Below are 115091 nucleotides of genomic sequence, written 5' to 3' on the forward strand. Positions count from 1 at the left end.
GGATCGGGAAGAGCAGGTTCACCACGAAGGCGAGGCCGAGGATGATCAGCCAGAACGGCTTGGTCTTCTTGTCCGCCGCCCGATAGGCGTCCTCGCGCCGGACGGCGGCGTCGATGAGCGCGAATCCGCTGAAGACGATCAGGGCCAGCGACAGCAGCCACATGAAGTTCGCGAACCCTTGCATCAGCACAACGTCCACCACCAGTCTCGGCTCATCGATTACGCGGCCACGGTACCCGCTACCCGGTCACCCGTTACCCAGTCAACGGGGCGGACACCCGATGAGTGCCCGCCCCGGCGCGTGACCCGGTCCTACTTGGCGGGCGGCGTGGTCTTCTTGGCGGCCGGCTTCTTGGCCGGTGCCTTCTTGGCGGCGGGCTTCTTCACCGGGGCGGCGGCCGCGCTCTTCGGCGCGACGGCGACGGGGCCCTTGGGCTCGGCGGACTGCGCCGCGGCGGGCTTCGGCTCGTCGTCGGGCTCGACCGTCTCGGCCAGGTCGAGGATCTCCTCGGCGGCCTCGCCGCGCCACGACTTCACGGCCTGCTCGCCGTGCTCGGCGACCTCGTCGTACTTCTCGCGCGCCTTCACCGCGAGCTCGGCGGCGACGCCGACACCGCGCAGCGCGAGGTCCTGAGCGGTCTCGCCGAGCTTCTTCAGGTCGGTGTCGATCGTGCCGAGCACCTCGGTGACCTTGGCCTGGAGGGTCTCCTGCGCCTCCTTGGCACGGGCACCGGCCTTGTCCTGGACGGCCTTCGGGTCGGTGTTGCGCACCGCTTCGAAGCGGGCCGGGGCCTCGGCGATCAGCTGCTCGACGAGCCCCGGAACCTTCTTCGCCTGCTGGAAGGCGAGGTCCGCGGACCCGGCGACGAAGTACGCGGGGGTGGGGTTGCTCAGGGTCTTGCGCAGGTCATCGGTGATGGCCATGACGAGGGTCCTCCCGGATTCGCGTCGGCGTGTGAAACGTTCAGCTTGAGGGTGGTGACTGCTTGGGACGGGCATCACTGCCGCTGCCATCGACATCCGCGTCCACATCCGCATCCGCGTGCGAGAGCGTCTCGAAGTCGTTCTCCTTGCGGAACGACTCGTAGATCTGCAACAGCACTTGCTTCTGGCGTTCGTTGATGGACGGGTCGGCGAGGATGACGGCGCGCGTCTCCAGCTCGTCCCGCTCCTTCTCGTCGAGGATCCCGGCCCGCACGTACAGCGTCTCGGCGGAGATCCGCAGGGCCTTGGCGACCTGCTGCAGGACCTCGGCGCTCGGCTTGCGCAGGCCGCGCTCGATCTGGCTCAGATACGGATTGGACACTCCCGCGGCATCGGCGAGCTGCCGCAGCGACAGCTGCGCACTGCGCCGCTGTTCGCGCAGATACTCACCGAGATTGCCGACGTTGAGCGATGCCATACGCCGATGGTGCAGCACCCCCGCTAACTATTGCAAGCGCCCGCTTGCAAAAGTGCGCCACGCCACTCCGGCCGGGGAACGACTGAAGGAAGGCGGACCAGTTGACCGTCACGCCGCCCTGTAGCGGTCCCGTGTTTCCGGGTGGCGTTCGAAGCCTGCCGATTCGTACGTCGCCACCGCGGCCTTGTTCGAGGACGGGGTGGCGACGAGTGCGCTCGATGCGCCCAGGTCGCGGAGCGTGGACGCCGCGGCGAGGGTGATCTGTTCGCCGTGGCCGCGGCGGCGGTGGTCGCGGTGTACGCCCATCGGTTCGAGGATCCCCGGCCTGCCCGGGCCCGCCGACCAGACCGTCACCGCCGCGACCGCGTCGCCCCCGTCGTCGTACGCGAGCAGGCAGCGCGCGTCGGCGAACGGGACGCCGGACGCCGTCGTGTGCCAGCTGTCCGCCGTGAACCTCGAACCCTCGAACGCCGCCCCGAGCAGGGCCGCGAACGCGTCGGCCTGCGCCGGACCGACCTCCTCGATGCGCAGGTCAGGGGTGCGGACCGGGGCGGTGAGGTCGCGGCGCAGCGGGGTCCACGGGTCGTCGAGGGGCCAGCCGTGCTCGGCGCCCAGGAGGTCCGGGAAGAGGGTGTTCGGGGGTGCCTCGATGTTCACGCGGCCCTCGGGCAGTACGCCGCGCGCCGGATCGGTCACATCGGCGACCAACTGCCGTGCCAGCTCCTCGTCCTGGCGCGCGTCCGGCGCGGTGGTCAGGCGCAGCAGGTCCGGGCCGTCCAGCAGGCCGACCGCGAGGATCCGCCCCGACCGGCTCCACGTCCTGACCGCCGCCGCGGTCGCCTCCGCTCCGGCGCGCCAGAACCAGCCGATGTCCCCCGGATGCAACTGCGTCGGCGCCCCTTCGTACTGCCACTCGCGCAGCACACCCACTGCTTCGGTCAGCCCGTCGACTCCCGGAACGTTCAGCTCGATCGTCATGGCAGCGATCACACCTCATCGAGCCGGGTTCCCGCATCCCGATTGTTTCGGGGGCCCTCCCCCGCCCGGGGGCGCATCGGGACGCGGTTGTCAGACCCCCCGGCTAGCGTGAGCACGAGCACTGCTTTCACGCCAACTCCTTCCCGTACGACGCCACGTACGGGTCTCGCTGCCCCGCGGAGACAACGATGAGCAAGCCCAGCACGCACACCGCCGACAGCCACGACCTGATCCGTGTGCACGGCGCCCGCGAGAACAATCTCAAGGACGTGAGCATCGAGATCCCGAAGCGCCGTCTGACGGTGTTCACCGGCGTCTCCGGGTCCGGCAAGAGCTCGCTCGTGTTCGACACGATCGCCGCGGAGTCGCAGCGGCTCATCAACGAGACGTACAGCGCCTTCGTGCAGGGCTTCATGCCGACGCAGGCGCGCCCCGAGGTCGACGTGCTCGACGGGCTCACCACCGCGATCACCGTCGGCCAGCAGCGGATGGGCGGCGACCCGCGCTCCACCGTCGGCACCGCCACCGACGCCAACGCGATGCTGCGCATCCTCTTCAGCCGCCTCGGCAAGCCGCACATCGGCCCGCCCAGCGCGTACTCCTTCAACACCGCGTCCGTCAGGGCGAGCGGCGCGATCACCGTCGAGCGGGGCAACAAGACCGAGGCGCAGAAGGCCACGTATCAGCGCACCGGCGGCATGTGCACGCGCTGCGAGGGCCGGGGCAGCGTCTCCGACATCGACCTGACGCAGCTGTACGACGACTCGAAGTCGCTCGCCGAGGGCGCGTTCACCATCCCCGGCTGGAAGTCGGACAGCCAGTGGACCGTGCAGGTGTACGCCCAGTCCGGCTTCGTCGACCCGGACAAGCCGATCCGCGCGTACACGAAGAAGGAGCTGCGCGACTTCCTCTACGGCGACCCGGTCAAGGTGAAGGTCAACGGCGTGAACCTCACCTATGAGGGGCTGATCCCGAAGATCCAGAAGTCGTTCCTGTCCAAGGACAAGGAGTCGATGCAGCCGCACATCCGCGCGTTCGTGGAGCGCGCGGTCACGTTCACCACCTGTCCCGAGTGCGACGGCACGCGGCTCAGCGAGGGCGCCCGCTCCTCGAAGATCAAGCGGAAGAGCATCGCCGATCTGTGTGCGATGGAGATCAGGGACCTGGCCGAGTGGATCCGCGGGCTCGGCACGAGCGGGGCGTACGCGTCGGTGGCGCCGCTGCTCACGGCCCTGCAGCAGACCCTCGACTCGTTCGTGGAGATCGGGCTCGGCTACCTCGCGCTCGACCGGCCCGCGGCGACCCTGTCCGGCGGCGAGGCGCAGCGCGTCAAGATGATCCGCCACCTCGGCTCCTCCCTCACCGACGTCACGTACGTCTTCGACGAGCCCACGGTCGGCCTGCACCCGCACGACATCCGGCGGATGAACGACCTGCTGCTGCGCCTGCGCGACAAGGGCAACACCGTGCTCGTCGTCGAGCACAAGCCGGAGACCATCGTCATCGCCGACCACGTCGTGGACCTCGGACCGGGTGCGGGCACGGCGGGCGGCACCGTCTGCTTCGAGGGCACGGTGGAGGGGCTCCGGGCGTCCGGCACCGTCACCGGCCGGCACTTCGACGACCGGTCCACGCTGAAGGAGACCGTGCGCGAGCCCACCGGCGCGCTGGAGATCCGCGGCGCCGACGCGCACAACCTGCGCGGGGTCGACGTCGACATCCCGCTCGGGGTGCTCACCGTCGTCACCGGCGTCGCCGGGTCCGGCAAGAGCTCGCTGGTGCACAAGTCGATCCCCGCGGACGCGGGCGTGGTCGCCGTCGACCAGACCCCGATCCGCGGCTCGCGGCGCAGCAACCCGGCGACGTACACGGGCCTGCTCGACCCGATCCGCAAGGCCTTCGCCAAGGCCAACGGCGTGAAGCCCGCGCTGTTCAGCGCCAACTCCGAGGGCGCCTGCCCGACCTGCAACGGCGCCGGGGTCATCTACACCGACCTCGGTGTGATGGCGAGCGTCGCCACGCCCTGCGAGGACTGCGAGGGGCGGCGGTTCCAGGCGTCGGTCCTGGAGTACCGGCTCGGCGGCCGCGACATCAGCGAGGTCCTCGCGATGTCCGTGGAGGAGGCGCTGGAGTTCTTCGGCGGCGGTGGCGTTGGCGTTGGCGGTAACGGCGGTGGTGGTGGCGAGGCCAGGACGCCCGCGGCCCACCGCATCCTGGAACGCCTGTCGGACGTCGGCCTCGGCTACCTGAGCCTCGGCCAGCCCCTCACCACGCTCTCCGGCGGCGAGCGCCAGCGCCTCAAGCTGGCCACGCACATGGCCGACAAGGGCGGTGTCTACGTACTCGACGAGCCGACCACCGGCCTCCACCTCGCCGACGTCGAACAGCTCCTCGGTCTCCTCGACCGGCTCGTCGACGCGGGCAAGTCGGTCATCGTCATCGAGCACCACCAGGCGGTCATGGCGCACGCCGACTGGATCATCGACCTCGGCCCGGGGGCGGGCCACGACGGCGGCAAGATCGTCTTCGAGGGCACACCCGCGGACCTGGTCGCCGAGCGGCCCACCCTCACGGGCGAGCACCTCGCGGAGTACGTGGGCGGCTGACGGACAGAGGGCTACCGCTGAGGGCCGGGTAGTCCGTGTAACCGGCCGCCCCGCCCTCGTACATCAGGCCCTTGTCCCGTACGGCGTTGAGCGGTGCCCCGACCCGCATGCGCTCGACCAGGTCGGGGTTGGCGAGGAACGCGCGGCCCAGCGATACCAGGTCCGCGCCCGCGGCGAGGAGCCGTTCGCCCGCCCGTCGGCCTCCGTCGGCGGGCAGCGGGCCGCCCCAGCCGAGGACCGGGTTGGCGATGAGCGTGCCGGGCCAGTCCGCGCGGATGCGGCGGAAGAGAGGGTTTTCGGGGTCGGCGAAGACGACGTGGAGGTAGGCGAGGCCGCCGATGTCGTTCAGCGCGTCGACGAGCGCCGGGTAGATGTCCTCGGTGTCGCCCTCCTCGATGCCGTTGACGGTGATGCCGGGTGCGATGCGCACGCCGACGCGCTCGGCGCCGATCGCGTCGGCGACGGCGCGGACGACCTCGACGACGAAGCGGATGCGGTGGGCGACGGGGCCGCCGTAGGCGTCGGTGCGGTGGTTGGTGTTCCGCGCGAGGAACTGCTGGAGGAGGTAGCCGTTCGCCGCGTGCACCTCGACTCCGGCGAAGCCCGCGTCGACGGCGCGCCGGGCCGCGGCGGCGAAGTCGGCGACGGTGCGGTGGATGTCGTCGAGCGTCATCTCTCGCGGCACGACCGCCGGTTGCGGTCCAGTGGGTGTGTGGATGGTGTCCGGGAGCGGGACCGGTGACGGGGCCACCGGGGTGAGTCCGCTGTTGTCCGGGTGGCCGACGCGGCCGCCGTGCTGGATCTGCAGGAACATCCGCCCGCCCGCGTCGCGCACGGCGTCGGTGACCCGCCGCCAGCCCGCGACGTGGGCGTCGTCGTGGATCGCGGTGATGTTGGCGTACGTCTGTCCGACCGCGTTGGGCGTCGACGCCTCGGCGACGATCAGGCCGGCGGAGGCGCGCTGGGCGTAGTAGGTGGCCATGACCGGCAGCGGGACGCCGTCGGCGGAGGCCCGGTTCCGCGTCATGGGCGCCATGACCAGGCGGTTGGGGAGGGGGAGGGAGCCCAGGCGGGTGGGGTGGAGGAGGGGAGAGGGAGAGGTGGGGACGGGGGCGGGGGTGGGGGTGGGGGTGGTGGTCGTGACGGTGGCGGTGGCAGTGGTCATCGTGGCTCCCCTGTTCGGTGCGGTGCGGCGCGGCGCGTGCGGCGCGGCGCGTGCGGCGCGGCGCGTGCGGCGCGGCGCGTGCGGCGCGTGCGGCGCGGTGCGGTGCGTGCGGCGCGGTGCGGTGCGTGCGGCGCGGTGCGGTGCGTGTCGTGCGTGCGGCGCGGTGCGTGTCGTGCTGTCCGCTTGGTGACGGGAGCGACTCTGCTCCCCGTTACTTCGGGGGTGCTGACGGACCGCTGCGGGTCCGCTGACGACCCCGCTTGCGACGCCTCCGCACCCGTGCCGCCCGCCAGCCACCCCGACGCCTCCGCACCCGTGCCGGCCGACAGCCACCCGGTGGCTCACGACCACACCTCGCGCCCGCCCACAGTGGCCCCCGCCCACCTCGTCGCCCCCACCCCGCGCCGCGCAGAATGACGGCCCCCACACGCCCCGGATCCCGGAGGTACGCATGGTCCACGGAGGGTCCCACCTCGTCCGCACCGTCACCGCCGTGCTCGCCCTCGTCCTCGCCCTCACCGCCGTCCTCGGCGGCGCCCCCACCGCCACCGGTGCCACCGGCACCGCCGCGGCCGTCCCCTCCCCCACCCCCGGCGAACTGACCCCGCACGCCGTCGAGTCGACGTACGTCTCCGGCGTCTCGTCCGGCGGGTATCTCGCCGATCAGCTGCACGTCGCCCACTCCGCCGTCTTCGAGGGCGCCGGAATCTTCAGCGCGGGGGCGTACGACTGCGCGCAGGGCAGCGTCAACACCGCGCTCTACGCCTGCATGGACACGTACATGCCGCGCAAGACCCCGGCGCAGCTGGAGCAGTTGACGAGGGAGCGTGCCGCGGCCGGCCGCGTCGACCCCGTCGCGAACCTGGCCGGCGACCCGGTCTGGCTCTACCACGGCGGCAACGACAGGACCGTCGACCGCCCGGTCAACAACGACCTGGCGACGTACCACCGGGACTTCGGCGCCGACGTCTCCTACGACACGTCATCGGCCGCCGGGCACGCCTGGGTCTCCCCGCTCGGCAAGGTGGCCTGCGCCTCCACCGCGTCCCCGTACATCAACACCTGCGGCACCGACCCCGAGCGATCCATGCTCAACCACCTCTTCGGCGCCCCGGTGAACCCCGCGACCGTGTCCCCGCTCGACGGCACCCTCGTCCGCTTCGACCAGAACCGCCACGTCCCGGGCGGCAACGCGGCCGCCGTCAGCATGGGCAAGGACGGCTTCGTGTACGTCCCGAAGGCCTGCGCGGCCGGGTCGTGCCGCCTGATGGTGGCGCTGCACGGGTGTCAGCAGACGTACGGGCAGATCGGCGACACGTTCATGGCGCAGGCGAACCTGAACGAGTACGCCGACACGAACCGCATGATCGTCCTGTACCCGCAGGCCACCACCTCCCTCGACAACCCGCGCGGCTGCTGGAACTGGTGGGGGTACGGCGGCGACACGCACTACGCCGACAAGGGCGGCAGGCAGATCACCGCGATCATGAGCATGGTCAGGCAGCTGGGCGGGTGAGAGCCGGGCGTGAGGGGACCGGGCGTGACGGAAGCGGGCGTGACGGAACCGGGCGTGACGGAACCGGGCGGGTGAAGAACGAGCGGCGGTAGTCCGCGGGCGACACCCCGACCTGCTTCAGGAAGTGGTGGCGGAGGTTGTTCGCCGTGCCCAGGCCGCTCAGCTCGCCCACCCGCTCCACCGGCAGGTCCGTCGTCTCCAGCAGGCTCTGCGCCCGCGCGAGCCGCTGGTTGAGGAGCCACCGCAGCGGGGTCGTGCCGGTGGCGGCGTGGAGGCGCCGGTAGAACGTGCGCGGGCTCATCGCCGCCCGGCGCGCCAGATCGTCGACGGTGAGCGGGCGGTCCAGGTGCGCGCGGGCCCACTCCAGTACGGGGCCGAGGCCCGCGTCGTCCGTCTCCGGCACGGACAGGTCGATGAACTGGGCCTGACCGCCGGGCCGATGGGCGGGCACGACCATCCGGCGTGCCAGCTGGTTGGCGACGTGCGCGCCGAGGTCGCGGCGGACCAGGTGCAGGCAGAGGTCGAGGCCCGCGGTCAGCCCCGCGCTGGTCAGGACGTCGCCGTCGTCCACGTAGAGGACGGAGTCGTCGACGGTGACGTCCGGGTAGCGGGCGGCCAGTTGGGCCGTGTGCATCCAGTGCGCGGTCGCCCTGCGCCCGTCGAGGAGGCCCGCCTCCGCGAGTGCGAAGGCCCCGGTGCAGAGGGACACCATGCGGGCGCCCTCGGCGTGCGCGGCCCGCAGCGCGTCGGCGAGGCCCGCCGGCAGCGGCGCGCCCTCGTCGACGCACGCGTCCGGCACGGAGGTGACGACGACGGTGTCGGCGCCGGCCAGCCCTTCGAGGCCGTAGGGGGTGCGGAGCGAGACCCCGAACTCGCCCGCCGCCGCACCCTGCCCCTGCCCCTGTCCCTGCCCCGGCGGCCCCGGCTCCCTCGTCGCGCACAGCCGCAGGTCGTACCAGTGGTCCGACAGGTCGGGCTGCGGCTTTCCGAACACCGTGAAGGGGATGCTCAGTTCGTACAGATCCCAGGACGGGATCCCGATCTCGTCGGCCACGACGACCGCGACGGAACCTGCGCTCATGAGGGGAGCGTACGACGGTCCCCGCGCCCCGCGACGGCTGGCAGGAATTTGGTGATCACCGTCACCGCTGTCACTGTCGACGGCGGTCGCCCGCTGCGAACGTGGTCCCCATGAACGCCACCAGCACGACCACCAGCACCATGGACCCGAACACCACGGACCCGAACACCACCCCCGTCACCCTCATCGGCCTCGGCCTCATGGGCTCCGCGCTCGCCGCCGCCCTCCTGGACGCCGGTCACCCCACCACCGTCTGGAACCGCTCCCCGGAGAAGGCGAAGCCGCTCGCCGACCGGGGCGCGCAGGTGGCCGCCACCCCGGCGGACGCCCTCGCCGCGAGCGACCTCGTCCTCGCCTGCGTACTCGACTACGACGCCCTGCACGCCGTGCTCGACCCTCTCGCCGCGACCGGCGCACTCGCCGGGAAGTCCCTGGTCAACCTCACCTCCGGGGCGCCGGAGCAGGCCGAGGAGATGGCGCGGTGGGCCGCCTCGCACGGCGCCGAGTACCTCGACGGCGGCATCATGACGACCCCGCCGGGCGTCGGGAGCCCCGAGATGATGTTCCTGTACAGCGGCTCGGAGACGGTCTTCGAGGCCCACCGTGCCACCCTCGCCACGCTCGGCGACCCGCTCCACCTCGGCACGGATCCTGGCCTCGCCTCGCTCTACGACGCCGCGCTGCTCGGTCTGATGTGGGCCGCGTTCACGGGGTGGCTGCACGGCACCGCGCTGGTCACCTCGCAGGGCACGTCGGCGGCGGACTTCACGCGGGTCGCGCTGCGCTGGCTGAACGGCGCGGTCTCCGGGTTCGTCACGACGTACGCGCCACAGGTCGACGCCGGACGCTATCCGGGCGACGACGCGACCGTCGACGTACAGATCGCGGCGATCGGGCATCTGATCCACGCCGCGGAAGCGCGCGGCGTCGACAACGCGCTGCCCGATCTCCTGAAGGCGACGATGGAGCGCGCGGCAGCGGCGGGCCACGGCGGCGACAGCTACGCGAGCGTGATCGAGGTGCTGCGCGGCGACCGGCGGTAGATCACCGCACCGCGGTAGATCACCGGATTTCCCCCCGTTCCTCCGTCGCAGCGGCGAGGATGGGAGGGAACGATCCGTCGGCACCGGGGGGAGCCACCCATGAACCGTCCGCTGCGGCACATAGCCGTCTTCTGCGGCCTCCTCACCCTCGCCCTGCTTCTGCGGGCGAACTGGGTGCAGTTCGCGAAGAACGACGATCTCGCGAACGACAAGAAGAACCGCCGCGTGCAGATCGAGGCGTTCTCCCACCCCCGTGGCGACATCATCGTCGGCGGGAAGTCCATCACCGGCGCGAAGGAGACCCCCGGGTCCGACTTCAAGTTCAAGCGGGTCTTCAAAGAGGGCCCGATGTACGCGCCGGTGACGGGCTACTTCTCGCAGGCCCAGGGCGCCACGTTCCTGGAGGGCGTCCACAACGGCATCCTCAGCGGCAACGACGACCGGCTCTTCATCAAGCGCACCCTCGACATGCTGACCGGCAAGAAGCAGCAGGGCGGCGACGTCGTCACGACCATCGACCCCAAGGCGCAGAAGGCGGCCTACGAAGGTCTGGTGAACCTGAACGCCAAGGGTGCGGTGGTCGCCCTGGACCCGCGCGACGGCAAGGTGCTCGCGTTGGCCAGCACCCCGTCGTACGACCCCTCGGCCTTCTCGGGCATCTCGCTCGCCGAGGGCAAGAAGTTCAAGGCGCTCAGCGACCGCAAGGACAAGCCGCTCAGCAACCGCGCGCTGCGCGAGATCTACCCGCCCGGATCCACCTTCAAGATCCTCACCGCGGCCGCCGCCCTGGAGCACGGCGTCGTGACGGACATCGACAAGCCGACCGGCGCGCCGACCCCGTACAAACTCCCCCTCAGCTCCACCCGCATCGGCAATGACGTACCGGACTCCAACTGCGACAAGGTCTCCGTGAAGACCGGCATGCAGTGGTCCTGCAACAACGTCTTCCTCGACCTCGCGGACAAGCTCGGCAAGGACAAGCTGCGCGAGACGGCGGAGAAGTTCGGCTTCAACGAAGAGCAGTTCCTTCCCGTACGGGCCGTCGCCAGCAGCTATCCGGAGAAGCTCGACAAGCCGCAGACCGCCCTGACCGGCATGGGCCAGGGCAGCCTGACCAGCACGCCGCTGCAGATGGCGATGGTCACGGCGGGCCTCGCCAACGACGGCAAGGTCATGAAGCCGTACCTGGTCGAGGAGTTGCGCGGGCCCGACCTCTCCACGATCGAGAAGGCCTCGCCCGACCCGCTGAACCAGGCCGTCTCCGAGAAGACGGCGAAGTCCGTCCAGGAAATGATGGAGAACACCGTCGAGAACGGCACCGCGAACAAGGCGAAGATCGACGGCGTCACGGTCGGCGGCAAGACCGGCACGGCCCAGCACGGCGCGGACGTCAACGACGAGCGTCCGTACGCATGGTTCGTCTCGTACGCGAAGAACAGCGAAGGCGAGTCCCCCGTCGCCGTCGCCGTGTTCGTCGACCCCTCCGACATGGACATCGCACGCTCGGAGATCGCGGGCGGCAAGCTGGGCGCGCCGATCGCGAAAGCGGTGATGGAGGCGGTCCTGGAACGGTAGGACGCCGCTGTCCTACGCGTCGCACCAGGGCAGAGGCCTGCTGTGCAGTACGTCGAGGCGTGACACGGCGCGAGTCAGGACCACGTACAGCCGGTGGAGGCCGCGCGCCTCCGCCTCCGCGACGGCGGCCGGTTCGGCGACGACGACGTGGTCGTACTCCAACCCCTTGGCGACGGACGCGGGGAGCAGGGTGACGCGTGCGCCCAGCTCGTCGGGGCCCGCGCTGCCGATGCCGGCCGCGTCCAGTGCCGTACGGAGCCGTTCGACGTCGTGGTCGGCGGCGATGACCCCGATCGACCCCTCGCGCGCGAGCGCGTCCCGCACCGCCTCCACCACCGCGGCCGCCACGTCCGCGACCTGGCGCACCCGCAGCTCCCCGTCCCCGCGCAGCGACCTCGCGGGCGGTACGTCCACGTCGAGCCGCCCGAGCAGTTCGTTGGCGAGCCCGACGACGGCACGCGGCACCCGGAACCCGGTGGTCAGCGGCGCCACCGCGGCATCCGGCTTGCCCAGGTGGGCGAGCACCTCCTCCCAACTCCTGGCCGCCCAGGGCGTGGTGGCCTGCGCGAGGTCGCCGAGGACCGTCAGCGAGCCGAAGTCCGAGCGGCGCGCGATGACGCGGCACTCCATGGGCGAGAGGTCCTGGGCCTCGTCGACGACGATGTGCCCGTACCCGGCGGGGCGTTCGAGGAGCCCCTCGATCTCGTCGAGCAGCACCAGGTCGGCGGCGCTCCACTTCGCGGACTTGTGGGAGCGGGGCGGCCGGTCCCACAGGACCGCCCGCTGTTCCGCGTCCGTGAGGATCCCGTCGGCCGCGGCGGCGAGCGTCTCCGCGTCGCCCAGCACCTGCGCGAGCACCTCGTCCGCCCGCACCCGGGGCCAGACCGCGTCGAGGAAGCCGCTGACGGACCGGGCCCGCCCCACCCTCTGCACCCACGTGTTGTTCTGCGGCCCGGCCCGCCGCTCGGCCTGCTCCCGTACGGCCCGCACGACCCGGCTGCGCACCCGCTCGCGCCCGACGGCGTACGGCGGCTCCTCGTCCCGTACGTCCGCCACGATCCGCTCCAGTTCACCGAGCGGGACCCGCCACCGGTACGCCCCGTCGGCCACGGCGACCTCCGCGTCCGCGGGCGGCGCGACGACCCGCGCGTAGAGCGCCCGGCGCAGCACCTCGGCCATCCGGGCGTCGTGCTTGACGACGGCGGCGCCCTCGCGGTCGTGGGCACGGACCGAGTACCGCCCCCGGATCTCATCACTCACCGTGGACTGCCGTACGCCGGTCTCGCCGAGGGAGGGGAGCACCTCGGCGATGTAGCGGAGGAAGGTGCGGTTGGGGCCGAGGATGAGCAGTCCGGAGCGCTGGACGCGGTGGGGGTACGTGTAGAGGAGGTACGCGGCGCGGTGCAGGCCGACGGCGGTCTTGCCGGTGCCGGGGGCTCCCTGCACGCAGACGGAGGCGGTGAGTTCGCCGCGTACGAGGTCGTCCTGCTCGGGCTGGATGGTGGCGGCGATGTCGCGCATGGGGCCGACGCGGGGCCGCTCGATCTCCCCGGCGAGGATGCGGCTGCTCACACCGTCATCGTGGCCGCCGTCCCCCAAAAGCTCGTTCCCCAGGAGCTCGTTCCCCAGAAGCTCGTCCTCCATCCCGGTGAGGTCGGCGGAGTCCCCCTTGCTGCCGGGCGCCCAGCCGAACCGGCGCCGGACGGCGACGCCCTGCGGGTCCCGGGCGCCCGCCTGGTAGAAGGCGCGGGAGACGGGGGCGCGCCAGTCGACGACGAGGGGCGGGGCGGAGGGGTGCTCGCTGACGCGCAGCCGCCCGACGTAGTACCGCTGCCCGCGGTGCTCGCCGGCCCCGGCGTCCTCCGCGTCGGCGAAGTCGAGTCGCCCGAAGAACAGCGGCGCCTGCGGCAGCTCGCGCATCGCTTTGGCGTGGCTGCGGAACTCGTACCCGAGCACTTCGGCGTCGGCCCCGGACGCGGACACGTCCGCCCCTCCGACGACCCGCTCCTCGGCGCCCTCGACCATGCGGGCAAGGGCGGCGCGACAGGCGTCGTGGTGGCGGCGTTCCTGGGCGAGGGTGTCGGTGGCTGCGACCGCTGGTGTCGTCGTCATGCGCCCAGAATAATGTAACCGAGTTAAAAACATAACCAAGGCACATTCATAACCGCATCTCATGCCCGGCTAGACTCGCCCCATGCCCCCAGCAACCGAGAGCACGAGCCCCGTGGGCCCCGCGGGCCCCACGCCCGGCCTCCGCGCCCGCAAGAAGCAGCGCCGCTTCGAGGAGATCTCCGAGACGGCGATCGCCCTCTTCCTGGAGAAGGGGTTCGAGAAGGTGTCGGTGGCGGAGGTCGCGGCGGCGGCGGAGGTCTCCAAGCCGACCCTGTTCCGCTACTTCGCGTCGAAGGAGGACCTGGTCCTCCACCGCTTCGCCGACCACGAGGACGAAGCGGCCCGCACGGTCGCCGCCCGCCCCGCGGAACTCACCGCGCTCGACGCGCTCCACCGCCACTTCCTGGCCGGTCTGGACCGCCACGACCCGGTGACGGGCCTCAACGACGCCGAAGGGGTCCTGGCCTTCCACCGCCTCCTCTACGGAACCCCGTCCCTGGTCGCCCGCCTCCACGGCTACCAGAACCGCTCCGAACGGGCCCTGGCCACGGCCCTCCGCGACGCCCACGGCGGCACACCCTTGGAAGCCCGCCTGGCCGCGGCCCAGATCATCGCCGTCCACCGAGTCCTGGCAGAGGACAACTGGCACCGCGTCGCATCGGGCGAGCCCGTCCCCCACGTCCACAAGACCGCGACCACCGCCACGAACGAGGCATACACCCAACTACGCAAGGGCCTCACCCGCTACGCGTGACCGGGCGGCGCGGGCAGCGGCGAGGACAGCCGCCACAGGGTGTCGAAGAGGTCCTGCCGTTGGGCGACCTTCTCGCGCCCGGCGGCCCCCGATTCGGCACGCCAGTGGGTCAGGACGGCCTGGTAGCCCTTGAGGTCGAGGATCTGCCGCTCCGGCGGCACGGGAGCGGACTCCTGCACCACCTTGTCGTAGATGCCGTCGAACAGTTCGTCACCGTTGATCAGACATAACTTCAGCAGGGGCGTGATGCGCAACATGCGGAACTCCACGTCCATGTCGGCCCGGCGGGACCCCCTCAGGCTGCGGGCCGCGCCCTCGAACTCACGCACGTTCCACCGCACCCGGTCCAGCTGATACGCCCGGTACGCGGGGTCGTCCACGGCTCTGCCCCGCGCGTCCAGCGTCCCCGGAATCGCCATCGGCACGGTGAAATCCGGCACGAGGATCCGCACCCGCACGCTGCGCCGAGCCCCCTCCTCCAGCGCTTCCAGGCTTCGCATGACCGGCGCCTTGACCGTCTCCCCGGTGTAGCCGATGGCGTCTATGCGGACCCGCCGCGCCCTTCTGTTCCCCACCACGCGCTCGATGTGCTCGCCCAGGTCCGCCGTGCGTATCTCGGAACCGGCCTCGGGACGCGTCCTGCGGTTCAGCTCGCGCACCTCGTTGTAGAGCACGTAACCGACCAGGCTGACGATCGAACCGCCCACGAAGGCCTTGCCCTCCAGCGCATCCCCCACGGGCCGCACGAACTGGGCGACCAGACCGAGGACGAACACACCGAGCAGCAGCGCCTTGGTCAGGGCACTCTCCGCGTTCGCCCAGCGCTCCCGCCCCGAACGACGACCTCTCGCAGCCACCAGGCCCCCTCGCATCACGGGAGTTGACGCCGTGCTCCACGGTGAAGGCCATGGTGCCCGTGACCGGACCGGTCAGGAAGAGCACGTCTCCCGCCCGAACGGCCCCTCGTACCACTCCCGCAGTGCCTTCTCGGCAACGCCCTCGTCCGGCACCGAGTCCAGCTTCAGGGGTTCCGCCGCGCGGCGGACCGCCCGGCAGACGCGGGCTGCCGCGCCCGCGTAGTCGGCGGAGTCCGGAGGGCCGGGCAGGCCGGTCAGAGCGAGGGCGGCCCGCATGATGTCGGGGAAGACGGACTGGGCGTATTCGAAGTCCAGGTAGACGGGGAGGTCGCTGGTCATGCCGGCCGTCATGGCGGCGTGGCCCGCCCGTTCCATCGCCTCGGTCCACAGTTCCCTGACACGGGTCTGCTCGTCCTTCTCGTACTCCATGCGGACCATGTGGATGGCGAGGTCGTGCAGGGGATCGCCGTACATGGCCAGCTCCCAGTCGATCACCGCCAGTTGTCTGCGGTCGACGACGACGTTCGCGCGGTGCACGTCGGTGTGGAGGAGGCAGAAAGGTCTGGGGGTGAGGCGGGGGCGGGCCGGGTTGTCGCGGAAGGCCGCGAGGGCGTCGGGGCGTACTCCGACGGCCGAGAAGAGCGCGTCGAAGCGTTCACGGTTCGGGGCGTGCACCCGGTGCTCGGTGAAGTCGATGAGCCATTGGAGGAACTCCTCGGAACGGCCCGAGCCGGGCCAGCCGTCCGGACGTGGCGGGAGCTCGTCCTCGGGCACCGCGGCGGCGCGGGCGAAGAACTCCGCGAAGGAGCGCATCAGCGGCTCCCCGATGGGGCCCCACGGCACCACGTCGGAGAGCGCCTGCCCGGCCCGGTAGGAGTGCAGCGACCAGTCGCCGAAGTCCCTCAGGCAGCGCGGGACTTCCTTCAGGTGGCGGCTGACCACCGCGAGCAGCTCGGGCTCGCTCGGCCAGATGCGGGGCACCACCTCCACCGTCTCGCGCGGCATCCGGCACTTGACCCGCGCACGGAACGGCATCGTGCACAGCAGCAGGGCGAGCGACCAGCCGAGCGGCACGACGTGGTTGATGTTGTGGTGACCGGCCACGACCTGGCGCTTCGGGTGCTCCCGGTGCAGTTCGGCGAGGCGTCGGATCCACGACTCGCGGAGCCCGGTCTTCGGCGCCTCGTGGGGGGTGCGAGGCGGAGGGGACGGCATGAGCGCAGAGGGTATCCGGATCACGGAACCGTTCCTGCCACATGCCACATAGTGGACGTCGGCGTGGCGCTTGCGTGCTCTCGCCTGCTCCTTTACGGCGCCTTCGTGTGCCCGGTGGCGTATACAACCCTGGAGAGGCGTTCGAGGGAGTCGACCAGATGTTCCGCGCCCGCCTCGCGCAGCAGCCGCGCCTTGCGTTCGTTGCGCGCGTATCCGAGGAACCCCACGCCCGCCTGCTGTGCCGCGACGTAGTCGGAGGGGGCGTCACCGATCATCAGGGTCGCCCGCGGCTCCGCCCCCATGGCGCGCACCGCCCGCTCGACGCAGTCCGGATCGGGCTTGAGGCGGCTGAGATCATGGGTTCGGCCGTATATGTGGGGGGCGAAGCAGCTCAGGATGCCGCGCCGCGCCAGGTACCTGCCCACCGCGCACGGCGCGTTGTTGGTCGTCACCGCGAGCCGGGCGCCGACCGCCGTCCAGGTGCGGATCAGCGGGTCGACGTACGCGGTCGGCATGGCCGTCGCCACGGCGTTCAGCTCCTGCCGCGTGAGCCACTGCTCCAGCTCGACGACGAGGTCGCTGCGGGGGTGCCTGCGGTCGACGGCGCGCAGCACGACGTAGGGGTCGGGCTCCTTCATCTCCTCGTCGGTGAGCAGCCCGCGCAGTCCGCGCTCCTTCAGCCAGTGGACCAGGTCCGCCGCCACGTCCGCCGCCGGGCGTCCGGCGAAGAGGCGGCAGATGGGTCCGTCGAAGTCGAAGAGCACGAAACGGACGGCGGTGACCACATCCCGCAACCGTTCGGTCTCATCCGTCGCCGATTCGGTCGGCGTCGCGTCGGACTGCGTCGAATCAGATGTCATTTAAGAGAGTGTCAGGTCAGAAGTGATCGTTTCCCAGAGGGCGTCGAACCAGTTCTGCGACTCGTCGACGAAGACCGTGTCACGGGAGGTGTCGGCGGACTTCTCGAAGGAGAAGACCGGGGCCTTGATGCCCCCCGCGTCCCAGATGTCCATCACCTCGGTCGCACCGTCGGGCACCTCGAGCTCCACGGACGTACGCCCCAGCGTGTAATACGCCAGCAACGCCTCCCGCCCGTTCAACAGATACAACTTCACCGGCGTAGTGAACGGCAGCGCTCGGAACGTGACGTCGACGTCGATTCCGTGGGAGGCGCGCAGGGCGCGCAGGTTGTGGCGGAGGACCTGGCCCTGCGCGTTGCGCTGCGCGTGCCAGCGCTGGTGGAGCCGTTCCCGGTCCGCGTCGCCGCCCTCCATCGGCACGGGGAACGCGAGCTCGATGTCGCTGCTCGGGAGCAGGATCCGCGCGGTGATCGACTGGGGGCGCAGCCGGCCCTCGTGGATGAGCCGCACCGGCTCGCCGAGCGCGATCATCAGGGTCTCCGCGGTGTACGAGACCACGTCGATCCGCACGTGCGGCTCGGCGAAGGCCGCAGTGAGCCGCGGGGCCAGGGCGACCATGGACGGCTGGGGTTCCTTGCCCACGGGGGGCTGCGCCGACCGGGCGACGCGCGGCGGGCTGCCCTTGCTCACGTTGGACAGCAGGCCCTCGGCCTGGAGCTTCTTCATCGCCTGGCGTACGGCGCCTCGTTCGACGCCGAACTCCTCGGCGAGTTCGGCCTGGGTCGGCAGGCGTTCGCCCGCCTTCAGTTCGCCCGCCCGGATGCGGTCGCGGAGGGTGTCGGCGATGTACTGGGGGGTGAGTCTTCTGCTGCCGTTCACTGCCACGTTCTCCTGGGTCACGACCAGACGATACAACTGACCGCCATCTTTGGGGAGTTGCAGAGAAGTTGTTTCGGGATCACCACCAAGTGGGGACAAGTCAAGCAGAGTTGGTTGCCAACTGACTCAAGATGGCAGAAGGAGGAACCACCATGCCCGCCATAGCCCTCCTCGCAGCCGTGGTCGCCGTCGCCCTGGAACAGCTCGTGCAGTGGAAGTACGGCCCGATGGGCATCGTCGGCCTCCTTCTGCTGACCGTGGGCGTCAAGGCGAAGAACCCCACCTGCAGTTCCATCGGAGCCGTCGTCCTCGCCCTGATCGTGACGGGCCCGGCCGGCTGATCAGCCGGCCGCCAGCTCCAGATCCCGACTGATCGTGTTCCAGAGGGCGTTGAACCACAGATGGGACTGTTCCACGAACGTGGTGTCCCGCAACCCGTCCCCCTCCTTGAACGGGAAGAGCATCGACTGCGTGCCCTGGGCGTCGTACATCTCCAGGGACTCCTTGCCGATCTCCTCGTCCCGCTTGGTGAGCGTGTAGTAGGCGAAGAGCGCCTCCGTGCCGTTGATCAGGTACAGCTTCACGGGCGGCGTGAACGGCAGCGCGCGGAACTGCACCGATACGTCGATGCCGTGCGACGACCGCAGCGCGAGGAGGTTGTGGCGCAGCACCTGGCCCTGCGCGTTGCGCTGGTCGAGCCAGCGCCGGTGGACCTGGTCGCCCTGGTGGTCCCCGCCGTCGACCGGCGCGGGGAAGGCGAGGTCGATGTCGCGGCTGGGCAGCAGCACACGGACGTCGACCTTGGCCGGTTTCCGCTGTCCGGCGTGGATCCGGCGCAGCGGTTCGCCGATGGCCATGGTGAGCGAGATGGACGTGAGGCAGAGCGCGTCTATCTCCACGTGCGGCGCGTCGAAGGCGGACGCGATGCGCGGGCCGAGGCCGACCATCGTGGGCTGCGGCCGCGCCTCGCCGGGACCGGCCGCAGCACGCTCTGCGGCGTCCGCGACCGTGGCGGGGCTGCCCTTGGACACATTGGACAGCAGATGCTCACGGTGCAGGATGCGCAGCGCTTCCCGCACCGCACCGCGCTCCACACCGAACTCGTCGGCCAGCTCGGCCTGCGTCGGCATGCGCTGGCCGGGCCGCAGCGACCCGCTCCTGATCCGGTCGCGCAGCACGTCGGCAACCTCTCGGTGGCTCCGCTGCGCTCGCTTGCGCCCATTGACGGCGGCGTGTTCGGTGCTCACAACCAAACAGTACAACTTCGCGCCATCTTAGGGGAGTTGCGGGAAAGGTGGTTATGAGTCGACTCCCAGCGGAGATAAGTCAGTTGAAGTTGGTAGCCAACTTCGGCGACCTCGTCAGACCCTTCCGGGGTTGGCCACCAGCCCGATATGGGGGAACGTCATGCCGCTCATCGCCATCGCCGTCGCCGCCCTCGCCATCGCCTTCGAGCAGCTCATCCAGTGGAAGTACGGACCGCTCGGCATCGTCGCCTTCGTCCTGCTGACCATCGGGATCAAGGCCAAGAACGTCAAGATCAGCGGCGTCGGCGCGGGACTGCTCGTCCTGCTCCTCGCCCAGTCGGGCTGACCCCGCCCGACCACGAGACCCGGCTGACCGGGCTCCCATCCGGAGGGGAGCCGGGAGTCCGATCAGTCGATGGGGGGCTGGGCCCCGGTCCTGCTACGGGGGCCGGGGCCCAGAACATGTCCGGGCACCATGACCGCCCGGACCGCTCACAGCAGCAGGTCGTCGACCTGTGCCTCGCCCACCCGGTACCGGCGTCCGATCTCCGCCGAGCAGTCGTCCGCCGTGTGCTGCAGGGTCTGTCTGCGGCGGGACACCTGTTGTTCGTAGCGCACGAGGCGGGCCATGGCCGCGTCCAGTTCGTCGTCGGTGCGGGCCGCCAGGTCGGAGAGTTCGACGTCGGCGAGCATCTCCGTGGCGAGGGAGCGGGACTCCTCGCCGAGGGGGGTGCCGAGCGTGACGTGCCGGGCCGAGGAGCGGTGGCGGGCCGGGGCGTCCCTGAGGATCTCCGCGAGGCGGCCCACGACCGTCGACTCGGGAGCCGGTGCCGGGGAACCCGGGGTGTCGGGCGTCCCACGGCGCGCGATCTCGGCGCGCAGGATGTCGATGCGCCCCTGCAACAGCCGCCGCACATAGCTGAGGTCGGCCTCGTCCTGCTGCGCCGACCTGCGCAGTTCGCGGAGCTCCGGCAGGCGCAGCGCGGCCAGGTCGTGCTGGGGCACCTCGGGCAGCAGCCGGCCCCCCGTGCGCTGCACCGGCGGCCGCGCGCTCTGCGTGCGCCGCAGCGAGATGCGCCCCGGTGTCTGCCCCGTACTCGATGTGCTCATCATCTGGCTCTACCCGTCCCCTCGACCGGCCGACGCGGTGCACCGCGTGTGAGCATCGTGCCACCCCAAGTGGCCGCTATGTGGCCGAGTGCCCGGAATCGGCCCCGGATGGGGGGATCGCGGGGCCGTCCCGGGCGCCTCGTGCCACACGTGCGACACGGCATGATGGCCGTATGCGAGCAGTGGTGCAGAGGGTCGACGGAGCGAGCGTCGTCGTCACGGGTAAGGACGGCCCCGAGACGGTGGGCGAGATCAGCGGTGAGGGGCTGTGCGTCCTGGTGGGCGTCACCCACGACGACACCAAGGAGAAGGCAGCCCAACTGGCCCGCAAACTGTGGTCGGTGCGCATGCTGGCCGACGAGAAGTCGTGCAGCGACATCGACGCGCCGCTCCTGGTCATCAGCCAGTTCACGCTCTACGGCGACGCGCGGAAGGGCCGCCGCCCCACCTGGAACGCGGCGGCCCCCGGCCCGGTGGCCGAGCCCCTGGTCGACGAGGTCGTGTCGCAGCTGCGCGCCCTGGGGGCGACGGTCGCGACGGGCCGCTTCGGGGCGCAGATGCGGGTGGGCCTGACGAACGACGGCCCGTTCACGGTGCTGATCGAGATGTGACCGGCCGGACGACCGCTACGGCTCCACGACCACTTCCTGGGCCGCCGCCGTGTCCCCCGCCACCAGCCCGGCGTCCACCGGCACGTTGCGCTTCACGAGACCGAGCGCGATCGGCCCGAGCTCGTGGTGGCGTACGGCCGTGGTGATGAAGCCGAGCTTGCGGCCCTCGACGCCCTCGCTCGCCAGGTGCAGCGGAGTGCCCGCCACCGGCAGGTGCACCTCGCTGCCGTCCAGGTGCAGGAAGACCAGGCGGCGCGGTGGCTTCCCCAGGTTCTGGACGCGGGCGACCGTCTCCTGGCCGCGGTAGCAGCCCTTCTGCAGGTGCACCGCGGAGCCGATCCAGCCCAGCTCGTGCGGGATGGTGCGGTGGTCGGTCTCGAAGCCGAGGCGCGGCCGGTGGGTCTCGACGCGCAGCGCCTCGTACGCGAGAAGGCCCGCGGCGGGGCCGTTCCCCTCCGCGTACGTCTCCAGGTCCGCGCGCGGCAGGAACAGGTCGCGGCCGTGCGCCGTCTCGCGTACGACGACGCCGTCCGGGACCGGCGCGATGGAACCGGCGGGCAGGTGCACGACGGCGATGTCCGCGGTGCGGTCGGCGACCTCGACGCGGTAGAAGAACTTCATGCTCTCCAGGTACGCGATGAGTGCGTCCTGCGTGCCGGGCTCGACGTGCGCCCAGACGGTCTCGCCGTCGTCGACGAGGGAGAGGTGGTGCTCGATGTGGCCGTTGGCGGAGAGGATCAGCGCTTCGGTGGCCTGGCCCGCGGGCAGCTCGCTGAGGTGCTGGGTGAGCAGCAGGTGCAGCCAGCTCAGCCGGTCGGAGCCGGTGACGGTGACCACGCCGCGGTGCGAGAGGTCGACGAAACCGGTGCCGTCGGCGAGGGCGCGCTGCTCGCGGAACAGTTCGCCGTAGTGGGCGGCGACGCCTTCGTCCACGCCCTCGGCGGGGACGGCGCCGGGCAGGGACAACAAGGGGCTCTTCATGTTCACAAAGACTACGACCAGCGGGGCGCCGCTTTTATTTCTGGTCGGGGGTCGCCTTCCGGCACTTCCCGCACTGCCCGAAGATCGCGAAGTGCTTCAGGTCGGTGTCGAACCCGAAGGTCTTCCGCAGCTTGTCGGTGAACTCCGCGGCGATCTCGGTGTCGGCCTCGATGACGTCCGTGCAGTCCCGGCAGACCAGGTGGATGTGATGGTGCCGGTCAGCGAGGTGGTACGTCGGCGCGCCGTGCCCGAGGTGGGCGTGGCTGACCAGGCCCAGCTCCTCCAGGAGCTCCAGGGTGCGGTAGACCGTGGAGATGTTGACCCCCGACGCCGTCTTGCGCACTTCGCAGAGGATGTCGTCGGGGGTCGCGTGTTCCAGGGTGTCGACGGCTTCGAGGACAAGCTGTCGCTGCGGTGTCAGCCGGTAGCCGCGCTGACGCAGGTCGCTCTTCCAGTCGGAGTCGGAGTCGGTGCTCGCCACACCGGTAAGTCTAGGTCTACTTGAAGAAAGCGATGCCGTCGTCGGGGAGATCGCCGAGGTTGCGGGCCATGTCCGCGACCTCTTCGGGGGTGACGACCTTCTTCAGCTGGGCCGACATGTAGGGCCGCAGCGGGACCTCGGGGGTCTGCTTCTCGCCGACCCACATCAGGTCGCCCTTCACATAGCCGTAGAGGCGCTTGCCGCCGGTGTACGGGCCGGAGGCCGCGGTGCGGGCGACGGCGTCGGTGGCCAGGTCGATCTGCGGCTTCTTGTCGGCCAGCTCGCCGTACCAGACCTCGACGACGCCGTCGTCGCGGACCATGACGACCTCGACCTGGCGCGGGCCCTTGTCACCTTCGGCGGCGGAGATGCGCCAGAAGCCGGACTCGGTCTCCAGGGGCTTCACCTTGTTGCCCTCGGAGTCGAGGATCCAGCTGTACGAGCGGTACTCGATGAAGTCCCGGCCGTCATGCGTGAAGGAGACCTCCTGGCCGAAGTTCGCCTTCTCGGCGCCGGGGAAGTCGGTGACGCCCGCGCCCGCCCAGTTGCCGAGGAGCCAGGCGAGGGGGACGAGGTCGGGGTTCAGGTCGGACGGAATCTCGATCATGGGAAGCTCAGGCGATCTGTGGAGGTGACGGGGGCGGGGGTCAGCGCTGGCCCTGGTACAGCTTCTTCACGGTCAGCCCGGCGAACGCGAGAACGCCGACGCAGACAAGAACCAGCAGGGCGGAGAAGAAGGCCTCAAGCACGGGGTGCTCCTCGGTGAGCGGTCGGGGCAGGTATCAGAGCCGGTCCCACTGTAGTCGGGCGGCGCCCGTCCCTCTCTGTGAGGTCCCTCCGGACGTACGCTGGGTGTATGTACGCGCGAAGGCGCCGTCTGTACTTCGCCATGATGGGGACCTGCGTCGGTCTGTTCGTCCTGGCCTGGGGTGTCGTGCGGCTCTGGTCGATTCCCGTGGCCGTCGGGATGTGCGTCGTGGCGATGGTGATCCCGCCGCTGGCCGCGATGACGGCGAACCGCCGAGGCCCGGACGACCGCTGGTGGGACGACCCCAGCGGGGACCGGAAGTCCGACGAGTGGTGGGACGAGCTGGACGGCAAACGCCGGCGACAGAGATAGCCGAAGGGAAAGGGACGCAGCCGAAGGGCCGCACCCCGTTCCAGTGGCGTCCAACCCCCTGGGGTGCGGCCCTTCAGCCGTTCTCGGCGCGGCGTGCGGACCGCGTTGTGTGACTCAGACCGCGATCGCGACCTCCGCCAGACCGCCCGTCTGGGCGACGACCGTACGGTCCGCGGTGCCGCCGGGGATCAGCGCCCGGACGGTCCACGTGCCCTCGGCGGCGTAGAAGCGGAACTGTCCGGTGGCCGAGGTCGGGACCTCGGCGGTGAACTCGCCGGTCGAGTCGAGCAGACGCACGTAACCGGTGACGGGCTCGCCGTCGCGGGTCACCTGGCCCTGGATCGTCGTCTCACCGGGCTTGATCGTCGAAGCGTCGGGGCCGCCGGCCTTTGCTCCACACATGGGTACTCCTGAGGGGGAAGAGAGGTCGAGGGTCTTACTTGTTGGCGCCGAGCTCGATCGGCACGCCGACGAGCGAGCCGTACTCGGTCCAGGAGCCGTCGTAGTTCTTGACGTTGGTCTGGCCGAGCAGCTCGTGCAGGACGAACCAGGTCAGGGCCGAACGCTCACCGATGCGGCAGTAGGCGATGGTGTCCTTCGCCAGGTCGACCTGCTCGTCCTCGTAGAGGGCCTTGAGCTCCTCGTCGGACTTGAAGGTGCCGTCGTCGTTGGCGTTCTTCGACCACGGGATGTTGCGGGCGCTCGGCACGTGGCCGGGGCGCTGCGACTGCTCCTGCGGGAGGTGGGCCGGGGCGAGCAGCTTGCCGCTGAACTCGTCGGGCGAGCGCACGTCGACGAGGTTCTGCGAGCCGATGGCCGCCACGACGTCGTCGCGGAAGGCGCGGATCGAGGTGTCCTGGGGCTTGGCCTTGTACTGGGTGGCGGGGCGGTTCGGGACCTCGGAGCCGTCGACCAGGTCGCGGGAGTCCAGCTCCCACTTCTTGCGGCCGCCGTCGAGGAGCCTCACGTCCTGGTGCCCGTAGAGCTTGAAGTACCAGAAGGCGTACGACGCGAACCAGTTGTTGTTGCCGCCGTAGAGGACGACGGTGGAGTCGTTGGCGATGCCCTTCGCCGAGAGGAGCTTCTCGAAGCCCTCCTGGTCGATGAAGTCACGCCGGACCGGGTCCTGGAGGTCCTTGGTCCAGTCGATGCGGATCGCGTTCTTGATGTGGTTCTTGTCGTACGCGGAGGTGTCCTCGTCGACCTCGACGATGACGACCTTCGGGTCCTCGATGTGGGCCTCGACCCAGTCGGCGTCTACCAGGACGTCGCTGCGGCTCATGCTTCTCTCCTCCGGGGCAGTTACGGCGGTGCAAAGGGGCGTGCGGGGTACGGGAGGTGCGGGGAGGCACGGCGTACGTACGCACGGGGAGGCCCTGACGGATGGCGTCGAAAGGCCGGGGGAAACGCGGGGATGGGGCGTCCCGCTAGAAGGTGCGACAGAGCATGGCGGCGACGCGGCACAGGTCCACTGCCCGCCGCTTCGTGAGGTCCGCCTGTCGGTGCATGGGTCCGATCGTAGGGACGGAGGGGCGGCCGTGTCACCGGCACTCCGCATACTGAGACGCGATCATCCATGATGTGGGAATCGTTGAAGCCCGCGGCCGCCCCGGAGCCGCCGCGGACTGTCCCGTACCCCTGCCGCATCCGCACCCCGGACGCGTCCGTCTCGTACTGCGGACGAGACCTTCGGAGGAGCGGGTCAGCCCGCCAGGCGCACGTGGGAGCCGGACACCGTCATGTCGACGCCGTCGGGTGCCGCCTCGACCTTCTCCAGCTTGATGCCGGCGGGCAGGTCCTCGACCTTCTGGTCGAAGTCGGTGACGTTGCGGGCCGTGCCCTCGGGGAGCGGGATGGAGACGCCGAGGACGTTCAGGCTCTTGGGGATCCGGTCGGCGTGGACCCGGATGTTGTCGCCCTCGACGCGGACCGAGCTGAGCACGTGGACGGGCTTGGGGAGCTTCGCGCCGCCCTTGCTGACCTCGACCTCGACCTTGATCTTGCCGTTGCCGCCGTCGGAGAGGCCGACGACCTTGCCGGTCGCGCCGAGCGGCAGCTCGACGGGCTCGGACCTGCTGGCCTTCAGGAGCTCGTCGTACGAGACGTGGGCGGTGCCGGTGGCGGTCGCCGCGGTCGCCGAGCTGTAGTCGCCGGAGAACTCGACGCCCTTCATGTGGGCGGTGAGGTCGGCGATGCGGATGGAGTCGGAGCCGGACTTGGCGTCGTAGTTCTTGATGCCGACCTCCACGTCGTCCAGCTCACCGCCCATCACCTGGGTGAGGAAGGGGAAGCCCTTGATGGAGACGTCGGGCGTCTCGCTCAGCCCCTCGCTGGTGCGCATCTTGTCGGCCGCCTCGCCCTCGGCGAAGTTCACGGCGAGCCGGTCGGCCGCCACGAAGAGACCGCCGAGGATCACGACGACGATCAGAAGTATGCGTATGGCGCGCTTGCTCATGTCCGGTGTTCCCCCACCTGGTCCCCCGAGGTCAACTGTTCGTTTCCGCGAGCCTAAAGGACAGGTCCCCCGCCACAGAGCCCGGCGGGGGACCTGTCGATCAGCTGTGACGATCAGCCGATGGCACGTCCGAGGACGTAGACGGCCGGGGCGGCCGCCGCCAGCGGCAGCGCGACGCCCGCGGTCATGTGCACGAAGCGCGACGGGTAGTCGTAGCTGGCGACGCGGTGCCCGATCAGCGCGCAGACCCCGGCGCCGAGCGCGAGCAGCGCGCCCTCGCTGCCGTACTCCGTCGTCCCGCCGACCGCGATCCCGGCGCCCGCGGCCGCGAGCAGCGCGACGATCACGGAGGCGGCGGTGGGCAGCGGCAGCGCGCGGGCGAGGATCGCGACGGCGACGGCGATGCCGCCCACGGTCACCGCGTCGGCCGCGGCCGCGAGGTGCCCGGCCGCGACGATCGCGAGCGCCGACGAGACCACCGTGGCCATCAGCCCGTACATCCGCTCGTCGGCCCCCGCGTGGCTGCGCAGCTGCAGCACGAGGACGAGCAGCACCCACACGCCGAGCGTGCCGAGGACGGCGGCGGGCGCGTCCTCCTTGCCGACGGCGAGCAGCGCGACGTCCGCGACGACACCGCCGAGGAAGGCGAGCGCGATGCCCTGCCGCGCGGGCCACATGCCGTTGAGCCGGAACCATCCGGCGGCGGTCACGGCCTGCAGGAGCACGAGCGGTACGAGCAGCGCGTACTGCCCGACGGCGGCACCCGCCGCGAGCAGCAGCCCGAGCACGGCGGTCAGCGCGGCGGGCTGCATCCCCGGCTCGATGATCGGCGAGCGGCCCTCGGCGCGGGCGCGCTGGGCGTCGGTGATGCGGGGGTTGCCGGTGGTGGTGGCGGGCCCGTACGAGGACGCGTCGCCGGCGGCGGGGGCGGGTCCGGGCTCCGGTTCCGGCGCGGGCTCGGGAGCGGCGCTCTGCGGCGGCAGGTACGCGGTCTCCGTCACGTCCACCGCTGCGGGCGCCTGGTGGCCCACCTGCGTCTCCCAGGTCTGCCCCTCCCACTGCTGGGTGTGGTGCTCCTGGCCGTACTGCTGCTGGGGTTCGGCGTAGTACTGCTGCTGGGGGTACGGCCGCCCGTACTGGTCCCGGCCGTACTGGTCGTGCCCGTACTGCTGCTGCTGCGCGTAGTACTGCTGCTGGTCCGGATACGGCTGTTGCTGCTGCTGGTCCGGGTAAGGCTGCTGTTGTTGCTGCTGCTCCTCCGGATACGGCTGCTGTCCGGGGTACTGCTGGTGCGGATACGGCGCGTACCCGTCGTATCCCTCGTACCCCTCATAGGGCTGATCGGACATGGTGCTCATCCTCCTGCGAACGGCGGGAGCACCTCGACCGTGCCGCCCTCGGCCAGCCGTACGGTCTCATGCCTCCGGGTCCCGACGGGGGCCCCGTCGACCAGGAAGGAGCAGCGCTGCAGGACCCGGACGAGTTCACCGGGATGCCGCTCGCGCGCGGCGTCCAGCGCGTCGGCGAGCGTCGCCGCCTCGTACGGCTCCTCGGCGACGCCCGCGGCCGCCTTGGCAGCGGCCCAGTAACGAATGGTGCCGTTCACCATGCGACTCCCCTTCCTTTCAGTCGGCGGTTGCCGACGTCCATGATGCCGTGGCCCACGAGGCGATCCGTCCGACGAGCTCGTCGGACGCCGCGTGCTCCGCGTGTCCCATGCCCTCTTCCAGCCACAGCTCCGCCCCGCCGTCGGCGGCCGCGGCGAGCATCCGCGGATGGTCGAGCGGAAAGTACGGGTCCCGGTCGCCGTGGACGACGAGCAGCGGCGTCGGGGCGATGAGCGGGACGGACTCGACGGGCGAAAGGGGGACGGGGTCCCACTCGTGCGGGTGGATTCTCGTCCGCAGTCCGTAGCGGCCGACGGCGCGTCCGGCGGGCCGGGTGACGACCCAGTGCAGCCGCCGCATCGGCGCCGTCCCCCGGTAGAACCACCGCGCGGGGGCACTCACGGCCACCACCGCGTCGGTCCGCGCTTCCGTGCGCCCCCTGTGCAACGCGGCGTGACGGAGGACGACCGAGCCGCCCATCGAGAAACCGACGGTGACCACGCGCTCGTACCCGAGGGACCGCGCCCACTCCACCGCCGCCGCCAGGTCGAGGACCTCGCGGTCGCCCACCGTCGAGTGTCCGCCGGAGTTGCCGTGGCCCCGGAACGAGAAGGTGATCACGGCCGCACGCTGGGCGAGGACGCCCGCGATCCGGCGCACGTGCGGGCGCGCGAGATCCCCCGAGAAGCCGTGCGCGACGACGATCGCGAGCTCACCGGAGGGGTCGGGCCCGGGGTCGTGAGCGGCCTCGACGGCCACCCCGTCCTGTGTACGGAGCGTGGCCCTCCGCTGAACGCCGCGCTGACCGCGAGTGAGCGGAGGCACAGAAGATCGCGCCTCTTGACCTGCCGGACCGGAGTTCATGTGGGCTATTCTGCTGGGCAGAGGATCCGGGCAGCGCAGCCCCCGGGTCCTTTCGTGCTTTCCGGGGCTCCGGGCGCGGGCCCGCAGAAAGCACGGTTTTCCAGCAGTACGAAGCAGTGCCGTAAACGTCCTCGCAGGGACCGAGGAGGAACCAGACGTTATGGGCGAGCGAAACGTGCACGACAGTCGGACGATCCGGGCAGGTGGTCGGCGGTGAGCTCACTGCTGCTCCTCACCAATGCCCTCCAGCCGTCGACGGAGGTGCTCCCCGCTCTCGGCCTGCTCCTTCACAGCGTGCGCGTCGCCCCCGCGGAGGGCCCCGCTCTCGTCGACACCCCCGGTGCCGACGTCATCCTGATCGACGGGCGCCGCGACCTCCCGCAGGTCCGCAGCCTCTGCCAGCTGCTCCGCTCCACAGGGCCGGGCTGTCCGCTGGTCCTCGTCGTGACGGAGGGCGGCCTCGCGGCCGTCACCGCGGACTGGGGCATCGACGACGTCCTCCTCGACACGGCGGGCCCCGCCGAGGTCGAGGCGCGGCTGCGGCTCGCGATGGGCCGCCAGTCGATCACCGCCGACGACTCCCCCATGGAGATCCGCAACGGCGACCTCTCCGTGGACGAGGCGACGTACAGCGCGAAGCTGAAGGGCCGGGTCCTCGACCTGACCTTCAAGGAGTTCGAGTTGCTCAAATATCTGGCGCAGCACCCGGGGCGTGTCTTCACGCGCGCCCAGCTGCTGCAGGAGGTGTGGGGCTACGACTACTTCGGCGGCACCCGCACGGTAGACGTGCACGTGCGGCGGTTGCGGGCGAAGCTCGGCGTCGAGCACGAGTCGCTGATCGGCACCGTCCGCAACGTCGGCTACCGCTTCGTCACGCCGGAGAAGGCGGACCGCGCCGCCGACGCCGAGAAGGCGAAGGCGGCCGCACCACGGGGCGAGCAGAAGGAAGCTGCCGTACGCCCTGCCCAGCGGTAGTTCCATCCGCGTAGACTCCGCGCGTGGCCAAGGTGACTCGGGATGACGTGGCAAGACTTGCGGGTACTTCGACCGCGGTCGTCAGTTACGTCATCAACAACGGACCCAGGCCGGTCGCCCCGGCCACGCGCGAGCGGGTACTCGCCGCGATCAAGGAGCTGGGCTACCGGCCCGACCGTGTTGCCCAGGCCATGGCCTCGCGGCGCACGGACCTCATAGGCATGATCGTGCCGGACGCGCGCCAGCCGTTCTTCGCGGAGATGACGCACGCCGTGGAACAGGCGGCGTCCGAGCGCGGAAAGATGGTCCTGGTCGGGAACTCCGACTACGTGGAGGAGCGCGAGACGCACTACCTCCGCGCCTTCCTCGGCATGCGGGTCTCCGGCCTCATCCTCGTCAGCCACGGCCTGACCGACCAGGCCGCCGCCGAGATCGACGCGTGGGACGCGCGCGTGGTGCTGCTCCACGAGCGGCCCGAGGCCATCGACGACGTCGCGGTCGTCACGGACGACGTGGGCGGCGCGCAGCTCGCCACCCGCCACCTCCTGGAGCACGGCCACGAGTACGTCGCCTGTGTCGGCGGCACCGCCGAGACCCCGACCGTCGGCGACCCCGTCTCCGACCACGTCGAGGGCTGGCGGCGCGCGATGCGGGAGGCCGGGCGGTCGGTGGAGGGGCGGCTCTTCGAAGCGCCGTACAACCGCTACGACGCGTACCAGGTGGGCCTGGAGCTCCTCGCCCGCCCTGATAGGCCCACCGCGATCTTCTGCTCCACGGACGACCAGGCGATCGGCATCCTGCGGGCGGCGCGCGAGCTGCGCATCGACGTGCCGGGGGAGCTGGCGGTGGCCGGCTTCGACGACGTGAAGGAGGCGGGGCTCACGGACCCGCCGCTGACGACGGTCGCATCGGACCGGCCCGCGATGGCGCGGGCGGCGGTGGACCTGGTCCTCGACGACGGACTCCGGGTCGCCGGGTCGCGGCGTGAGCGGCTGAAGCTGTTCCCGTCCCGGCTGGTCGTGCGGCAGTCCTGCGGCTGCAAGTAGGACGCTTCCGGTAGCCGCGCGGCCCGCCTTTATATCGGGCATACGCACTTCTGCCGGGCTTCTCAGGACGTACTCAGGCAGCTCTCATGTACGGCGGACAGTCTCATAGCCATGACCGAGACCTTCCGCCACAGCGGCGAGTACCCCCAGCAGCAGTCGTCAGCGCCTGTGCACCACGGCGGTACGCAGGGAGGCACCGCGCACGGCGCGTGGCCGCCCCCGCCCGCCTTCGCGCCGGAAGAACCTCAGGCACCCGCCCCCCGGCGGCGCCGCGCCAAGGGTCCGGTGGCCCTCATCGCCGCCGTCGCGATAGCGGCGGCCGCGGTGGGCGGCGGCACCGCGTACGCCGTGCAGACGCTCACCGGCAGGGACGGCGGCACCTCGGCGACCAGCACCGACGTCGTGCCGACGAGCAAGAAGGGCACCGTCTCCGGGGTCGCCGAGGCGGTCAGCCCCAGCATCGTCGAGGTCGGCGCCACGACGGCCCAGGGCAAGTCGACGGGGTCCGGGGTCATCACGAGGAGCGACGGCGAGATCGTCACCAACAACCACGTCATCGCGGGCGCCACGTCGGTCAAGGTGCGGACGAACGACGGCAGGACGTACGACGCCGAGGTCGTCGGCACCGACAGCAAGAAGGACCTCGCCCTCCTCCAGCTGAAGGGCGCGTCCGGGCTCAAACCGGCCACCCTCGGCAACTCCGACAATGTCAGGGTCGGCGACGAGGTCGTCGCCATCGGCTCCCCCGAGGGCCTCACCGGCACGGTGACCAGCGGCATCATCTCCGCGCTCGACCGCGACGTCACGGTCGCCACGGGCGAGGGCCAAGAGCAGCCGCAGAGCCCGGAGGGCGGCTGGCCGTTCGAGTTCGACGGGCGCCAGTTCAACGGTGACACGGGCTCGTCGAAGACCACGTACAAGGCGCTGCAGACCGACGCGTCGCTCAACCCCGGCAACTCCGGCGGCGCCCTCATCGACATGAACGGCAACATCATCGGCATCAACTCGGCGATGTACTCTCCCAGTTCGTCGCAGGGCGGCTCGGAGTCCGCGTCCTCCGGCAGCGTCGGTCTCGGCTTCGCCATACCGATCGACGCGGTCAAGGACGACCTCGGCAAGCTCCGCTCGGGCTCGAAGACCTGACCTGGAGCGCTCCGGCCCCCCTCGCGTGCGAGGCTGATACCGGCGATACCGGCCCCGTTCCGTCCCACCGACCCGAGGAAGACCGCATCCCATGAGCCCCGCCGAAGGCGACCGCACCGGTGACCGCGAGCAGCTGCGCATCCTGATCGTGGACGACGAACCCGCCGTGCGGGAGGCGCTCCGGCGCAGCCTCGCCTTCGAGGGGTACGGCACCGAGGTCGCGGTCGACGGCGCCGACGCGCTGGAGAAGGCCGCGGCGTACCGTCCCGACCTCGTCGTCCTCGACATCCAGATGCCCCGCATGGACGGCCTGACCGCCGCGCGCCGGCTCCGCTCCGCGGGATCGACCACCCCGATCCTGATGCTGACGGCGCGCGACACCGTCGGCGACCGGGTCACGGGACTCGACGCGGGCGCCGACGACTACCTGGTCAAGCCGTTCGAGCTGGACGAGCTCTTCGCCCGCATCCGCGCGCTGCTGCGCCGCAGCTCGTACGCGCCCGGGGCCGGGCAGGACGCGGAGGGCGACACGCTCGCCTTCGCCGACCTGCGGATGGACCTCGCGACGCGCGAGGTCACGCGGGGTACGCGGACGGTGGAGCTGACCCGTACGGAGTTCACGCTCCTGGAGATGTTCCTCGCGCACCCGCGCCAGGTCCTGACCCGCGAGCAGATCCTCAAGGCGGTCTGGGGCTTCGACTTCGAGCCGTCGTCCAACTCCCTCGACGTGTACGTCATGTACCTGCGCCGCAAGACGGAGGCGGGCGGCGAACCGCGCCTCGTGCACACGGTGCGGGGAGTCGGGTACGTGCTGCGGGGCGGCGAGTGAACAGGGCGCTGCGCCGGTTCCGGGGGCTGCCGCTGCGATCGCGGCTGGCGCTGCTGGTGGCGACGGCGGTGGCGCTTGCGGTCGCCGCGGCGGCGGTGACGTGTTGGTTCGTGGTGCGCAACGCGTTGCTGGACTCGTTGGACGACGCGCTGAGCAGCAATCGCCCGAAGCCGGGCGAGGTGATCCAGCAGATCGACATCGACGCGGTGGCCGGCGGCGCGCGCTGTCTGCGCGAGATCCCGGGCCGCGACCAGCCGGACCTCTACAAGCAGATCATCCAGGTCGTCGCCAAGAACGGCACGAACTGCATCGTGCTGGGCCGCCAGTCGATCAAGGTCGACGCGTCGGACAGCGCGGTGGCCGCGCGCGAGCGCACCGCGACGTACCACGACACCACCGCGGCGAACGGCGAGAAGTACCGGGTCTACACCTACCCGCTGGAGGACAGCCCCGAGCTCCAGCTCGCCGTCTCCGTGGCCCGCCCCTACAGCGAGATCGACGACACGCTCGACAACCTCGCCCTGATCCTCCTCGTCGTCGCCGGCATCGGCGTCCTCGGCGCCGGCGCGGCCGGACTCTGGGTGGCCCGCACCGGACTCCGCCCCGTCGACCAACTCACCGCCGCCGTGGAACACGTGGCCCGCACCGAGGACCTGAGTCTCCGCATCCCCGTGGAGGGCGACGACGAGATCGCCCGGCTTTCGGAGTCCTTCAACTCGATGACCGCCTCACTGGCGTCCTCCCGCGACCTCCAGCAGCAACTGATCGCCGACGCGGGCCACGAGCTCCGCACCCCGCTCACCTCGCTGCGCACGAACATCGAGCTGCTCGCACGGAGCGAGGAGACGGGCCGGGCCATCCCGCCCGACGACCGCAAGGCACTGCTCGCGTCGGTCACCGCCCAGATGACCGAGCTGGCCGCGCTCATCGGCGACCTGCAGGAACTCTCCCGCCCGGACACGGGCGCGGGGGACGGCGACGGGGACGCGGGCGGCAAGATCCAGGTGATCCCGTTCCACGACCTCACCAGGACCGCCATCGCCCGCGCGAGGCTCCGCGGCCCCGAACTGACGATCACCGCGGAGCTCGCCCCCTGGTACGTACGCGCGGAGCCCCCCGCCCTGGAGCGCGCCATCGTCAACGTCCTGGACAACGCGGTGAAGTTCAGCCCGCCCGGCGGCACGGTGGAGGTCACCCTGGACCGCGGCCGCCTCACGGTCCGGGACCACGGCCCCGGCATCCCCGCGGACGAACTCCCCCACGTCTTCGACCGCTTCTGGCGCTCCCCCTCGGCCCGCTCGCTCCCCGGCTCGGGCCTGGGCCTTTCCATCGTGGCCCGCACGGTCCGCCAGTCGGGCGGCGAGGTGACGCTGGAGGCGGCGGAGGGCGGCGGAACAGTGGCGACGGTACGGCTGCCGGGGGCGGCGACACCGCCGCCGGAGTCACCGGCTCTGTAGCCCTACTGCCCGACGCCGATCCCCGAACCCGCGATCCGCACCCGGATGCCCTCCTTCTCCACCGTCACGTCCCGCAGCGCCACCGTCCCGGCCCCCGGCAGCTTCGGCAGCTGGAAGGCGAGGGTGAGGCGGTCGGCGAGGACGGGGCGGGTGAGCTGGGAGAGGCCGTTCAAGAGAGCGGGGTCGAGGCCGAGCTTCTTCAGGAGCTCGGGGTGACCCATCGCCACGTCGATGAGGTTCAGGCCCATGACGTCGTTCACGAAGCGCGGTGAGCCCGTGAGCTCGTTGAGCTTGGCGTCGCTCTTCAGGGCCTCGCGGACCACGCCCCGCGGTACGCCGAGCCGCTCGACGATCGCCGGGACGGACAGCAGCGCCTTCGCCTTCGCCGTCTCCTCGGCGACGCGGTCGGCGGACTTCTGCGACAGGTGCAGGCCCTCCTTCTCGCGCGTACCCGGGCGGTAGGTCGCCAGGTCGCCGAGTTGCAGGCTCATGCCACCGATGTCGGTGGAGATGCCGCGGTCGCCGTTGCGCTGGATGCGGGCGTCGGCGCGGACCTTCAGGTCGTGGCCCGCGACGGGCAGCGTGCCACGCGCGAGGACCTCGTCCTTGCCGCGGCCGGTGAACGTGACCTGGGAAGCGCCCAGTTCACGGTTGAGGTCGTCGAAGGAGAGCAGGACCTCGCCGTTCATCTCGCCGATGCTCGCGCCCTTGATCGAGGTCGGCCCGTCGCCGTTGATCGTGACGTTCGTGGCGGTCGCGGAGACCTTCGCGAGCGAGATCCGGTCGGCCGCGACGTCGGGGACGGTGACCTTCACCTTGTCGACGCGCTTGTCGAGGACCTGGGTGAGGAAGGGGAACCCTTCGATGTCGACCTCGGGCGCCGCGCTCAGGTGCATCTGGTCCTTGAGCTTCTCCGCGGCCTCGTGCTCGGCGTAGAGCAGCGCCCAGCGGTCGCCGAGCGCGAGGAACGCGGCGGCGACGAGGACCGCGACCAGCGCCTTCGCGGCGAGCGGAAGCCCCGCGAAGCGGTTGCGGCGGCGGCTGCCGCGACGGTGGTTGGGCGGCGTCCAGGGCTTCTCGGCCTCGGCCGTGTCACCGTCGCCGTCGCTCTTGTCCTCGTGGAGGAACTCCTCCAGCGGGTTCGACGCGAGGGCGGCCAGTTCGTCGTACGGATTGGTGTAGTCGGTCCGGTCGGTGCGGTCGTCGTCGATAGGCGCATCCGGAGGATGCGTGGCTATGCGGTGGGGGGAACGCATCGAGTGATCTCACCATACGTTCACACCCCACCCCAAGCCTTACATCCGGTAACGCCCGGTTTCGGCGGCTTCTTTAACGCGCCGTTTTCATCACACGCACGATCTACTTCACGATCGTGATGCGGTCCGCCTTCGGCGGCGCGATCGGCTTGTCCGCGGAGGAGTTGGCGGTCAGGTAGTCGTTGAACGCCTTCAGGTCGTCGCTGCCGACGACCGGCTTCGTCCCCTTGCCGAGCTCCGCGAAGCCGTCGCCGCCGCCCGCGAGGAACGAGTTCATCGCGACGCGGTACGTGGCCGCCGGGTCGATCGCCTTGCCGTTCAGCTTGATCGAGTCGGCGACGACACGGTCCGCACCCGACTTGGTCATGTCCAGTGTGTACGTCAGCCCGTCCGACACCTGCAGGATCTTCGGCGACGCCTCGTTCGACCCGCTGACCTGCTGCTTCAACCCGGTGACGAGCTGCGCGCCGGTCAGGTCGACCAGGTTGACGGTGTTGCTGAACGGCTGCACGGTGAACGCCTCGCCGTACGTGACGACGCCGTCACCCTCGCTGCCGCTCGCCTTGTACACGATGTCGGAACGGATGCCGCCCGGGTTCATCAGCGCCAGATCGGCTTCCGGGTCGATGGACTTGGCGTGCGCGAGCTGCGCGTCGGAGATGAGGTCGCCGAGCGGGGACTCGGGGACGCCCGCGCCACGCCCCGGGATGTCCCCGGAGATGTAGCCCACGGCCTTGTTGGCGACGGGCGCGGCGAGCTTGTCCCAGCGCGAGATCAGCGAGGTCATGTCGGGAGCCTTGGCCTGCTCACGGCTGACGACGTGGTTCGCGGACTTCACACTGGTCCGGACGATGTCCTTGGTCTTCCGGTCGTACGTGAGCGTGGTGTCGGTGTAGAGCTTCCCGAAGGAGGAGGCCGAGGTCACCATGCGCGGCTTGCCCGCGGGGTCGGGGATCGTGCAGACGTACGCGTTGTGGGTGTGCCCGGTGACGAGGGCGTCGACCTTGGGCGTGATGCCCTTGGCGATGGTGGTGATGGGCCCGGAGATCCCGTCGCCGGCGCCGGGCGAGTCGCAGTCGTAGTTGTACGTCTGGGTCTTCGGCACGCCGCCCTCGTGGATGAGCGTGACGATGGACTTCACGCCCTGCTTGTCGAGGATCTTCGCGTACTTGTTGACGGTCTCGATCTCGTCGTGGAACTTGAGCCCCTTGACCCCGTCGGCGGAGACGATGTCGGGAGTCCCTTCGAGCGTCACCCCGATGAATCCCACCTTGACGCCCTTGTGCTTCCACACCCAGTAGGGCTTGAGGATGGGCTTGCCGGTCTTCTCGTCGGTGACGTTGGCGGCGAGATACGGATAATCCGCCCCCTCGAACTTCTTGCCCTTCCCGTCCTTCCCCTTCTCGAAGCAGCCGTCCTTGGGGTGACAGCCGCCGTTCTGCATGCGGGCCAGCTCCTTGGCCCCCTCGTCGAACTCGTGGTTGCCGACGCTGGTGACGTCCAGGTCGAGCTTGTTCATCGCCTCGACGGTGGGCTCGTCGTGGAAGAGCCCCGACAGCAGCGGACTGGCGCCGATGAGGTCACCGGCGGCGGCGGTGACGCTGTACGGGTTGCCCTTCCTGGCGGTACGCAGCGACGTGGCGAGGTACTCGACGCCACCGGCGTCGATCTTCTTCTCGCTCCCGTCGGCCTGCCTCTCCGTCACCTGGCCCGAGGACCCGGCGGGCGGCTGCAGATTCCCGTGGAAGTCGTTGAACGACAGGAGCTGCACGTCGACGGTGCGGGAGTGCTTGCCCTTGCTCCCGCCTCCCGCACGATCATGATCCTGCCCCGCACTGGCGGGCAGGGACGCGGCGAGCGCCCCCACGGTGGCGAGCCCCGCCGCGACGGCGAGAACACGGGTGGCACGACGCCTTGGCCGTCGATGCTTGGGTATGGCGGACACGTGTTCCCCCCGGGGGTTAGGAGTACGGACGACGCAGACCGACGAAAGCCTAAGGTCAACGCGCGTAGCGCAACAGAGGGTTGCGGGTTACGACCTGGTTGCCCTCAGGTACACAGCCCGCCCCGGGGACATTCCAGCCCGTCCGGCGCTTGAGGACGAGCGCGCAGCGCGACAACCCAGCCCACGGCCCGGGGGGTTTCAGCCCGTCCGGCGTTTGAGGACGAGCGCGCAGCGCGATGAACCCACCCCCGGCGGGGAAGCCGGCCAACAAACAGCACCCCCAGAGCACCCCACCCCCCAAGGCGCCCCGCCAGAATAGGCGCATGATTCACGACCGCCCCGCCGACGCCCCCACCCCCCTCCGCAAGATCGACACCCTCGCCGAACTCACCCCCGCGCAGGCCGAAGCCGTGCTCGAGCTGCTCGCCGAGGCGGCCCGTACGGACGGACAGCAGGCGGTGTCCGAGCAGGGCCGGCTCCAGCTGCGCGGCGGCGCCCGCGACGGCGTCCGGCACCTGCTGCTCACCGTCGACGACCAGCTCGTCGGATACGCGCAGCTGGAGGACACCGACCCCGTGGAGGCCCCCGCCGCCGAGCTCGTCGTGCACCCCTCGCGCCGCGGGCACGGGCACGGCAGGGCGCTCGGCACCGCGCTGCTCGCCGAGTCGGGCCGCCGTCTGCGCGTGTGGGCGCACGGCGGACACTCCGCGGCCCGCCACCTGGCGCAGGTCCTCGGCCTCGCGCTCTTCCGTGAACTGCGTCAGATGCGGCGCCCCCTGGCCGACCTGGACCTGCCGGATCCGACGCTGCCGGAAGGGATTTCGGTACGTACCTTCGTACCCGGACAGGACGACGAGGCGTGGCTCGCGCTGAACGCGGAGGCTTTCGCGCACCACCCGGAGCAGGGCGCGCTCACGCAGCGGGACCTGGACGACCGCAAGGCGGAGCCGTGGTTCGACCCGGCGGGCTTCTTCCTCGCCGCACGCGAGAGCGACGGCGAACTCGTCGGCTTCCACTGGACGAAGGTGCACGCGGAGGAGCGGCTCGGGGAGGTGTACGTCGTGGGCGTACGGCCGGGAGCGCAGGGCGGCGGCCTCGGCAAGGCACTGACCACGACGGGCTTGCGCCACCTCGCGGAGGCGGGCCTGCCGACGGCGATGCTGTACGTGGACGCGGACAACAAGGCAGCCGTGAGCGTCTACGAACGCCTCGGCTTCATCACACACGAAACGGACCTGATGTACCGCACGGAGTCGTAGGCGCGGTACCGCCTCCGGCACTTCCGCATCCCGAGGGGGCGGCGTCACTTGACGTCGCCCCTTCTTTGCACCACCCTTTCACTACTCAATTAGTGAAAGGGTGGTGCAAGGCAGTGGTCGAGTACCGCATCGACCGGCGCAGCGGCGTCGCCACCTATCTCCAGATCGTCCAGCAGACCCGGCAGGCCCTCCGCCTCGGCCTCCTCGAGCCCGGCGACAAGCTCCCGACGGCCCGCGAGGTCGTCGAGGCCACGGCCATCAACCCGAACACCGTGCTGAAGGCCTACCGCGAGCTGGAGCGCGAGGGCCTGGTCGAGGCGCGGCGCGGTCTCGGCACGTTCGTGCGCCGGACACTCGGCGCCGCACCGGCCGACTCGCCGCTCCGGGGTGAGCTCGCCGAGTGGGCCGCGCGGGCCCGACAGGCGGGGCTGGAGAGGGACGACGTGGCGGCGCTGTTCACGGCCGTACTGGACGACCAGTTCGGCGACCCGCAGCGCCCGAAGCAACACCAGAAGCAGCACCAGGATCAGCAACCGCAGGCAACCCAGGGGGACCCCGTATGACCGACACCGGCACCGCCCTTGAGGCGACCGCACTGACCAGACGCTTCGGGCGGAACCGCCACGCCCTGCGGGACTGCACGTTCCGCCTGCCCACCGGCCGCGTCTGCGCGGTCGTCGGCCCCAACGGCGCGGGCAAGTCGACGCTGCTCGCCCTCGCGGCGGGCCTCGACCGCCCCACGTCCGGCACGATCCGCGTCCTCGGCACGGACCCCGCCGAGGCCCGCACCCGCATCGCGTACGTCGCCCAGGACAAACCGCTCCACCCGCAGCTGACCATCGCCGACACGCTGCGGCTCGGCGCCGAACTCAACGCCGGCATCTGGGACATGGCCGCCGCCGAGCACGTCGTGAACAGCGGCGACGGTCTCGACCGCACCGCCCGCATCCGTACGCTCTCCGGCGGCCAGCGCACCCGCGTCGCGCTCGCCCTCGCCCTCGGCAAACGCGCCGAACTCCTGCTCCTGGACGAGCCGATGGCCGACCTCGACCCCCTTGCCAGGCACCAGCTGATGGGCACGCTGATGGCGGAGGCCGCCGAGCACGGCACGACGGTCGTCATGTCCTCACACATCGTGAGCGAACTCGCCGAGGCCTGCGACTACTTGCTCCTCGTGTCCGGCGGCGGCATCCGGCTCGCGGGCGGCATCGACGACCTCATCGGCGCGCACCGCCTGGTCACGGGCCGCGGCCCGGCCGACCGGCTCCACCCGCACACCGTCGTGGAGTCCCGTGCCGCGGGGCGTGGCCTGACGGCGCTGATCCGCACCGACGGCCCGGTCGCCGACGACTGGGACGTCGAAGAGCCCTCCCTGGAGGAACTGTTGCTGGCCCACCTGCGCTCGCCGGAAGCGCCACCGCTCCTCTCCCCCGGCAGCACGCCCCGGGAGCGCGGCACGCAGGAGCTGGGGGTGTCCGCGTGACCGCCACGACAGCCTCGCCCGCCGAACGGCAGGTCCGCCGCGCCGCCTTCGCCCTGCCGGGCCCGTACCGCGCGGTGCTGCGCCAGCACCGCACCGTCCTGTGGATCCTGTTCGGTCTGTTCGTGCTCGGCACCGCCGCGCTGGCCGCCGACCGGGTGTGGGTGGGCCACGCCGCCGACGTCTTCGCGGCGACGGACTGCGTCATCACGAACACCACGCCGGGCTGCGGCGGCGCGGTTCGCGGCTACCTCGACGCCGAGCACCAGTTCACCAGGAACCTCGACTACGCGGGCATGGCCATGCTCGGACTGCCCTGCCTGATCGGGGCGTTCGTCGCGGGCCCGATCGTCGCGAAGGACCTGGAGTCGGGCACGTACACATGGGCGTGGACGCAGTCGGTCACCCCGGCCCGCTGGCTCGCCGCCCGGCTCGCCGTGGTCGCCGCGCTCGTGGTGAGCGGAGTGGTGCTGTTCACCGCGGTGCAGCGGTGGGCGTGGACCACCGGTCCCGAGCTCGAGTACGGCCGAGCGGCCTGGTACGAGCGGGCCATGTACGGCTCCCTGGGCACGGTCGGCATCGGATACGCCCTGCTCGGCCTCGCCGTCGGCGCCCTCGCCGGGCTCCTGCTGCGCCGCGTGCTGCTCGCGATGGCGGCCGCCGCGGCCGTCACCTTGGGTGCGGTCGTCCTGCTGCCGCTGGCCCGCCACCACCTGTGGGCGACCGAAACCGCCACCTGGGCACCGACGTATCCGCAGGCCACGCCCAACTTCGGCCTGCCGGTGGAACGCGGCATGCTCACCGCCGACGGGAAACGGCTGCCGGAATCGCTTTGTTGGGGCCCAGACCCCAAGGCCTGCATCGCCGAGCACCACGTCACCGGCTGGTACTCCGACTTCCACCCCTCGTCGCACTTCTGGCCCCTCCAGCTCGTGGAGACCGGCATCCTGCTGGCCCTGGCCGCCGCCGTCACCTACGCCGCGTTCCGCATCCTGCGCCGCCGCGTGGCCTGAACCGTACGATCGGCCGGAGGCGCCACGCTGTAGACGCCCCGGAGCCTTCGGCCGATGTCCCGCACGTCATGTCGCCGTAACCACTCATTCAGACAGCCTTGCGACGCTCGCTCAATGCAGCCCGCCGCGCCCGACCCGTCCCCGGAGAACGGGAGCGCTTCCCAGGCAAACGGGAAGCTCCACCTCGCTCCCGCGCTCTCCGACGCGCCCATCGTCGTGCCCGCGCGGAACAATGGGTCCATGAGCCAGCAGAACACGCAAGGACATGTGCAGCACGCCCAGCCTTCCGTAGGTTCCATCGCCGCGCACCGGCCCGCCACCATCGCCGCCACCGTCTCCGACCTCGACCCCGACATCGACGCGGATCTCGACGCGTACGACGAGGACGCCGCGGTCGGCCACGACGGCGCCGAGCTGCCCCAGGGCCGGTTCCTGGACCGGGAGCGCAGCTGGCTCGCGTTCAACGAGCGGGTCCTCGAACTCGCCGAGGACCCGAACACGCCCCTCCTCGAACGGGCGAATTTCCTGGCGATCTTCGCCTCGAACCTGGACGAGTTCTTCATGGTCCGGGTGGCGGGCCTGAAGCGCCGCATCGCGACCGGTGTCGCCACCCGCTCGGCCTCCGGTCTGCAACCCCGCGAGGTGCTCGAACTCATCTGGAACCGCTCCCGCGAGCTCATGGCCCGGCACGCCGCCTGCTACCAGGAGGACGTCGCCCCCGGCCTCGCCGACGAGGGCATCCACCTGGTGCGCTGGCACGAGCTGACCGAGAAGGAGCAGTCCCGGCTCTTCACGCTCTTCCGGCAGCAGATCTTCCCCGTCCTGACCCCGCTGGCCGTCGATCCCGCGCACCCCTTCCCGTACATCTCGGGGCTCTCGCTCAACCTCGCCGTGGTCGTCCGCAACCCGGTATCCGGACATCAGCACTTCGCACGTGTGAAGGTCCCGCCGCTGCTCTCGCGGTTCCTGGAGGCCTCCCCGCAGCGGTACGTGCCCATCGAGGACGTCATCGCCGCGCCCGCGCATCTCCAGGAGCTCTTCCCGGGCATGGAGATCCAGGAGCACCACATGTTCCGGCTCACCAGGAACGAGGACCTGGAGGTCGAGGAGGACGACGCCGAGAACCTGCTCCAGGCCCTGGAGAAGGAGCTCATGCGGCGCCGCTTCGGGCCGCCCGTGCGCCTGGAGGTCGAGGAGTCGATCGCGCCGAACATCCTCAGCCTGCTGGTGCGCGAGCTGAAGATCAGCGAGGCGGAGGTCTACCCGCTGCCGGGACCGCTCGACCTCACCGGCCTCTTCAGCATCGCCAAGCTGGACCGGCCCGAGCTGAAGTACCCGAAGTTCGTGGCGGGCACCCACCGCGACCTCGCCGAGGTCGAGTCGGCGTCGGCCCCCGACATCTTCGCGGCCCTTCGCGAACGCGACGTACTCCTGCACCACCCATACGACTCGTTCTCCACGTCCGTGCAGGCGTTCCTGGAGCAGGCCGCGTCCGACCCGGACGTCCTCGCCATCAAGCAGACGCTGTACCGGACGTCGGGCGACTCCCCCATAGTCGACGCGCTGATCGACGCCGCCGAGTCCGGCAAGCAGGTCCTCGTCCTCGTCGAGATCAAGGCCCGCTTCGACGAGCAGGCCAACATCAAGTGGGCGCGGAAGCTGGAGGAGGCCGGCTGTCACGTCGTCTACGGCCTCGTCGGTCTGAAGACGCACTGCAAGCTGTCCCTCGTCGTGCGCCAAGAGGGCGACTCCCTGGTCCGCTACTCGCACGTCGGTACCGGCAACTACCACCCCAAGACCGCCCGCCTCTACGAGGACCTGGGGCTGCTCACCTCCAACGCGGAGGTCGGCGCGGACCTCTCCGACCTCTTCAACCGGCTCTCCGGCTACTCCCGCAGGGAGACCTACCGGCGGCTGCTCGTCGCGCCCAAGTCCCTGCGCGACGGCCTCATCTCCCGCATCAACAAGGAAATACAGCACCACAGGGCGGGCCGCCCCGCCTACGTCCGCATCAAGGTCAACTCGATGGTCGACGAGGCGGTCATCGACGCGCTGTACCGTGCGTCGCAGGCGGGCGTCGAGGTGGACGTGTGGGTGCGCGGCATCTGCGCGGTCCGCCCCGGTGTGGAGGGGCTCTCGGAGAACATCCGGGTACGTTCCGTGCTCGGCCGCTTCCTCGAACACTCCCGCGTCTTCGCCTTCGGCAACGGCGGCGAACCGGAGGTGTGGATCGGCAGCGCCGACATGATGCACCGCAATCTCGACCGCCGCATCGAGGCGCTGGTCAGGGTCCAGGACCCGGCGCACCGGGCGGCCCTCAGCCGGCTCCTGGAGACCGGCATGTCGGACACCACGGCCTCCTGGCACCTGGGCGCGGACGGCAACTGGACCCGCCACTCGGCGGACCCGGACGGCCAGCCCCTGCGCAACGTGCAGGAGATGCTCATAGACGCCCGGAGGCGCCGGCGTGGCACAGCAACACCATGAGATGACGGATACGGGAGCGGGCCCGGGTACCGCGGGTGAGGCCCTCACGGGCTATCTGCAGGACCAGGCCACGGAGTTCCTCCGCTCGCTGCGGCTGCACCGCGAGTCCAGCACGGACGCGCAGGGCGCGGAGGAGTCCCTGGAGGCCGCCCGTTCCCTGCGCCGCGCGGCCCGCCGCATCGGCGCCACCCTGCACACGTTCCGTCCGCTCCTCGACGCGGAGTGGGCGTCCTCGCTCCGGCCCGAACTGGCCTGGCTCTCCGGCACGCTGGGCCAGGAGCACGCGTACGCCTCCCGTCTGGACCGTCTCCTGGAGGCCCTGCACCGGCTCTCGGGCCCGCCGCCGGTGCCCGCCCCGGCCGCGCTCGCCACCTCGGGCGCCGGAGGCCGTACGGCGCGGCAGAACGGCTGGGCGCAGCCTTCCGTGCCGAGCGCCGCCGACAGCGGCACACCGCGCGGTCTCGCGGTCGGCGCCGCCAAGGCCGCCGCCCTCCTGGAGCGCCAGCTCACGCTCGCCAGGACCCGCGCCCACTCCACCGCGCTCCAGGCGTTCGGCTCCTCCCGCTTCCACGCGGTGGCGGACCACGTGGCCGTCCTGGCCAGCGAGGTCCCCCTGAGCGGGACGGCGGAGGACCTCGTGCCCCTCGCGGACCAGGCGGAGTCGACGCTCGCGGAGGCCGTCGCCGTCCTCCCCCTCGGCCAGGCGGGGCACCCCTACAACGCGGGCGCGCTCTCCCACGGCCTCGCGCCCACGGACACCGCCCCGGACGCCCAGGACGCCCCCTGGCTGAAGGTCCGCTCGCTGCTGCGCTTGTACCGGTACGCGCAGGAGGTCCTCGTCGGCCACGACCGCCCGGACCCCCGCATCGCCGACGCGAGCCACGCCCTGAACGTCCACCGCGAGGCGGCGTCCGCGGCGGCAGCGGCGGCCCACGCGGCACGGACCCCGCGGATCGCGCCCGCCACGGCGTACGCGCTGGGTGTGCTCCACGCCGACCAGCGGCACGAGGTCGAGGCGGCCCGGTTCGTGTTCCAGCGGGCGTGGCTGCGCGAGGAGGCGAGGACACGGTGACGTACGGGAAGGAAGGGCGGCCCGGCGAGGAGGCCACGGTCCTCGCGGCGGGATGCGTCCTGTGGCGCCCGGACCGCGCCGGTCGCGACGGCATCGAACTCGCCCTGGTGCACCGGCCCAAGTGGTCGGACTGGTCCCATCCGAAGGGCAAACTGAAGCGCGGGGAGACGGCGCGGGACGCGGCACTGCGGGAAGTGCTGGAGGAGACCGGCATGACGTGCGCGCTCGGCGCCGAACTCCCCACCGCCCACTACCGGGACGCGCAGGACCGCCCCAAGGAGGTCCGTTACTGGGCCGCCGAGGCCCTCTCCGGCACGTTCGCGCCCAACTCCGAGGTGTCGCACCTGCGGTGGCTCGCGCCCGACGAGGCCCGCCGCCTCCTGACGCGCGAGCGGGACGCCGAACTCGTCACCGACCTGCTGGCGGCCCTGGCCGCTCCGCGGGGCAGGGCCTGAGCGGTCCGCGGCGACTATGCGGCCGTACGCCGCCGTGCGCGGCACTCGCGGCAGTACGCCCGGCCGACCCCTGCAGCCGTGGCGGCGACGGCGAGCCAGACAGTGACGCCTGCGAGGAACGGGTAGATCATGCGCCGATCGTATCCGGCGCCCGCGCACGACCAGCATGCCTGACTCTGCGTAGCACAACCGCTACTTTTTGTAGCGGAAAGGCTAACCGGGCCGACCGCCGAGGTTCACCCGCCGTTCACTCGTGCCCATCGGCCGCTTCACCTGCCCTGCCTAATTTCGGCCTTACAACACGACGCAAGTCATCGCACGCCGCCAGCAAAGGGCCGGCGGCTCCCGGAAGGAAAAATCCGAAGTGAAGCTTCAGCGCAAGAACCGGCTCCGCGCCCTCTCGCTCGGCGCCATCGCCGTCTCCGGCGCCCTGGCCCTCACGGCGTGCGGCTCCGACGACACCAGTTCGGGCGATGGCGGCAAGGAGACCAACGCCAACGCCAACATCAAGTGCGACGACGCCAAGGGCCAGCTCGCGGCCTCCGGTTCGTCCGCGCAGAAGAACGCGATCGACGCCTGGCGGAAGGTCTACACGACCAACTGCAAGGACGTGCAGCTGAACTACAACCCGACGGGTTCGGGCGCCGGCATCACCGCGTTCCTCCAGGGCCAGACCGCGTTCGCCGGTTCGGACTCCGCGCTGAAGCCCGACGAGGTCGAGAAGTCGAAGAAGGTCTGCACGGGCAGCCAGGCCATCGACCTGCCCATGGTGGGCGGCCCGATCGCCATCGGCTACAACGTCCCCGGCGTCGACAGCCTGACCCTGGACGCCAAGACCCTCGGCGACATCTTCAACAACAAGATCAAGGCCTGGGACGACAAGGCGATCAAGAAGCTCAACCCCGACGCCAAGCTCCCCAGCACCAAGATCCAGCCCTTCCACCGCTCCGACGAGTCCGGCACCACGGACAACTTCACCAAGTACCTGAAGGGCGCCGCCCCCAGCGCCTGGCCCTACGAGCCGGGCAAGTCGTGGGAGCCCAAGGGCGGCCAGTCCGCGAACGGTTCGGCCGGTGTCGCGGGCCAGGTCAAGCAGACCGCGGGCGCCATCTCGTACTTCGAGCTCTCCTACGCCGGTGAGGGCGTCAAGACCGTCGACCTGAAGACCGAGGCCAAGGAGCCGGTGAAGGCCACCGTCGACAACGCCTCCAAGGCCATCTCCGAGGCCAAGGTCGTCGGCAAGGGCAAGGACCTCGCCCTGGAGCTGAACTACAAGCCGACCGCCGAGGGCGCGTACCCGATCACCCTCGTGACGTACGAGGTCGTCTGCGAGAAGGGCAACAAGAAGGACACCCTCGCCGCCACCAAGTCCTTCCTGACCTACATCGCCAGCGAGGACGGCCAGAACGTCCTCAAGGACAACGACTACGCGCCGATCCCGGCCGAGATCATCACCAAGGTCCGCTCCACCGTCGCGGGCCTGAGCTAGCTGAACCGAGTGCGGCCGGCCCCGCGGTACCAGGGCCGGCCGCACCGTCCGGTGCACCGCCGCCACGGAGCGCCTGCGTCACCCGCACGGCGCCTCCGCAGACCGGAGAACCCCATGGACATACCAAGCAATACGACCGCTCCTCCCCCCGTCGACGACGCCGGGCCGACGGCCCCCGTGAGCAAGGCCGCCGCACGCGGCGCCACCCGCCCCGGCGACAAGATCTTCCTCGGCCTCTCCCGGGGCTCCGGGATCGTGCTCCTCGTGATCATGGCGGCCATCGCCGCGTTCCTCACGTACCGCACGACCGTCGCCCTCGCCGACAACACCGGCAACTTCCTCACCACCTTCGAGTGGGACCCCGCCGGCATCAGCACCGGGGGCAAGCCGTACTTCGGCATCGCCGTCCTGGTCTTCGGCACCGTGGTCAGCTCGGTCATCGCCCTCGCGATCGCGGTCCCCGTCGCCATCGGCATCGCGCTCTTCATCTCGCACTACGCGCCGCGCAAGCTGGCCGCCCCCATCGCCTACGTGATCGACCTGCTGGCCGCCGTGCCCTCGATCGTGTACGGCCTGTGGGGCGCCCTCGTGGTCGCCCCCAACCTCACCGGCCTCTACAGCTGGCTCGACGACTACCTCGGCTGGACCGGCGTCTTCTCCTACAACGGCGAAGCACCGCGCTCCCTGATGACCGTCGGCATCCTCCTCGCGATCATGATCCTGCCGATCATCACGAACGTGAGCCGCGAGGTCTTCCTGCAGGCCCCGAAGATGCACGAGGAGGCCGCGCTGGCCCTCGGCGCCACGCGCTGGGAGGTCATCCGCATGTCGGTGCTGCCCTTCGGCCGCTCCGGCATCATCTCCGCCTCGATGCTGGGCCTCGGCCGCGCGCTCGGCGAGACGATCGCCGTCGCCACCGTCCTCTCGCCGAACTTCCTCATCAACACCTCGGTGCTCGACTACGGCGGCGGCACCTTCGCGCAGAACATCGCCAGCAAGTTCAACGAGGCCAGTGAGTACGGCCAGGACGCGCTCATCGCCTCCGGCCTGGTGCTCTTCGTCATCACGCTGCTGGTCAACGGCGCGGCCCGCCTGATCATCGCGCGCCGCAAGGAGTACTCGGGGGCCAACGCATGAGCACCACGACACCCACCCCCGTCGGCCCGCTGGTCAAGCGGCCGAGCACCCTCAAGGCCGCGACGCTGCCCCGCTGGACGCCACTGGCCATGGCCGCGGGATCCGCCGCCGTCGCCGTCGGCATCGGCGCCGCGGCGGGCCTGGAGAGCCGCATCCAGTGGGGCCTGATGGCCGCGCTCCTGTACATCGCCGGGTCGTACGTCCTCGCGATGACCGTCGAAGGCGCCCGCCAGGCCAAGGACCGCCTCGCCACCTCGCTGGTGTGGGTCATGTTCCTGCTCGCCGTGGTCCCGCTCGCCTCGCTGATCTACGAGACCGTGCAGCGCGGCATCAAGGTCTTCGACGGCTACTTCCTGACCCACTCCATGGGCGTGGTGGCCGACGAGGAGACCGGCGGCGGCATCTACCACGCGATCATCGGCACCCTGGAGCAGGTGCTCCTCGCCTCCGTGATCGCCGTGCCGATCGGCCTGCTCACCGCGGTCTACCTCGTCGAGTACGGACGCGGGAAGCTCGCCAAGACCGTCACGTTCTTCGTGGACGTCATGACCGGCATCCCCTCGATCGTCGCGGGCCTGTTCGTCCTCAGCTTCTGGATCCTCATCCTCGGGTTCGACTACTCCGGCTGGGCCGGCGCCATGGCGCTCGCCATCCTGATGATGCCGGTGATCGTGCGCTCCACCGAGGAGATGCTCAAGCTCGTCCCGAACGAGCTGCGCGAGGCGTCGCTCGCCCTCGGCGTGCCGAAGTGGCGGACCATCCTCAAGGTCGTCCTGCCCACCGCGATCGGCGGCATCACCACGGGCGTCATGCTCGCGGTGGCCCGCATCGCCGGCGAGACCGCGCCGGTCCTGCTCCTGGTCTGGGTGAACCCCCTGATCAACACGAACCCCTTCGACGGGGCGCAGGGCTCGCTGCCGCTGTACATCTACCAGCAGTACGCGGCCGGCACGCAGGCGTCGTACGACCGGGCCTGGGCCGCGGCGCTCGCCCTCATCGGCTTCATCATGATCCTCAACATGGCGGCACGCGCCGTAGCGCGCTGGAAGGCCCCCAAGACGGGCCGCTGACGGCGGCCACCTCAGCGACCCTCAGCTCGTCCCTTTTCGAAAGCAGTGATCCCATGGCCAAGCGAATCGACGTATCGGGCCTGACCGCCTTCTACGGCTCCCACAAGGCGATCGACGACATCTCCATGACCGTGGAGCCCCGCTCCGTGACGGCCTTCATCGGCCCGTCCGGCTGCGGCAAGTCCACGTTCCTGCGCACGCTCAACCGCATGCACGAGGTCACGCCCGGCGGCCGCGTCGAGGGCAAGGTGCTCCTGGACGACGAGGACCTCTACGGCAGCGGCGTGGACCCGGTGGCCGTGCGCCGCACGATCGGCATGGTCTTCCAGCGCCCGAACCCGTTCCCCACGATGTCGATCTTCGACAACGTCGCGGCGGGCCTGAAGCTCAACGGCTCGTACAAGAAGTCCGAGCTGGGCGACATCGTCGAGAAGTCCCTCAAGGGCGCGAACCTCTGGAACGAGGTCAAGGACCGCCTCAACAAGCCCGGCTCCGGCCTCTCCGGCGGCCAGCAGCAGCGTCTGTGCATCGCGCGGGCGATCGCGGTCGAGCCGGACGTCCTGCTCATGGACGAGCCCTGCTCGGCCCTGGACCCGATCTCGACCCTCGCGATCGAGGACCTGATCGGCGAGCTGAAGGAGCGCTTCACGATCGTCATCGTGACGCACAACATGCAGCAGGCGGCCCGCGTCTCGGACCGCACGGCGTTCTTCAACCTGGCCGCGGTCGGCCAGCCCGGCAAGCTCGTCGAGATCGACGACACGGAGCGGATCTTCTCCAACCCGTCGGTCCAGGCCACCGAGGACTACATCTCGGGCCGCTTCGGCTGAGCCGACCACGAGACTCCCCGCGGTGCTGCATGGCGGTGCCACCGCAGGGACACCAAGAAGGGCCCGCCCCCGGCTCCCGGGGGCGGGCCCTTCCATGTGCGGTACGTACGTCGGCGACGCTACAGGAACGCGAGATCCACGGCCCAGAAGCTCAACGCGGCCACGATGGCAGCAGCCGGCATCGTGATGAACCAGCCCAGAATGATGTTCTTGGCGACACCCCAGCGCACCGCGTTCACCCGCTTCGTCGCGCCCACACCCATGATCGCGGAGGTGATGACGTGCGTCGTCGAGATCGGCGCGTGGAACATGAACGCCGTGGTGAACATGATGCCCGCGCCGGTCGTCTCGGCGGCGAAGCCCTGCGGCGGGTCCAGCTCGATGATCTTCCGGCCGAGCGTCCGCATGATGCGCCAGCCGCCCGCGTACGTACCGGCGGAGAGCATCAGCGCACAGGCGATCTTGACCCAGATCGGGATGGGGGCATCGGCGCTCTGCACGTCGGAAATGACGAGCGCCATCACCACGATGCCCATCGTCTTCTGCGCGTCCTGCAGACCGTGGCCGAGGGCCATACCGGCCGCGGAGACCGTCTGCGCGATGCGGAAGCCGCGCTTGGCCTTGTGCGGGTTGGACTTGCGGAACATCCACATGATCGCGCACATCACCAGGTAACCGACGACGAGGCCGACCACCGGGGAGAGGAACATCGGGATGACGATCTTGTCGACGACCCCGGACCAGATGACCCCGATGCCGCCCGCGAGCGCCGCGCCGACCATGCCGCCGAAGAGCGCGTGGGACGAGGACGAGGGCAGGCCGAAGTACCAGGTGATCAGGTTCCACACGATGGCGCCGATGAGCGCCGCGAAGAGGATCCACATCCCCTTGTCGCCGTGCGGGGTCTCGATGATCCCCTCACTCACGGTCTTGGCGACCCCGCTGCCCATGAAGGCACCGGCGAGGTTCATCACCGCGGCCATGGCGAGCGCCGCGCGAGGCGTCAGCGCACGGGTGGAGACGGATGTGGCGATGGCGTTCGCGGAGTCGTGAAAGCCGTTCGTATACGTAAATCCGAGCGCGACGCCGATCGTCACGATCAAAGCAAAGGTGTCCATGGCGAGGCCTCAGGACTCCTTGACCGCGATGGTCTCCACAGTGTTCGCCACGTGCTCGAAGGCGTCCGCGGCCTCTTCCAGCACATCCACGATCTGCTTGAGCTTCAGCACCTCGATGGCGTCGTACTTGCCGTTGAAGAGCTGAGCCAGGAGCTTGCGGTGGATCTGGTCGGCCTGGTTCTCCAGACGGTTGACCTCGATCCAGTACTCGGTGAGGTTGGCCATCGTCCGCAGATTGGGCATGGCCTCCGCGGTGAGTTCGGCGGCGCGCGCGAGCACCTCGATCTGCTGCTCGACGCCCTTCGGGAGCTCCTCGACCTGGTAGAGGACGACCAGGTCGACGGCCTCCTCCATGAAGTCCATGATGTCGTCGAGGGACGACGCGAGGTTGTAGATGTCCTCGCGGTCGAACGGCGTGATGAACGAGGAGTTCAGCTGGTGGAAGATCGCATGCGTCGCGTCGTCTCCCGCGTGTTCCGCGGCCCGCATACGCTCTGCGATCTCGGCCCGTGCGGAAGAGTCCGCTCCGAGCAGTTCCATGAGGAGCTTCGAGCCCGTGACGATGTTGTCCGCGGATGCGGCGAACATGTCGTAGAAGCTCGTCTCCCTGGGGGTCAGACGAAAGCGCACGTGGGGTCCTCGGGGTGCTTTGGATGCGGTCAGGCTGATGCTAGGCGCATCATCCGGCCACGGCTAACCGGCCGCCCCCCAGTGTCGCCCATCAGGCACAGTGATCAGCACACCCCCCGCGGAATCGGCTATCATATACCCATGGGGGGTATATGAACGGGCGCTGTTTCCGAAGGATGGGGACGGGCAGGGCGAGGCGCGGAGGCACGAAAAGTGCGGGAAGTCTCAGATTCCCGTCCCACCGAAGCACCGCCCGAACCCGACCTACCCCCTCGCTCACCTCTCTACCCCGAAGTCCAGAAGGAGGACGCCATGACGACCACTGAGGCGGCCGACGCGGCCGGCACGGCCGTACCGACCCCGGGGGCGCTGGAGGCGCCCTCCGAGGAGGCCCAGGGCCCCGCGCACGAGGTGCACGGCTACCACAAGCAGAAGGCCGAACACCTCAAGCGCCTGCGCCGCATCGAGGGCCAGATCCGCGGCCTGCAGCGCATGGTCGAGGAGGACGTCTACTGCATCGACATACTCACGCAGGTCTCGGCCGGCACGAAGGCGCTCCAGTCCTTCGCCCTCCAGCTCCTGGAGGAGCACCTGCGCCACTGCGTGGCCGACGCGGCGGTCAAGGGCGGTACGGAGATCGACGCGAAGGTCGAGGAGGCGACGAAGGCGATCGCGCGCATGATGCGGACGTGACACTCGGTGCGGGTGCAGGCCGGGGCGGCAGCCCGCGTCAAGAGGAGGGGTGGGACCGATCCTCGCCGGGTGCCTTCCGCTCGGCAACCTGCAACACCTCGTCGATCCGGTCAAAGCTCAACCGCTCGGCCGCCGCACTCGCCGCAATGATGAGTTCCCCGCACAGTTCGATCTCGGCGAGGGCGACGTGGTCCTGAACCGCCGTACCGCCACGCATCGGAGCCACGTTCATCACCTCTTCCTGATGCCGACTTCCTAGGGTAGGGAGCGGTCTACGCACCGCGCATGGCACGGACGGACCATTTCCACCAGCCGTACGCGACTACGGACCCGCAATCTTTCCGGCATAGATGTCCTTCTCGGCCGGAAGTCGCACCTTCGCCGGCACCCCGAACCCGTAGAGCAGCGTGGTCGACGCCACGTTCGCGTCGGCCACGGCGAACCGCTGCCGCAGCTTCCGCACGCGCCCCTCGTCGTCGAGGTAGACGTCGAAGGGCACGCTGCCCTTGCTGAACCCTTTCGCCGCCGCGACCCGGAGCGCACCGCGCTGACCTGCGGAAGCGGCCCGGGCGGCGGCACGCAGGTCGACGACGCCGCGGTAGTGCCGTACATCCACCCCACCGACCCGCTCCTCCCCCACGAACCCCACCTTCCGCGCCCCGCGCAGCAGTTCCGCCGCCGCGAGGGGATCCGTGGCGCCGCCGGTGACGAGATTCCCGTCGGACAGCGAACGTGTCTCGATCCGCACCCACTTGTCGGCGGGCACCCCGGCCCCCCGGTTCTTCATGTACAGCGCTCCCGCGGCCATCAGCTCGGTGATGGGCCGGTGCTCGTCCTCGCCCGCGGGGTCCTGCGGGAGCACCACCTCGAACCGTCCGACCTGCCGCGCGAAGTCGTAGACACCCTTGCCGCGGATGGTCACGCGCGTACCGCCACTGGCCATCTCCATGGAGGTCGACGCCTTCGAACTCCCCGCGCGGACCAGGGAGTCGGCGGACCTGTGCACGATGTCGGCCGGATCGCCGGGGCCCCTGCCGTCGGCGGCGGCGCCGGAGGGTGAACACCCGGAGGTGACAGCCATCAGCCCGAATGCGACGGCGCCGACGACCACGCCGCCCGCGCCCCTCGTGTGCCTGTGCCGGTGCACCATCGCCCGTGTACCCCCAAGCGCTCTCCGTGCCCGCGACTTGCCCCGTCGTTCCCCTAACGACCGGTACGTTGCCCCGTCACGCGGGCGGCCGTTCACCCGGGGTCGGTACGGTGACCCTGTGGCCGATCAGCAAGCCCCCTCAGCCCACCGCACGACGACGGTCGAGAAGGGCCGTTTCACCTCGGCGCTCTGCACCTGCGGGTGGCGCGGTCCGGCACGGCGGGCCCGCAGCAAGGCGCGTACGGACGCGACGGAACACGAAGCGTCCCCCTGACCCCCGGCGAGCTCCAAGGAACCCCGACGCCCCCCACACCGTCTCGTCCTCGGGAAGCAACGGGAGGCGTCATGGAACGACGTACATTCATCGGCACAACGGCAGCCACCCTGGCCGCCGCCACGGTCGCGGGCTGCACCGGCACGAAGGCGGGCACCGGCGCCGCCGCGTCCGGCAGCAGCACCCGCACCGGGACCGGCACCAGTACCCACACCGGCGGCACCCCCATCAGAACCTCCAGTGCCGCCTCCTCCTCGCCCGCCACCCTCAAGGCCCTCGCCCGCGATCTGGACGGCACCCTCGTCCAGCCGGGCCAGGCCAAGTGGGCGGCGGCGCGGCAGCTGTACAACACGCGGTACGACGACCTGAAGCCCACCGCCGTCGCGTACGTCGCGCACCCGGACGACATCCGCACCGCCCTCGCGTACGCCCGCGCCCACCGCACCAAGGTCGCGATCCGCAACGGCGGTCATTCCTACGCGGGTTGGTCGTCCGGCGACGGGCGGCTGATCATCGACGTGTCGAAGCTGAGCAAGACACGCGCGAGCGGCGGCTCCGCCGTGATCGGCGGCTCCGCCGTGATCGGCGGCGGCGCCAAGCTCATCGACGTCTACCGCTCGCTCGCGGCGAAGGGCGTCACCATCCCCGCGGGCTCGTGCCCGACCGTCGGCATATCCGGGCTCACGCTCGGCGGCGGCCACGGCGTGGTGTCGCGTGCGTACGGACTGACCTGCGACAGCCTTACCTCCGCCACGCTCGTCACCGCGGACGGCAAGCAGCTCACCGCCTCCAAGTCCGAGCACAAGGACCTGTTCTGGGCGCTGCGCGGCGCGGGCAACGGCCAGTTCGGCATCGTCACCGAGCTCACCTACCGCACGCACGCCGCGCCCCAGGGCGTCTCCGCCTACATGACCTGGCCCTGGTCGAAGGCGGCCGCGGTCATCAAGGCCTGGCAGGAGTGGGGCCCGGACCAGCCGGACGAGATCTGGTCGTCCGCGCACCTCGCGAACACGCCGGGCGGCACCCCGACCGTGTCCGTCGCGTGCTTCTCCCTCGGGACGTACGGCGAGCTGCAGAACGCCGTCGACCGCCTCGCCGACAAGATCGGCGCACCCGCGCGCAGCGTCTCCCTGAAGCGGCGTACGTACGAGGAGTCGATGGAGGTGTACGCGGGCTGCTCGTCCTTCTCCGCCGACGCCCAGTGCCACCTCCCCGGCACGACGCCGGGCCGCAGCCCGCAGGGCGCCCTCAAGCGCGAGACGTATGCGGCGAGTTCGGACTTCTTCGACCGTTCGCTCTCGGCGACGGGCATCCGCACGCTCCTGTCGCAGATCGAGAACGTGACGGGCGCGAGCGGCGGCAGCATCGCGCTCACCGCGCTCGGTGGCGCTATCAACCGGGTCGACCCGACGGCGACGGCGTTCGTGCACCGGCGCTCGCGGATGCTGGCGCAGTACATCGCGTCGTGGCGTGCGGGCACGTCGGGCTCGCCCGCCCGGGCGTGGCTGAAAAAGGCGCATGGGGCCATGGGGCGCCACGCGTCCGGTGCCGCGTATCAGAACTACACCGACTCGACGCTGACGAACTGGCGCGAGGCGTACTACGGGGCGGCGGCGCCGCGTCTGAAGAAGCTGAAGAAGCAGTACGACCCGACGCGGTTCTTCGACTTCCCGCAGGCGCTCTAGACGGCGGCCGAGGGGCACCTCGTCTCGCCTCGCCTCGCCTCGCCTCCCGGGTGCCGTGCCCCGGTGGCCCCGCCCCGTCACCCGCTCGGCGGGCACCGCAACCCGTTCGGCCCCGTCCGACACGCCCCCGGGTGGCCCACCCCGCTGGACACGGGTGGCCTGGGGGGATGACCCCACCCCGCAGCACGCGTATACGCATATCTTGCGGCGCCCCGCGCACAGCCGTCGTCACGGCGACGGCGGCCGCGGCGGCCGTCCTCGCCCTTACGGGACCGGCCGTGGCCCTGGACAAGCCGACCGAGCCCGAGCAGCTGACCCTCGTCGACACCCCCAAGGGCAAGGCGCTCGCCGACAAGGACGGCAACCCGCTCTACACGCGCGACGCCGACAAGGCCGACACCCCCGACTGCACCGGGAAGTGCGCCACCGACTGGCCGGCGGCGATCGGCTACCCCACCAAGGCCGACGACGTCACGGGCCAGACCGCCCAGACCGGCGACGACGCGCAGAACGCCGACAAGCCGCAGGTCATCTACGAGACCCGCCCCCTCTACTACTACAAGGGCGACGAGAAGGGGCAGGACCCCAAGGGCCAGGACGTGAAGGGCTGGAGCCTGCTCGGCGCGGACGGCAAGGAGCTGGGCGCGGGCGCGGGAACGGACAGCGACTCCGACTCCGATGCCGACGCGGATGCCGACGCGACCGACAAGTCGGCCTCCCCCGAGACGTCCTCCACGTCCGCCGAGAAGTCCGCCTCCCCGCAGGCATCCACCAGCCCGCCTCATCCCGCGGACACCGCGACGGAAGCGGCATCGCAACCGCCGGCGAACCCGTACACGCCCCCGAAGCCGAGCACGTCCACCGCCACCAAGTCCCCCACGTCCCCCACGTCCCTTGATCCGAACGTCGGTGCCCTCCAGGCCACCCCGTCCGGCGCGGCCCGAGGCGGCGCGACGCACGCCACGGCCGGGTCCAAGGCCGAGGCCGAGGCCGAGCACCCCGCGTCGGGCCCCCTGACGTTCGCTTCCGCGGCGGTGACCGGCGCGGCGGCAGGCGTGGGCGTCTGGCTCCTGCGCCGCCGCAAGGCCCACGGCACCGCCCCGGGCACGGACACCGGCGGCTCGGACACCGGCCCGGACCACCCCTGAACGGCCGCCTGCCGCGCCGCGCGACCGTCGCAGCCGCCCCGGTGCTGCTCGCGGCGGCCACGCTCCTGGCCACCGCGCCCTCGTTGGGCGACGGACCGGCGCCCGCCCGAGCGCCCGAGGGCCGTATCCGCATCCCCGCGATCGGCGTCGACGCGGATGTCCTGTCGGTCGGCCTCGACCCGCAGGGCGCGCTGGAGGTGCCGCCGTTCCGGGACGCCTTGAAGGTGGGCTGGTACGAGTTGGGCCCTCGCCCGGGGGAGCGGGGCCCCGCGGTCCTCGTGGGCCACCGCGACGCGCCCGCGGAAGGGGGTGACCGGGGTCGCCGTGGCTACCGGGACGCCGTCTTCGCCCGCCTCGACCGCCTGCGCCCCGGCGACCGGATCGAGACGACGACGGCGGCGGGGCGACGTACGACGTTCAATGTCACGGCGGTCGCCACGTACCGCACGGCGGACTTCCCCACCGCCACGGTCTACGCGCCCGCGATCGGCGCCCAGCTGCGCCTGCTCACCTGCGGCGGCCGCATCGGCAGGGACGGCCACTGGGACTCGAACGTGGTGGTGAGCGCGGCGCGCGTGGCGACGCCGCCACGTACCACGGACCGGCCGAGCACCCCGGCGAAAACGAGCGCTACGCCGCGAGATCCTTCTCGTCCGGATCCACCGACGTCGCTCCCGCCGTCCCAGTCGTCCCAGGCGTCCCGGCCGCTCCAGCCGCCCGTGTCGTCGCCGTCCCGCTCAGCGGCGCCGCGACAGGGGCGACTTTCCGGTCCCACACCAGCCGGCCCACCCGTCCGGAGCGGCCGATCATCTTGGTGAGCGGCGTGAGCAGCGCCATGGCGAGCGGCGAGAGGAGGAGGGCGACGGCGGTGCCGAGCGCGAAGCCGCCGACGACGTCCGTCGGGTAGTGCACGCCCATGAAGACGCGGCAGAAGCCCTCGACGGCGGCGAGGGCGAGGCCGGCGATGCCGAACTTCCGGTTGGCGACGAAGAGTCCGGCGCCGATGGCCATGGCGAGGGTGGCGTGGTCGCTGACGAAGGAGTAGTCGTTCTTGCCGTCCACCAGGAGTTCGACGCCGTGGTGGACGCGGAACGGACGTGGGCGTTCCACGAAGCCGCGGATGGGGATGTTGACGAGGACGGCGATGCCCGCGGCGAGCGGGGCCCAGACGACGGCGGCGACCGAGGAGGCGGCGTCGTCGAGGGTGCCGCGCTTGCGCTGCCCCCACCAGCACCACACGACCAAGAGGACGAGGGCGAGCAACAGCCCGTACTCCCCGATGAACGCGATGGCGCTGTCGAGCCAGGACGGGGTGTCCTTGGCCAGGCCATTGATGTCGTAGAGCAGGCCGACGTCGGGGTTCGACCCGGATTCATCGAGTCCAGCCATGGCGCTGCGGCCCCTTGTCTCCTAGCCCGTGGGCGCACCGTGCTGTACGCCCTGTCCATCAACCCCCGTGGTCGGTCCAGTCAAGGGAACGCCCTGTCCCTCGCCCTACGTTCCACCCTCCACCGAAAGATCACTCAGACGTTACCGAAGAGAGATACATCGCTGCAGCTCAGAGGAGTGTTCTCACGGAGAGTTCAAGCCACATCACACACACATACCCCGTGAATCCCATCCTCAACGAGGTCTCTCCACTTCAGCCGCCAACCTTCACACTTCACACTTCGGTCGGCTTGGCGGGCACGGCCTTGGCCCCGTCCTCCGTGACACGGGTCGCGCCGAAGTAGTCAGGGGTGTCGATGCGGTCGAAGCGGATGACGGCGTTGGTGCGCGGGGCGTTGATCATGTATCCCCCGCCAACGTAGATGCCGACGTGCCGGATGGCGCGGGAATTGGTCAGGTCGTCCGAGAAGAAGACGAGGTCGCCGGGGAGGAGTTCCTCCCGCTTGGGGTGCGGGCCCGCGTTGTACTGGTCGTTGGCGACGCGGGGCAGCGTGACGCCGACGGAGCGGTACGCGGCGAGGGTGAGCCCGGAGCAGTCGAAGCGGCCGCCCTGCTCGGGGGTGCCGTTGCCGCCCCAGAGGTAGAGGGTGCCCAGCTTCTTCTGCGCGTAGTAGATGGCTCCCGCCGCCTGCCTGGAGGGCTCCACGCGGCCGACGGGCCGGGCGAAGCTCTTCGAGAGGTCGGTGATGGTCTTCACGTAGTTCTGCGTCTCGCTGTAGGGCGGGACGCCGCCGTACTTGATGACCGCGTACGCGCCCGCGTTGTACGCGGCGAGCATGTTCTTCGTGGGGTCTCCGGGCGCGTCCTTCACGTATCCGGCGAGCTTGCAGTCGTACGACGCGGCGGACGGAATGGCGTCCTTCGGATCCCACACGTCCCGATCGCCGTCCCCGTCCCCGTCCAGACCGTGCGAGGCCCACGTCCCGGGAATGAACTGCGCTATCCCCTGCGCCTTCGCCGGGCTCGTGGCACGCGGATTGAACCCGCTCTCCTGGTAGAGCTGGGCGGCGAGCAGCGCGGGGTTGATGGCTTTGCAGAGGTTGCCCCACTTCTGCACGAGGGGCTGATAGGTGGCGGGCACGGCCCCCTTGGCGAGCCCCACGGACCCACCGCCGACCCCGTTGGCCATGCTTCCCGCGGCCATGTACGTCCCGACGACGAGCAGCGCGATGAAGCTGAGGGCCCCGCCGATCCCGACAGACGCGACGACCCACGCCTTACGCACCGTCAACCACCCTCCACCGCCCGGCAGTCCACCGGCGCCAAGTGTACGGCGATCGCCTCACATTTTGGGGGCTCATGGCGTCGGACCTGGAGCACGCCCACGACGCGTCGGAGCCACCGGTAGCCGCCGTGCACCCCGTGGGCGCCGCCCGCGCGGCGCCGATATCAGGCCATTCCCCGGCGATCAGGCACCGGCACGCCCATCGCCCCGTTCGTGACCATGTGCACACTCGAACTGATGGCCTACGGAGCGTCAGCGTCCGCGCCTAGCATGATCGGCGACCAAGCAGTTACGACCAATTCGTCGTGATTTTAGTTCAGCGCGTACCTCTACCAGGACAAGAGCTTCCGCCCCGACGGTTACGTGAACGCCCAGAACTGATTCGGACTCGGAATTCAGGATTCAGGACTCAGGAGTCACGTGAGCACCTCCCACAGCGCCGCCGCGACCGGCTCCCAGCCGGTCGCGGCGGTCGCGCGCGTCACCGTCGAGTACGGCTCGACGACCGCCCTCGACGACGTCTCCCTCACCTTCCCCGCCGGCGTCACCGGCCTCCTCGGGCCCAACGGGGCGGGAAAAAGCACCCTCTTGTCGCTGCTGAGCACGGCCCGCAGACCCAAGTCCGGGGACGTCACCCTCCTGGGGGAGACCCCGGGACGGACCCGCGTGCAGCGGCTGCGCAAACAGATCGGGGTGCTGCCGCAGTCCTTCGGGTACTACCCCCGCTTCACCGTCCTCGAGTTCACCGAGTACGCCGCGTGGCTGCGCAAGGTGCCCGCCGCCCAGCGCCGCGACCGCGCCCGCGAGGCGCTGCGTCTGGTGCAGATGGAGAAGCATGCCGGTGCCAAAATGGGCGCCCTTTCCGGCGGCATGCTGCGCCGCGTCGGCATCGCCCAGGCCATGGTCAACGAACCCTCCCTCGTCCTCCTCGACGAGCCGACGGTGGGCCTCGACCCGGCCCAGCGCGTCGGATTCCGCAAGCTCATCAAGGAGTTGGGCGACCGCTGCGCGGTGGTGATGAGCACCCACCTCGCCGAGGACGTGGCGCACGTGTGCGACCGCGTCGCCGTCCTCCTGGAGGGCACGGTCCGGTTCACCGGCACTGTTGCCGAGTTGTGTGCTCTGCCCGACGGGGACGCGGGCGGCGCGGGTGGCGCGGGTGGCGCGGGCGGCGACATCGACGGGAGTGCCGTGGAAGCCGGGTACCTGCATCTCGCCGGCACGGAAGCGGTGGCCGGCTGATGCGCGTACTCCTCACCGAAATGCGCCGCGGCGAGGCCAAGTGGGGCGCCGCCCTCATGGGCGCCGTCGGCGTCTACTACTTCACCGCGGAGAGCCCCGACGAGAGCGACTGGATCGGCTGGTGGACGCAGACCAGCCTCCAGGTCCAGCTCTTCGCCGTCATCGTGATGGGGTCCGTGATGAGCGCCGCGGCCGCGTGGAGCGCGGGCCGCGCCTTCCGCCACCGCACCCGGCTCTGGGCCGATACCGCCGCCCGCGGCGGCTGGGCCCAGTCGCTGCTGCTCTGGCTCGCGGCCTGGCTCTGGGCGCTGCTCGCGTACGCCGTACTGATCGCCGTCGCCTTCTCCCGCACCGCGGGCGTCAGCGACGTCAGCGAACCCGCGTGGACGCCGCTGCTGCTCGGCGCGGGCATGATGGGCCTGGAGATCGCCGTCGGCGTCGCCGTCGGCTCGGCCCTGCCCTCGCGCGTGGTCGCGCCCTTCGCGGGCGTCTTCTGGTACAGCCTCTTCGTCGTCGTCGCATTCGTCCCCGACACCCCGCTCGACAAGCTGTTCCCGGCGATAGACGAGTTCTGGAGCTCGGAGTTCGAGCCCAACACGACGCGCATGCTCGTCGCCGTCGCCTGGTGCCTGGCGTTCGGCCTCGTCCTCACCGCGCTGCCCGCGCTCCGGCGCGGCGCCGCCCTCGCACCACGCCCCGTCGCGCTCGGCGCGCTCGCGCTGGCCGCGCTCGTCGCGGGCGGCACCCTCGTGGCCTTCCGTACGCCGGTGCCCGACTCGTACTGGGCCGTACGCAAGGAACAGCCCGCACAGCCGCTCTGCACCACGAGCGGCCGCACGAAGGCGTGCCTGTGGCCGGACGACCGCCACCTGCTGCCCCAGGCCCGCGCCGCCGTGCGGACCGTCGACTCCGGGCTCGGCTCCCTCGCCGGACTCAACCGCGCCTTCTACGCCGACGGCCTCGACCGCCCCTCCGGCGCCACCGCCGAACTCCCCCTGATGTCCCCGGCGGCGACCAAGGACGACCTGACCGACGCGATGTTCTCGGCGGCCCTCCCCCAGCCCACGTCACCGAAGTGCGCACCGCACCTCCTCAAGTCCGCGGGCGGCTACCCCGACACGTTCCTGTTCGAGGCGGCCGTACGCGCCCGTATCGGCGCCCCGAGCGAGTACTACGGCGAGGAGTTCGGCCGCGCCCTCGAACGCATCACCGGCGCCCCGCGCACGAAGCAGGACCGGTGGATCGAGTCGGCGGCCGACGCCATCCGCGCGTGCGAGCCGGTCCCTGCACTCCCGTAGCCACCACGGGTCCCCTGCTCCCCTCCTACCGCCCCCGAGCGAATCGACGCGCCGCGATGCCGCCTACGAACCCCGAGCCGACCCGCCCGAGCCCGTCGGCCCAGCCCGAGGAACCCGCCCGCGAGGGCCTGTTCCACGACCCCCGACTGACCCCGGTTCTCTCCTTCGTACGCTGCCGAGGCCTCCCCCGCGCGGCAGTCGTCGCCCTGCTCGTGGCCCTGGCGGCGACCGCGTTCGCGGGCCGGAGCGTGGCGGTGCCGGAATTCCGATACCTGGTCGACTTCAGCGTCCCCGTCGCCGAGATCGTCCCGCTGGCCCACGCGGTCATCCTGGCCACGACGCTCTTCTCCCCGATGGCGGACCTGGAGCAGACGTCGGCCCAGCCGATGACCCGCCACAGAACCCTGTACCTGGTCGTACTGCTGGCGCTGGCCCTGGGCCTGACCGCGCTGCCCCTCGTCGCGGGTGCCACGAACGAGGTCTTCGTCTCGGCGGCCCGCAACGTCATCGGCTACCTCGGCCTCGCCATGCTCAGCGCCCGCCTCTTCGGCAGCGGCCTGGCCTGGCTGCTCCCGCTGGCCATGTTCGGCCCCACGCTGCTCCTGGGAGTGGGCAGCGACAACACCCCCGAACCCTGGGCCTGGTCGCTCCACCCCTCGACCCACACCCCGGCGATGATCACCGCGGTACTGCTCTGGGTGGTCGGCGCCCTGGCCTCGGCGACGGCGGGACCGCGGCAGTCGGAACGGGCGGAGCAGAACTGAGAGGGGCCACGGGTTACGGGGAGGCCACGGGCTTCGGAGGTCCGCGGGCTACGGGGGCTACGGGGGCTACGGGTGCCCACGGGCTCGGGGGGCCGGGCCCGACGAAAATCGCTGGTCACGTCCCACACCCCCGCTGCTACCGTCCCGCCATGCCAGACACCGGAGACCCCGCCGCCATCGAGTCCGCCCCCGTCACCGCCGAAGACGTCACCACCGCCGTACGTCTTGCCGTGGCTGTCCTTCGGGAGGCCCCCGATGACGCCGACTGGAGCGGCAAGGCCGGCGGGCTCGAATGGGACTGCTGGGAGACCGTCGAGCACCTCGCGGACGACCTCTTCGCGTACGCCGCGCAGCTCGGGCCCGAGCGGCCGCCGCTGGACCGTGAGGTGCCCTTCCTCTGGTACCGGCGGCGGGACGGCGGCCCCTCCAACGTCACCTTCGCCGACCGAGAGGCCGGCGTCGCGGGGCTGTTGCAGGTCCTGGAGTCGTGCGGCGCCCTCCTGACCGCCATGGTCGCGACCACGCCCGCGACGGTCCGCGCCCACCACGGGTACGGCGTCTCCGATCCGGAGGGCTTCGCCGCGATGGGGATCGTGGAGACGCTGGTCCACACGTACGACATCGCGGGCGGCCTCGGCATCGGTCACCTCTGGGCACCGCCCGCCGACCTCTGCGCCCGCGTCCTCGACCGCCTCTTCCCGGACGTGACGGCGGATGTGACGGCGGACGTGACAGCAGACGTGACGGCGGACGCCCGACCGGACGATCCGTGGGACGTCCTCCTCTGGGCCACCGGACGCGGCACCCTCCCCGGCCGGCCCCGCCGCACCACATGGCGCTGGTACGGCGTTCCCGCGGGCGAACGCTGACCTCCGCGCCCGCCGCGTCCCACCGCACCGTTCCAGGGAATGGACGTTTACGCAGGTCAGAGCCCACGTCAGCGTTCCAGCGTTCCTGATCGTCCGGTACTCCTTGCCCCGCCCCGGAGGCACCCGCTTCGCTGTGGAGCAGGCCGAACACCCCGGCCCCGCCCAGCCCAGCAAGCTGGATCCACACCACCTCACGGGGACCCCTCATGAAGCACACGCATGCCACCCAGACCCTCCTCGCCGGTCTCGCGCTGATCAGCACGCTCGGCCTGACCGCCTGCAACGGAGACGACACCGGCACCACGGGTGCGGGGTCCCCCGACTCCGCCGCCGGCGCCACGGCGGGCGGCAGCGGCGGCTCGGGCGGCGGGTCCGACCAGGGAACCGGAGGCGGCACCTCCGGCAACACCGGCGGCAACGAGAGCGGTGGCGGCGGCGAGGGCAAGAGCGGCGGCAACGACAGCGGCCAGGGCACCGGCGCCGGCACCGGCTCGAACACGAACGGCAAGTCCGGCATCTGCCGCAGCGACGAGCTGGAGGTCTCCGCCGTCGACAACAGCACCGACAAGACCGAGGGGATCGTCACCGTCCAGTTCAAGAACGGCGGCGGCCGCGACTGCACCATCAACGGTTACGCCGGCGTCGACCTCAAGACCGCCACCGGCGACACCCTCTCCGTGGACCGCAACGGCGAGAAGGCGCACCCGGGTGTCCTCAAGGACGGCGAGTCCGCCGCCTTCAACATCACGTTCCCCATCAACAACAGCGGTGGCTCCGGTGTCCGCGTCTCCAAGATCCTCGTGACGCCGCCGAACGAGACGAAGACCGTCACCATCGCCTGGCCCGCGGGCTCCCTCCCCGCGGACAACCCCGATGCCCCCTCCGGTGGCCCGAAGCTGTCGATCAGTCCGGTCGGCACGGTCAGCGACTCCCCCGCGGGCTGAGACACGGCCCAGGGCGGCCGGAGGCCGCGTACGTACGCCCCGACGTACGTGCGTGACCCCTGTGGCCAGGTGAAACCACCTGGTCACAGGGGTTGTCGCCGTTGTGCTCCGCGCCCCCTCCGCCGATTGACGCCGCCTCAATCAAGCCCGATGGTGGGTGAATTGGGTACCAAGCGGCCCATGCGCGCTCCGGCGGCCGTCGGCCGTCGGCCCGCGGCGCAGCGTCACGGCCAGGGAGCCGCCGATGAACGCACCGGACCGGGACCGCCCGGAGGGCCACCGCGACCCTCCGGAGGACCACCGCCCCGATGAGTTCGCCCTGCCGGTGCCACCCGTCCCACCCATGCCGCCGACCCCACCCGTGCCGACCACCCCGCCCCTGCCACCCGTGCCACCGGCCCCACCGTGGGGGGCCACGCCCCCGGCACCACCCGCACCCCCGCACAGGCGCTACGCCCTCGCCGCCGCCCTCCTCAACCTCTCCGGCCTCGGCCTCGGCTACCTCCTCCTCAACCGGCGCCTCCTCGCCCTCCTCTCCTGCGCCGCCACCGCCGCCCTGCTCCTCGTCGCACTGCCCGCCGACGTCGACGGCGTCCCCGGCGTCGTACTCGTCGGATACGCCGTGCTGCTGCTCCTCACCGCCGCCCACGGCGCGTACCTGGCCACCCACGACCCGCGCCCCCACCCGCTGCGGGCGCCCATCGCCATCGGACTCGGAGTCGTGCTCCTCGCCGTGCCCGCGGGCGCGTCCTTCGCGTACGAGGACGCGCGCGACGAAGCCGTCGAGCGGATGCTCATCGACCGCATCGACGAGGCGGACCGGCTCGTCGAGGCCCTCGACGGGCGGACGTTCGACGGAGCGACCCGCCCCCGGTACGAGAAGGCGCTCCGCGTCCACCGCGACCTCGCCGATGACCACCCGGGGTCGCGGGCCGCGGACCGGCTGCCCGACAGCCTCACCGCGTACTACACATCCGTCGCCGCCCCGTACGCCGCCGGGCGCTACTGCGACGCCGTCACCCCGCTCAAACACCTGCGCACCGTCCCCGGCACGTTCGCCGCCCCCGCGAGGAAGCGCCTCGGCGCCCTCGCCTCCTGGCCCGACGACCGCCTCGCGACCTCCCTGTACGAATGCGGGACCGCCGCCCTCGGCCGGCCCGGCGCCGACGCACCGCTGAGCGAACTCATCCGCGCCTTCCCCGAGTCGGCCCAGGCCGCGAAGGTGGGGCCCGCGCTGCGCGCCGCCATCGACACCCGATCGGACGCGCTCAAGGGCTCCGACCCGTGCACAGGCGTCGACGAACTGCGCGCGCTCGGCCGGACCACCTCCGCGCTCCCCGGCGACACCCGCACTTTGCACGCGACCACCGCCCGCGCCGTGGAACGCGGCGTCTACGCCTGCGGGGTCGACGAGTTCGAGGACGGCGCCTTCACGAAGGCCGCCGAGACCCTTACGGGCTTCGTCAGGGAGTACCCGCGCAGCGGGAAGCGCGACCGTGCCGAGGACATCGCCGTCGCGGCGGAGATCGCGGCGGAACGCCCCGCCGCTGGCCGCCACCTGCCCCCGGCCCACAGCTCGGGGCGAGGGGGCGGCCCGGTCGAGTTGACCGTCGCCAACCTGGGCCCCGGCCCGCTGGAGATCCTCTACACAGGCCCCACCACTGGCACCGTCAAGCTGGAGGACTGCTCGTCATGCCGTATTTACGCCACCCGGACCCGTGGCGACGCCGCCTGCAGGACAGGCGTCACGAAGTATCCGAGGACCACGCTCCGGCTGCCCGCCGGCGCGTACCACTTCCTCTACAAGCGTGCGGGCGTACGCAATCGAGCCGACGGCGCGAAGCTCAGCGCCGCGTACCGATACACCGACTGCTCCTTCGTGACCCGCGGCACCGCCGGGCTCGGGCTGACTTAACACCTGGTCAGAGGCACGCCGGGCCGTCATTGCCCGGCGTCGTACCGCGTGATACACAGAGTCACCGGCCCTCGCGTACGAGGAAACGTACGAACTCAGCCAACGAATGGCGCCAAGGCGACATGCGCGGGCCCGATTGTCGGCGACAATGAGCTGTCCTCTGCACCGAGTGGGCAGAGGTGACAGAACAACCCACTAGGGGCGGTGAGTTACACATGCTTATGGCAGCCGAAAAGGGCGACATCACCACCATCATCGGCGGGATCGCCCCCGACTGGGGTCCCTTCGGGAGCCTGGGCAACGAGGCGCGCGTGATGATCGAGGTCGTGATGGCGATCGCCATCCTCCTCTGTCTCGGCATTGCGATCTGGGGCGCGGCGAAGCAGCGCATCGGCGCGACGGCGCTGCGTGACACGTTCAGTGCGGAGCAGGGCAAGGGTCTGATCATCGCGGGCCTGACCGGGGTCTTCATCATCGGGTCCCTGGGCACACTGTTCACGATCGTCTACGGCATGGCGGTCTAGCGGTCCCCCGCGCAGCCTCCAGCCGTCCCCTCTCCCACGTCCCCCACCCTTGTCCCCCGACCCTGTCCCCCACCCGTCCGTCGTGCCCACCGGCTGAGGTTGCAACTCCCTGATGTCAGGTCACCACACCGCGCCCGCGCGGGAACCAGCAGGGCTACCGTCATACGTGTCCTACGAGACGGTCCAGCGAGAGGTTGAGGGGGCGTGCGCGGCATGAGTCCCGACGACCGGAACGACGGCCTCTTCGGCGGCTCGGGCGAGACCCGGACGCGGCTTCCCGAGGGGGAGGGCGGGGGCGACGACGTCTACGGCGGCGTGCGCAGATCCGCGCGTGGCGGCGGCCGCGCGTCCTCCCGCAGCCTGGTCACCGTCGTGGGCGTCGTGGTCCTCCTGATCGCCGCGATCGCTTTCGCCAATCGGGGGGGCGACGATTCGTCCTCCGGAGGGGATGACGGGGACAAGGCCGCGTCGTCGCCGACGGCCGCGACCGGGACGAAGCCGGTGGGTGGCAAGACCGGTGGAATCGCCTCCGGTTTCGCCAAGACCAAGCAGGGCGCCGAGAGCGCGGCGGCGAACTTCGCCGTACCCCTGGGCTCGGCGGAGATGTTCGACAAGAACAAGCGCAACGCCATCCTGAACACCGTCATGGCTCCGTCCAGCGTGGCCAAGTTCCAGACCGAGCTGGACAAGGCCTACACGGCCCCGTTCTTCAAGAACGTGGGCCTGAACGAGGACGGCTCGACACCGAGCGGGTACCAGTTCATCTCCCGCACGACCCCGATCGGAACCAAGGCCACCGCCTTCTCGGAGGGCAAGGCGACCGTTGAGGTCTGGTGCAGCGGTCTGCTGGGCCTTGCCGGGGAGAAGTCCACCAAACCGGTGACCAACACCTGGTCCACGATGACCATGGAATTGGTATGGGTTCATGGTGATTGGAGAGCTGTGACGCACTCCGAGAAGGCAGGTCCCGCCCCTGTCCCAGGGGACGACCGGGCGTCCAACTCTGATGAGATCGCAAAGGCCGTCGAAGGTTACGGGGGGTTCACCTATGCCCGGTAGCACCCGTCGCCGCCGCACGCTCACGCTCGCCGCTGCCGTCACCACCGTGCAGACCGCGACCGTGCTGCTCGCCACGCGCGCCTTCGCGGCGCCGGACCCACAGCCGTCCGACGACGCCTGTGATCTCATCCGCGGCCCCGCCAAAAAGTACTGCGAGAAAGGCCAGGAAGGCGGCGGAAGCGGCGGAGGCGAATACCCCACCGAGTCCCCCCTCGGCGACTCCCTCGACCCCCTGAGCTCCCTGGCCAAGGGCTGTGCCGACGCCGCCTCCTGGACCGTCGAGAAGCTCTCGGACGCCGTGAAGGAGACGGCGAACGTCGACTTCACGAACCCCGAGTTCCTGCAGCAGTACGCCGTCGTCTTCGCGGCATCCACCGTGCTGACGCTCCTGCTGTGGCTCCTCGCCGTGGCGAAGAGGGCAGTACGCGGCGTGCCGCTCACCACCGCCCTGTCCGAAGCCATCGGCTTCCTCTGGCTCACCGTCCTCGCCTCCGCCTTCACCCCCCTGATCCTCTACACCGTCGTCTCCGCGACGGACGGCGTCACCGACGTCATCGCGAAAGCGACGGGCGGTCAGACGGACACGTTCTTCGGGACGTTCTCCGGCGCGCTGAAGAAGGGCGAGGACATCGGAGGGGGACCGATCATGCTGATCGTCGTCTCGCTCGTGTCGATCCTCGCCGCCGGCGTCCTCTGGCTGGAGCTCGTGATCAGGGCCGCACTCCTCTACGTAGGAGCGCTCCTCGGCACCGTCGTGTACGCGGGCCTCGTCGACAAGAACCTGTGGACGCACGTCCGCCGCTGGGCGGGCATCATGATCGCCGTCATCCTCGTGAAACCGATCATCGTCATCGTGCTCGGTCTCGCCGGCGCGCTCTCCGCCGACGACGGGCCCGACTCGTTCTCCGCGGTCGTCTCCGGGCTGTCGATCATCCTGCTCGCCATCTTCGCGAGCGCCATGATCTACCGGTTCGTCCCCGGCTTCGGGGACGAGATCGCCAACTCCCGCAACAACCGGATCATGCGCGGCGCCGAGAACAAGGCCGCCGCCGTGATCAGCTCCCCCGCCTCCCTCGTCTCGCAGGGCATCAAGACCCACAGTGCCCGCGGGAACGGGAACGGCGGCGGGGGCAACCAGGGCGGCGGGAGCAGCCAGGCCCGGCCCGCCAATCCCGCCAGCGGCGGCGTCGCCGCCCACAGCAGCCGCGGATCCACCGGCGGCGGCTCCTCCAACGGCGGCGGATCTGTCCCCTCCGCCGCACCCCCGCCGCGCAGCAGCGCGACGGACACCCCGCACGCGGGCCACCGCGGCGGTTCACGCAACAGCAGTACCAACCGCACGGGAGGTGAAGGGCGTTGACGACCCAGTCCCACCTGTCCCAGCCGGTCGCGCCCCGCCGCACATATCTGATCGGCCGCGCCCGGCCGAACGCGATCGTCGGAAAGAACCGCGAGACCGGGGAGATCGCCCTGATCATCGTGGGCGCCTTCCTCGGCATGATGTGCGGGCTCCTGGTCCCCGTCCTCGCCCTCCGCATCGTGCTGCTCTCCGGCCTCCCGATGCTCGCCATCGCGGCGGTGTACGTCCCGTACAAGGGCCGGACGTTCTACAAGTGGTTCGAAATCAATCGGAGTTACAAGCGGTCGCTGAAGCGCGGTACCGCCTATCGGTCCGCTGCCCCCGAGGCGGGCGTCCGGCTCGACGGGCGGGAGGTCGAGGTCGGGCCGCCGCCCGGCATCGGCCGTATCAGCTGGCTGGCCGCGCCCTTCGGCCCGGACGAGATCGCCGTGCTGCTGCACGCCGACCGGCGGACCGTCACCGCCGCCATCGAGATCGAGGGCCCTGGCGTCGGCCTGCGCGACAGCGAGGACCAGGAAGCCCTCGTCGACCGGTTCGGGACGCTCCTCAAGCACGTCGCCAACGGGGACGGGTTCGTCACCCGGCTGCAGATGCTCGCGCGTACGCTGCCCGCCGACCCGGACGCCCACGCCAAGGACGTCAGCGTGCGCGGCGACGACCGGGCGCTGCCCTGGCTCCAGCAGTCGTACGACCAGCTGCAGTCCATGGTGTCCACCAGCAGCGAGCAGCACCGCGCCTACCTCGTCGCCTGCATGCACTACTCCCGGGACCTCGCCGCCGAGGCCCAGGCGATGGCCCGCGCGGCCCGCCCGGCCGGCGGCAGGAAGCTCGACAAGGACGCCGGGCTCGCCGTCGTCATGGCGCGCGAGCTCACCGACATCTGCTCGCGCCTCCAGGAAGCCGACATCCGGGTGCGGCAGCCGCTCGGTCAGGGGCGGCTCTCCTCGCTGGTGCACTCCATGTACGACCCGGACCACCCCATCGACCACATCCAGGCGATGACGAAGCGCAACGCCTGGCCCGCCGAGCTCGACGCCATGGAGCCCACCTACCTCCAGGCGAAGACCCGCGAGTCCTCCACCCGCGCCCCGTGGTGCCACGCGACGGCCTGGGTGAAGGAGTGGCCGATGACGCCCGTCGGCGTCAACTTCCTCGCCCCGCTGCTCGTCCACACCCCGGACGTCATCAGGACGGTGGCCGTGACGATGGACCTCGAACCCACCGAGGTCGCCATCGAGCGGATGCTCACCGAGAAGACGAACGACGAGGCGGAGGCGAGCCGCCAGGCCAAGATGAACCGTACGGTCGACCCCCGCGACATCGCCTCGCACTCCCGCCTGGACCAGCGCGGCGAGGACCTGGCGAGCGGCGCGGCGGGCGTGAACCTCGTCGGGTACATCACGGTCTCTTCCCGTTCCCCGGAGGCGCTCGCGCGCGACAAGCGCACGATTCGCGCCTCCGCCGGCAAGTCGTATCTGAAGCTGGAGTGGTGCGACCGCGAGCACCACAGGGCCTTCGTCAACACGCTGCCGTTCGCGACCGGCATCCGACGCTAGAGCGCGCGAGCGCTAGACGGTATCGACGTAGAGGCAGGCTGTTGCGATGCGGGATCCGCTGACCGTCCTCACGGACGCCTTCACCGCCTTCCTGTTCGGGAAGGTCGAGACGACCAGGCTTCCGGTGCGTACGTCCACGGGGCAGGCCCAGGCGGTCTACCTCCCGACGGCCGCGCCGGGCCTCGGCGACTCGGGCGTGATCATCGGGCGTGAGGTGTACTCCGGCAAGGGGTACATCTACGACCCCTTCCAGCTGTACGGGCAGCAGCTGCCCGCACCGCACTGGCTGGTGCTCGGCGAGTCGGGCAACGGCAAGTCGGCGCTGGAGAAGACGTACGTGCTGCGGCAGCTGCGCTTCAAGGACCGGCAGGTCGTCGTCCTGGACGCGCAGGGCGAGGACGGCGTCGGCGAGTGGAACCTCATCGCCCAGGAGCTGGGCATAACTCCCATCCGCCTCGACCCGACGGCCGCCCTGGACATGGGGATCCGGCTGAACCCGCTGGACCCGGCGATCACGACGACCGGACAGCTCGCGCTCCTGCGGACGATCATCGAGGTCGCGATGGGGCACGGACTCGACGAGCGGTCGGGCTTCGCACTGAAGGTCGCCCACGCGTACGTCAACGAGACGATCGTCGAGCGCCAGCCGGTCCTGACGGACATCGTGGAGCAACTGCGCCACCCCGAGCCGGAGTCGGCCGAGGCGATGAACGTCGCCATAGACGACGTACGGGCGTGGGGCCTGGACGTGGCGCTCGTCCTCGACCGCCTCGTCGACGGCGACCTGCGGGGCATGTTCGACGGGCCGACGACGGTCGGCATCGACCTCGACGCCCCGCTGATCGTCTTCGACCTCTCCCACATCGACCGCAACTCCATCGCCATGCCGATCCTGATGGCGATCGTGGGCGTGTGGCTGGAGCACACCTGGATCCGCCCGGACCGCAAGAAGCGCATCTTCCTGGTGGAAGAGGCGTGGCACATCATCAACTCGCCCTTCGTGGCCCAGCTGTTCCAGCGCCTGTTGAAGTTCGGCCGACGGCTCGGCCTGTCCTTCGTGGCGGTGGTCCACCACCTGAGCGACGTCGTGGACGGAGCGGCGGCCAAGGAGGCGGCCGCGATCCTGAAGATGGCGTCCACCCGGACCATCTACGCCCAGAAGGCGGACGAGGCGAGGGCGACAGGGCGGGTCCTCGGGCTGCCCAGGTGGGCGGTGGAGATCATCCCGACGCTCACGCCGGGTATCGCGGTCTGGGACGTGAACGGCAACGTGCAGGTGGTGAAGCACCTGATCACCGAGACGGAACGGCCGCTGGTCTTCACCGACCGCGCCATGACCGAGTCGTCGGCCGACCTCCCCCACGAAGCCCCGTCCGACGACGCGCTGCGCGCGGCGGAGCTGGAGGCGGAGGAGCGGGCGGCGTACATGGAGCAGCATGCGGGATGAGTGGGAGCGGGGGCGGTCCCCGCACGGGCGGGGTCCGGCGGATCCTGGCGGTCCCCGGAGAGGGGGCGGGGGCGGGAACGGACGCTCCGGCCCAGGTCACGGCCCCGGTCCTGGCCCCGGCTCCGGCTCCGGCTCCGGCGGGATTCCGGACGGGCTCCTGGTGGGGTTCCTGGGGTTCCTGATCGGGGCCACGGTCCTCGTCTGGTCGGCCACGAACCTCGCGGGGCGGTTCGCGCGGGGCGCGTGGCCGGAGAAGGTCTCGTTCGGCCATACGCCGCCCGCGGTACGCCACTTGATCGGCAACCCCAAGGACGTGGCAGGCGCCTGGCCGGAGACCCCGGCGGACCAGCTGTCGGGGTACGGCCTGTTCTGGGGCCTGTTCATCGGCCAGCTGATGGTGCTGATCGTGATGACGGTCTTCGTGATGGGGACGGTTACGCGGTGGCGTGCTGTCCGGAGGGCTCGGCGGGAGGGAGCGGAGCCGACGGGATCGGCCACCGCTCCGGCCGAGGGTGCTGGGGGCGGCGGGTCCATGGGTCCCGTTACGGCTTCGGCAGCTGGTGAGGCAGCGGCGCCTGGTGAGGCAGCGACACCGACGCCGGGTCCCGGCCCGGGACTGGGTCCGGTGCCGGAACCGGGATCGGGACTGGGTCCGGGATCGGGATCGGTGCCGGGACCGGGATCGGGGTCGGTGCCGGGACTGGGTCCGGGACCGGGACCGGGACCGACCTCCGTCCCGACACCGGGCCCCCCTCCGGCGGTACCGGGTGTCCCCGCACCGCCCTTCCCCTCCCCCACCCACTCCCCCACGCCCTTCCCCGCCACCACACCCGTCGAGCACGTCACCCCCGTCGCCGCAGCCCCCGCCAGCGACACACCTCCCGCGGCCGTGCCCCCCACCGTCCCCACCGTCCCCACCCCCCGCTCCCCCCTGGTCCTCGGCGGCCCCGCCACGCGCCGCCCCCTCGCGGTGCAGGCCGTGCAGGATGCCGAGGGAGCCGCGCTCGTCCTGACCTCCGATCCCACCCTGTGGGCCGAGACCAAGGACGCGCGGGCCAAGCTCGGGCCCGTCCTGCTCTACGACCCCTCCCACCTGTGCGACACCCCGGCCCGCCTCCACTGGTCCCCCACCCGCGGCTGCGCGGACAAGGCCACGGCGGACACCCGGGCCGCCGCGCTCCTCGCCCCGACAAGACCCGCGTCGAAGCTGGACGTCGCCGTGGCCGACACGGCCCAGCTCCTGATGCGCAGCTTTCTGCACGCCGCCGCGGTCGCGGACAAGCCGATGAAGATCGTGCACCGCTGGTCGCAGGGCAACCAGGTGCAGGAGGCGGTACGCATCCTCCGTACGCATCCGAAGGCCGCGTCCGGCTCCGCGGGGGAGCTGGAGGCGGCGCTCACCGCGCATCCGGAACGTCGGGACATGGCCCAGGAGCTGACCGCCCGTTCGCTGGCCGCGCTCTTCACCGTGCACGTGCGCGAATCCTGCACCCCGAACCGAACTGATGCGCTCTCCCTGGATTCCTTCGTCGATGAAGGGGGCACGCTTTTTGTGGTGGGTGAGGCGATCGAGGATCCCAAGTCCCGCCAAGGCCCGGGTGCCATGCCCCTGTTGACGGCACTCGCCTCCAGCGTGGTCGAGCACGGCCGGCGCATGGCCGCACGGTCATCCTCCGGTCGGCTCGACCCACCAATGACGCTCGTCCTGGACGACGTCGCCGCGGTGGCTCCGCTGCCCCAGCTGCCGGAGCTGCTCTCCACCGGCGCGGACCGGGGCCTGCCGACCCTGGCCCTGCTCCGGTCGCGGGAACAGGGCAGGTCACGCTGGCCGGACAGCGAACTGCCGGTGACGTAGACGCGGGACCGACCAGGCGGTGCCAGCGCTTGCCGCCGTCGACGTCCAGCGTCGTACCGGAGGAGCCGGAGGAGCCGGAGGAGCCGGAGGAGCCGGAGGAGCCGGAGACGAGCGTGACCGACCCCGTCTCCTGCGCAGATGCGGCAGCGCGGCCCGCAGGCCGCGCGGGTGCGGACCGGTCAGGGCCGCTTCAGCACCAGCTCGAACTCCCGCGAGGACGGGTCCCCCGGCACCGGTACGACCTCTCCGCTGCGTACGAACCCGAAGCGCCGGTAGAACGCCTGCGCCCGCGGGTTGCCCTCATGGACGTACAGCCGCACCCGCTCGAGCCCGTCCAGACCCCACGCCCACCCGACAGCGGCATCGAACAACGCCTCCGTCGCGCCGCTGCCCCGGTGCTCGGGCCGCACGAAGACCCCCACCACGTGCGCCTGCCGCTGCTCGATCACCCCGCCGAAGACGTCGTCCGCCCCGGCCTCCTCGACCAGCACGGTCACCGAGCCGACCCACACGCCGTCCGCGTCCTCGGCCACGAACTGCCGTACCGCGGAACCGCTCGCGGCCCCCGCGGCACGCTCCTGCCAGAACGAGTCCGGCTTCGCCGCGGCCTCCTCGTACGTCTCCAGGAAGGCGACCGGCGCCGCCGGGTCCCGCAGCGCGGCCAGCCTCAACTCCCTGACCTGCGGCCACTCGTCGGCGCGGACGGTTCGTACGACGTACTCGTGTTCCATGCCGTGATCCTAAGTTCCGCGCTCCCGGGTTCACCCGGCGAGGTGCGCCTCGGGTCGTCTCAGGGTCGCCGTCGTACCCGGGTACTACCCCCAGGCCCCCACGTCCCGCCCCCGGTCCGACGATCCGCGCCCCTGCGAACGCCACCATCGAAGACATGATTCGGGCATACGGACTGACCAAGCACTACGGCGGCAAGTCCGCCAAGAAGGCCGTCGACGACCTCAGCTTCGAGGTGCTCCCCGGCGCCGTCACCGGCTTCCTCGGCCCCAACGGCGCGGGCAAGTCCACCACCATGCGGATGCTCATCGGCCTCGACGCACCCACCGGCGGCCGCGCCACCATCGGCGGCCGCGCCTACGCGAACCACCCCGCGCCCCTCCACGAGGTCGGCGCGCTCCTGGAGGCCCGCTCGGTCCACCCGGGCCGCTCCGCGTACCACCACCTCATGGCGCTCGCCCACACCCACTCCATCCCCAGGAGCCGCGTCGACGCGGTCCTGGACCTGGCCGGCATCCACGAGGTCGCGCGCAAGCGCGTCAAGGGCTTCTCCCTCGGCATGGGGCAGCGCCTCGGCATCGCGGCCGCCCTGCTCGGCGACCCGGCCACGGTGATCCTCGACGAGCCGGTCAACGGCCTCGACCCCGAGGGCGTCCTGTGGATCCGCACCCTCCTCAAGTCCCTCGCCGCGGAGGGCCGTACGGTCCTCGTCTCCTCGCACCTCATGAGCGAGATGGCGCTGACCGCCGAACACCTGATCATCATCGGCCGCGGCAAGCTCCTCGCCGACACCACCGTCGAGCGCTTCGTACGCGAGTCGGGCTCCGGCTCGGTCAAGGTCGTGACCCCCGAGGCGGGCCACCTGACCGAACTGCTCGCGGGACCCGGCGTGCGGATCTCCGGCGACACCCCGGGCGTCCTCGACGTACGCGGCACCGACGCGGAGCACATCGGGCGCACCGCCGCGGCCCACGGCATCCCGCTCTTCGAACTGACCCCGCACACGGCGTCGTTGGAGCAGGCGTTCATGGACCTGACGCGTGACTCCGTCGACTACGTCGCTGCGACGAACAACCCTGCCGCCCCCGCCACCCGTCGCTCGGAAGGAGTCGCGGCATGACCACCGCCCTCACCGCACCCCCTGCCCCCACCGCCCGCACCGCCCCCGTCCACCGCCTCAGCACCAAGGGCGTCATCCGCTCCGAATGGCACAAGCTGTGGACGCTCCGCTCGACGTGGATCACCCTGATCACCGCGAGCGCCCTGGTCCTCGCGGTCGGCATCACCATGGGTTCGACGTACGACGGCGACGACGCCGACGTGGACACCATCGTCTTCACCCTCTTCGGCACCCAGCTGTCCCAGATCTGCCTCGCCGTCCTCGGCATCCTCGTCACCGCGGGCGAGTACTCGACGGGCATGATCCGTTCCTCGCTCGCCGCGGTCCCGCGCCGCGTGCCCGTCCTGTGGTCCAAGGCAGGCGTCTTCGCGGCGGTCGCGTTCGCCCTGTCCCTCGCGACGAACATCCTGACCTTCCTCGTCGCCCAGATCTGGCTCGCGGACACCGACAAGAAGCTGTCGCTCACCGACCCGGGCGTCTTCGGCGCCCTCACGACCAGCGCCGTCTCCCTCACCCTGCTGAGCCTTATCGCGCTCGGCCTCGGCGCCCTGTTCCGCTCGGTGCCCGGAGCGATCGGCGCGTTCGTCGCGACGGTCCTGATCCTGCCCGAGGTCCTGACGATGCTGCCGTTCGGCGCCGTGGACACCGCCATGAAGTACTTTCCCGCCCAGGCCGCGAGCTCCCTCGGCTCGGTGGCCCGCGTGGAGAACACCATCGCGCCGGGCACCGCCGTCCTCACGCTCGTCCTGTGGGCGGCGGCCATCATGGGCGCGGCGGCGATGCTGCTCAAGCGACGCGACGTATGAGGTCCCAACTGATCCTTCCTGTACGAGGATGAGGCCGTGACCGAGCCGAAGGCCGTGAGCGAGCCGCACCCCCTCACCCAGTTCCTCCAGCGACTCACGCAGCGGGTGCGCGCCTTCGACAGGCGCCGCCCGCTCGTCTGGGATCTCGCGGTGACCACGTTCTTCGTGACGGCCGCGCTCGTCGACGCGAGCGGCGGCTGGCGCAACGTGGCGCCCGACACGGACGTCCCCGGCCCGCTGATCTTCCTGATGAGCGTGGGTCTTTCGCTGCCGGTGCTGTGGCGCCGCCGGCACCCGATGGCGGTCCTCACGGTCATGGTGGCGACGGCACTGGTCAACAGCTGGAGCGGCGCCATGCTGCAGGCCGCGCTGATCCAGATGCTCGTGCTCTTCAGCATCGCGATGCGGCTGCCGCTGCGTACGCTCGGGTGGGCGGGCCTGATGATGACGGTCCCGCTCGTCGTGGGCGCGGTCCGCTATCCCGAGGACAGCTGGGACCAGCAGATCATCCCGAACCTGTGGGCGTACGCCGTGGTCGCCCTGCTCGGCATCGCGGTGCGCTCCCGCCAGGACTACACCGAGGCCCTCGTGGAGCGCGCCCGGCAGCTGGAGGTCGAGCGCGACCAACAGGCACAGCTCGCCGCGGCCGCGGAGCGCACCCGCATAGCCCGCGAGATGCACGACATCATCGGCCACAACCTCTCCGTCATCACGGGTCTCGCGGACGGCGGTTCGTACGCGGCAGCCAAGTCCCCCGAGCGTGCGGCCCAGGCCCTGGAGGCGATCGGCACCACCAGCCGCCAGGCCCTCGGCGAGCTCCGCCGTCTCCTGGACGTCCTGCGCGACGACGCCCCCGCCCCCGCCGAACTCGCCCCGCAGCCGGCCCTGACCGACCTGGACCAGCTCATCGACGGCGTACGGGCCGCGGGCCTGCCCGTACGGACCACCGTCCAGGGCAGCCCCGACACCGTTCCGGCGGGCCGCCAGCTCACGGTGTACCGGGTCGTGCAGGAAGCCCTCACGAACACCCTCAAGCACGGTGGCCCGGGTGCGACGGCGGCGGTCGACGTCACGTATGGGGAGGACGGGGTGACGGTGGAGGTGACGGACACGGGTGCGGGCGGGCCGCGGCCCGCGGATCCGCGGCTCTCGGGTCCGCGGCTCTCCGGAGGCGGCCGCGGCCTGACCGGAATGCGCGAGCGAACAGCCTTGTACGAGGGCACACTTGAGGCCGGCCCGCTGCCGCGCCCGACGGGCGGCTGGCGGGTCCATCTCCATCTTCCGCAGGCTCCCGAAGGACAGTGAGACAGCAACGTGACGACCGTGCTCATCGTCGACGACCAGCCCATGCAGCGCTTCGGTTTCCGCATGCTCCTGGAGAGTCAGGACGACATGACGGTGGCGGGCGAGGCGGGCAACGGCAGCGAGGCGGTCCGCATGACGGCCGAACTCAGCCCGGACGTCGTCCTGATGGACATCCGCATGCCGGGACTCGACGGCATCGAGGCCACGCGTCGCATCATCGCGTCGGGCGACCGCACCCGCGTCCTCATCCTCACGACGTTCGACCTCGACGAGTACGCGTACGCGGGACTCCGCGCCGGAGCGTCCGGCTTCCTCATCAAGGACGCGCTCCCCGAGGAACTCCTGTCCGGAATCCGCGCGGTCGCGTCGGGTGACGCGGTGGTGGCCCCGAGCCTGACCCGCCGGCTCCTCGACGCGTACGCGGACCACTTGCCGACGACGTCGGGGGCGGCGTTCGATCCGGCGGGGGATCCGCGCCTGTCGTCACTCACCCACCGGGAACGCGAGATCCTGACGGTCATAGGCCAGGGCTGGACGAACGCGGAGATCGCCTCGCGCCTCCATCTCGCGGAGTCGACCGTAAAAACCCACGTGGGCCGCATCCTCGCGAAGACGGGAACGAGAGACAGAGTGCAGGCGGTAATCCTGGCGTACGACACGAAATTGGTGAGCCCGTCTTAGAACCGTAAATCCCCTGGAACGCAGAAAACCCCCGCACCAAACGGTGCGGGGGTTTTCTCCAAAAAAAGTTCGGCGGCGTCCTACTCTCCCACAGGGTCCCCCCTGCAGTACCATCGGCGCTGTGAGGCTTAGCTTCCGGGTTCGGAATGTAACCGGGCGTTTCCCTCACGCTATGACCACCGAAACACTATGAAACTGTCAACCGCACCATGCGTGACCTTGCATGGGGTTGTTCGTGGTTTCAGAACCAACACAGTGGACGCGAGCAACTGAGGACAAGCCCTCGGCCTATTAGTACCAGTCACCTCCACCCGTTACCGGGCTTCCAGATCTGGCCTATCAACCCAGTCGTCTACTGGGAGCCTTAACCCCTCAAAGGGGGTGGGAATACTCATCTCGAAGCAGGCTTCCCGCTTAGATGCTTTCAGCGGTTATCCTTTCCGAACGTAGCCAACCAGCCATGCCCTTGGCAGGACAACTGGCACACCAGAGGTTCGTCCGTCCCGGTCCTCTCGTACTAGGGACAGCCCTTCTCAATATTCCTACGCGCACAGAGGATAGGGACCGAACTGTCTCACGACGTTCTAAACCCAGCTCGCGTACCGCTTTAATGGGCGAACAGCCCAACCCTTGGGACCGACTCCAGCCCCAGGATGCGACGAGCCGACATCGAGGTGCCAAACCATCCCGTCGATATGGACTCTTGGGGAAGATCAGCCTGTTATCCCCGGGGTACCTTTTATCCGTTGAGCGACGGCGCTTCCACAAGCCACCGCCGGATCACTAGTCCCGACTTTCGTCCCTGCTCGACCCGTCGGTCTCACAGTCAAGCTCCCTTGTGCACTTACACTCAACACCTGATTACCAACCAGGCTGAGGGAACCTTTGGGCGCCTCCGTTACCCTTTGGGAGGCAACCGCCCCAGTTAAACTACCCATCAGACACTGTCCCTGATCCGGATCACGGACCGAGGTTAGACATCCAGCACGACCAGAGTGGTATTTCAACGTCGACTCCACGAACACTGGCGTGCCCGCTTCACAGTCTCCCACCTATCCTACACAAGCCGAACCGAACACCAATATCAAACTGTAGTAAAGGTCCCGGGGTCTTTCCGTCCTTCTGCGCGAAACGAGCATCTTTACTCGTAGTGCAATTTCACCGGGCCTATGGTTGAGACAGTCGAGAAGTCGTTACGCCATTCGTGCAGGTCGGAACTTACCCGACAAGGAATTTCGCTACCTTAGGATGGTTATAGTTACCACCGCCGTTTACTGGCGCTTAAGTTCTCAGCTTCGCACGCCCGAAAGCGCACTAACCGGTCCCCTTAACGTTCCAGCACCGGGCAGGCGTCAGTCCGTATACATCGCCTTACGGCTTCGCACGGACCTGTGTTTTTAGTAAACAGTCGCTTCTCGCTGGTCTCTGCGGCCACCCCCAGCTCAGAGTGCAAGACTCATCACCGGTGATGGCCCCCCTTCTCCCGAAGTTACGGGGGCATTTTGCCGAGTTCCTTAACCATAGTTCACCCGAACGCCTCGGTATTCTCTACCTGACCACCTGAGTCGGTTTAGGGTACGGGCCGCCATGAAACTCGCTAGAGGCTTTTCTCGACAGCATAGGATCATCCACTTCACCACAATCGGCTCGGCATCAGGTCTCAGGCACAAGCTGTCCGGATTTACCTAGACAGCGCCCTACACCCTTACCCCGGGACAACCACCGCCCGGGCTGGACTACCTTCCTGCGTCACCCCATCACTCACCTACTACAAGTCTGGTCCGTCGGCTCCACCACTCCCCTTTGCCCGAAGGCTCCGGGGCGGCTTCACGGACTTAGCATCGCCTGATTCGATGTTTGACGCTTCACAGCGGGTACCGGAATATCAACCGGTTATCCATCGACTACGCCTGTCGGCCTCGCCTTAGGTCCCGACTTACCCTGGGCAGATCAGCTTGACCCAGGAACCCTTAGTCAATCGGCGCACACGTTTCTCACGTATGTATCGCTACTCATGCCTGCATTCTCACTCGTGAACCGTCCACCACTGCCTTCCGGCGCAGCTTCACCCGGCACACGACGCTCCCCTACCCATCCCAGCGGGCGTTGGCCCTATTGCTGGAATGACACGACTTCGGCGGTACGCTTGAGCCCCGCTACATTGTCGGCGCGGAATCACTAGACCAGTGAGCTATTACGCACTCTTTCAAGGGTGGCTGCTTCTAAGCCAACCTCCTGGTTGTCTCTGCGACTCCACATCCTTTCCCACTTAGCGTACGCTTAGGGGCCTTAGTCGATGCTCTGGGCTGTTTCCCTCTCGACCATGGAGCTTATCCCCCACAGTCTCACTGCCGCGCTCTCACTTACCGGCATTCGGAGTTTGGCTAAGGTCAGTAACCCGGTAGGGCCCATCGCCTATCCAGTGCTCTACCTCCGGCAAGAAACACACGACGCTGCACCTAAATGCATTTCGGGGAGAACCAGCTATCACGGAGTTTGATTGGCCTTTCACCCCTAACCACAGGTCATCCCCCAGGTTTTCAACCCTGGTGGGTTCGGTCCTCCACGACCTCTTACAGCCGCTTCAACCTGCCCATGGCTAGATCACTCCGCTTCGGGTCTTGAGCGCGCTACTGAATCGCCCTGTTCGGACTCGCTTTCGCTACGGCTTCCCCACACGGGTTAACCTCGCAACACACCGCAAACTCGCAGGCTCATTCTTCAAAAGGCACGCAGTCACGAGACATCAAGCAAGCTTGATGTCCGACGCTCCCACGGCTTGTAGGCACACGGTTTCAGGTACTATTTCACTCCGCTCCCGCGGTACTTTTCACCATTCCCTCACGGTACTATCCGCTATCGGTCACCAGGGAATATTTAGGCTTAACGGGTGGTCCCGCCAGATTCACACGGGATTTCTCGGGCCCCGTGCTACTTGGGTGTCTCTCAAACGAGCCGCTGACGTTTCGACTACGGGGGTCTTACCCTCTACGCCGGACCTTTCGCATGTCCTTCGTCTACATCAACGGTTTCTGACTCGTCTCACAGCCGGCAGACTGTGAAAGAGAGATCCCACAACCCCGTATGCGCAACCCCTGCCGGGTCTCACACGCATACGGTTTGGCCTCATCCGGTTTCGCTCGCCACTACTCCCGGAATCACGGTTGTTTTCTCTTCCTGCGGGTACTGAGATGTTTCACTTCCCCGCGTTCCCTCCACACTGCCTATGTGTTCAGCAGCGGGTGACAGCCCATGACGACTGCCGGGTTTCCCCATTCGGAAACCCCCGGATCAAAGCCTGGTTGACGACTCCCCGGGGACTATCGTGGCCTCCCACGTCCTTCATCGGTTCCTGGTGCCAAGGCATCCACCGTGCGCCCTTAAAAACTTGGCCACAGATGCTCGCGTCCACTGTGCAGTTCTCAAACAACGACCAACCACCCATCACCCCGGACCAGTAGCCCGAGTGCACTGGGGTCGGCATTGAGGTCGGGAACGAGCCCGTACCCTCAGATACCCAACAGCGTGCCCGACACCCTTTACCGCTTCCCTCAACCCTCCACGCTCTGACGAGCAGTACTAGAAGGAGAAGACGATCAAGTGTGCCGAGTAGTCAACGTTCCACCCATGAGCAACCACCGTCGAACGTGTGCCGACGTAGTGGCCTCTGGACTGCCGTAGCAGCCTAGAAGTGCTCCTTAGAAAGGAGGTGATCCAGCCGCACCTTCCGGTACGGCTACCTTGTTACGACTTCGTCCCAATCGCCAGTCCCACCTTCGACAGCTCCCTCCCACAAGGGGTTGGGCCACCGGCTTCGGGTGTTACCGACTTTCGTGACGTGACGGGCGGTGTGTACAAGGCCCGGGAACGTATTCACCGCAGCAATGCTGATCTGCGATTACTAGCAACTCCAACTTCATGGGGTCGAGTTGCAGACCCCAATCCGAACTGAGACCGACTTTTTGAGATTCGCTCCACCTCACGGTATCGCAGCTCATTGTATCGGCCATTGTAGCACGTGTGCAGCCCAAGACATAAGGGGCATGATGACTTGACGTCGTCCCCACCTTCCTCCGAGTTGACCCCGGCGGTCTCCTGTGAGTCCCCATCACCCCGAAGGGCATGCTGGCAACACAGAACAAGGGTTGCGCTCGTTGCGGGACTTAACCCAACATCTCACGACACGAGCTGACGACAGCCATGCACCACCTGTACACCGACCACAAGGGGGCGACCATCTCTGGCCGTTTCCGGTGTATGTCAAGCCTTGGTAAGGTTCTTCGCGTTGCGTCGAATTAAGCCACATGCTCCGCTGCTTGTGCGGGCCCCCGTCAATTCCTTTGAGTTTTAGCCTTGCGGCCGTACTCCCCAGGCGGGGAACTTAATGCGTTAGCTGCGGCACCGACGACGTGGAATGTCGCCAACACCTAGTTCCCACCGTTTACGGCGTGGACTACCAGGGTATCTAATCCTGTTCGCTCCCCACGCTTTCGCTCCTCAGCGTCAGTAATGGCCCAGAGATCCGCCTTCGCCACCGGTGTTCCTCCTGATATCTGCGCATTTCACCGCTACACCAGGAATTCCGATCTCCCCTACCACACTCTAGCTAGCCCGTATCGACTGCAGACTCGGGGTTAAGCCCCGAGCTTTCACAATCGACGTGACAAGCCGCCTACGAGCTCTTTACGCCCAATAATTCCGGACAACGCTTGCGCCCTACGTATTACCGCGGCTGCTGGCACGTAGTTAGCCGGCGCTTCTTCTGCAGGTACCGTCACTTTCGCTTCTTCCCTGCTGAAAGAGGTTTACAACCCGAAGGCCGTCATCCCTCACGCGGCGTCGCTGCATCAGGCTTTCGCCCATTGTGCAATATTCCCCACTGCTGCCTCCCGTAGGAGTCTGGGCCGTGTCTCAGTCCCAGTGTGGCCGGTCGCCCTCTCAGGCCGGCTACCCGTCGTCGCCTTGGTGAGCTTCTACCTCACCAACAAGCTGATAGGCCGCGGGCTCATCCTTCACCGCCGGAGCTTTCAACCCTCTCCCATGCGAGAGACGGTGTTATCCGGTATTAGACCCCGTTTCCAGGGCTTGTCCCAGAGTGAAGGGCAGATTGCCCACGTGTTACTCACCCGTTCGCCACTAATCCCCACCGAAGTGGTTCATCGTTCGACTTGCATGTGTTAAGCACGCCGCCAGCGTTCGTCCTGAGCCAGGATCAAACTCTCCGTGAATGTGTACCGGTAATCCGGTGCAACACCACGAGAGCGGAACGGTCGGGAGGAATAATCCCGTCCGTTCACAGCGTCCTCGCTGTGTTTTTTCAAAGGAACCTCCAACTCACCGAAGTGAGCCGGGGTTATCAACATATCTGGCGTTGACTTTTGGCACGCTGTTGAGTTCTCAAGGAACGGACGCTTCCTTTGTACTCACCCTTGCGGGCTTTCCTCCGGGCGCTTCCCTTCGGTGTTTCTTTTGTTCTTGCGTTTCCGACTCTATCAGACTCTTTCGTGTCCGATTTCCTCGGTGCCTTTCCGGTTCCCGCTCCGGCCTTTCGGCTTTCGCGTTTCCCTTTCCGGCGGTTCCGACTCTATCAGATCCTTTCGGGCCTGACTCCCAGTCAGCGGGGTTTGTCTTTGCGGCTGTTGGGCCGTTCCGACGTCTCAAACTCTAGCGGGTTTTCCCGGCGACTCATAATCGAGCCGTTGAAATGAATTCGGGCATGCCGAAGTCGTTCCGTTGGGAGGTCGTGCAGAGTTTGTTTTGCCGCTACCCGCGGCGGGGTGTTGCTGTCGCAGAACCGTTACGGCTCCGTGGCAACCCGAAGAACCTTACGGGTCGGGCAAGTGACTGTCAACCCTGCCCTGTACCCCGCCGACGTGCGGTTCAGTCCAGGTCCGTGAGGCGGCCGCCCGCGTCCGGCTGGGCGTGCTCCACGCGGCGTAGAAGACGGGTCAGCACCTCGCCCAGCGCGCCGCGCTCCTCCTGGGACAGGTCCTGGAGGAGGTCCTCCTCGAAGACCGTGGCCAGGCGCATCGCCTCCAGCCACTTCTCGCGGCCCTCCGCGGTCAGCTCCACGATGACGCGGACGCGGTTGTTCTCGTCGCGGTCCCGCGTGACCAGCCCTTCCGCCACCATGCGGTCGATCCGGTGGGTCATCGCGGCCGGCGTGAGGCCGAGGCGCTTGGCCAGGTCTCCGGGGCCCATTTGGTACGGGGCTCCGGAGAGGACGAGGGCCTTGAGGACCTCCCACTCGGCGTTGCTGATGCCGAGGGTCGCCGTCTGGCGGCCGTAGGCGACGTTCATGCGGCGGTTCAGGCGGCCGAGGGCCGAGACGATCTCCTCGACCTGGGGGTCGAGGTCCTGGAACTCCCGCTGATACGCGGCGATCTGCTCTTCAAGTGTCGGCTCACTTGGGCCGGGGGTGTCACCCATGCGCCGAGTATGGCACGGCCCCGCTTGGCATCGAAGTCCTTCGGTGTGTACAGTTTAGTCTCGAACTTTAGCTTCGAAGTCTTCACTTCTAAGCACCACACCACTCACTCAAGGCAGGTGAAAGTGACCAGGGCGATGGGCGCAGCGATGCGTCGTATTCAGGCAGGCAGCGCGCTGAGCGCGTTCGGCATCGGGTTCACGGTTCCGTTCCTCTACGTCTATGTGGCGCAGGTGCGGGATCTTGGGTCCAGTGCGGCGGGCATCGTGCTCGCCGCGTTCGCCATGGCCGCTCTGATCGTCCTGCCCATCACCGGCCGCGTCATCGACCGTCGCGGCCCCCTGCCCGTGCTCGTGGGAGCCGCGGGTGTCGCCTCGGTGGGTGCGATCGCGCTGGGTCTTGCGAACAGCGAGCCGACGGCGATCCTCTCCGCGGCGCTGCTCGGTGCCGGTACGGCGGTCATGCAGCCGGCGCTGGCGACGATGATCGTCTGGTCCTCGACGCCGGCCACCCGCACGCGGTCCTTCGCGATGCAGTTCTTCCTGCAGAACCTGGGCCTCGGCATCGGTGGTCTCATCGGCGGCCAGATCGTCGACGAGAGCCGTCCGAGCAGCTTCACGCTGCTGTTCTCCATCGAGTCCGTGATGTTCCTGGTGCTCGCGGGCATCGCGCTGACCGTGCGGCTGCCGCACGCGCCGTCCATCCAGGACGCGATGCCGAAGGACGCCTCCGCTCCGCGGGGCGGCATGCGTGCGCTGCTGCGGCACAAGGCCATGGTGCAGCTGTGCGTGCTCGGTTTCGTGATCTTCTTCGCCTGCTACGGGCAGTTCGAGTCGGGTCTCTCCGCGTACGGCGTGGAGGCCGCGGGCATCTCCGCGTCGACGCTCGGCATCGCGCTGGCCGCCAACACGGCCATGATCGTCATCGCGCAGTTCGCCGTCCTGAAGTTCGTCGAGCGGCGCAAGCGCTCCCGTGTGATCGCCGCCGTCGGTCTGATCTGGGCCTTCGCGTGGCTGCTCGCCGGGTACGCGGGTGTCGGGCACGGCAGCCAGGCGATGGCGACCGCCGCGTTCATCTCGACGTACGCCCTCTTCGGGCTCGGTGAGGCGATGCTGTCGCCGACCGTCGCGCCGCTGGTCGCCGACCTGGCGCCGGGCGGCATGGTCGGTCAGTACAACTCGGCCTTCGCCCTGGTGAAGCAGCTTGCCCTCGCGGTCGGCCCGGCCGTGGGCGGGCCGATGGGCGCCGCGCTGCACGTCCCGTACATCGTGACGTTCGTTCTGTTCTCGCTGGGCATCACGGTGCTCGCGGTGCGCCTCGGGCGCCGCCTCACGCCGGTGCAGAACCAGCCTTCGCTGGCCAAGAGCCCGGTGGTGGCGCAGGGCGGCCCGGCTCCGGCCGAGCCGGAGACCGCGCACGCCTGAACGGCTGCCTGACGTCTATACGTCTACTTGGGGAGCGCGAACTCGCACCAGACGGCCTTGCCGCCGCCCGGTGTGCGGCGCGAGCCCCAGTTCGACGCGATCGTCGCGACGATGGCGATGCCGCGTCCCGCCTCGTCGGCCGGTTCGGCGCGGCGGCGGCGCGGCAGGTGGTCATCGCCGTCGGTGACCTCGATGATCAGCCGCCGGTCGGTGCGGCGCAGGCGCAGCCGCATCGGCGGGGTGCCGTGCTGGAGCGAGTTCGCGACCAGTTCGCTGGCCGCGAGGACCCCCAGGTCGTGCAGCTCGGGCGAGAAGCGCCAGCTGGCGAGGACGCCGGTGGCGAAGGCACGCGCGCGTGGGGCGGCCTCCACGCCGCCGAGGAGCTCCAGGGCGGCGTTCCTGAACAGTTCCGCGTCGCCCCCGGCGCGGGCCGGGTGCTGGAGGACCAGGACGGCCACGTCGTCGTCGTGGTCGGCCGTCACTCCCAGGGCGCGGATCAGTCGGTCGCACACCACCTGGGGCGTGCCCGTGGCGCCGGCGAGGGCGCGTTCCAGTGAGGCCACGCCTTCGTCGATGTCCTCGCTGCGCCGTTCGACGAGGCCGTCCGTGTAGAGGACGGCGGTGGAGCCGGGGCCGAGGGGGACGGAGCCCGAGGTGTGCAGCCAGCCGCCGGTGCCGAGCGGGGGGCCTGTGGGCTCCTCCGCGCGGTGGATCGTGCCGTGCTCGTCGCGCACGAGGATGGGGAGGTGTCCCGCCGAGGCGTAGACGAGGCTTCCTTCGTTCGGGTCGTGCACCGCGTAGACACACGTGGCGATCTGGCTGGGGTCGATCTCGGTGGCGAGGCCGTCCAGGAGCTGCAGGACCTCGTGCGGGGGCAGGTCCAGGCGTGCGTAGGCCCGCACGGCGGTGCGGAGCTGGCCCATGACGGCGGCCGCGCGCACGCCGCGGCCCATCACGTCGCCGATGACGAGGGCGGTGCGGCCGCCGCCGAGGGTGATCACGTCGTACCAGTCGCCGCCGACGGCAGCCTCGGTGCCGCCCGGTTGGTACGTGGCGGCGATGCGCAGGTCGTCGGGCTGCTCCAACTCCTGGGGCAGCAGCGACTTCTGGAGGGTGACGGCGGTCTCGCGCTGGGCGCGCTCGCTGGTGCGCAGGCGTTCGGCGGCCTCGGCGTGGTCCGTGACGTCGGCGGCGAACACCAGGACACCGCCGCCCTCTTCGGGTCCCGCCGCGGAGCCGCCGAGAGGCAGCGTCACGGGGGTGCATGTGAACGTGTACGACCGGCCGGAGGCCGCTTTGCGGGACTTGACGGTGCGCGGTTTGGAGCTGCGCAGGACCTGGTCGAGGAGGGGGAGGAGGCCCAGTTCGGTCAGTTCGGGCAGTGCCACGCGCGCGGGTTCGCCGACGGGGCGGGGGCCGAAGGCGGCGGCGTACGCGTCGTTGACGTACGCGATGCGGTGGTCGGTGCCGTGGACCAGGGCGACGAGGGCCGGGATGCGGTCGAGCACCTCGCGGACGGGCAGTTCCTCGATGCCGTCGGGTCCTGTGGGGCCGACGGCGCCGCCCGGTGGGAGGGGTTCCCCCGCCGCGGCGGGCCGCTCGGCGCGGGCCGCGGGGACGGAGCCGTCCCCGCGCGGTGCCGTGGAGACCGCTTGTTCGGTCCGCGCTGCTGCGCGGCGCTGCGTTCCGGGGAGCCGGGCGCTCCAGCGCGTGAAGTTCACTGCGGTAGGCCTCGTGGTGTCGCTTCTGGATCGGGAACACAGCATGTCGGGAGCGGACTGACATCCGTCAGACGCCGGTCCTGTGCGGGGAGTTCCTGACTCCGGTCAGGAGGACTCCTTCGGGCGCTCCCCACCGGCCGCGAGTTCGAACTCCGCACGGGGGTGTTCGAGGGACCCGAGGGAGACGATCTCGCGTTTGAACAGGCCGGACAGGGTCCATTCGGAGAGCACTCGGGACTTGCGGTTGATGGTCGGCACTCTGCTCAGGTGGTAGACGCGGTGCATGAACCAGGCAGGGTAGCCCTTCAGCTTGCGTCCGTAGACGTGCGCGACACCTTTGTGCAGTCCCAGGGAGGCCACGGAGCCGACGTATTTGTGCTCGTACTCCTGGAGAGGGCGCTCTCGCAGGGACGCGACGATGTTGTCGGCGAGGACCTTGGCCTGGCGCACCGCGTGCTGGGCGTTGGGTGCGCACTCCGTGCCCGGTTCGTCCGCGGTGATGTCGGGGACGGCGGCCGCGTCGCCCGCGCCCCACGCGTGCGGGGCGCCGTCCACGGCGAGCTGTGCGGTGCACTTGAGGCGGCCGCGTTCGTTCAGCGGCAGGTCGGTGGCAGCGAGCACGGGGTGCGCCTTGACGCCGGCGGTCCAGACGACGGTGCGGGTGGGGTGGCGGGCGCCGTCGCTGAGGACGGCCACGCGGTCCTCGCACGAGTCGAGACGGGTCTCAAGGCGTACGTCGATATTGCGCCTTCGCAGCTCGCGCACCGTGTACTTGCCCATCTCCTCGCCGACTTCGGGCAGGATGCGGCCCGTCGCCTCGACGAGGATCCACTTCATGTCCTCGGCCTTGATGTTGTGGTAGTACCGGGACGCGTAGCGCGCCATGTCCTCCAGCTCGCCGAGCGCCTCGACGCCGGCGTAGCCGCCTCCTACGAAGACGAAGGTCAGGGCGGCGTCGCGGATCGCGGGGTCGCGCGTGGAGGAGGCGATGTCCATCTGCTCGATGACGTGGTTGCGCAGGCCGATGGCCTCTTCGACGGTCTTGAAGCCGATGGCGTGGTCGGCGAGTCCCGGCACGGGCAGGGTGCGGGCGATGGAGCCGGGCGCCATGACGAGTTCGTCGTACGCGATCTGCGCGGACCCGGTGCCCTCTTCGTCGGTGGCGAGGGTGGTGAAGGTCGCGGTGCGCTTGGCGTGGTCGACGGATTCGACCTCGCCGATGACGATGCGGCATTTGTCGAGGGTGCGGCGGAGCGGCACGACGACGTGGCGCGGCGAAATGGATCCGGCGGCGGCTTCGGGCAGGAACGGCTGATACGTCATATAAGGATCGGGGGCGATCACGACGATCTCGACCTCACCCCGCTTGAGCTCGCGTTTCAGCTTTCGCTGGAGTCTCAGCGCGGTGTACATGCCGACGTAGCCGCCGCCGACGACGAGAATGCGTACACAGTCCGGGGGCACGGGGGTCGTCCCCCGGGAGATCGCAGCCTTCACCATCCCATGACGCACCCGCCTTCGGCGTTTGTCCACAGGCCCGGCAATTTGTGTGACCGGGAGCGGTGCGTGGGAGGGCCTCGGATTTCCGCCGACGGCCGTGCCAGGTGCGCAGGTCAGCGGGGGCGGAGAGGGAGCGGAAGAGGGGTACGGGAAGGCCGGAAAGGGCGCATACTCCGATCGGGGGGCGCGCTGTGCGGAACCCGCCTCTTCTGAATTGACCCCCGCTCAACTATGTTCGTGTGACGTCGGGGTGTCGGGGGATGCGCTCGTCGGGCCGGTTTTCCGGCTCGTGGAAGGGCTCGCTCCCCACACTTCGGTAGTCAATGGCGGGGAGTGTCTCCGGGGGGAGACGTCATTACCGGGGGAACGTGTATGCACATTCAGGAGACTCACTGGACTTCCGCTCCCGTGTCGGCATCAGCCGTCGGCCCGAGCGGGAACGGACGCGACATGGGGGAAGGAGCGCGCACGACACCGCTGCGTGTCGACGCACAGCGCAATCTCGAACATGTACTGAGGGCGGCACGCGAGGTCTTCGGCGAGCTGGGTTACGGCGCGCCGATGGAGGACGTGGCGCGCCGCGCACGGGTCGGGGTCGGCACGGTCTACCGCCGCTTCCCGAGCAAGGACGTGCTGGTCAGGCGGATAGCCGAGGAGGAGACCTCCCGGCTGACCGACCAGGCTCGTGCGGCGCTCGGGCAGGAGGACGAGCCGTGGTCGGCGCTCTCGCGCTTCCTGCGGACGTCCGTGGCGTCGGGTGCGGGCCGGCTGCTGCCGCCGCAGGTGCTGCGGGTGAGCGTCGAGGACGGCGCCAAGGAGGACGAGGTGCGGGTGCCGCAGCAGCGGCAGCCGGCCACGGACTCCCCCGACCTGCGTCTCGTCGAACAGCGCCAGGCGCCCATCGAGGAGTCGACCTCCCTGGGTGACGACACGGGGGCGGCGACGCTCCTCGACGTCGTCGGCCGTCTCGTGGAGCGGGCCCGCGCGGCGGGCGAGCTGCGGGCGGACGTGACGGTGTCCGACGTCCTGCTGGTGATCGCCACGGCGGCGCCCTCGCTGCCGGACGCGGCACAGCAGGCGGCGGCCTCGTCGCGGCTTCTCGACATCCTGCTGGAGGGCCTGCGGTCGCGGCCCGCGTAACCGTCCGGTTCGGCGGGAGGCTCAACTCCATCGTGCTGTGCGGACGTTGAGCCTTCCCCGAATGGGTGAACGGTAGTGCTCCATTACGGGAACTCGCCCCGGACGGGTGGTTGAACGTCTTCCCTCTCGGCCGTGGCACGACCGTGTGGCACGCTTTCCCGGTGGTCGGGTCTGAGTGTGCAACCGGGGGCGTTCCGCGATGAGTGTTGACGGACGGGACGAGGCGTCCCAGGACGGTCCCGTCAGCGCGGCCGACGCGGCCGGTCCGAGTGTGCCGCCGCAGCGCGAGGGCGGCGCGGGCGCCTCGGTTCCTGGAGGCTCCGAGGGCCCGGTTCCCGACGCCGACCTGATCGCCCGGATGCGCTCCGGCGACGACTCCGCGTACGAGGAGCTGTACCGCCGCCACGCCGAGGCCGTGCGGCGCTACGCCGGCACCTGCTGCCGTGATGCCCACACCGCCGACGACCTCACCGCCGAGGTGTTCGCCCGCATGCTGCAGGCGGTGCGCGGCGGCAGCGGCCCCGAGCACGCCGTGCGCGCCTATCTGCTCACCACCGTGCGCCGGGTCGCGGCCGGGTGGACGAAGTCGGCGAAGCGCGAGCACCTCGTCGACGACTTCGCGGTGTTCGCCGCGCAGGCCGCGCGGGGCACGGAGGCCTCCGACGACACGGCGTCCGTGGGCTCCTTCGGAGCGGGTCTGGAGCTGGGCGCGGACGTCCGCGCGATGCACGAGGCAGAGCAGTCGATGGCCATGCAGGCCTTCCGTAGCCTGCCGGAGCGCTGGCAGGCCGTGCTGTGGCACACGGAGGTCGAGGACGAGTCGCCCAGTGAGGTCGCCACGCTCTTCGGCCTCGACGCGAACGGCACGCGCGTGCTCGCGAGCCGGGCCCGCGAGGGTCTCAAACAGGCCTATCTGCAGGCGCACGTGAGCGCCACCCTCACCGAGAGCGAGGAGTGCGCGCGCTACGCCGACCGACTCGGTGCGTACGCGCGCGGCGGCCTGCGCACCCGTGCCGAGCGCGGCCTGCGCAAGCACCTGGAGGAGTGCGCGAAGTGCCGGCTCGCCGCCGGGCAGATCAAGGACGTCGCGAGCGGGATTCCCGCGGTCGTGCCGATCGCCGTCATCGGCTGGTTCGGTGCCGCCGGGTACGCGAAGGTGGCCGCGCTCGTCGGCGGCGGCACCGTCGGGGCGGGCGCCGCGGGGGCCGCGGGTGCGGCCGCGGCGGGCGGGTCGACGGGCGGGTCCGCTGCGGGTGGTGCCGCCGCGTCCGAGGGGCTCGGCGCGCCCGCGAAGGCCGGTATCGCGGCGGGCGTCGTCGTGGCGGCCGGGGTCGTGGCGGCGATCGCCCTCACCGGAGGGAGCGGCAAGCCGAAGGCGGCGGACCCGCCGCCGTCCAAGGAGCCCGTGGTCTCCGAGTCGGTCGTGCCGCGGAAACCGCCGCCGGAGAAGAAGCCTGCGGCCAAGCCGAAGCCGCCGCCCCCCGCGCCGAAGCCCACCCCGAAGCCCACGCCCACCCCCACGCCCAAGCCGAAGCCGCCCGCCGAGGAGAAGCCGGAGCCGAAGCCCACGCCCCCACCCCCTCCGAAGCCCAGGCCGACCCCGCCGAAGCCAACCCCGAAGCCACCGCCCCCGCCACCACCGGCCCCCCGGGTCTACCAGTGGAACGAGCTGAAGTACGGCCTCACCGGCGACGGCACGGGTCCCGAGATGCGGCTCACGGAGAGCAGCTGGGTGTGGCAGCGCTGGGGCCTTTCGGTCGGCGACAAGCGGTACGCGCACGGCGTGACCGTGCACGGCCGGTCCTCCGTCACCATCGACCTGAACCGAAGCTGCGCGACGTACGACGCGGTCGTCGGCGTCGACGACATGACGATGGGCCTCGGCAAGGTGCGCTTCTCCGTGTACGGTGACGGGGCTCGGCTGTGGCAGTCCCCGCTGGTCAAGGGCGGTGACCCGGCGGTGCCGGTGCATGTGGGTCTGGCCGGCCGCAAGACGATCAGGCTCGTCGTCGAACCGCACACACCGTTCGACACGACAGCGCTCGCGGACTGGGCACAGTCACGGCTGACCTGCCGCTAGGCGCCTGGGGGACTCAGGCTGAGGCTGAGGTGTCCGCCTAGTCGCTCGTGTCTCCGACGGCCGCCGTCGCGAGCTCCAGTTCGGCCAGCACCTCGGCCGTCGTCAGCATGCTGCCCGCGGCGCGCTCGCGCTCGTACGTGTCGGGGCCGAGCGCCGTCAGGGCCGCGCGCTCGACGCGGTCCGCCTGCGCGTCCTCCGGGTGGGGCCGCGCATTGCCGTTGCGCAGGGTGGTGGCGGCGGCGAGAGCACGGGTCGCGCGCGTGTGCTCGCCGAGTTCGCCGAGCAGCGACGCGGCACCGTCCACCAGCGACGCCACGATCACTTCGGAGCAGTGGGTCTCCACGGCTTCGCGCACAGCGCCGGTGACGATGGGCAGTCCCGCGGCGGGACCGGACTCGGCGGCGGCGACGCGGGCCTCCATGCCGCTCAGGCCGACGCTGAACTGCGGGGGCGGCGTGCCGTACTCGGCATCGGCCCGCGAGGCCTCGCACAGCGCGCGGGCCGTGCCGATGTCCCCCTCGTCCAGGGCGAGCAGTGCCCCGAGGAGCCGTACGAACGCGCGTGCGTCCGTCACCCCGTACCGCTCGGCCTCCCTGCGTGCCTCGTCGAGCATCTTCGTCGCCGCGGCCCGGTCGCCCTCGCGGAACGCGACCTCGGCGAGCCGGGCGAGCAGGAACGAGGACTCCGCGAACGCGCCCACTTCGTGGGCGAGGCGCAGCGCTTCCTCGTACTCGACGCGGGCCTCCTCGTGGTTGCTGCGGGCCATGGCCGCCTCGCCCGCCGCGCTGCACACCTGGGCGCGCATCCAGCGGTCGCCGACCCGGCGGCTCAGCTCCCGCAGCTCGGCCAGGTCCTCGTCGACGCCGGAGAGGTTGCCGGGCATGTCGACGGCCATGTGGGTGCGGAACATGAGGATGACGCCGAGGTCCCAGTCCTCGCCGTGACGGCGGCAGTTCTCGACCGTCCGGTTCAGCGGACCCAGCGCGTCCTCGTGGGTGCCGCCGGTGAAGAAGATGGTGAACGGCCAGAGCAGCCCGGGGAAGCGCGCCGTCTCGGGCAGGGGCTGCGAGAAGGCGGCGCGCAGCCCCTCGACGAGTGTGGGGTCCGCCCACTCGTCGTGGTGGGCCGGCGAGTCCGCGGGCCTGGACTCCGCGACGAGGCACACGTGCAGCAGCTTGAGCCGCATCCACGGCCAGTACAGCGGGTCGTCCTCGGCTGGGAGGCCGGGCGGCGCGAGTTCCAGGACGCGGGCCATCCAGTCGGCGCCCTCCCTGCGGTAGTTGCGCAGCCACCAGAACCAGCCCGTGTTCAGGGCCATGTCGATCGCGCCTGCCGCGTCACCGGTGGCGGCGGTGCGCTGCAGGGCGGCCCGGATGTTGTCGAGGTCCGTCTCCAGGCGGCTGATCCACGGCAGTTGCTCCGCGGAGCGGAGCAGGGGCTCGGCGCGGGCGACGAGGTCCCGGAAGTACGCGGAGTGGCGGGTCTCGGCGGCGGCGAGCAGGTCCGGGGTCTCGGCGGCGCGTTCGGTCGCGTACTCGTGGATGGTCTCCAGGAGGCGGTAGCGCATGCCGCCGCCGGGGGTCGCGGACGGCACGGCGACCACCAGGGACTTGTCGACGAGGGCGCCGATGAGGTCGGTGGCGGGCGCGGTGCACACGGCCTCGGCGGCCGGGAGGTCCCAGCTGCCCGCGAAGACGGACGCCTCGCGCAGCACGGCACGCTCGGCCTCGTCGAGGAGCTCCCAGGACCAGTCGACGACGGCCCGCAGGGTCTGCTGGCGGGGCAGGACCGTGCGGCTGCCGCTGGTCAGGAGGCGGAAGCGGTCGTCGAGGCGGTCGGCGATCTGGCGCGGGGTGAGCAGCCGCAGGCGGGCGGCGGCCAGTTCGATGGCGAGCGGCAGGCCGTCGAGACGGCGGCAGATCTCGGCGACGGCGTCGGCGTCCGCCGCCGGGTCGAAGCCGGGCCGCACCGCGACGGCCCGCTCGGTGAACAGGCGGTGTGCCGGGTCGGGCGGGAGCGGCTCCACGGGGCGGACCGCTTCGCCCGGCACGCCCAGGGGTTCGCGGCTGGTGGCGAGGATGGTGAGACCCGGGCAGTGCGTGAGGAGGGTCTCGGCGAGCTCGGCGGCCGCGCCGATCACGTGTTCGCAGTTGTCAAGGAGCAGGAGCAGGCTGCGTGGCGCGCAGTACTCGACGAGCAGGGCGACCGGGTCGTCCTGCGAGGTGGTCAGTTCGCTGGTCATCAGGACGGTCTCGCGCAGGTCGAGCGCGCTGACGACAGCGCCGGGCACCGCCTCGGGGTGGTCGAGCGGGGCGAGCTCGGCCAGCCAGGCCCGCGGATGCCCGGCGGCGGCTTCCTCGGCGAGGCGGGTCTTGCCGGAGCCGCCCGGTCCGGTGAGGGTGACGAGGCGGGCCCTGCGCAAGTCTGAACGGATGGCGTCGAGTTCGGGTTCCCGGCCGACGAAAGACGTGAGGCGGGTGCGGATGTTGCCGTTCTGGTCGCTTCGCCCCACCCGTTGGGGTTCCTGCGACGGCTGTGGCTGGTGCGGTTCCAGTAGCCGCTGTTGCGATCCTGACAGCTGCTGCGGTGATCCTGGCCGCTGCTGTTGTTCCTGCGGCCGCTGTCCCTGCGACTGTTGTTCCTGCGGCCGCTGTTCCTGGCCTGCCGGTTTCTGCCGCGGCCGGTCCGGGCCCGCGAGCAGGGCGGCGTGCAGCGCGCGCAGTTCCGGGCCGGGGTCGGTGCCGAGGCCGTCGGCGAGGGCGCGGCGTGCCTCCTCGTACGCGGCGAGGGCGTCGGCTCCGCGGCCGGCGTCGCGCAGGGCGCGGATCAGCAGGGCGCGCAGTGCCTCGTCGTACGGGTGGGCGGAGGTCAGCTCGCGCAGTTCCGGTACGACCTCGGGGGCGCGGCCCAGGACGAGGTCCGCCTCGATCCGCGCGCGGACGGCCTCCGCGCGCTGTGCCTCGGGGCGAGCCGCGGTGGCGCGGTCGGGCAGGTCGGCGAGGGCGGGGCCGCGCCACAGGGCGAGCGCGTCGCGCAGGGTGCGGGCGGCCAGGGCCGGGTCGCCGCGGTCCAGCGCCGCCCTGCCCTCGCGCGCGAGGCGCTCGAAGCGGTGCAGGTCGACGTCGTCGGGGGCGACGGCGAGACGGTAGCCGCCGGGCGCGGACACGACGGCGTCCTTGCCGACGGCCCGGCGCAGGCGGCCCACCAGGGCCTGGAGGGCGGCGGGGGCGTCGGCCGGCGGATCTCCGGCCCACACCTCTTCGATGAGCGCGCCGACAGTCGCCGTGCGGTTCGCCTGGAGGGCGAGGGCGGCGAGCAGGGCACGCAGTCGCTGGCCCCCTACGGACAGAGGGGCGCCTTGGTCGTCGTACGCCTCGGTGGCGCCCAGGATTCGGTACCGCACCTCGTCATTCTCCCCGTCCGGGTGCGCGAGGGCGCGGGCTTTCTTTCGGGGCGCGCGTCGCCGACCCGCTGTCGACCCGCTGCCTGCCTGCTAGCGCCCCGCTCCTAGGGCTCCCCTCTGCGGGACCACACTCCCCGTGGGAACAGCTCGTTGCCGTGCTGGAGTCCCCGTCCAGCACGTTCCTCTTCGCGACAGGAGTCGCCGCAGCCACAGCTCGGTGGAGACCAGGTCTGCCAGGCCGTCCAGCGGAAGGGGTTCCCCTTCGGCGGCCGAGCGCAGGGCCTTGCGGACCACGCGGGCCTCGACCAGGCCCGCCTGGGCGAGCAACGGGGTGTCGAAGAGGGCGATGAGGTCGTCCACCGCCATGCGGAGCCCCGTGCGGGCGGCCGCCGCGTTCGAGGCGTGGGAGGGGGCGCCCCAGCCGGCGGGCAGGTCGGCGACCCCGGCGCCTTCGAGGACGGTGCGCAGGATCGAGGCCCGCGCCCCGGGCTGTACGCGCAGCGCTTCGGGGAGAGCCCGGCAGGCACGGACGACCTGGTTGTCCAGGAAGGGCGCGTGCAGCCGTTGGAAGCGCACCTCGGCGGCCTGCTCCAGGACGCGCAGGTCCGCGGCGTGCCGGGCGAGGGCGGCCCGCGCCCGGAACTCGCCGGGCCGCTGTCCCGGGCCGCCGGGACGCATGGTGGTGTCCTGGAGGCGAACCGATACTTCAGCGAGGGCCTCTCCGGTCAGCCAGCGCGCGGCGGGCCCCGGCCTGCCCCACGCGAGGGCGGCGAGTGACGCCCCGACGGCTCCGCCGGGTTCGTCGAAGCGGCGCTGCAGCAGGCGCTCGGCCAGCGATTCGACGCCCGCGCGGTGCGGCGTGCGGGCGAGCTTGCGGGCGGCGCCGTACACGCGCGCGGGGACCATCACCGAGCCGTCGGCCTTCGCCAGCGCCGCCACGGGGCGCACCATGTGGCGTCGTTTGCGGTCCATCAGGAGGTCGGCGAGGCGGGCCGGGTGGGCGTCGAGGACCTGCCGGGCGCCGTGGCCGGTGAAGTGGTCGGCGCTGCCCGACGTGAGCCGGGCGCGGTGGCGCTGGGCGGCCACCAGGACGGCGCTCGGCTCGTCCGTCAGGGGTCCGTCCAGGTCGGCGTAGGGCAGTGCGTCCTCGCCCGCCGCGACGACGACGTGGTGCAGGCGCGGGTTGGCGGCGATGGCGCCGGCCCGCTCCAGTTCGGCCTCGCGGCCGTTGACGGCCAGGTCGTTGAAGGTGACGGCGAGGAGGCGCTCCCCCGCGCCGGTGCCGTGGCCGAGCACCGTGCCGGGCATCCCGGGCAGACCGGCCGCGAGGAGTGCGAGGGTTCCGGAGGCTGGCCCTCCGGAGAGGTCGGCGCCGATGCCGGGCACCGGCATGCCGCGGGCCGCGCGCCGTTCGGCGGGCCCCATGCCGGGCACCGGGCCGGGGTCCATGTCCGTGCCGGGTACGTGGCGGGGTGCGGTCAGGCGCGCGCGTACCGCGTCGATGAGGGCCTCGCGGACGCCGTCCACCGCGCTGTCGGGGTCGGTGGGGGCCGCGGCGACCGCGAGCGAGGCCACCGGTTCGTACCCGGCGATCTCCCGCGCGCCCGCGCGCAGGATCAGCGCGTGCCCCGGCGGTACGCGCCGCACGCCCTGGTACGGGGTCGAGTCGTGCAGCGCCTCGGGGACGTCGGGGGCGGCGAGCAGCGCCGCGAGGTGGCCGATGTCCAGGTGGGCCTCGACGAGGTCGGCGAGCGGCAGGGCGGCGGTTCCGTAGGCCGTGCCGTCGGCCCAGGGGGTGTAGAAGACGGGGCGGGCGCCCGCGAGGTCGCCGGCGACCATGACGCGGCGGCCGACCTGGACGACCGCCGTGTAGCTGCCGGACCACGCGGTCAGGTGGCGCAGGGCGCCGCCGCGGGCGGCGAGGAGGCCGACCCTGAGTTCCTCGTCGGAGGCTCCGCAGGTGCCGAGCACCGCGATGCGGGTCTGCTCGTCGGCCGTCACTGTGCGTACTTCGTCGGCCCGCCAGTCGCCGACCGCCCAGAGCGGATCCGGGTCGCCCCACAGGAGTTGGGAACCCACGGGGTGGACGGTCCTGCCGTCGTCACCGGTGGCCCCGGCCGAGCCCACCGCCGAGGATCTCGCGGTGGTACTGCTCCACCCCACCAACCACCGCATCGCTGCCTCCACAGGCTGTGGACGGGCCGTCGGCCGAGCGCCGCCGGGCACGGCCGCCCAGTACACCGAAGAACTGGGGTCCCATGCTGCCACGAAGGAGGCGTGCGGGAAGGGCTACGGAACGGCTTGCGCCCCCTGGAATGCGCCCCAGGTGAGCGGTAGTTGAGAGCAGAACGGTGCCCTGCTTCTTATTGAGGCTCCGGGGAGGGCCCAAGGAGCGCTCGGGCGGCCACGCGCACCTCCTGCGCACGGCGTGTGCGAGCTTGTGCGCTCGGCGCGTTCAGCCGTCACAGGCGCACGCGTGCGCCGCACCGGGGCGCAGGCGTACGCCGGACCCGAACGCACGCGCACATCGCGCTCGGACACATGCGCACACCGCCGCCATGGGCGTTATGCCGGTTTCTGTACACGGGTGTTTTTCGGCCAAATCGGCCTGGCGCAGCCCCGGGAGGGAACCGTTCGAAGGCAACACACAGCCCGGGAGGCGGTGTTCGCCTCCCGGACCGGTCCGCCGCCCGCGGGGATGGAGGCGGCGGTGTCCCCCAGCCCACTGACTCCAGCGCAGCGGGCCGACCCACGCATCGCCAATGGAAGCCCTGTCGCCATGGCCGGAGAAGAGCGCACACACGGGCGCACGGCCACACGGCGGGAGCACACATCGCCGCCGGGGCACCTACGTACGGACAACAATCCCGCCATCCGGAACTGGGCCTCTTAACGCTTGGGAGGCGGCGAACTACGCTGTGTGTGCTGTTGTTTTCGCGGAGGCATATACCTGGAGGATCGGCCAAACGCGCTTGCGGCCGACTTTCCGGCCACGCCCCCGGGGAACACGGCACGAATGCCGTGCGCGGTCCAGCCACTGCCCGGCAGCCGTCTGTGTCGAGGGGTGGCGCATGTCCAGGGAGCAACGCGGGCCGAACGAAAAGCTCGGCACCGTTCTCGCCCTCGCGGGAATCAGCAATGCGGGACTCGCGCGCCGGGTCAACGACCTCGGCGCCCAACGCGGGTTGACGCTCCGTTACGACAAGACATCGGTCGCCCGGTGGGTGTCCAAGGGCATGGTGCCGCAGGGCGCCGCCCCGCACCTGATCGCGGCGGCCATCGGGCAGAAGCTCGGCCGCCCCGTGCCCCTGCACGAGATCGGCCTCGCGGACGCCGACCCCGCGCCGGAGGTGGGCCTCGCCTTCCCGCGCGACGTGGGGGCGGCGGTGAAGTCCGCGACCGAGTTGTACCGCCTCGACCTGGCGGGCCGGCGCGCGGGCAGCGGCGGGATCTGGCAGTCCCTGGCCGGCTCCTTCGCCGTCAGTGCCTACGCGACACCCGCATCGCGCTGGCTGATAACCCCCGCGGACAGCTCCGTCGCCCGTGACGTCACGCGCGAGGTGTCCCGCGACACCGCGCACACCGACGACGGCGGCGCGCCGTTGAAGGTCGGCCACAGCGACGTGCTGAAGCTGCGCGAGGCGGCCGAGGACGCGCGCCGCTGGGACTCCAAGTACGGCGGCGGCGACTGGCGCTCCTCGATGGTCCCCGAGTGCCTGCGGGTCGAGGCGGCACCGCTGCTGCTCGGCTCGTACTCCGACGAGGTCGGACGTGCCCTCTTCGGAGCCTCCGCCGAGCTGACGCGCCTCGCCGGCTGGATGGCCTTCGACACCGGCCAGCAGGAGGCCGCCCAGCGCTACTACATCCAGGCGCTGCGCCTCGCGCGCGCGGCGGCGGACGTCCCCCTCGGGGGGTACGTCCTGGCGTCCATGTCCCTCCAGGCGACCTACCGGGGCTTCGGGGACGAGGGAGTCGACCTCGCGCAGGCCGCGCTGGAACGGAACAGGGGTCTGGCGACCGCCCGCACGATGAGCTTCTTCCGCCTTGTCGAGGCACGGGCACACGCGCGTGCCAACGACGCGCAGGCCGCGGGGGCGGCGCTGCGGGCCGCCGAGGGCTGGCTGGAGCGGGCCCGTGACGGCGACAACGACCCGTCCTGGCTCGGCTTCTACTCGTACGACCGCTTCGCCGCCGACGCCGCGGAGTGCTACCGCGACCTGAAGGCACCCCGGCAGGTGCGGCGCTTCACGGAGCAGGCGCTGTCCCGGCCCACGGAGGAATTCGTGCGCTCGCACGGCTTACGGCTCGTGGTGTCGGCCGTCGCCGAGCTGGAGTCCGGGAACCTCGACGCGGCGTGCGAGCAGGGCACGCGTGCCCTTGAGGTCGCCGGGCGGATCTCGTCCGCGAGGACCACGGAGTACGTGAAGGATCTGCTGCACCGCCTCGAGCCGTACGGGGACGAGCCGCGGGTGGTCGAGCTGCGGGAGCGGGCGCGGCCGCTGCTGGTGGCTCCGGCGTAAGTCCGTCGCCGCCGCGGTGCCCGGTCGTGCTCGTACCGGTCGCGATCGCGGGTGAACCCACGGGTGGGCGCGGGTTAAGGGGCGGGAAGGATCCGGCGTCCGAGGTTTGGCGGCGTTGTCAGTGGCGCAGGGCAGTATCTGTGGTGGGAGGTGAGGCGCGGTGAAGAAGGTCGCGTACGACTGCGACGTGCTGGTGATCGGCGGGGGGATCGTCGGGCTCGCGACGGCGTATGCCCTCACGCGCACGACTCCCGGCACGCGGGTCACGGTCCTGGAGAAGGAGACGGGCCCCGCCCGGCACCAGACGGGCCGCAACAGCGGCGTCATCCACAGCGGGATCTACTACCGCCCGGGTTCCCTCAAGGCGCGGTACGCGGTCCGTGGTGCCGCCGAGATGGTCAAGTTCTGCGCGGAGTACGGCGTCGCGCACGAGGTCACCGGCAAGCTCATCGTCGCCACCGAGCGGGACGAGCTGCCGCGCCTGCACGCGCTCGTGCAGCGCGGCAGGGAGAACGGCATTCCGGTGCGCGAGCTGGGTCCCGCGCAGATCACCGAGTACGAACCGGAGGTCCGCGGACTCGCCGCGATCCACGTGGGCACGACGGGGACATGTGACTACAGCGCGGTGGCCGCGCGCCTGGCCGACGCGTCCGGGGCGGAGATCCGGTACGGGCTGCAGGGCGAGGTCGTCCGCATCGACCGCCGGGCCGACCGGGGCGTCGCCGTCCTCACCGCCGACGGGGCCGTCGTGCGCGGCAAGGTCCTCGTGAACTGCGCGGGGCTCCACTGCGACGGGATCGCGCGGCTCACCGGGGACGACCCCGGCATGCGGATCGTGCCGTTCCGGGGGGAGTACTTCGAGCTGGCCAGGCCCGAGCTGGTGCGGGGCCTCGTCTATCCCGTGCCCGATCCGGCGTTCCCCTTCCTCGGCGTCCACCTCACGCGCGGCATCGACGGCGGCGTCCACGTGGGGCCGAACGCGGTGCCGGCGCTGGCGCGGGAGGGGTACGGGTGGTCGGTCGTCCGGCCCCGCGAGCTCGCCGGGACGATCGGCTGGCCCGGGTCCTGGCACATGGCGCGGCGGCACTGGCGGTACGGGGCGGGGGAGCTGCGGCGGTCCGCGTCCAAGTCCGCGTTCACCGAGGCGGTGCGGAGGCTGCTGCCCGCGGTTCGGGCCGATGATCTCGTGGCTGCGCCTGCGGGGGTGCGGGCGCAGGCGGTGCTGCGGGACGGGACGTTGGTCGACGATTTCCTCATACGGGAGGGGGCGCGGGCGGTTCACGTCCTGAACGCGCCCTCGCCGGCTGCGACGGCGTCTCTGCCCATCGGCAGGGAGGTTGCCCGACGGGCGGTCTCCGCGTTGCGGGAGGCGGAGGGCGGCGGCTGAGGCCGACCGCCGGTCGTAGTTCGGCTGCGGGTCCGTCCCGGCCGGTCGCGCAGTTCCCCGCGCCCCTGAGGTAGTCCGCCTCACGCCCGACGCCCAGCCCCCGACCCACCGGGCCCTGCTCGGCTGCCGGTCCGTCCCGGCCGATCGCGCAGTCCCCCGCGCCCCTGGGGCAGTCCCGGTCACGCCCCGCGCTCTGCGGGCAGCGCGTAAAATTGGGGCACTGTGTCTGACTCATCTCGTGACGCCGACGTTTCCGGCGCTTCTGACGCTTCTGATGTTGCCCCCACCCGTGGCGGGGGGCGGGTCACGGCGGCTCCTCGGTTTCCCGGGGGGCCCTCGCCCGATCCTGCCGGGTCGCATCACGAGCGGCGGATCCGTAGTTTCCAGCCCCGCCGGAGCCGGGTGACCACCAGCCAGGGGGACGCCCTGCGGCGGCTCTGGCCCACGTGGGGCCTGGACATCGACGGGCTCCGCACCCTGGACCTCGCCGAGCTCTTCGGCGACGAGCGGGGGCCGCGCCCCGACCTGCCCGTCGTCCTGGAGATCGGCTTCGGCATGGGTGAGGCGACCGCCGAGATGGCCGCCGCCGATCCGGACACCGGCATCCTCGCCGTCGACGTGCACACCCCGGGCCAGGGCAACCTCCTCGGCCTCGCCGAGCGCAAGGGCCTCGACAACGTCCGCGTGGCCAATGGGGACGCCATTATTCTGCTTCGGGAGATGTTGCCGGCCGAGTCCTTGCACGGGCTGCGCGTGTACTTTCCCGATCCCTGGCCCAAGGCCCGCCACCACAAGCGGCGCCTCATCCAGCCCGAGTTCCTGACGCTCGCCGCGCCCTCCCTCAAGCCCGGCGCGCTGCTGCACTGCGCGACCGACTGGGAGCCGTACGCCGAGCAGATGCTCGAGGTGCTCACCGCGCACCCCGACTTCGAGAACACGCAGCCCGACGGCGGATACGCGCCGCGCCCCGGCTTCCGCCCCCGCACCCGCTTCGAGGGCCAGGGCCTCGACAAGGGCCACGTCGTCCACGACCTGCTGTTCCGCAAGGTGTCCCCGACCACGGCAGCCACCCAGGACTGAGGCACCGTCGCGGCCACCCCCATCCCTCGTTAGGGTCGACCACGTGGCCACCGGTTCCCCGTATCCGATACCCCCCGAGGCGCCCGCCCCGAGGGAGCTCCTCCGTGTCCGCTGGTGGCAGCGGCGAGCGATACGCGTCGCCGCGCTCGTCACCCTGCTCGCACTCTCCGGCCTGGTGATCCTCGCCCTGGTCAGGGAGCAGACCGGCACCGAGGGCTTCCTCGTCGGGCTCGGCCTCGCGACCGTGCCCGTACCGCTCCTCGTCGCCGCGTTCCGCTGGCTGGACCGCGTGGCGCCCGGCCCCTGGCGGAACCTCCTCTTCTCCTTCTCCTGGGGCGCCTGCGCCGCCGCTCTCGTCGCGATCGTGGCGAACAGCTTCGCGATCCGCTGGATAGCCACCGCCACCGCCGACCCGAGCGGCGCGGACAACATCGGCGCGACCGTCGTCGCCCCGATCGTCGAGGAGAGCGCGAAGGCCGCCGCCGTGCTCCTCGTCTTCCTCTTCCGCAGACGCGACTTCACCGGCATCGTCGACGGCGTCGTCATAGCCGGGGTGACCGCGACCGGGTTCGCGTTCACCGAGAACATCCTCTATCTGGGCAACGCCTTCGTCACCGACCAGCTCAGCCGCGAGAGCGGCCTCGCCTCCGTGACCGCCGCGACGTTCTTCGTCCGCGTCGTCATGTCGCCGTTCGCCCACCCGCTCTTCACGGTCCTGACCGGCATCGGCTTCGGCATCGCCGCGCTCTCGGCCGAGCGGCAGGTCGTGCGCCGCGTGCTGCTCCCGCTCACCGGGCTGCTGCTCGCGATGGGCATGCACGCCCTGTGGAACGGCTCCGCCGTCTTCGGGCAGTTCGGGTTCTTCACCGTGTACGCCCTCTTCATGCTCCCGGCGTTCGGCCTGCTGACCTGGCTGGCCATCTGGACCCGGCAGCGCGAGCTCCGCATGATCCGCGAGGAGCTGCCCGTGTACGCGGCGGCGGGCTGGCTCACGCCGCCCGAACCGTTCGCGCTCGGCTCGATGCGCGCCCGCTCACTGGCCCGCGACTACGCCGCGTACACCTGGGGCAAGCCCGCGGCCCGCACGGTCGCGGAGTACCAGATGTACGCGACGTCCCTCGCGTTCCTGCGCCACCGGGGCCGCCGCGGACGGGCCGGCGCCGACTTCGTCGTACGCGAGCGGGAACTGCTCGAAAAACTTTGGGAGCGCCGCGAACCGGCCCGCCCCGCCCACGCGTACGCGGCCCAGGCGACGGCACCGGTCATGCCCCCCATGCCGCCCTACGGGATGTACGCGGCGCCCGGGACGCCGGGGGTGTACGGCGGCTGGCCCCCGCAGCCCCACCCGGCCTACGGCTACCCCACGCCGTACAACCCGTACCGCCCCTAGGGACTGAGTACCGCCCCTAGGGACTGACTACGCGGACGCCGCGTTCAGCGCCGCCACCTCCGCCTCCGTCAGCTCCAGATCCGCCACCGCGAGCAGCGCAGGAAGCTGCTCCACCGTCCGCGCGGAAGCGATCGGCGCCGCCACGGTGGGCTGCGCAGCCAGCCACGCGAGCGCCACGGTCGGGACCTGCGCGCCGTGCGCCTGTGCGATCTCGTCGAGCGCGGCGAGGACCCGTTCGCCCCGCTCCGTCCCCACGTACGCCTCGACCCGCGAGCTGCGCGCGCTCTCGACGTGTGTGCCCGCCCGGTACTTGCCGGTGAGGTAGCCCGCCGCGAGCCCGAAGTAGGGGACGGCCGCGAGGCCGGAGCGCGAGGCGACTTCCTGGAGGGGGCCCTCGTAGGTGTCGCGGGAGACGAGGTTGTAGTGCGGCTGCAGCGCCACGTAGCGCGCGAGGCCCTCGCGGTCGGAGAGGTCGAGGGACTCCTGGAGCCGCTCGGGGGAGATGTTGGAGGCGGCGATGGCGCGCACCTTGCCCGCCCGCACCAGCTCGTCGAGCGCGCCGATGATCTCCTCCACGGGCACCGACGTGTCGTCGAAGTGCGTGTAGTAGAGGTCGATGTAGTCCGTGCCGAGGCGCTGGAGCGACGCGTCGGCGGCGCCCTTGATGGTGGCTGCGGACAGGCCCTTGTGGTCGGGGTGGGAGCCGACCTTCGTGGCCACGACGACGTCGGAGCGGTTGCCGCGCTCGGCGAGCCACTCGCCGATGAGGGTCTCGGACTCGCCGCCCTTGTTGCCGTCGACCCAGGCCGAGTACGCGTCGGCGGTGTCGATGAAGTTGCCGCCTGCCGCGGTGTAGGCGTCGAGGACGGCGAAGGACGCCGCCCGGTCCGCGGTCCAGCCGAAGACGTTGCCGCCGAGGGAGAGCGGGAAGACCTCGAGGTCGGAGGAGCCGAGAGGGCGAAGAGAAGTCATGTGCTCCTCAACGCCCCCAACGGAAACGGAATTCCGTGCAAGCCGCAACGAAACCGGTGCCGGACCGCTCGCCCCGGAGGGATCAGGGGTTGAGGCCCTTGCTCTGCAGCCACCCGAGCGGGTCGATCCCGGTGCCGCCCGGCGTGTGGACCTCCATGTGGAGGTGCGGTCCCGTGACGTTGCCGGTCGCGCCGACGCGGCCGATGACGTCACCCGTGGAGACCTTCTGGCCCGCGCTGACGTTGAGCGACGACTGGTGGCAGTACCAGACCTCCGTGCCGTCCTCGAGCTCGAGCACGGTGCGGTAGCCGTACGCGCCCGCCCAGCCGGCCTCCTTGACGGTGCCGGTGTGCACGGCCTTCAGCGGGGTGCCCGTGGGCGCCGCGAAGTCCAGGCCGGTGTGGTGGCCGGAGGACCACATGGAGCCGGCGTCGCCGAAGTGCGAGGTGAGGGTGTACGAGGAGGTGGGGATGGCGTAGCTCTTGGCGAGCTTGGCCAGGCGTTCGGCCTCGGCCTTCGCCTTCCGGGCCTCCTCCGCCTTCTTCTTCTTGGCGGCGGCCTTGGCGTCCGCGTCCTTCTCGGCGGCCCGCTGCTGCGCGGCCGCCTCTTCGGCGGCCTTCTTGACGGCGGCGTCCTCGGCCGCGGTCCGCACGGCGGTGTCCGCCTGGTTCTGCTGGTTCTCGGCCTGCTGCATGATGCGGGCGCGCAGAGCCTCACCCGCGTGGGTGGTGCCCTGCTCGGCGTCGGCGGTGCTGACGCCCGCGGCGGTGAGGGGGGCCGCGGCGGCGACGGCGGTGGTGGTGTCCGCGGCGTCGTCGTCGGACAGCAGCGAGCCCACGCCCGGCAGGGACTCGGCCTCGGGCAGCGAGTCGGTGACCGCGCCCAGGTCGGGCATCGATATGGAGACCGGCGGCTTGCCGTCCTGCGCGGTGGCGATGCCGCCCGCGCCGACGGCGGCGATGACGCCCACGCCGAGCACGGTGGAGCTGCGGGCGAGCCCGCCGCCGCCCTTCTTGTGCACACGGTGCCTGCCGCGGACGGGACGGACGGACTCCTCGGTGGGGTTCCACTCTTCGAAGGAGCCCTCGTCGTACGAACCGAAGTCGTCGTCATTCGGAACGTACACGGCTTGGGGGGCAGGCCGGTTGGACGCCACTGGGGCGCACTCCTTTCCTTCCTTCTCGCCTACCGGGTTAGCTGACGGGTTCGGAGCAGGAAGGTCTCCTACGGACACCTGGCACGGGTGCACGAATGCACGGATGCGCAGAGGTCCGATTCACCCCATGTTGGTGGTTCCCCGGCTCCCTTGCGGGATTAGGCGCGTGCGCACGGAGCCGCCTCTAGTGACGGCTGGGACGACCGCGCTGCGTTATCGAACGTTAATAGACAGCGGGTCGGTATTCCAAGCCGTTCCGGTTGATCGTTAACGCTCATCGGCTGTACGTACCGGGACACGAAGGGGCGGAACGGGTCGAGTTGACCCCACATCCTTAAACACCGGAACTTCACGTTCCCTTGACAGAGCGTCAGTTGTTATGCGGAGGGGTGCACCTCAGTCACCGGCCGTCACCCCGGAACCATCGGCCGCGTCGTCCGTCTCCCCGGCGGTGGGGCGCCGCACCGCGAGGAGCGCCATGTCGTCCGTCATGCCGCCCCCGGTGTGCCGCCGCACCTCCCCCGCGAGCGCGGCGAGGAGCGCGTGCGGACCGCCGCGCCCCGGGAAGATCCGCCCGCCGAGCCGGGTCGCGGGATCGTAGAACTCCCCCGCCGCGTCGCGCGCCTCGGAGAGGCCGTCCGTGTAGAAGAGCAGCATCGCGCCGGGCGGCAGCTCCGTCTCGTCCGCGCGGTCCGGCCAGGCCCCGAGGTCGCCCATGCCGAGCGGCAGCGCGGGCTCGCTCGCCGACAGGACGCAGAGCCGTCCGTCGCCGCGCAGCAGCAGCGGCGGCGGGTGCCCGCGGTTCACGAGCCGTACGGCGCCGTCGCCGTGCCGGATCTCGGCGAGGACCGCGGTGGTGAACCCCTCGAACGCGTCGAGCCCGTCGCGCCGCGTGCCCTCGCGCGCCAGCGCCCGCTCCAGGCGCTGCGCGACCGCCTCCAGGGTGGCCTCCTGCTCGGCGGCCTCCCGGAAGGCGCCGATGACGACGGCGACGGCGGCGACCGCCCCCATGCCCTTGCCGCGCACGTCGCCGACGATGAGCCGTACGCCGTGCGCGGTGTCCTGCACCGCGTACAGATCGCCCCCGATGAACGCGTCGGCCTGCGCCGCCTCGTACCGCGCCGCGAAGTCGAGCCCGCCGATCCGTGGATCCGGCTCGGGCAACACGGCGCGCTGGGTGGCCTCGGAGATGGAGCGGGCGATGGCGAGCCGGTCATTGCTGCGGCGCACGACGCGGTTGATGACGATCGCGAGCGCGGCGACGGTCACCACGGTGACCACTTCCGTGACGGCCGCGACCTGACTGCTCACGGTGTTGCCGTAGTGCAGGAACAGGACGGCGGCCGTGGCCGCGACGCCGGTCAGGACGGTGTTGAGCCGTGAGTAGAAGGGGGCGGCGATCAGGGGGGCGGCGGTGAAGAGGGGCGACGCGGTGAACTCCGACGGGGTCATCGCGTCGTACACGACACCGACGACGAGCAGCAGGAGCGGCAGGGAGCGGACGAACGCCCGCTCGGGCCCGGCGGCCCCCCTGCCCCCTCTTTCGTCGGGTTCTCCTCGCTGCCCCACCGCTTGTCTCCCGCCGAGTCCGCGCCCATCACCGCGCTGCATTCAGGGTTCCCGGAGCGGGAGGAGGGTGCGACCTGGTGTGGGCCGACCGGGTTACGGCAGGGGGCCGGGACGGCCGGGAAAACACCTGAGGCCGGGAAGCTGATGCTTCCCGGCCTCAGGCCTTCAGTAGCGGGGACAGGATTTGAACCTGCGACCTCTGGGTTATGAGCCCAGCGAGCTACCGAGCTGCTCCACCCCGCGTCGGTGAACACAACAGTACGCCATCCGGAGGGGTGCGTCGAACCACTTACGCGCTGTCGGCGTGCGTGAGGGTCTCCCAGGCCACGAAGAGGCCGTCCGTGCCCTCGGGCCGCCGCTCCCGCGTGTACCTCTCGGTCTGCGGCATCTCGAGCCCCAGGCGTCCCCGCAGATGGCTGAGGCCGACCTCCGTGTCGGGTCCCATGTCGCGCTGCACCCTGCCGCCGCACAGCCAGCTGGGCGCCGCCGCGCCCAGCTGGTACTTGGAGTGGAACTCGAAGGCCGCCCGGAGCCGGTCCTTGACCTCTCCGTACAGGTCGACGCCCTGGTGACGGGCGGTCTCCGCCAGGTGCGAGGCGGCGGCGAGGGAGTAGCTCGCGTGCTTGAAGTTGCGGCAGGTCTCCTGCGAGAGCCCGTCGGCGTACGTGCCCTGCCCGAACCAGTACTTCTTCAGCTCGGCGGCGGTGTCGATGCCGCTGCCCGCCGGGGAGACGGGCAGCTTCCCGTCGGACTCCAGATAGAAGTACGCGGGCACGCGCGTCCTGAAGTGCCGCACGGCCTTCTCGAACGTGGCGTGGTCGTCGAGGAAGACGGCCATGCTCATGGTGGCGTCGGCCATGACCAGGTCCCAGTTGCCGTTGCGCTCGACGGCGCCGTCGCGGACCTGGGGCAGGTAGGCGTTGCGGAGCATCCGCTCGAAACGCAGGAGCTGCCCGTCGGGCCAGCCGTCGTACGTGTAGCGCACGGCTTCGGCGGCCCGCGCCCAGGACGAGGCGGCCCACGCGGTCTGCAGTCCGGCGTTGTCCTCGGTGTGCCCGGTGACGACCTTCGCCCAGGCGTCCATGATCTGCACGGCCTTCTCGGCGTGGGCTCGCTCGCCGGTCACGTTCCAGAGCAGGGCGTGCGTGTACGCCGCCAGCGCGTCCTCACGCTCCTCGACGCACCCCCGGCCGGGCCGCGTGTCGGGCGGACACTCGACGACGGCGTACGGCCGCGCGGTGTAGTCGTCGGCCGCGTACTTGCTGCGCCGCATCTGCTCGTACGCCGCGAACCAGGGCTGCTCCCGCCCCCGCACCCGGTCCCGCGCCCGCTCCAGCTGCTCCTTGCCGACGAGCACACCGGGATGCGTGAACGCGAGGTCGAGGGGCCGGGCGGCCGCCGTACGCGTACCCCCGTCGCCGTCGCCCTCGCCGCCGCAGCCCGCGGCGAGGGCGACGAGAAGCGGTGCCACGAGCAGTACGAGAACGCGCTGCCGCCGCCTGCGAGCCACTGCTGCCATGGTCGAACCTCCCGCCGCGCCGCCGGCCTCCGGGCGGTCACCGGCAGTTCAGCGTCCCCCGCGCCCCGCGGCCGCGCACGGCCGGGCTGCTCCATTCGGGCGACGCGCAACACCACTTGACTCAGGCTGGTTTGGCGCTGGAGCAGCCCGAACACACCCGGCGTACGGCGGTATCGTCGTGAAACCCACGACGTCGCGACGCCCTCCGGGAGTGACCAGCAATGTCAGCGATCACCGAGCTCAGCGAGCTGAGCGGCGAGTACGTCCTCGACACCGCACACACCCGGATCGGGTTCGTCGCGAGCCACGCGGTGGGCCCCCAAGTGCGCGGCCACTTCGAGGAGTTCGAGGGCAGCGCGCGGCTGGACGGCGCCGACCCCGCCCGGTCCACCGTCCGTCTCACGATCCGGTCCGAGAGCCTCCAGAGCCACAACAAGCTCCGCGACAACCCGGTGCGCGCCAAGTTCCTGGACACCAGGAACCACCCCGACATCACCTTCACCTCGACCGAGGTGCGGCGGATCGACGACACCCACTACGAGGTCACCGGCGACCTGACCATCCGCGGCACCACCAAGCCCCTCACCCTGGACGTCGAGTCCACGGGCGGCGAGAACGACGCGCAGGGCGACGTCACGGTCGGCTTCAAGGGCAGCGCCGTGATCGACCGCAGGGACTGGGGCGTGAAGGCCAACCCCGTGGACACCCTCTTCGTCGGCTCCCGGGTGACGGTGGAGTTCGAGGTCGCCGCGGTCCGCCGCGCCTGACGACGACCCGACGACACCTCAACGGCACCCCGACAGCACCGCCGCAGGTCACACGCCGGACTTCGTCCGATCGATTCGAGACGCGGTCGAGTCGCTGTGGCTGGCCCCCGGCCGCCGCGGGCAGGATGGTCGAAGGCGCACAGCGCCGGCTTCCCCAGACCCCGGAGGCGACCGTTGAGACCCGACGCCCGAGCGTGCCCGAACGCGCCCGCACGCCGCTCCCCGACGCACCACACCTCCAGGCACATCCGCGACGCCAGCGCCGCCCCTGCACCGCGCAGTCGTAGCAGTCGTACGTGTGATCAGGAGGTACACCCATGGCCCAGGTGGTAACCGAGGACGAACAGGCCGCACAGCGCAGAGTCGGTTCGGCGGTACGCAGCGACAGCGTGCTGACCGGCGGCGGTCTGGCGATGTGGCGCGAGTACCGGACCGGCCCGTGGACGCTGTCCGCGGCGGAGCTTTCCCGGGACCTGGACGTCCTCAAGGTGCCGCACACCATCGTGGTCGCGTTCCGCCCGCCGCGAGGCCGCGGGGAAGGCCCGCGCAAGGGCCAGGAGGTCCGCGTCCCGTTCCCGGACCTGGACAGGCTGGTCCGCTGGATGCCGCAGCTCCGCCAGCAGATCGACGAGATCCCCGACGCGCACTTCGGCTTCCCCTTCCCGTACTGCGAGACACGGCCCACCGGCATGGTGATGAAGCTCCTGCCGTCCCTCGCCGCGGAGTGGCCCACCTGGACGGCCGAACAGGCCGCGGCGATGGGGCTCCTGTGCGCCCGCTGCGGATTCGACCTGCGCACCTGCGGCGTCGAGCAGCGCCTGGCCTACGACGTCGGCGGCGAGCCCGGCCGGCCACGCCTGGAGTGCGGCCCGTGCTGCGGCGACGGCCGACCCGCTCCCGCGCGCTCCCCCCACGACAACCTGCCTTGAACGCGCGAGGTGTGGGCAGCTTCCTTCTATGGCGGTAGACGTGAACGTTCTGCTGAAAGACCTCGACGCCACCCGGGAACGCAGCCTCCGCCTCATGCTGAGGGCGCACCGGGCATCCGAGGTGAGCAACCGGCTGGTGGCGGAGTCCCGACGGCGCGTCACCCGGCTCCAGAGCGAGGCCGAGGCGCTTAGGCGCGAGAACGCCCAGCTGCACCGGGCGCTCACCGGCCGCCCCGTCGTGGACCAGGCCCGCGGCATCCTGATGGCCGTCGGCGCGCACGGGCCCCAAGGCGCCTGGAAGGTGCTCGTGGACACCTCCCAGCGCACCAACACGAAACTGCGGCTGGTCGCGGAGATGGTGGTGGCAGGCACCACGGACAAGCCGGTCCCCCCGCGCATCGCCGCGCAGCTGCGGCAGTCGCTGAACCAGTACACCGCAGAACGAAGCCCCCGGTCAGCCTGTGGCTGACCGGGGGCTTTCGCCGTAGACCGTGTGGGACTCGAACCCACAACCAATGGATTAAAAGTCCACTGCTCTGCCAATTGAGCTAACGGTCCGCGTCGGTGCACCCCCGAGCATAGCGGGACGGGCCTCGGCTTCCGATCGGGTATCGCCGTTTACGCCGAAGGGCCCGCCCGACTGGAGTGTCGGGCGGGCCCTTCGGCCACTGGTCACCGGTTACTGGTTACCGGTCAGCCGTTGCGCTTCCAGCGCGGCTTGTCGTCGCGGCGGCCGAACGAACCCGTGCCGGAGCCGGAGCCGGAGCGGTCGTCGCGGCGGTTGTACGACGGGCGGTCGTGGCCGCCGGAGCGGTAGCCGCCCGAGGGACGGTCGTCGCGACGGTCGCGGTTGAACGGACGGTCGCTGCCGCGGTGGCCGCCGGAGGGGCGGTCGTCGCGGCGGAAGCCGCCGGAGGGACGGTCGTCGCGACGGTCGCGGTTGAAGCCGCCGCCACGGTTGTCGTCGCGGCGGAAGCCGCCCGAGGGACGGTCGTCGCGACGGTCGCGGTTGAAGCCGCCACCGCGGTTGTCGTCACGGCGCTCGTCGCGGCGGAAGCCGCCACCACGGTTGTCGTCACGACGGTCGCGGTTGAAGCCACCGCCACGGTTGTCGTCCCGGCGGAAGCCACCGCCACGGTTGTCGTCACGACGGTCGTCGCGGCGGAAGCCGCCACCACGGTTGTCGTCGCGGCGGAAGCCGCCCGAGGGACGGTCGTCACGACGGTCGCGATTGAAGCCACCGCGGTCACCGCGGTCACCGCGGTCGTTGCGGCGGTCGCGCTCGTAGTTGCCGCGCTCGTCACGCTGCGGGCGGCGGTTGTCGTACGAGGAGGAACGCTCGGCGGCGGGGGCCGGCTGCTCCGGCACCGACACGGCGGCCTCGACGACGGCCTCCGCGGCGGCGGTGGCCTCGGCGATCGCCACCTCCGGGTCGTCACCGCGCTCGCGGGCGGCACGCGCGGTGAGGCGGTCGGCCTCCTCGCGCAGCTCGGCGGCGCGGCGCGTGGCGCGCTCCAGCTCCTTGGTGAGGTCCTTGACCTCGCGCTCGGCCTGGGTCGCGGCATTGCCCGCGGAGTCGGCCTGCACCTCGGTCATCGAGCGGGCGCCGGTGATCTCGGCGACCTCCGGGTCGAAGGTGCCGCCGCCGTTGATGATGTGGCGCGTGGCGTCGACGCCCGCGTCCTCCATGAGGCGGAAGATCTGGCGGCGCTGGTGCGGAAGGGACAGGGACACGACCGTGCCGGAGCGGCCCGCGCGGGCCGTACGGCCGGAGCGGTGCAGGTAGTCCTTGTGGTCGCCGGCCGGGTCCACATTCAGGACCAGGTCGATGCCGTCGACGTGGATGCCGCGGGCGGCGACGTCGGTGGCGACGAGGGCGTTGACGTAGCCCTTCTTGAAGTCCTCGAGCACGCGGGTGCGGGCACCCTGCGTCATGCCGCCGTGCAGCGCGTCGGCCTTCACGCCCGAGTCGCAGAGCTGCTCGGCGATGCGGTCGGCGCCCAGCTGGGTGCGGACGAAGATGATCGTGCGGCCCTTGCGCGCGGCGATGGCGGCGGTGACCGGCGCCTTGTCGCGCGGCTTCACGATCAGGATGTGGTGCGTCATGGTCGTGACGTTGCCCTGCGCGCTGTCGACCTCGTGCGTGACGGGGTCGGTCAGGTAGCGCTTGACCAGCGTGGAGATCTCGTTCTCCATCGTGGCCGAGAACAGCATGCGCTGGCCGCCGGCCGGCACCTGGTCGAGCAGTTCGGTGACCTCGGGCAGGAAGCCCAGGTCCGACATCTGGTCGGCCTCGTCGAGGACGGCGATCTGGGTGTTCTCCAGCGAGCAGGCGCCGCGGTTGATGATGTCGCGCAGACGGCCCGGGGTGGCGACGAGGATGTCGACGCCGCGCTCCAGGGCGTAGATCTGGTTGCCCATCGACGTACCGCCGCAGACGACCTTCATCTTGAGGCCGAGCACGTCGCCGTAGGGCTGGAGGGCGTCCGCGACCTGCATCGCGAGCTCACGGGTCGGGGTGAGGATGACGCCGCGGGGCTTCTTCTTCTCGGTGCGGCCCTCGGCGGCGAGCGTCGCGAGCATCGGCAGACCGAAGGAGAGGGTCTTGCCGGAGCCGGTGCGGCCGCGGCCGAGGATGTCCTTGCCGGCCAGGGCGTCCGGGATGGTCGCGGCCTGGATCGGGAAGGGGGTGGTCACGCCGTTCTGCGCGAGCTTGCGGACGACACCCTCGGGCAGACCGAGGTCCGCGAAGGTGAGCTCGGGCTCGGCGTCGGAGGCGTCGGCCTCGACGGCGTCGGTCTGGGAGGCCTCGGCCTCGGTGACGTCCTGGACCTGGACGGTCTCGGCGGTGTCGGCGGTGTCGGCGACGGCCACTACGGCGTCGTTCTCGACGGACTCGACGATCTCGTTCTCGGGCAGGACGGCGTGGTCAGAACTGAAAATGGACATGCGAAATGCGAAACCTTCCGGAGTCTCGGCACGCGCCCGTCAACTCCGTGATTTCGCAATGGACCGCCTCGATGCGGTCAGCCACGGCAAGGGAGAGTACGCGCCACGCGGCGCTCTTCTGTGTCGGCGCCGGGCAAATGGGATCAAACGATCTACCACCATACGCACCCCCACCCCCAGATGGCAAACCGCCCCCTCCCAGAGGTACCCGGGAGGGGTGTCCGCCTGCCCCACTAACGCGGCCCCACCTGCGGCGACGGCTCGCGCGCCACGATCTCCTCGTCCCGCCGCTGCAGCTGCGCGTCCTGCCCCGACCCCTCCGACGACGAGGGCTCCGGGGTGGTGGGATCCGGCGTCGGGGTCGGCGTGGGCTTCGGCGGGTCCGGCGTCGCGGTCGTCCGCGTCGGCGTGGGCCTGGGCCGCGTCGCGGTCGGCTTGCCGGGACCGTCGGGCTTCGGCGGCTTCTCGGACTCCGTGGCCGTCGACGACTCCGAGGGCTTGGCCGCGCCCTGCTCCGCCTCGCCCCCGCGGGACGACCGGCCCTTGCCCTTCTTCTTGCCCTTGCCGCGCCCGTCGTCCCGCCCGCGCTCGTCCTCCGCGTCGACGTCACCGCCCTGCGTCACGGGGCCGCCGTCGGGGGCGGCCGCACCGCCGTGCCGGCCCGCGGAACGGTCGGGCACCGGGCCGTTCCCGTCGTCACCGATGCTCATGCAGCCCGCGGTCGCCGCTACGGCCACCGCGACCGCGGCCCAACGGACGGGAACGTACAACTGGCGCACGGCCGAGCACCTCCTGAGGCGCTGAGAGCCTGTGTCATAACCCCGGTCGGATCAGTGGGCGTCGTCTGGTG

The 115091-nt window shown here is 70.7% G+C and carries 99 protein-coding genes, 2 tRNA genes, 3 rRNA genes, 1 pseudogene and 1 riboswitch (1 of these 106 cut by a window edge); of the genes and pseudogenes, 56 read left to right on the plus strand and 49 right to left on the minus strand.

The genetic code is table 11. The annotated features are described in order from the left end of the window. From DEJ49_RS16485 to DEJ49_RS16500, 4 genes are all read right to left on the minus strand, one after another. Positions 1 to 184 carry the 5' portion of a DUF2516 family protein gene (locus DEJ49_RS16485; RefSeq protein ID WP_190329367.1) on the minus strand. 146 nt of this gene lie to the left of the window's left edge, so the window shows 184 of its 330 coding nt (coding positions 1-184); the start codon lies at positions 182 to 184; its stop codon lies off the left edge, out of view. A gap of 128 nt (positions 185 to 312) precedes the next feature. Next, a complete protein-coding gene (locus DEJ49_RS16490; RefSeq protein WP_150184826.1) occupies positions 313 to 924 on the minus strand; it encodes a hypothetical protein in 612 nt (203 codons plus the stop codon). Positions 925 to 964: 40 nt separating this feature from the next. Further along, on the minus strand, positions 965 to 1402 hold the full coding sequence (locus DEJ49_RS16495; protein ID WP_150184827.1) for a helix-turn-helix domain-containing protein: 438 nt from the start codon (positions 1400 to 1402) through the stop codon (positions 965 to 967). A gap of 108 nt (positions 1403 to 1510) precedes the next feature. Next, positions 1511 to 2380, minus strand: coding sequence for a GNAT family N-acetyltransferase (locus DEJ49_RS16500; protein ID WP_150184828.1), 870 nt, complete (start codon positions 2378 to 2380; stop codon positions 1511 to 1513). Between the two features lie 188 nt (positions 2381 to 2568). Here DEJ49_RS16500 and DEJ49_RS16505 point away from each other — a divergent pair, with 188 nt between their 5' ends. Further along, a complete protein-coding gene (locus DEJ49_RS16505; protein WP_150184829.1) occupies positions 2569 to 4986 on the plus strand; it encodes an ATP-binding cassette domain-containing protein in 2418 nt (805 codons plus the stop codon). Here the strand turns inward: DEJ49_RS16505 and DEJ49_RS16510 are convergent. Continuing rightward, entirely contained in the window at positions 4949 to 6151 is a 1203-nt protein-coding gene (locus DEJ49_RS16510; RefSeq protein ID WP_150184830.1) for an alkene reductase, read from the minus strand. The genes DEJ49_RS16505 and DEJ49_RS16510 overlap by 38 nt on opposite strands. A gap of 451 nt (positions 6152 to 6602) precedes the next feature. On the opposite strand from DEJ49_RS16510, the gene DEJ49_RS16520 reads away from it, so the two are divergent. After that, positions 6603 to 7667, plus strand: coding sequence for a PHB depolymerase family esterase (locus DEJ49_RS16520; RefSeq protein WP_190329368.1), 1065 nt, complete (start codon positions 6603 to 6605; stop codon positions 7665 to 7667). On the opposite strand, the gene DEJ49_RS16525 is transcribed toward DEJ49_RS16520, so the two are convergent. Then, positions 7648 to 8748, minus strand: coding sequence for a helix-turn-helix domain-containing protein (locus DEJ49_RS16525; RefSeq protein ID WP_150184833.1), 1101 nt, complete (start codon positions 8746 to 8748; stop codon positions 7648 to 7650). The genes DEJ49_RS16520 and DEJ49_RS16525 overlap by 20 nt on opposite strands. Positions 8749 to 8888: 140 nt before the next feature. On the opposite strand from DEJ49_RS16525, the gene DEJ49_RS16530 reads away from it, so the two are divergent. Next, on the plus strand, positions 8889 to 9791 hold the full coding sequence (locus DEJ49_RS16530) for an NAD(P)-dependent oxidoreductase (RefSeq protein WP_150188282.1): 903 nt from the start codon (positions 8889 to 8891) through the stop codon (positions 9789 to 9791). Between the two features lie 99 nt (positions 9792 to 9890). Beyond that, entirely contained in the window at positions 9891 to 11366 is a 1476-nt protein-coding gene (locus DEJ49_RS16535) for a peptidoglycan D,D-transpeptidase FtsI family protein (RefSeq protein WP_150184834.1), read from the plus strand. A 12-nt stretch (positions 11367 to 11378) separates the two neighbouring features. On the opposite strand, the gene DEJ49_RS16540 is transcribed toward DEJ49_RS16535, so the two are convergent. Further along, entirely contained in the window at positions 11379 to 13478 is a 2100-nt protein-coding gene (locus tag DEJ49_RS16540; protein ID WP_150184835.1) for a HelD family protein, read from the minus strand. 82 nt (positions 13479 to 13560) lie between these two features. Between DEJ49_RS16540 and DEJ49_RS16545 the strand changes: the two genes are divergently transcribed. Continuing rightward, positions 13561 to 14232 carry a TetR/AcrR family transcriptional regulator gene (locus DEJ49_RS16545; protein WP_150184836.1) on the plus strand — a complete coding sequence of 224 codons (672 nt, stop codon included), beginning with the start codon at positions 13561 to 13563 and terminating at the stop codon, positions 14230 to 14232. Here DEJ49_RS16545 and DEJ49_RS16550 read toward each other — a convergent pair. The 4 genes from DEJ49_RS16550 to DEJ49_RS16565 form a co-directional block, all read right to left on the minus strand. After that, complete coding sequence (locus DEJ49_RS16550; RefSeq protein ID WP_150184837.1) at positions 14223 to 15089, minus strand: hypothetical protein; 867 nt, start codon at positions 15087 to 15089, stop codon at positions 14223 to 14225. The genes DEJ49_RS16545 and DEJ49_RS16550 overlap by 10 nt on opposite strands. A 72-nt stretch (positions 15090 to 15161) precedes the next feature. Beyond that, a complete protein-coding gene (locus DEJ49_RS16555; protein ID WP_150184838.1) occupies positions 15162 to 16304 on the minus strand; it encodes an aminoglycoside phosphotransferase family protein in 1143 nt (380 codons plus the stop codon). A 92-nt stretch (positions 16305 to 16396) separates the two neighbouring features. After that, positions 16397 to 17164 (minus strand): HAD family hydrolase, encoded by a 768-nt coding sequence (locus tag DEJ49_RS16560; protein WP_150184839.1) that lies wholly within the window; start codon positions 17162 to 17164, stop codon positions 16397 to 16399. Then, a complete protein-coding gene (locus DEJ49_RS16565) occupies positions 17165 to 18070 on the minus strand; it encodes a winged helix-turn-helix domain-containing protein (protein ID WP_150188283.1) in 906 nt (301 codons plus the stop codon). 125 nt (positions 18071 to 18195) lie between these two features. Here DEJ49_RS16565 and DEJ49_RS16570 point away from each other — a divergent pair, with 125 nt between their 5' ends. Further along, positions 18196 to 18384 carry a hypothetical protein gene (locus tag DEJ49_RS16570; RefSeq protein WP_150184840.1) on the plus strand — a complete coding sequence of 63 codons (189 nt, stop codon included), beginning with the start codon at positions 18196 to 18198 and terminating at the stop codon, positions 18382 to 18384. Here DEJ49_RS16570 and DEJ49_RS16575 read toward each other — a convergent pair whose 3' ends face one another. Continuing rightward, positions 18385 to 19296, minus strand: a complete 912-nt coding sequence (locus tag DEJ49_RS16575) for a winged helix-turn-helix domain-containing protein (protein WP_150184841.1) — start codon at positions 19294 to 19296, stop codon at positions 18385 to 18387. A 154-nt stretch (positions 19297 to 19450) separates the two neighbouring features. Between DEJ49_RS16575 and DEJ49_RS16580 the strand changes: the two genes are divergently transcribed. Next, a complete protein-coding gene (locus tag DEJ49_RS16580; protein WP_150184842.1) occupies positions 19451 to 19636 on the plus strand; it encodes a hypothetical protein in 186 nt (61 codons plus the stop codon). Between the two features lie 146 nt (positions 19637 to 19782). On the opposite strand, the gene DEJ49_RS16585 is transcribed toward DEJ49_RS16580, so the two are convergent. Next, positions 19783 to 20400: an ABC transporter substrate-binding protein gene (locus tag DEJ49_RS16585; protein ID WP_150184843.1), complete on the minus strand. Its 618-nt coding sequence runs from the start codon at positions 20398 to 20400 to the stop codon at positions 19783 to 19785. Between the two features lie 173 nt (positions 20401 to 20573). Here DEJ49_RS16585 and dtd point away from each other — a divergent pair, with 173 nt between their 5' ends. After that, positions 20574 to 21011: a D-aminoacyl-tRNA deacylase gene (gene dtd / locus DEJ49_RS16590; protein WP_150184844.1), complete on the plus strand. Its 438-nt coding sequence runs from the start codon at positions 20574 to 20576 to the stop codon at positions 21009 to 21011. A gap of 15 nt (positions 21012 to 21026) precedes the next feature. On the opposite strand, the gene DEJ49_RS16595 is transcribed toward dtd, so the two are convergent. Genes DEJ49_RS16595 through DEJ49_RS16605 form a run of 3 tightly spaced genes read right to left on the minus strand, consistent with a single transcriptional unit; the run spans position 21027 to position 23080 of the window. Further along, positions 21027 to 21992 (minus strand): YgfZ/GcvT domain-containing protein, encoded by a 966-nt coding sequence (locus DEJ49_RS16595; RefSeq protein WP_150184845.1) that lies wholly within the window; start codon positions 21990 to 21992, stop codon positions 21027 to 21029. 34 nt (positions 21993 to 22026) lie between these two features. Beyond that, positions 22027 to 22473 (minus strand): Fur family transcriptional regulator, encoded by a 447-nt coding sequence (locus DEJ49_RS16600; protein WP_150184846.1) that lies wholly within the window; start codon positions 22471 to 22473, stop codon positions 22027 to 22029. A gap of 16 nt (positions 22474 to 22489) precedes the next feature. Next, entirely contained in the window at positions 22490 to 23080 is a 591-nt protein-coding gene (locus DEJ49_RS16605) for an FABP family protein (protein ID WP_150184847.1), read from the minus strand. A gap of 249 nt (positions 23081 to 23329) precedes the next feature. Here DEJ49_RS16605 and DEJ49_RS16615 point away from each other — a divergent pair, with 249 nt between their 5' ends. Next, a complete protein-coding gene (locus tag DEJ49_RS16615) occupies positions 23330 to 23593 on the plus strand; it encodes a DUF3099 domain-containing protein (RefSeq protein WP_150184848.1) in 264 nt (87 codons plus the stop codon). Between the two features lie 114 nt (positions 23594 to 23707). Here the strand turns inward: DEJ49_RS16615 and DEJ49_RS16620 are convergent, their stop codons facing one another. From DEJ49_RS16620 to DEJ49_RS16645, 7 genes are all read right to left on the minus strand, one after another. After that, positions 23708 to 23995, minus strand: a complete 288-nt coding sequence (locus DEJ49_RS16620; protein ID WP_030784848.1) for a DUF1416 domain-containing protein — start codon at positions 23993 to 23995, stop codon at positions 23708 to 23710. 34 nt (positions 23996 to 24029) lie between these two features. After that, positions 24030 to 24875: a sulfurtransferase gene (locus DEJ49_RS16625; RefSeq protein WP_150184849.1), complete on the minus strand. Its 846-nt coding sequence runs from the start codon at positions 24873 to 24875 to the stop codon at positions 24030 to 24032. A gap of 145 nt (positions 24876 to 25020) precedes the next feature. Continuing rightward, positions 25021 to 25101, minus strand: coding sequence for a putative leader peptide (locus DEJ49_RS36980; protein WP_350893136.1), 81 nt, complete (start codon positions 25099 to 25101; stop codon positions 25021 to 25023). 194 nt (positions 25102 to 25295) lie between these two features. After that, positions 25296 to 26048, minus strand: a complete 753-nt coding sequence (locus tag DEJ49_RS16630; RefSeq protein WP_150184850.1) for a DUF2993 domain-containing protein — start codon at positions 26046 to 26048, stop codon at positions 25296 to 25298. Between the two features lie 113 nt (positions 26049 to 26161). Next, positions 26162 to 27397 carry a hypothetical protein gene (locus tag DEJ49_RS16635; RefSeq protein WP_150184851.1) on the minus strand — a complete coding sequence of 412 codons (1236 nt, stop codon included), beginning with the start codon at positions 27395 to 27397 and terminating at the stop codon, positions 26162 to 26164. A 5-nt stretch (positions 27398 to 27402) separates the two neighbouring features. Further along, positions 27403 to 27657, minus strand: a complete 255-nt coding sequence (locus DEJ49_RS16640) for a MoaD/ThiS family protein (protein WP_150184852.1) — start codon at positions 27655 to 27657, stop codon at positions 27403 to 27405. A gap of 16 nt (positions 27658 to 27673) precedes the next feature. After that, positions 27674 to 28519, minus strand: coding sequence for an alpha/beta hydrolase (locus tag DEJ49_RS16645; RefSeq protein ID WP_150184853.1), 846 nt, complete (start codon positions 28517 to 28519; stop codon positions 27674 to 27676). A gap of 213 nt (positions 28520 to 28732) precedes the next feature. On the opposite strand from DEJ49_RS16645, the gene DEJ49_RS16650 reads away from it, so the two are divergent. The 5 genes from DEJ49_RS16650 (at position 28733) to DEJ49_RS16670 (ending at position 33969) form a co-directional block, all read left to right on the plus strand. Then, positions 28733 to 29494 (plus strand): response regulator transcription factor, encoded by a 762-nt coding sequence (locus tag DEJ49_RS16650; protein ID WP_150184854.1) that lies wholly within the window; start codon positions 28733 to 28735, stop codon positions 29492 to 29494. A gap of 23 nt (positions 29495 to 29517) precedes the next feature. Then, complete coding sequence (locus DEJ49_RS16655; protein WP_150184855.1) at positions 29518 to 30540, plus strand: LacI family DNA-binding transcriptional regulator; 1023 nt, start codon at positions 29518 to 29520, stop codon at positions 30538 to 30540. A 111-nt stretch (positions 30541 to 30651) separates the two neighbouring features. Beyond that, complete coding sequence (locus DEJ49_RS16660) at positions 30652 to 31683, plus strand: S1C family serine protease (protein ID WP_150184856.1); 1032 nt, start codon at positions 30652 to 30654, stop codon at positions 31681 to 31683. A 91-nt stretch (positions 31684 to 31774) separates the two neighbouring features. Then, positions 31775 to 32512: a response regulator transcription factor gene (locus DEJ49_RS16665; protein WP_150184857.1), complete on the plus strand. Its 738-nt coding sequence runs from the start codon at positions 31775 to 31777 to the stop codon at positions 32510 to 32512. Beyond that, positions 32509 to 33969: a sensor histidine kinase gene (locus tag DEJ49_RS16670; RefSeq protein WP_150184858.1), complete on the plus strand. Its 1461-nt coding sequence runs from the start codon at positions 32509 to 32511 to the stop codon at positions 33967 to 33969. The genes DEJ49_RS16665 and DEJ49_RS16670 overlap by 4 nt, the downstream gene beginning before the upstream one ends. 2 nt (positions 33970 to 33971) lie before the next feature. Here the strand turns inward: DEJ49_RS16670 and DEJ49_RS16675 are convergent, their stop codons facing one another. Then, positions 33972 to 35225, minus strand: a complete 1254-nt coding sequence (locus DEJ49_RS16675; protein ID WP_150184859.1) for a DUF2993 domain-containing protein — start codon at positions 35223 to 35225, stop codon at positions 33972 to 33974. A gap of 103 nt (positions 35226 to 35328) precedes the next feature. Further along, positions 35329 to 37170 (minus strand): bifunctional metallophosphatase/5'-nucleotidase, encoded by a 1842-nt coding sequence (locus tag DEJ49_RS16680; protein WP_150184860.1) that lies wholly within the window; start codon positions 37168 to 37170, stop codon positions 35329 to 35331. Positions 37171 to 37493: 323 nt separating this feature from the next. On the opposite strand from DEJ49_RS16680, the gene mshD reads away from it, so the two are divergent. From mshD to pstB, 11 genes are all read left to right on the plus strand, one after another. Beyond that, positions 37494 to 38429, plus strand: coding sequence for a mycothiol synthase (gene mshD / locus DEJ49_RS16685; protein ID WP_150184861.1), 936 nt, complete (start codon positions 37494 to 37496; stop codon positions 38427 to 38429). 113 nt (positions 38430 to 38542) lie between these two features. Next, entirely contained in the window at positions 38543 to 38992 is a 450-nt protein-coding gene (locus DEJ49_RS16690) for a GntR family transcriptional regulator (protein ID WP_150184862.1), read from the plus strand. Continuing rightward, positions 38989 to 39912 carry an ABC transporter ATP-binding protein gene (locus DEJ49_RS16695; protein ID WP_150184863.1) on the plus strand — a complete coding sequence of 308 codons (924 nt, stop codon included), beginning with the start codon at positions 38989 to 38991 and terminating at the stop codon, positions 39910 to 39912. Before DEJ49_RS16690 ends, DEJ49_RS16695 begins: the two co-directional genes overlap by 4 nt. Continuing rightward, on the plus strand, positions 39909 to 40922 hold the full coding sequence (locus tag DEJ49_RS16700; RefSeq protein WP_223832864.1) for a hypothetical protein: 1014 nt from the start codon (positions 39909 to 39911) through the stop codon (positions 40920 to 40922). Before DEJ49_RS16695 ends, DEJ49_RS16700 begins: the two co-directional genes overlap by 4 nt. A gap of 114 nt (positions 40923 to 41036) precedes the next feature. Next, positions 41037 to 43409 carry an RNA degradosome polyphosphate kinase gene (locus DEJ49_RS16705; protein ID WP_411757167.1) on the plus strand — a complete coding sequence of 791 codons (2373 nt, stop codon included), beginning with the start codon at positions 41037 to 41039 and terminating at the stop codon, positions 43407 to 43409. Further along, complete coding sequence (locus DEJ49_RS16710) at positions 43390 to 44481, plus strand: CHAD domain-containing protein (RefSeq protein WP_150184864.1); 1092 nt, start codon at positions 43390 to 43392, stop codon at positions 44479 to 44481. Before DEJ49_RS16705 ends, DEJ49_RS16710 begins: the two co-directional genes overlap by 20 nt. Further along, on the plus strand, positions 44478 to 44936 hold the full coding sequence (locus tag DEJ49_RS16715) for an NUDIX hydrolase (protein ID WP_150184865.1): 459 nt from the start codon (positions 44478 to 44480) through the stop codon (positions 44934 to 44936). The genes DEJ49_RS16710 and DEJ49_RS16715 overlap by 4 nt, the downstream gene beginning before the upstream one ends. Positions 44937 to 45300: 364 nt before the next feature. Then, positions 45301 to 46425 carry a phosphate ABC transporter substrate-binding protein PstS gene (gene pstS / locus DEJ49_RS16720; protein ID WP_150184866.1) on the plus strand — a complete coding sequence of 375 codons (1125 nt, stop codon included), beginning with the start codon at positions 45301 to 45303 and terminating at the stop codon, positions 46423 to 46425. Between the two features lie 114 nt (positions 46426 to 46539). After that, on the plus strand, positions 46540 to 47562 hold the full coding sequence (gene pstC, locus DEJ49_RS16725; protein ID WP_150184867.1) for a phosphate ABC transporter permease subunit PstC: 1023 nt from the start codon (positions 46540 to 46542) through the stop codon (positions 47560 to 47562). Beyond that, entirely contained in the window at positions 47559 to 48632 is a 1074-nt protein-coding gene (gene pstA / locus DEJ49_RS16730; RefSeq protein WP_150184868.1) for a phosphate ABC transporter permease PstA, read from the plus strand. The genes pstC and pstA overlap by 4 nt, the downstream gene beginning before the upstream one ends. 53 nt (positions 48633 to 48685) lie before the next feature. Beyond that, entirely contained in the window at positions 48686 to 49462 is a 777-nt protein-coding gene (gene pstB / locus DEJ49_RS16735) for a phosphate ABC transporter ATP-binding protein PstB (protein ID WP_150184869.1), read from the plus strand. 119 nt (positions 49463 to 49581) lie between these two features. Here the strand turns inward: pstB and DEJ49_RS16740 are convergent, their stop codons facing one another. After that, entirely contained in the window at positions 49582 to 50580 is a 999-nt protein-coding gene (locus tag DEJ49_RS16740; protein WP_150184870.1) for an inorganic phosphate transporter, read from the minus strand. Positions 50581 to 50589: 9 nt separating this feature from the next. Beyond that, positions 50590 to 51210, minus strand: coding sequence for a DUF47 domain-containing protein (locus DEJ49_RS16745; RefSeq protein WP_055567145.1), 621 nt, complete (start codon positions 51208 to 51210; stop codon positions 50590 to 50592). A gap of 312 nt (positions 51211 to 51522) precedes the next feature. On the opposite strand from DEJ49_RS16745, the gene DEJ49_RS16750 reads away from it, so the two are divergent. After that, positions 51523 to 51903 (plus strand): metal-sensitive transcriptional regulator, encoded by a 381-nt coding sequence (locus DEJ49_RS16750; protein ID WP_150184871.1) that lies wholly within the window; start codon positions 51523 to 51525, stop codon positions 51901 to 51903. A gap of 37 nt (positions 51904 to 51940) precedes the next feature. Here the strand turns inward: DEJ49_RS16750 and DEJ49_RS16755 are convergent, their stop codons facing one another. Both DEJ49_RS16755 and DEJ49_RS16760 read right to left on the minus strand, forming a co-directional pair. After that, positions 51941 to 52135, minus strand: a complete 195-nt coding sequence (locus DEJ49_RS16755) for a hypothetical protein (protein WP_150184872.1) — start codon at positions 52133 to 52135, stop codon at positions 51941 to 51943. A gap of 90 nt (positions 52136 to 52225) precedes the next feature. Next, positions 52226 to 53053 (minus strand): hypothetical protein, encoded by an 828-nt coding sequence (locus DEJ49_RS16760; RefSeq protein WP_150184873.1) that lies wholly within the window; start codon positions 53051 to 53053, stop codon positions 52226 to 52228. A gap of 118 nt (positions 53054 to 53171) precedes the next feature. Here DEJ49_RS16760 and DEJ49_RS35960 point away from each other — a divergent pair, with 118 nt between their 5' ends. From DEJ49_RS35960 to DEJ49_RS36985, 4 genes and pseudogenes are all read left to right on the plus strand, one after another. Then, the gene (locus DEJ49_RS35960) at positions 53172 to 53327 is read left to right on the plus strand and encodes a hypothetical protein (protein WP_190329370.1); all 156 of its coding nucleotides are present in this window, start codon (positions 53172 to 53174) and stop codon (positions 53325 to 53327) included. A 71-nt stretch (positions 53328 to 53398) separates the two neighbouring features. Next, complete coding sequence (locus tag DEJ49_RS16765; RefSeq protein WP_150184874.1) at positions 53399 to 55012, plus strand: FAD-binding oxidoreductase; 1614 nt, start codon at positions 53399 to 53401, stop codon at positions 55010 to 55012. Between the two features lie 278 nt (positions 55013 to 55290). Beyond that, positions 55291 to 56160, plus strand: a complete 870-nt coding sequence (locus tag DEJ49_RS16770; RefSeq protein ID WP_190329371.1) for a hypothetical protein — start codon at positions 55291 to 55293, stop codon at positions 56158 to 56160. A 41-nt stretch (positions 56161 to 56201) separates the two neighbouring features. Next, positions 56202 to 56678: pseudogene (locus tag DEJ49_RS36985) on the plus strand (sortase domain-bontaining protein); the annotation flags it as partial. Here the strand turns inward: DEJ49_RS36985 and DEJ49_RS36740 are convergent. From DEJ49_RS36740 to DEJ49_RS16785, 3 genes are all read right to left on the minus strand, one after another. After that, positions 56633 to 56758, minus strand: coding sequence for a hypothetical protein (locus tag DEJ49_RS36740; protein ID WP_263398809.1), 126 nt, complete (start codon positions 56756 to 56758; stop codon positions 56633 to 56635). The pseudogene DEJ49_RS36985 and the gene DEJ49_RS36740 overlap by 46 nt on opposite strands. 32 nt (positions 56759 to 56790) lie before the next feature. Further along, positions 56791 to 57549 carry a phosphatase PAP2 family protein gene (locus tag DEJ49_RS36420; RefSeq protein ID WP_150184876.1) on the minus strand — a complete coding sequence of 253 codons (759 nt, stop codon included), beginning with the start codon at positions 57547 to 57549 and terminating at the stop codon, positions 56791 to 56793. Between the two features lie 274 nt (positions 57550 to 57823). After that, positions 57824 to 58834: an NlpC/P60 family protein gene (locus DEJ49_RS16785; protein ID WP_150188287.1), complete on the minus strand. Its 1011-nt coding sequence runs from the start codon at positions 58832 to 58834 to the stop codon at positions 57824 to 57826. Positions 58835 to 59254: 420 nt separating this feature from the next. Here DEJ49_RS16785 and DEJ49_RS16790 point away from each other — a divergent pair, with 420 nt between their 5' ends. From DEJ49_RS16790 to DEJ49_RS16845, 12 genes are all read left to right on the plus strand, one after another. After that, a complete protein-coding gene (locus tag DEJ49_RS16790) occupies positions 59255 to 60076 on the plus strand; it encodes an ATP-binding cassette domain-containing protein (protein ID WP_150184877.1) in 822 nt (273 codons plus the stop codon). After that, the gene (locus DEJ49_RS16795; RefSeq protein WP_150184878.1) at positions 60076 to 61374 is read left to right on the plus strand and encodes a hypothetical protein; all 1299 of its coding nucleotides are present in this window, start codon (positions 60076 to 60078) and stop codon (positions 61372 to 61374) included. The genes DEJ49_RS16790 and DEJ49_RS16795 overlap by 1 nt, the downstream gene beginning before the upstream one ends. A 56-nt stretch (positions 61375 to 61430) precedes the next feature. Beyond that, positions 61431 to 62138, plus strand: a complete 708-nt coding sequence (locus tag DEJ49_RS16800; RefSeq protein WP_150184879.1) for a hypothetical protein — start codon at positions 61431 to 61433, stop codon at positions 62136 to 62138. 149 nt (positions 62139 to 62287) lie between these two features. After that, complete coding sequence (locus DEJ49_RS16805) at positions 62288 to 63007, plus strand: maleylpyruvate isomerase N-terminal domain-containing protein (protein WP_150184880.1); 720 nt, start codon at positions 62288 to 62290, stop codon at positions 63005 to 63007. A gap of 206 nt (positions 63008 to 63213) precedes the next feature. Next, positions 63214 to 63951 (plus strand): DUF4232 domain-containing protein, encoded by a 738-nt coding sequence (locus DEJ49_RS16810; RefSeq protein WP_150184881.1) that lies wholly within the window; start codon positions 63214 to 63216, stop codon positions 63949 to 63951. 244 nt (positions 63952 to 64195) lie between these two features. Further along, positions 64196 to 65866: a hypothetical protein gene (locus DEJ49_RS16815; protein ID WP_150184882.1), complete on the plus strand. Its 1671-nt coding sequence runs from the start codon at positions 64196 to 64198 to the stop codon at positions 65864 to 65866. Between the two features lie 215 nt (positions 65867 to 66081). Continuing rightward, a complete protein-coding gene (locus tag DEJ49_RS16820) occupies positions 66082 to 66390 on the plus strand; it encodes a hypothetical protein (RefSeq protein WP_055570172.1) in 309 nt (102 codons plus the stop codon). Between the two features lie 213 nt (positions 66391 to 66603). After that, positions 66604 to 67449 (plus strand): hypothetical protein, encoded by an 846-nt coding sequence (locus DEJ49_RS16825; RefSeq protein WP_150184883.1) that lies wholly within the window; start codon positions 66604 to 66606, stop codon positions 67447 to 67449. Continuing rightward, entirely contained in the window at positions 67439 to 68809 is a 1371-nt protein-coding gene (locus DEJ49_RS16830) for a hypothetical protein (protein ID WP_150184884.1), read from the plus strand. The genes DEJ49_RS16825 and DEJ49_RS16830 overlap by 11 nt, the downstream gene beginning before the upstream one ends. Continuing rightward, positions 68806 to 70365, plus strand: coding sequence for an SCO6880 family protein (locus DEJ49_RS16835; RefSeq protein ID WP_150184885.1), 1560 nt, complete (start codon positions 68806 to 68808; stop codon positions 70363 to 70365). Before DEJ49_RS16830 ends, DEJ49_RS16835 begins: the two co-directional genes overlap by 4 nt. 46 nt (positions 70366 to 70411) lie before the next feature. Beyond that, positions 70412 to 71812, plus strand: a complete 1401-nt coding sequence (locus tag DEJ49_RS16840) for an ATP-binding protein (protein ID WP_150184886.1) — start codon at positions 70412 to 70414, stop codon at positions 71810 to 71812. Between the two features lie 160 nt (positions 71813 to 71972). Further along, positions 71973 to 73667, plus strand: coding sequence for a type IV secretory system conjugative DNA transfer family protein (locus DEJ49_RS16845; RefSeq protein ID WP_411757168.1), 1695 nt, complete (start codon positions 71973 to 71975; stop codon positions 73665 to 73667). Between the two features lie 179 nt (positions 73668 to 73846). On the opposite strand, the gene DEJ49_RS16850 is transcribed toward DEJ49_RS16845, so the two are convergent. Next, positions 73847 to 74398, minus strand: a complete 552-nt coding sequence (locus DEJ49_RS16850; RefSeq protein ID WP_150184887.1) for a GNAT family N-acetyltransferase — start codon at positions 74396 to 74398, stop codon at positions 73847 to 73849. Positions 74399 to 74553: 155 nt separating this feature from the next. On the opposite strand from DEJ49_RS16850, the gene DEJ49_RS16855 reads away from it, so the two are divergent. From DEJ49_RS16855 to DEJ49_RS16870, 4 genes are read left to right on the plus strand one after another with little or no spacing between them, the layout of a single operon-like run. Further along, the gene (locus tag DEJ49_RS16855) at positions 74554 to 75516 is read left to right on the plus strand and encodes an ATP-binding cassette domain-containing protein (protein ID WP_150184888.1); all 963 of its coding nucleotides are present in this window, start codon (positions 74554 to 74556) and stop codon (positions 75514 to 75516) included. Further along, positions 75513 to 76322 (plus strand): ABC transporter permease, encoded by an 810-nt coding sequence (locus tag DEJ49_RS16860; RefSeq protein ID WP_150184889.1) that lies wholly within the window; start codon positions 75513 to 75515, stop codon positions 76320 to 76322. The genes DEJ49_RS16855 and DEJ49_RS16860 overlap by 4 nt, the downstream gene beginning before the upstream one ends. A 36-nt stretch (positions 76323 to 76358) precedes the next feature. Continuing rightward, entirely contained in the window at positions 76359 to 77627 is a 1269-nt protein-coding gene (locus tag DEJ49_RS16865; RefSeq protein ID WP_223832866.1) for a sensor histidine kinase, read from the plus strand. Positions 77628 to 77636: 9 nt separating this feature from the next. Then, on the plus strand, positions 77637 to 78308 hold the full coding sequence (locus DEJ49_RS16870; RefSeq protein ID WP_150184891.1) for a response regulator: 672 nt from the start codon (positions 77637 to 77639) through the stop codon (positions 78306 to 78308). Between the two features lie 67 nt (positions 78309 to 78375). Here DEJ49_RS16870 and rrf read toward each other — a convergent pair. From rrf to DEJ49_RS16895, 4 genes are all read right to left on the minus strand, one after another. Then, positions 78376 to 78492: ribosomal RNA gene (rrf, locus tag DEJ49_RS16875) — 5S ribosomal RNA — on the minus strand. A gap of 87 nt (positions 78493 to 78579) precedes the next feature. After that, positions 78580 to 81702: ribosomal RNA gene (locus tag DEJ49_RS16880) — 23S ribosomal RNA — on the minus strand. Between the two features lie 308 nt (positions 81703 to 82010). Continuing rightward, positions 82011 to 83536, minus strand: a 16S ribosomal RNA gene (locus DEJ49_RS16885). The 16S, 23S and 5S rRNA genes sit together here, the layout of an rRNA operon. A 652-nt stretch (positions 83537 to 84188) precedes the next feature. Next, positions 84189 to 84737 (minus strand): MarR family winged helix-turn-helix transcriptional regulator, encoded by a 549-nt coding sequence (locus DEJ49_RS16895; protein ID WP_055568202.1) that lies wholly within the window; start codon positions 84735 to 84737, stop codon positions 84189 to 84191. Between the two features lie 135 nt (positions 84738 to 84872). Between DEJ49_RS16895 and DEJ49_RS16900 the strand changes: the two genes are divergently transcribed. Beyond that, positions 84873 to 86159 (plus strand): MFS transporter, encoded by a 1287-nt coding sequence (locus tag DEJ49_RS16900; protein WP_190329372.1) that lies wholly within the window; start codon positions 84873 to 84875, stop codon positions 86157 to 86159. 23 nt (positions 86160 to 86182) lie between these two features. Here the strand turns inward: DEJ49_RS16900 and DEJ49_RS16905 are convergent, their stop codons facing one another. Further along, positions 86183 to 87880 (minus strand): SpoIIE family protein phosphatase, encoded by a 1698-nt coding sequence (locus tag DEJ49_RS16905; RefSeq protein ID WP_150184892.1) that lies wholly within the window; start codon positions 87878 to 87880, stop codon positions 86183 to 86185. Between the two features lie 105 nt (positions 87881 to 87985). Beyond that, complete coding sequence (locus tag DEJ49_RS16910; protein ID WP_150184893.1) at positions 87986 to 89380, minus strand: NAD(P)/FAD-dependent oxidoreductase; 1395 nt, start codon at positions 89378 to 89380, stop codon at positions 87986 to 87988. A gap of 372 nt (positions 89381 to 89752) precedes the next feature. On the opposite strand from DEJ49_RS16910, the gene DEJ49_RS16915 reads away from it, so the two are divergent. Together DEJ49_RS16915 and DEJ49_RS16920 are read left to right on the plus strand one after the other, a co-directional pair. Continuing rightward, positions 89753 to 90520 carry a TetR/AcrR family transcriptional regulator gene (locus DEJ49_RS16915; RefSeq protein WP_150184894.1) on the plus strand — a complete coding sequence of 256 codons (768 nt, stop codon included), beginning with the start codon at positions 89753 to 89755 and terminating at the stop codon, positions 90518 to 90520. A 199-nt stretch (positions 90521 to 90719) separates the two neighbouring features. Continuing rightward, entirely contained in the window at positions 90720 to 92600 is a 1881-nt protein-coding gene (locus DEJ49_RS16920; protein WP_150184895.1) for a sigma-70 family RNA polymerase sigma factor, read from the plus strand. 37 nt (positions 92601 to 92637) lie between these two features. Here DEJ49_RS16920 and DEJ49_RS16925 read toward each other — a convergent pair whose 3' ends face one another. Together DEJ49_RS16925 and DEJ49_RS16930 are read right to left on the minus strand one after the other, a co-directional pair. Next, the gene (locus DEJ49_RS16925) at positions 92638 to 96003 is read right to left on the minus strand and encodes an AfsR/SARP family transcriptional regulator (protein WP_150184896.1); all 3366 of its coding nucleotides are present in this window, start codon (positions 96001 to 96003) and stop codon (positions 92638 to 92640) included. Positions 96004 to 96093: 90 nt separating this feature from the next. Next, on the minus strand, positions 96094 to 98178 hold the full coding sequence (locus DEJ49_RS16930; RefSeq protein ID WP_150184897.1) for an asparagine synthase-related protein: 2085 nt from the start codon (positions 98176 to 98178) through the stop codon (positions 96094 to 96096). 896 nt (positions 98179 to 99074) lie between these two features. On the opposite strand from DEJ49_RS16930, the gene DEJ49_RS16935 reads away from it, so the two are divergent. The 4 genes from DEJ49_RS16935 to DEJ49_RS16950 all read left to right on the plus strand — a co-directional run bounded on the left by DEJ49_RS16935 (position 99075) and on the right by DEJ49_RS16950 (position 104380). Then, on the plus strand, positions 99075 to 100523 hold the full coding sequence (locus DEJ49_RS16935) for an MFS transporter (protein ID WP_150184898.1): 1449 nt from the start codon (positions 99075 to 99077) through the stop codon (positions 100521 to 100523). 160 nt (positions 100524 to 100683) lie between these two features. After that, positions 100684 to 101910 carry an L-2-hydroxyglutarate oxidase gene (gene lhgO / locus DEJ49_RS16940; protein WP_150184899.1) on the plus strand — a complete coding sequence of 409 codons (1227 nt, stop codon included), beginning with the start codon at positions 100684 to 100686 and terminating at the stop codon, positions 101908 to 101910. 222 nt (positions 101911 to 102132) lie between these two features. Beyond that, positions 102133 to 102990, plus strand: coding sequence for a tRNA (guanosine(46)-N7)-methyltransferase TrmB (gene trmB / locus DEJ49_RS16945; RefSeq protein WP_150184900.1), 858 nt, complete (start codon positions 102133 to 102135; stop codon positions 102988 to 102990). Positions 102991 to 103033: 43 nt separating this feature from the next. Continuing rightward, the gene (locus DEJ49_RS16950) at positions 103034 to 104380 is read left to right on the plus strand and encodes a PrsW family intramembrane metalloprotease (RefSeq protein WP_150184901.1); all 1347 of its coding nucleotides are present in this window, start codon (positions 103034 to 103036) and stop codon (positions 104378 to 104380) included. 27 nt (positions 104381 to 104407) lie between these two features. On the opposite strand, the gene DEJ49_RS16955 is transcribed toward DEJ49_RS16950, so the two are convergent. The 5 genes from DEJ49_RS16955 to DEJ49_RS16975 all read right to left on the minus strand — a co-directional run bounded on the left by DEJ49_RS16955 (position 104408) and on the right by DEJ49_RS16975 (position 109596). Beyond that, the gene (locus tag DEJ49_RS16955) at positions 104408 to 105352 is read right to left on the minus strand and encodes an aldo/keto reductase (RefSeq protein ID WP_150184902.1); all 945 of its coding nucleotides are present in this window, start codon (positions 105350 to 105352) and stop codon (positions 104408 to 104410) included. An 82-nt stretch (positions 105353 to 105434) separates the two neighbouring features. Continuing rightward, positions 105435 to 106508 (minus strand): M23 family metallopeptidase, encoded by a 1074-nt coding sequence (locus tag DEJ49_RS16960; RefSeq protein WP_150184903.1) that lies wholly within the window; start codon positions 106506 to 106508, stop codon positions 105435 to 105437. A gap of 11 nt (positions 106509 to 106519) precedes the next feature. Beyond that, a riboswitch (cyclic di-AMP (ydaO/yuaA leader) is annotated at positions 106520 to 106683 on the minus strand. A gap of 221 nt (positions 106684 to 106904) precedes the next feature. Continuing rightward, entirely contained in the window at positions 106905 to 108077 is a 1173-nt protein-coding gene (locus DEJ49_RS16965) for a PP2C family protein-serine/threonine phosphatase (protein ID WP_223832868.1), read from the minus strand. 169 nt (positions 108078 to 108246) lie between these two features. Beyond that, a tRNA-Met gene (locus DEJ49_RS16970) sits at positions 108247 to 108320 on the minus strand. A 46-nt stretch (positions 108321 to 108366) separates the two neighbouring features. After that, positions 108367 to 109596, minus strand: a complete 1230-nt coding sequence (locus tag DEJ49_RS16975; protein ID WP_150184905.1) for an alginate lyase family protein — start codon at positions 109594 to 109596, stop codon at positions 108367 to 108369. A 221-nt stretch (positions 109597 to 109817) separates the two neighbouring features. Between DEJ49_RS16975 and DEJ49_RS16980 the strand changes: the two genes are divergently transcribed. The 3 genes from DEJ49_RS16980 (at position 109818) to DEJ49_RS16990 (ending at position 111761) form a co-directional block, all read left to right on the plus strand. Continuing rightward, positions 109818 to 110363 (plus strand): YceI family protein, encoded by a 546-nt coding sequence (locus DEJ49_RS16980; protein ID WP_150184906.1) that lies wholly within the window; start codon positions 109818 to 109820, stop codon positions 110361 to 110363. Between the two features lie 317 nt (positions 110364 to 110680). After that, a complete protein-coding gene (locus DEJ49_RS16985) occupies positions 110681 to 111292 on the plus strand; it encodes a hypothetical protein (RefSeq protein WP_150184907.1) in 612 nt (203 codons plus the stop codon). 40 nt (positions 111293 to 111332) lie between these two features. Next, complete coding sequence (locus tag DEJ49_RS16990; protein WP_223832869.1) at positions 111333 to 111761, plus strand: ANTAR domain-containing protein; 429 nt, start codon at positions 111333 to 111335, stop codon at positions 111759 to 111761. A gap of 16 nt (positions 111762 to 111777) precedes the next feature. On the opposite strand, the gene DEJ49_RS16995 is transcribed toward DEJ49_RS16990, so the two are convergent. The 3 genes from DEJ49_RS16995 to DEJ49_RS17005 all read right to left on the minus strand — a co-directional run bounded on the left by DEJ49_RS16995 (position 111778) and on the right by DEJ49_RS17005 (position 115020). Further along, a tRNA-Lys gene (locus tag DEJ49_RS16995) sits at positions 111778 to 111850 on the minus strand. Between the two features lie 135 nt (positions 111851 to 111985). Beyond that, positions 111986 to 114241, minus strand: a complete 2256-nt coding sequence (locus tag DEJ49_RS17000; protein WP_190329373.1) for a DEAD/DEAH box helicase — start codon at positions 114239 to 114241, stop codon at positions 111986 to 111988. 233 nt (positions 114242 to 114474) lie between these two features. Next, positions 114475 to 115020 (minus strand): hypothetical protein, encoded by a 546-nt coding sequence (locus DEJ49_RS17005; RefSeq protein ID WP_150184909.1) that lies wholly within the window; start codon positions 115018 to 115020, stop codon positions 114475 to 114477. Between the last annotated feature and the right edge of the window lie 71 nt (positions 115021 to 115091).

Source organism: Streptomyces venezuelae (assembly GCF_008642335.1).
GTDB classification, from domain to species: Bacteria; Actinomycetota; Actinomycetes; order Streptomycetales; family Streptomycetaceae; genus Streptomyces; species Streptomyces venezuelae_F.

Bases quoted from the DNA above. Each gene is read 5' to 3' on its own strand.
- DEJ49_RS16490 (WP_150184826.1), bottom strand. From the start codon at position 924: ATGGCCATCACCGATGACCTGCGCAAGACCCTGAGCAACCCCACCCCC.
- DEJ49_RS16495 (WP_150184827.1), bottom strand. From the start codon at position 1,402: ATGGCATCGCTCAACGTCGGCAATCTCGGTGAGTATCTGCGCGAACAG.
- DEJ49_RS16500 (WP_150184828.1), bottom strand. From the start codon at position 2,380: ATGACGATCGAGCTGAACGTTCCGGGAGTCGACGGGCTGACCGAAGCA.
- DEJ49_RS16505 (WP_150184829.1), top strand. From the start codon at position 2,569: ATGAGCAAGCCCAGCACGCACACCGCCGACAGCCACGACCTGATCCGT.
- DEJ49_RS16510 (WP_150184830.1), bottom strand. From the start codon at position 6,151: ATGACCACTGCCACCGCCACCGTCACGACCACCACCCCCACCCCCACC.
- DEJ49_RS16520 (WP_190329368.1), top strand. From the start codon at position 6,603: ATGGTCCACGGAGGGTCCCACCTCGTCCGCACCGTCACCGCCGTGCTC.
- DEJ49_RS16525 (WP_150184833.1), bottom strand. From the start codon at position 8,748: ATGAGCGCAGGTTCCGTCGCGGTCGTCGTGGCCGACGAGATCGGGATC.
- DEJ49_RS16530 (WP_150188282.1), top strand. From the start codon at position 8,889: ATGGACCCGAACACCACGGACCCGAACACCACCCCCGTCACCCTCATC.
- DEJ49_RS16535 (WP_150184834.1), top strand. From the start codon at position 9,891: ATGAACCGTCCGCTGCGGCACATAGCCGTCTTCTGCGGCCTCCTCACC.
- DEJ49_RS16540 (WP_150184835.1), bottom strand. From the start codon at position 13,478: ATGACGACGACACCAGCGGTCGCAGCCACCGACACCCTCGCCCAGGAA.
- DEJ49_RS16545 (WP_150184836.1), top strand. From the start codon at position 13,561: ATGCCCCCAGCAACCGAGAGCACGAGCCCCGTGGGCCCCGCGGGCCCC.
- DEJ49_RS16555 (WP_150184838.1), bottom strand. From the start codon at position 16,304: ATGCCGTCCCCTCCGCCTCGCACCCCCCACGAGGCGCCGAAGACCGGG.
- DEJ49_RS16560 (WP_150184839.1), bottom strand. From the start codon at position 17,164: ATGACATCTGATTCGACGCAGTCCGACGCGACGCCGACCGAATCGGCG.
- DEJ49_RS16570 (WP_150184840.1), top strand. From the start codon at position 18,196: ATGCCCGCCATAGCCCTCCTCGCAGCCGTGGTCGCCGTCGCCCTGGAA.
- DEJ49_RS16580 (WP_150184842.1), top strand. From the start codon at position 19,451: ATGCCGCTCATCGCCATCGCCGTCGCCGCCCTCGCCATCGCCTTCGAG.
- DEJ49_RS16585 (WP_150184843.1), bottom strand. From the start codon at position 20,400: ATGAGCACATCGAGTACGGGGCAGACACCGGGGCGCATCTCGCTGCGG.
- dtd (WP_150184844.1), top strand. From the start codon at position 20,574: ATGCGAGCAGTGGTGCAGAGGGTCGACGGAGCGAGCGTCGTCGTCACG.
- DEJ49_RS16595 (WP_150184845.1), bottom strand. From the start codon at position 21,992: ATGAAGAGCCCCTTGTTGTCCCTGCCCGGCGCCGTCCCCGCCGAGGGC.
- DEJ49_RS16605 (WP_150184847.1), bottom strand. From the start codon at position 23,080: ATGATCGAGATTCCGTCCGACCTGAACCCCGACCTCGTCCCCCTCGCC.
- DEJ49_RS16615 (WP_150184848.1), top strand. From the start codon at position 23,330: ATGTACGCGCGAAGGCGCCGTCTGTACTTCGCCATGATGGGGACCTGC.
- DEJ49_RS16620 (WP_030784848.1), bottom strand. From the start codon at position 23,995: ATGTGTGGAGCAAAGGCCGGCGGCCCCGACGCTTCGACGATCAAGCCC.
- DEJ49_RS16625 (WP_150184849.1), bottom strand. From the start codon at position 24,875: ATGAGCCGCAGCGACGTCCTGGTAGACGCCGACTGGGTCGAGGCCCAC.
- DEJ49_RS36980 (WP_350893136.1), bottom strand. From the start codon at position 25,101: ATGCACCGACAGGCGGACCTCACGAAGCGGCGGGCAGTGGACCTGTGC.
- DEJ49_RS16630 (WP_150184850.1), bottom strand. From the start codon at position 26,048: ATGAGCAAGCGCGCCATACGCATACTTCTGATCGTCGTCGTGATCCTC.
- DEJ49_RS16635 (WP_150184851.1), bottom strand. From the start codon at position 27,397: ATGTCCGATCAGCCCTATGAGGGGTACGAGGGATACGACGGGTACGCG.
- DEJ49_RS16640 (WP_150184852.1), bottom strand. From the start codon at position 27,657: ATGGTGAACGGCACCATTCGTTACTGGGCCGCTGCCAAGGCGGCCGCG.
- DEJ49_RS16645 (WP_150184853.1), bottom strand. From the start codon at position 28,519: ATGAACTCCGGTCCGGCAGGTCAAGAGGCGCGATCTTCTGTGCCTCCG.
- DEJ49_RS16660 (WP_150184856.1), top strand. From the start codon at position 30,652: ATGACCGAGACCTTCCGCCACAGCGGCGAGTACCCCCAGCAGCAGTCG.
- DEJ49_RS16665 (WP_150184857.1), top strand. From the start codon at position 31,775: ATGAGCCCCGCCGAAGGCGACCGCACCGGTGACCGCGAGCAGCTGCGC.
- DEJ49_RS16675 (WP_150184859.1), bottom strand. From the start codon at position 35,225: ATGCGTTCCCCCCACCGCATAGCCACGCATCCTCCGGATGCGCCTATC.
- mshD (WP_150184861.1), top strand. From the start codon at position 37,494: ATGATTCACGACCGCCCCGCCGACGCCCCCACCCCCCTCCGCAAGATC.
- DEJ49_RS16695 (WP_150184863.1), top strand. From the start codon at position 38,989: ATGACCGACACCGGCACCGCCCTTGAGGCGACCGCACTGACCAGACGC.
- DEJ49_RS16705 (WP_411757167.1), top strand. From the start codon at position 41,037: ATGCAGCCCGCCGCGCCCGACCCGTCCCCGGAGAACGGGAGCGCTTCC.
- pstC (WP_150184867.1), top strand. From the start codon at position 46,540: ATGGACATACCAAGCAATACGACCGCTCCTCCCCCCGTCGACGACGCC.
- pstA (WP_150184868.1), top strand. From the start codon at position 47,559: ATGAGCACCACGACACCCACCCCCGTCGGCCCGCTGGTCAAGCGGCCG.
- pstB (WP_150184869.1), top strand. From the start codon at position 48,686: ATGGCCAAGCGAATCGACGTATCGGGCCTGACCGCCTTCTACGGCTCC.
- DEJ49_RS16740 (WP_150184870.1), bottom strand. From the start codon at position 50,580: ATGGACACCTTTGCTTTGATCGTGACGATCGGCGTCGCGCTCGGATTT.
- DEJ49_RS16750 (WP_150184871.1), top strand. From the start codon at position 51,523: ATGACGACCACTGAGGCGGCCGACGCGGCCGGCACGGCCGTACCGACC.
- DEJ49_RS16755 (WP_150184872.1), bottom strand. From the start codon at position 52,135: ATGAACGTGGCTCCGATGCGTGGCGGTACGGCGGTTCAGGACCACGTC.
- DEJ49_RS16760 (WP_150184873.1), bottom strand. From the start codon at position 53,053: ATGGTGCACCGGCACAGGCACACGAGGGGCGCGGGCGGCGTGGTCGTC.
- DEJ49_RS16765 (WP_150184874.1), top strand. From the start codon at position 53,399: ATGGAACGACGTACATTCATCGGCACAACGGCAGCCACCCTGGCCGCC.
- DEJ49_RS36420 (WP_150184876.1), bottom strand. From the start codon at position 57,549: ATGGCTGGACTCGATGAATCCGGGTCGAACCCCGACGTCGGCCTGCTC.
- DEJ49_RS16795 (WP_150184878.1), top strand. From the start codon at position 60,076: ATGCGCGTACTCCTCACCGAAATGCGCCGCGGCGAGGCCAAGTGGGGC.
- DEJ49_RS16800 (WP_150184879.1), top strand. From the start codon at position 61,431: ATGCCGCCTACGAACCCCGAGCCGACCCGCCCGAGCCCGTCGGCCCAG.
- DEJ49_RS16805 (WP_150184880.1), top strand. From the start codon at position 62,288: ATGCCAGACACCGGAGACCCCGCCGCCATCGAGTCCGCCCCCGTCACC.
- DEJ49_RS16810 (WP_150184881.1), top strand. From the start codon at position 63,214: ATGAAGCACACGCATGCCACCCAGACCCTCCTCGCCGGTCTCGCGCTG.
- DEJ49_RS16815 (WP_150184882.1), top strand. From the start codon at position 64,196: ATGAACGCACCGGACCGGGACCGCCCGGAGGGCCACCGCGACCCTCCG.
- DEJ49_RS16820 (WP_055570172.1), top strand. From the start codon at position 66,082: ATGCTTATGGCAGCCGAAAAGGGCGACATCACCACCATCATCGGCGGG.
- DEJ49_RS16825 (WP_150184883.1), top strand. From the start codon at position 66,604: ATGAGTCCCGACGACCGGAACGACGGCCTCTTCGGCGGCTCGGGCGAG.
- DEJ49_RS16830 (WP_150184884.1), top strand. From the start codon at position 67,439: ATGCCCGGTAGCACCCGTCGCCGCCGCACGCTCACGCTCGCCGCTGCC.
- DEJ49_RS16840 (WP_150184886.1), top strand. From the start codon at position 70,412: ATGCGGGATCCGCTGACCGTCCTCACGGACGCCTTCACCGCCTTCCTG.
- DEJ49_RS16850 (WP_150184887.1), bottom strand. From the start codon at position 74,398: ATGGAACACGAGTACGTCGTACGAACCGTCCGCGCCGACGAGTGGCCG.
- DEJ49_RS16855 (WP_150184888.1), top strand. From the start codon at position 74,554: ATGATTCGGGCATACGGACTGACCAAGCACTACGGCGGCAAGTCCGCC.
- DEJ49_RS16860 (WP_150184889.1), top strand. From the start codon at position 75,513: ATGACCACCGCCCTCACCGCACCCCCTGCCCCCACCGCCCGCACCGCC.
- DEJ49_RS16895 (WP_055568202.1), bottom strand. From the start codon at position 84,737: ATGGGTGACACCCCCGGCCCAAGTGAGCCGACACTTGAAGAGCAGATC.
- DEJ49_RS16900 (WP_190329372.1), top strand. From the start codon at position 84,873: ATGGGCGCAGCGATGCGTCGTATTCAGGCAGGCAGCGCGCTGAGCGCG.
- DEJ49_RS16910 (WP_150184893.1), bottom strand. From the start codon at position 89,380: ATGGTGAAGGCTGCGATCTCCCGGGGGACGACCCCCGTGCCCCCGGAC.
- DEJ49_RS16915 (WP_150184894.1), top strand. From the start codon at position 89,753: ATGCACATTCAGGAGACTCACTGGACTTCCGCTCCCGTGTCGGCATCA.
- DEJ49_RS16920 (WP_150184895.1), top strand. From the start codon at position 90,720: ATGAGTGTTGACGGACGGGACGAGGCGTCCCAGGACGGTCCCGTCAGC.
- DEJ49_RS16930 (WP_150184897.1), bottom strand. From the start codon at position 98,178: ATGCGGTGGTTGGTGGGGTGGAGCAGTACCACCGCGAGATCCTCGGCG.
- DEJ49_RS16935 (WP_150184898.1), top strand. From the start codon at position 99,075: ATGTCCAGGGAGCAACGCGGGCCGAACGAAAAGCTCGGCACCGTTCTC.
- DEJ49_RS16955 (WP_150184902.1), bottom strand. From the start codon at position 105,352: ATGACTTCTCTTCGCCCTCTCGGCTCCTCCGACCTCGAGGTCTTCCCG.
- DEJ49_RS16975 (WP_150184905.1), bottom strand. From the start codon at position 109,596: ATGGCAGCAGTGGCTCGCAGGCGGCGGCAGCGCGTTCTCGTACTGCTC.
- DEJ49_RS16980 (WP_150184906.1), top strand. From the start codon at position 109,818: ATGTCAGCGATCACCGAGCTCAGCGAGCTGAGCGGCGAGTACGTCCTC.
- DEJ49_RS16985 (WP_150184907.1), top strand. From the start codon at position 110,681: ATGGCCCAGGTGGTAACCGAGGACGAACAGGCCGCACAGCGCAGAGTC.
- DEJ49_RS17000 (WP_190329373.1), bottom strand. From the start codon at position 114,241: ATGTCCATTTTCAGTTCTGACCACGCCGTCCTGCCCGAGAACGAGATC.